At 69.7% G+C, this 110,817-nt stretch carries 109 protein-coding genes, 4 tRNA genes, 4 pseudogenes and 1 riboswitch (2 of these 118 running past the window's edge); of the genes and pseudogenes, 58 read left to right on the forward strand and 59 right to left on the reverse strand.

Annotation, left to right across the window (positions count from 1 at the left end; all coding sequences use genetic code 11):
* Together ACF08M_RS01790 and ACF08M_RS01795 are read left to right on the forward strand one after the other, a co-directional pair.
* A protein-coding gene (locus ACF08M_RS01790) for a hypothetical protein (protein ID WP_392183258.1) crosses the window boundary here: on the forward strand, positions 1 to 134 show its 3' portion. Its footprint begins 1,480 nt before the window's first position; only the last 134 of its 1,614 coding nucleotides appear in the window; the start codon falls outside the window, past its left edge; its stop codon occupies positions 132 to 134.
* On the forward strand, positions 131 to 1,465 hold the full coding sequence (locus tag ACF08M_RS01795; RefSeq protein ID WP_392183259.1) for an AAA domain-containing protein: 1,335 nt from the start codon (positions 131 to 133) through the stop codon (positions 1,463 to 1,465). Before ACF08M_RS01790 ends, ACF08M_RS01795 begins: the two co-directional genes overlap by 4 nt.
* 21 nt (positions 1,466 to 1,486) lie before the next feature.
* On the opposite strand, the gene ACF08M_RS01800 is transcribed toward ACF08M_RS01795, so the two are convergent.
* The 3 genes from ACF08M_RS01800 to ACF08M_RS01810 are packed head-to-tail and all read right to left on the reverse strand — an operon-like array spanning position 1,487 to position 3,091.
* Entirely contained in the window at positions 1,487 to 2,335 is an 849-nt protein-coding gene (locus tag ACF08M_RS01800; RefSeq protein WP_392183260.1) for a helix-turn-helix domain-containing protein, read from the reverse strand.
* Between the two features lie 14 nt (positions 2,336 to 2,349).
* On the reverse strand, positions 2,350 to 2,865 hold the full coding sequence (locus tag ACF08M_RS01805) for a DUF6879 family protein (protein ID WP_392183261.1): 516 nt from the start codon (positions 2,863 to 2,865) through the stop codon (positions 2,350 to 2,352).
* On the reverse strand, positions 2,837 to 3,091 hold the full coding sequence (locus ACF08M_RS01810) for a hypothetical protein (RefSeq protein ID WP_392183262.1): 255 nt from the start codon (positions 3,089 to 3,091) through the stop codon (positions 2,837 to 2,839). The genes ACF08M_RS01805 and ACF08M_RS01810 overlap by 29 nt, the downstream gene beginning before the upstream one ends.
* A 188-nt stretch (positions 3,092 to 3,279) precedes the next feature.
* Between ACF08M_RS01810 and ACF08M_RS01815 the strand changes: the two genes are divergently transcribed.
* The 3 genes from ACF08M_RS01815 to ACF08M_RS01825 all read left to right on the forward strand — a co-directional run bounded on the left by ACF08M_RS01815 (position 3,280) and on the right by ACF08M_RS01825 (position 4,985).
* The gene (locus ACF08M_RS01815; protein WP_392183263.1) at positions 3,280 to 3,579 is read left to right on the forward strand and encodes a hypothetical protein; all 300 of its coding nucleotides are present in this window, start codon (positions 3,280 to 3,282) and stop codon (positions 3,577 to 3,579) included.
* A gap of 170 nt (positions 3,580 to 3,749) precedes the next feature.
* On the forward strand, positions 3,750 to 4,232 hold the full coding sequence (locus ACF08M_RS01820) for a hypothetical protein (protein WP_392183264.1): 483 nt from the start codon (positions 3,750 to 3,752) through the stop codon (positions 4,230 to 4,232).
* A 90-nt stretch (positions 4,233 to 4,322) separates the two neighbouring features.
* A complete protein-coding gene (locus ACF08M_RS01825; protein ID WP_392183265.1) occupies positions 4,323 to 4,985 on the forward strand; it encodes a class I SAM-dependent methyltransferase in 663 nt (220 codons plus the stop codon).
* Positions 4,986 to 5,279: 294 nt separating this feature from the next.
* Here the strand turns inward: ACF08M_RS01825 and ACF08M_RS01830 are convergent, their stop codons facing one another.
* On the reverse strand, positions 5,280 to 6,962 hold the full coding sequence (locus tag ACF08M_RS01830; protein WP_392183266.1) for a serine/threonine-protein kinase: 1,683 nt from the start codon (positions 6,960 to 6,962) through the stop codon (positions 5,280 to 5,282).
* A gap of 477 nt (positions 6,963 to 7,439) precedes the next feature.
* Here ACF08M_RS01830 and ACF08M_RS01835 point away from each other — a divergent pair, with 477 nt between their 5' ends.
* The 5 genes from ACF08M_RS01835 to ACF08M_RS01855 all read left to right on the forward strand — a co-directional run bounded on the left by ACF08M_RS01835 (position 7,440) and on the right by ACF08M_RS01855 (position 10,152).
* Positions 7,440 to 7,919: a hypothetical protein gene (locus ACF08M_RS01835; RefSeq protein ID WP_392183267.1), complete on the forward strand. Its 480-nt coding sequence runs from the start codon at positions 7,440 to 7,442 to the stop codon at positions 7,917 to 7,919.
* On the forward strand, positions 7,916 to 8,065 hold the full coding sequence (locus ACF08M_RS01840; protein ID WP_392183440.1) for a transposase: 150 nt from the start codon (positions 7,916 to 7,918) through the stop codon (positions 8,063 to 8,065). The genes ACF08M_RS01835 and ACF08M_RS01840 overlap by 4 nt, the downstream gene beginning before the upstream one ends.
* A 781-nt stretch (positions 8,066 to 8,846) precedes the next feature.
* Positions 8,847 to 9,188 (forward strand): hypothetical protein, encoded by a 342-nt coding sequence (locus ACF08M_RS01845; RefSeq protein WP_392183268.1) that lies wholly within the window; start codon positions 8,847 to 8,849, stop codon positions 9,186 to 9,188.
* A gap of 210 nt (positions 9,189 to 9,398) precedes the next feature.
* Positions 9,399 to 10,088, forward strand: coding sequence for a hypothetical protein (locus tag ACF08M_RS01850; RefSeq protein WP_392183269.1), 690 nt, complete (start codon positions 9,399 to 9,401; stop codon positions 10,086 to 10,088).
* Positions 10,079 to 10,152 (forward strand) — tRNA-Lys (locus tag ACF08M_RS01855). The genes ACF08M_RS01850 and ACF08M_RS01855 overlap by 10 nt, the downstream gene beginning before the upstream one ends.
* 76 nt (positions 10,153 to 10,228) lie before the next feature.
* On the opposite strand, the gene ACF08M_RS01860 is transcribed toward ACF08M_RS01855, so the two are convergent.
* Positions 10,229 to 11,395 (reverse strand): M6 family metalloprotease domain-containing protein, encoded by a 1,167-nt coding sequence (locus tag ACF08M_RS01860; RefSeq protein ID WP_392183441.1) that lies wholly within the window; start codon positions 11,393 to 11,395, stop codon positions 10,229 to 10,231.
* A 459-nt stretch (positions 11,396 to 11,854) separates the two neighbouring features.
* On the opposite strand from ACF08M_RS01860, the gene ACF08M_RS01865 reads away from it, so the two are divergent.
* On the forward strand, positions 11,855 to 13,732 hold the full coding sequence (locus tag ACF08M_RS01865) for a putative bifunctional diguanylate cyclase/phosphodiesterase (protein ID WP_392183270.1): 1,878 nt from the start codon (positions 11,855 to 11,857) through the stop codon (positions 13,730 to 13,732).
* A gap of 47 nt (positions 13,733 to 13,779) precedes the next feature.
* Here ACF08M_RS01865 and ACF08M_RS01870 read toward each other — a convergent pair whose 3' ends face one another.
* Together ACF08M_RS01870 and ACF08M_RS01875 are read right to left on the reverse strand one after the other, a co-directional pair.
* Positions 13,780 to 14,898: an LLM class flavin-dependent oxidoreductase gene (locus tag ACF08M_RS01870; RefSeq protein WP_392183442.1), complete on the reverse strand. Its 1,119-nt coding sequence runs from the start codon at positions 14,896 to 14,898 to the stop codon at positions 13,780 to 13,782.
* A gap of 81 nt (positions 14,899 to 14,979) precedes the next feature.
* A complete protein-coding gene (locus ACF08M_RS01875; RefSeq protein ID WP_392183271.1) occupies positions 14,980 to 15,786 on the reverse strand; it encodes a decarboxylase in 807 nt (268 codons plus the stop codon).
* Positions 15,787 to 15,945: 159 nt separating this feature from the next.
* On the opposite strand from ACF08M_RS01875, the gene ACF08M_RS01880 reads away from it, so the two are divergent.
* The 9 genes from ACF08M_RS01880 to ACF08M_RS01920 all read left to right on the forward strand — a co-directional run bounded on the left by ACF08M_RS01880 (position 15,946) and on the right by ACF08M_RS01920 (position 23,955).
* Positions 15,946 to 16,905 (forward strand): D-2-hydroxyacid dehydrogenase, encoded by a 960-nt coding sequence (locus ACF08M_RS01880; RefSeq protein WP_392183272.1) that lies wholly within the window; start codon positions 15,946 to 15,948, stop codon positions 16,903 to 16,905.
* A gap of 348 nt (positions 16,906 to 17,253) precedes the next feature.
* Entirely contained in the window at positions 17,254 to 18,156 is a 903-nt protein-coding gene (gene ehuB, locus ACF08M_RS01885) for an ectoine/hydroxyectoine ABC transporter substrate-binding protein EhuB (protein WP_392183273.1), read from the forward strand.
* Positions 18,157 to 18,175: 19 nt separating this feature from the next.
* Positions 18,176 to 18,919, forward strand: coding sequence for an ectoine/hydroxyectoine ABC transporter permease subunit EhuC (ehuC, locus tag ACF08M_RS01890; protein WP_392183274.1), 744 nt, complete (start codon positions 18,176 to 18,178; stop codon positions 18,917 to 18,919).
* Positions 18,916 to 19,557, forward strand: a complete 642-nt coding sequence (ehuD, locus tag ACF08M_RS01895; protein WP_392183275.1) for an ectoine/hydroxyectoine ABC transporter permease subunit EhuD — start codon at positions 18,916 to 18,918, stop codon at positions 19,555 to 19,557. The genes ehuC and ehuD overlap by 4 nt, the downstream gene beginning before the upstream one ends.
* A complete protein-coding gene (ehuA, locus tag ACF08M_RS01900) occupies positions 19,547 to 20,398 on the forward strand; it encodes an ectoine/hydroxyectoine ABC transporter ATP-binding protein EhuA (RefSeq protein ID WP_392183276.1) in 852 nt (283 codons plus the stop codon). The genes ehuD and ehuA overlap by 11 nt, the downstream gene beginning before the upstream one ends.
* Positions 20,399 to 20,564: 166 nt before the next feature.
* Complete coding sequence (locus tag ACF08M_RS01905) at positions 20,565 to 21,323, forward strand: IclR family transcriptional regulator (RefSeq protein WP_392183277.1); 759 nt, start codon at positions 20,565 to 20,567, stop codon at positions 21,321 to 21,323.
* Positions 21,324 to 21,559: 236 nt separating this feature from the next.
* A tRNA-Lys gene (locus tag ACF08M_RS01910) sits at positions 21,560 to 21,633 on the forward strand.
* 131 nt (positions 21,634 to 21,764) lie between these two features.
* Positions 21,765 to 23,282 (forward strand): MFS transporter, encoded by a 1,518-nt coding sequence (locus tag ACF08M_RS01915; protein WP_392183278.1) that lies wholly within the window; start codon positions 21,765 to 21,767, stop codon positions 23,280 to 23,282.
* A 145-nt stretch (positions 23,283 to 23,427) separates the two neighbouring features.
* Positions 23,428 to 23,955 carry a GNAT family N-acetyltransferase gene (locus ACF08M_RS01920; RefSeq protein ID WP_392183279.1) on the forward strand — a complete coding sequence of 176 codons (528 nt, stop codon included), beginning with the start codon at positions 23,428 to 23,430 and terminating at the stop codon, positions 23,953 to 23,955.
* Between the two features lie 110 nt (positions 23,956 to 24,065).
* Here ACF08M_RS01920 and ACF08M_RS01925 read toward each other — a convergent pair whose 3' ends face one another.
* Positions 24,066 to 25,565, reverse strand: coding sequence for an SPFH domain-containing protein (locus ACF08M_RS01925; RefSeq protein ID WP_392183280.1), 1,500 nt, complete (start codon positions 25,563 to 25,565; stop codon positions 24,066 to 24,068).
* Positions 25,566 to 25,798: 233 nt separating this feature from the next.
* A complete protein-coding gene (locus ACF08M_RS01930; protein ID WP_392183281.1) occupies positions 25,799 to 27,172 on the reverse strand; it encodes a peptidoglycan-binding protein in 1,374 nt (457 codons plus the stop codon).
* Between the two features lie 184 nt (positions 27,173 to 27,356).
* Here ACF08M_RS01930 and ACF08M_RS01935 point away from each other — a divergent pair.
* Positions 27,357 to 27,430: transfer RNA gene (locus tag ACF08M_RS01935), tRNA-Lys, on the forward strand.
* Between the two features lie 467 nt (positions 27,431 to 27,897).
* Here the strand turns inward: ACF08M_RS01935 and ACF08M_RS01940 are convergent.
* The 7 genes and pseudogenes from ACF08M_RS01940 to ACF08M_RS01970 form a co-directional block, all read right to left on the reverse strand.
* Positions 27,898 to 28,590, reverse strand: coding sequence for a class F sortase (locus ACF08M_RS01940; protein WP_392183282.1), 693 nt, complete (start codon positions 28,588 to 28,590; stop codon positions 27,898 to 27,900).
* 1 nt (position 28,591) lies between these two features.
* Entirely contained in the window at positions 28,592 to 29,161 is a 570-nt protein-coding gene (locus tag ACF08M_RS01945; protein WP_392183283.1) for a hypothetical protein, read from the reverse strand.
* Positions 29,162 to 29,288: 127 nt separating this feature from the next.
* Positions 29,289 to 30,077, reverse strand: a complete 789-nt coding sequence (locus ACF08M_RS01950; protein WP_392183284.1) for an HAD-IIA family hydrolase — start codon at positions 30,075 to 30,077, stop codon at positions 29,289 to 29,291.
* A gap of 358 nt (positions 30,078 to 30,435) precedes the next feature.
* Positions 30,436 to 30,546: pseudogene (locus ACF08M_RS01955) on the reverse strand (2-aminoethylphosphonate ABC transporter substrate-binding protein); the annotation flags it as partial.
* Positions 30,544 to 30,705, reverse strand: a pseudogene (locus ACF08M_RS01960) (GntR family transcriptional regulator); the annotation flags it as partial. The pseudogenes ACF08M_RS01960 and ACF08M_RS01955, both read right to left, overlap by 3 nt.
* A 46-nt stretch (positions 30,706 to 30,751) precedes the next feature.
* Positions 30,752 to 31,645, reverse strand: coding sequence for a hypothetical protein (locus ACF08M_RS01965; RefSeq protein ID WP_392183285.1), 894 nt, complete (start codon positions 31,643 to 31,645; stop codon positions 30,752 to 30,754).
* A 664-nt stretch (positions 31,646 to 32,309) separates the two neighbouring features.
* On the reverse strand, positions 32,310 to 33,506 hold the full coding sequence (locus ACF08M_RS01970; RefSeq protein ID WP_392183286.1) for an ROK family protein: 1,197 nt from the start codon (positions 33,504 to 33,506) through the stop codon (positions 32,310 to 32,312).
* 56 nt (positions 33,507 to 33,562) lie between these two features.
* On the opposite strand from ACF08M_RS01970, the gene ACF08M_RS01975 reads away from it, so the two are divergent.
* Positions 33,563 to 34,705 carry a Gfo/Idh/MocA family oxidoreductase gene (locus tag ACF08M_RS01975; RefSeq protein ID WP_392183287.1) on the forward strand — a complete coding sequence of 381 codons (1,143 nt, stop codon included), beginning with the start codon at positions 33,563 to 33,565 and terminating at the stop codon, positions 34,703 to 34,705.
* Positions 34,702 to 35,181, forward strand: a complete 480-nt coding sequence (locus tag ACF08M_RS01980) for a heme-degrading domain-containing protein (protein ID WP_392183288.1) — start codon at positions 34,702 to 34,704, stop codon at positions 35,179 to 35,181. Before ACF08M_RS01975 ends, ACF08M_RS01980 begins: the two co-directional genes overlap by 4 nt.
* Positions 35,182 to 35,400: 219 nt before the next feature.
* On the opposite strand, the gene ACF08M_RS01985 is transcribed toward ACF08M_RS01980, so the two are convergent.
* The 4 genes from ACF08M_RS01985 to ACF08M_RS02000 all read right to left on the reverse strand — a co-directional run bounded on the left by ACF08M_RS01985 (position 35,401) and on the right by ACF08M_RS02000 (position 38,255).
* Complete coding sequence (locus ACF08M_RS01985) at positions 35,401 to 36,261, reverse strand: fumarylacetoacetate hydrolase family protein (protein ID WP_392183289.1); 861 nt, start codon at positions 36,259 to 36,261, stop codon at positions 35,401 to 35,403.
* A 136-nt stretch (positions 36,262 to 36,397) separates the two neighbouring features.
* Entirely contained in the window at positions 36,398 to 37,165 is a 768-nt protein-coding gene (locus ACF08M_RS01990) for a YidC/Oxa1 family membrane protein insertase (protein WP_392183290.1), read from the reverse strand.
* Positions 37,166 to 37,302: 137 nt separating this feature from the next.
* Entirely contained in the window at positions 37,303 to 37,635 is a 333-nt protein-coding gene (locus tag ACF08M_RS01995; RefSeq protein ID WP_392183291.1) for a DUF6412 domain-containing protein, read from the reverse strand.
* Positions 37,636 to 37,724: 89 nt separating this feature from the next.
* On the reverse strand, positions 37,725 to 38,255 hold the full coding sequence (locus tag ACF08M_RS02000; protein WP_392183292.1) for a winged helix-turn-helix transcriptional regulator: 531 nt from the start codon (positions 38,253 to 38,255) through the stop codon (positions 37,725 to 37,727).
* Positions 38,256 to 38,505: 250 nt separating this feature from the next.
* Here ACF08M_RS02000 and ACF08M_RS02005 point away from each other — a divergent pair, with 250 nt between their 5' ends.
* Complete coding sequence (locus tag ACF08M_RS02005) at positions 38,506 to 39,972, forward strand: MFS transporter (protein WP_392183293.1); 1,467 nt, start codon at positions 38,506 to 38,508, stop codon at positions 39,970 to 39,972.
* Here ACF08M_RS02005 and ACF08M_RS02010 read toward each other — a convergent pair.
* The 3 genes and pseudogenes from ACF08M_RS02010 to ACF08M_RS02020 all read right to left on the reverse strand — a co-directional run bounded on the left by ACF08M_RS02010 (position 39,941) and on the right by ACF08M_RS02020 (position 42,558).
* Positions 39,941 to 41,519, reverse strand: a pseudogene (locus ACF08M_RS02010) (sodium:solute symporter). The gene ACF08M_RS02005 and the pseudogene ACF08M_RS02010 sit on opposite strands and share 32 nt — an antisense overlap.
* The gene (locus ACF08M_RS02015; protein ID WP_124723383.1) at positions 41,516 to 41,674 is read right to left on the reverse strand and encodes a DUF3311 domain-containing protein; all 159 of its coding nucleotides are present in this window, start codon (positions 41,672 to 41,674) and stop codon (positions 41,516 to 41,518) included. Before ACF08M_RS02015 ends, ACF08M_RS02010 begins: the two are co-directional and overlap by 4 nt.
* A gap of 65 nt (positions 41,675 to 41,739) precedes the next feature.
* On the reverse strand, positions 41,740 to 42,558 hold the full coding sequence (locus ACF08M_RS02020) for a class E sortase (RefSeq protein WP_392183294.1): 819 nt from the start codon (positions 42,556 to 42,558) through the stop codon (positions 41,740 to 41,742).
* Between the two features lie 78 nt (positions 42,559 to 42,636).
* Between ACF08M_RS02020 and ACF08M_RS02025 the strand changes: the two genes are divergently transcribed.
* Together ACF08M_RS02025 and ACF08M_RS02030 are read left to right on the forward strand one after the other, a co-directional pair.
* Positions 42,637 to 43,638: an SEC-C metal-binding domain-containing protein gene (locus ACF08M_RS02025; RefSeq protein WP_392183295.1), complete on the forward strand. Its 1,002-nt coding sequence runs from the start codon at positions 42,637 to 42,639 to the stop codon at positions 43,636 to 43,638.
* A gap of 118 nt (positions 43,639 to 43,756) precedes the next feature.
* On the forward strand, positions 43,757 to 44,284 hold the full coding sequence (locus tag ACF08M_RS02030; RefSeq protein WP_392183296.1) for a GNAT family N-acetyltransferase: 528 nt from the start codon (positions 43,757 to 43,759) through the stop codon (positions 44,282 to 44,284).
* Positions 44,285 to 44,619: 335 nt separating this feature from the next.
* Here the strand turns inward: ACF08M_RS02030 and ACF08M_RS02035 are convergent.
* Positions 44,620 to 44,718: pseudogene (locus tag ACF08M_RS02035) on the reverse strand (RidA family protein); the annotation flags it as partial.
* 85 nt (positions 44,719 to 44,803) lie between these two features.
* On the opposite strand from ACF08M_RS02035, the gene ACF08M_RS02040 reads away from it, so the two are divergent.
* A complete protein-coding gene (locus ACF08M_RS02040) occupies positions 44,804 to 47,944 on the forward strand; it encodes a DUF3427 domain-containing protein (protein WP_392183297.1) in 3,141 nt (1,046 codons plus the stop codon).
* A gap of 73 nt (positions 47,945 to 48,017) precedes the next feature.
* On the opposite strand, the gene ACF08M_RS02045 is transcribed toward ACF08M_RS02040, so the two are convergent.
* Entirely contained in the window at positions 48,018 to 48,941 is a 924-nt protein-coding gene (locus ACF08M_RS02045) for a YDG/SRA domain-containing protein (RefSeq protein ID WP_392183298.1), read from the reverse strand.
* A 557-nt stretch (positions 48,942 to 49,498) separates the two neighbouring features.
* The gene (locus tag ACF08M_RS02050) at positions 49,499 to 50,164 is read right to left on the reverse strand and encodes an ATP-binding protein (protein ID WP_392183299.1); all 666 of its coding nucleotides are present in this window, start codon (positions 50,162 to 50,164) and stop codon (positions 49,499 to 49,501) included.
* 195 nt (positions 50,165 to 50,359) lie between these two features.
* On the opposite strand from ACF08M_RS02050, the gene ACF08M_RS02055 reads away from it, so the two are divergent.
* Both ACF08M_RS02055 and ACF08M_RS02060 read left to right on the forward strand, forming a co-directional pair.
* The gene (locus tag ACF08M_RS02055) at positions 50,360 to 51,208 is read left to right on the forward strand and encodes a helix-turn-helix domain-containing protein (protein ID WP_392183300.1); all 849 of its coding nucleotides are present in this window, start codon (positions 50,360 to 50,362) and stop codon (positions 51,206 to 51,208) included.
* Complete coding sequence (locus tag ACF08M_RS02060) at positions 51,205 to 51,396, forward strand: DUF397 domain-containing protein (RefSeq protein WP_392183301.1); 192 nt, start codon at positions 51,205 to 51,207, stop codon at positions 51,394 to 51,396. Before ACF08M_RS02055 ends, ACF08M_RS02060 begins: the two co-directional genes overlap by 4 nt.
* On the opposite strand, the gene ACF08M_RS02065 is transcribed toward ACF08M_RS02060, so the two are convergent.
* Entirely contained in the window at positions 51,374 to 51,652 is a 279-nt protein-coding gene (locus ACF08M_RS02065; protein ID WP_392183443.1) for a helix-turn-helix domain-containing protein, read from the reverse strand. The two genes, ACF08M_RS02060 and ACF08M_RS02065, sit on opposite strands and share 23 nt — an antisense overlap.
* Positions 51,653 to 52,125: 473 nt before the next feature.
* Positions 52,126 to 53,109 carry a hypothetical protein gene (locus tag ACF08M_RS02070; RefSeq protein ID WP_392183302.1) on the reverse strand — a complete coding sequence of 328 codons (984 nt, stop codon included), beginning with the start codon at positions 53,107 to 53,109 and terminating at the stop codon, positions 52,126 to 52,128.
* Positions 53,110 to 53,492: 383 nt separating this feature from the next.
* Between ACF08M_RS02070 and ACF08M_RS02075 the strand changes: the two genes are divergently transcribed.
* On the forward strand, positions 53,493 to 54,284 hold the full coding sequence (locus ACF08M_RS02075; protein WP_392183303.1) for a class I SAM-dependent methyltransferase: 792 nt from the start codon (positions 53,493 to 53,495) through the stop codon (positions 54,282 to 54,284).
* A 199-nt stretch (positions 54,285 to 54,483) separates the two neighbouring features.
* Here the strand turns inward: ACF08M_RS02075 and ACF08M_RS02080 are convergent, their stop codons facing one another.
* Together ACF08M_RS02080 and ACF08M_RS02085 are read right to left on the reverse strand one after the other, a co-directional pair.
* Entirely contained in the window at positions 54,484 to 54,861 is a 378-nt protein-coding gene (locus ACF08M_RS02080) for a nuclear transport factor 2 family protein (protein WP_392183304.1), read from the reverse strand.
* Between the two features lie 254 nt (positions 54,862 to 55,115).
* Positions 55,116 to 55,895, reverse strand: a complete 780-nt coding sequence (locus tag ACF08M_RS02085; RefSeq protein WP_392183305.1) for an LPXTG cell wall anchor domain-containing protein — start codon at positions 55,893 to 55,895, stop codon at positions 55,116 to 55,118.
* Positions 55,896 to 56,137: 242 nt separating this feature from the next.
* Between ACF08M_RS02085 and ACF08M_RS02090 the strand changes: the two genes are divergently transcribed.
* From ACF08M_RS02090 to ACF08M_RS02105, 4 genes are all read left to right on the forward strand, one after another.
* Positions 56,138 to 56,449: an ArsR/SmtB family transcription factor gene (locus ACF08M_RS02090; RefSeq protein ID WP_392183306.1), complete on the forward strand. Its 312-nt coding sequence runs from the start codon at positions 56,138 to 56,140 to the stop codon at positions 56,447 to 56,449.
* A gap of 166 nt (positions 56,450 to 56,615) precedes the next feature.
* Entirely contained in the window at positions 56,616 to 57,833 is a 1,218-nt protein-coding gene (locus ACF08M_RS02095; RefSeq protein WP_392183307.1) for an MFS transporter, read from the forward strand.
* Positions 57,834 to 57,951: 118 nt separating this feature from the next.
* Complete coding sequence (locus tag ACF08M_RS02100; RefSeq protein WP_392183308.1) at positions 57,952 to 58,521, forward strand: DinB family protein; 570 nt, start codon at positions 57,952 to 57,954, stop codon at positions 58,519 to 58,521.
* 373 nt (positions 58,522 to 58,894) lie between these two features.
* A complete protein-coding gene (locus ACF08M_RS02105; RefSeq protein WP_392183309.1) occupies positions 58,895 to 59,746 on the forward strand; it encodes a hypothetical protein in 852 nt (283 codons plus the stop codon).
* Positions 59,747 to 59,974: 228 nt separating this feature from the next.
* On the opposite strand, the gene cpt is transcribed toward ACF08M_RS02105, so the two are convergent.
* Positions 59,975 to 60,508: a chloramphenicol phosphotransferase CPT gene (cpt, locus tag ACF08M_RS02110; protein WP_392183310.1), complete on the reverse strand. Its 534-nt coding sequence runs from the start codon at positions 60,506 to 60,508 to the stop codon at positions 59,975 to 59,977.
* Positions 60,509 to 60,779: 271 nt separating this feature from the next.
* On the opposite strand from cpt, the gene ACF08M_RS02115 reads away from it, so the two are divergent.
* On the forward strand, positions 60,780 to 61,400 hold the full coding sequence (locus ACF08M_RS02115) for a hypothetical protein (protein WP_392183311.1): 621 nt from the start codon (positions 60,780 to 60,782) through the stop codon (positions 61,398 to 61,400).
* 130 nt (positions 61,401 to 61,530) lie between these two features.
* Here the strand turns inward: ACF08M_RS02115 and ACF08M_RS02120 are convergent, their stop codons facing one another.
* Together ACF08M_RS02120 and ACF08M_RS02125 are read right to left on the reverse strand one after the other, a co-directional pair.
* Positions 61,531 to 62,178 (reverse strand): TetR family transcriptional regulator, encoded by a 648-nt coding sequence (locus tag ACF08M_RS02120; protein WP_392183312.1) that lies wholly within the window; start codon positions 62,176 to 62,178, stop codon positions 61,531 to 61,533.
* Positions 62,175 to 63,698: an MFS transporter gene (locus tag ACF08M_RS02125; protein WP_392183313.1), complete on the reverse strand. Its 1,524-nt coding sequence runs from the start codon at positions 63,696 to 63,698 to the stop codon at positions 62,175 to 62,177. The genes ACF08M_RS02120 and ACF08M_RS02125 overlap by 4 nt, the downstream gene beginning before the upstream one ends.
* Positions 63,699 to 63,897: 199 nt before the next feature.
* On the opposite strand from ACF08M_RS02125, the gene ACF08M_RS02130 reads away from it, so the two are divergent.
* Positions 63,898 to 64,227, forward strand: a complete 330-nt coding sequence (locus ACF08M_RS02130; protein ID WP_392183314.1) for a hypothetical protein — start codon at positions 63,898 to 63,900, stop codon at positions 64,225 to 64,227.
* 271 nt (positions 64,228 to 64,498) lie between these two features.
* On the opposite strand, the gene ACF08M_RS02135 is transcribed toward ACF08M_RS02130, so the two are convergent.
* On the reverse strand, positions 64,499 to 65,881 hold the full coding sequence (locus tag ACF08M_RS02135; protein WP_392183315.1) for a DUF445 domain-containing protein: 1,383 nt from the start codon (positions 65,879 to 65,881) through the stop codon (positions 64,499 to 64,501).
* Between the two features lie 146 nt (positions 65,882 to 66,027).
* Here ACF08M_RS02135 and ACF08M_RS02140 point away from each other — a divergent pair, with 146 nt between their 5' ends.
* Positions 66,028 to 67,278 (forward strand): GDSL-type esterase/lipase family protein, encoded by a 1,251-nt coding sequence (locus ACF08M_RS02140; protein ID WP_392183316.1) that lies wholly within the window; start codon positions 66,028 to 66,030, stop codon positions 67,276 to 67,278.
* A 59-nt stretch (positions 67,279 to 67,337) separates the two neighbouring features.
* Here the strand turns inward: ACF08M_RS02140 and ACF08M_RS02145 are convergent, their stop codons facing one another.
* Genes ACF08M_RS02145 through ACF08M_RS02155 form a run of 3 tightly spaced genes read right to left on the reverse strand, consistent with a single transcriptional unit; the run spans position 67,338 to position 70,187 of the window.
* A complete protein-coding gene (locus ACF08M_RS02145; RefSeq protein WP_392183317.1) occupies positions 67,338 to 68,450 on the reverse strand; it encodes an ATP-binding cassette domain-containing protein in 1,113 nt (370 codons plus the stop codon).
* A gap of 56 nt (positions 68,451 to 68,506) precedes the next feature.
* Positions 68,507 to 69,367 carry an ABC transporter permease gene (locus ACF08M_RS02150; RefSeq protein ID WP_392183444.1) on the reverse strand — a complete coding sequence of 287 codons (861 nt, stop codon included), beginning with the start codon at positions 69,365 to 69,367 and terminating at the stop codon, positions 68,507 to 68,509.
* Between the two features lie 19 nt (positions 69,368 to 69,386).
* Positions 69,387 to 70,187 carry an ABC transporter permease gene (locus ACF08M_RS02155; protein WP_392183318.1) on the reverse strand — a complete coding sequence of 267 codons (801 nt, stop codon included), beginning with the start codon at positions 70,185 to 70,187 and terminating at the stop codon, positions 69,387 to 69,389.
* 170 nt (positions 70,188 to 70,357) lie between these two features.
* On the opposite strand from ACF08M_RS02155, the gene ACF08M_RS02160 reads away from it, so the two are divergent.
* Entirely contained in the window at positions 70,358 to 72,781 is a 2,424-nt protein-coding gene (locus tag ACF08M_RS02160; RefSeq protein WP_392183319.1) for a transglycosylase domain-containing protein, read from the forward strand.
* On the opposite strand, the gene ACF08M_RS02165 is transcribed toward ACF08M_RS02160, so the two are convergent.
* From ACF08M_RS02165 to ACF08M_RS02175, 3 genes are all read right to left on the reverse strand, one after another.
* A complete protein-coding gene (locus ACF08M_RS02165) occupies positions 72,775 to 73,095 on the reverse strand; it encodes a DMT family transporter (RefSeq protein WP_392183320.1) in 321 nt (106 codons plus the stop codon). The two genes, ACF08M_RS02160 and ACF08M_RS02165, sit on opposite strands and share 7 nt — an antisense overlap.
* Positions 73,096 to 73,134: 39 nt before the next feature.
* Positions 73,135 to 73,199: riboswitch (guanidine-III (ykkC-III) riboswitch) on the reverse strand.
* Positions 73,200 to 73,268: 69 nt separating this feature from the next.
* The gene (locus ACF08M_RS02170; RefSeq protein WP_030923137.1) at positions 73,269 to 73,607 is read right to left on the reverse strand and encodes a co-chaperone GroES; all 339 of its coding nucleotides are present in this window, start codon (positions 73,605 to 73,607) and stop codon (positions 73,269 to 73,271) included.
* 97 nt (positions 73,608 to 73,704) lie between these two features.
* Complete coding sequence (locus ACF08M_RS02175) at positions 73,705 to 74,025, reverse strand: DUF3618 domain-containing protein (protein WP_392183321.1); 321 nt, start codon at positions 74,023 to 74,025, stop codon at positions 73,705 to 73,707.
* 129 nt (positions 74,026 to 74,154) lie between these two features.
* On the opposite strand from ACF08M_RS02175, the gene bcp reads away from it, so the two are divergent.
* The 4 genes from bcp to ACF08M_RS02195 all read left to right on the forward strand — a co-directional run bounded on the left by bcp (position 74,155) and on the right by ACF08M_RS02195 (position 76,233).
* Positions 74,155 to 74,622: a thioredoxin-dependent thiol peroxidase gene (bcp, locus tag ACF08M_RS02180; RefSeq protein WP_392183322.1), complete on the forward strand. Its 468-nt coding sequence runs from the start codon at positions 74,155 to 74,157 to the stop codon at positions 74,620 to 74,622.
* Positions 74,623 to 74,784: 162 nt separating this feature from the next.
* Positions 74,785 to 75,444, forward strand: coding sequence for an HNH endonuclease signature motif containing protein (locus ACF08M_RS02185; protein ID WP_392183323.1), 660 nt, complete (start codon positions 74,785 to 74,787; stop codon positions 75,442 to 75,444).
* The gene (locus tag ACF08M_RS02190) at positions 75,441 to 76,106 is read left to right on the forward strand and encodes an HNH endonuclease (protein ID WP_392183324.1); all 666 of its coding nucleotides are present in this window, start codon (positions 75,441 to 75,443) and stop codon (positions 76,104 to 76,106) included. The genes ACF08M_RS02185 and ACF08M_RS02190 overlap by 4 nt, the downstream gene beginning before the upstream one ends.
* Positions 76,107 to 76,158: 52 nt before the next feature.
* Positions 76,159 to 76,233: transfer RNA gene (locus tag ACF08M_RS02195), tRNA-Leu, on the forward strand.
* A gap of 45 nt (positions 76,234 to 76,278) precedes the next feature.
* Here ACF08M_RS02195 and rdgB read toward each other — a convergent pair.
* From rdgB to ACF08M_RS02215, 4 genes are all read right to left on the reverse strand, one after another.
* Positions 76,279 to 76,881 carry an RdgB/HAM1 family non-canonical purine NTP pyrophosphatase gene (rdgB, locus tag ACF08M_RS02200; protein WP_392183325.1) on the reverse strand — a complete coding sequence of 201 codons (603 nt, stop codon included), beginning with the start codon at positions 76,879 to 76,881 and terminating at the stop codon, positions 76,279 to 76,281.
* A 21-nt stretch (positions 76,882 to 76,902) separates the two neighbouring features.
* Positions 76,903 to 77,301: a hypothetical protein gene (locus tag ACF08M_RS02205; RefSeq protein ID WP_392183326.1), complete on the reverse strand. Its 399-nt coding sequence runs from the start codon at positions 77,299 to 77,301 to the stop codon at positions 76,903 to 76,905.
* Positions 77,302 to 77,470: 169 nt separating this feature from the next.
* Positions 77,471 to 78,208, reverse strand: coding sequence for a ribonuclease PH (gene rph / locus ACF08M_RS02210; RefSeq protein WP_392183327.1), 738 nt, complete (start codon positions 78,206 to 78,208; stop codon positions 77,471 to 77,473).
* Positions 78,209 to 78,474: 266 nt separating this feature from the next.
* The gene (locus ACF08M_RS02215; RefSeq protein WP_014156020.1) at positions 78,475 to 78,708 is read right to left on the reverse strand and encodes a glucose PTS transporter subunit EIIB; all 234 of its coding nucleotides are present in this window, start codon (positions 78,706 to 78,708) and stop codon (positions 78,475 to 78,477) included.
* Between the two features lie 222 nt (positions 78,709 to 78,930).
* Here ACF08M_RS02215 and ACF08M_RS02220 point away from each other — a divergent pair, with 222 nt between their 5' ends.
* The gene (locus ACF08M_RS02220) at positions 78,931 to 80,244 is read left to right on the forward strand and encodes a PTS transporter subunit EIIC (protein ID WP_392183328.1); all 1,314 of its coding nucleotides are present in this window, start codon (positions 78,931 to 78,933) and stop codon (positions 80,242 to 80,244) included.
* A 135-nt stretch (positions 80,245 to 80,379) separates the two neighbouring features.
* Here ACF08M_RS02220 and ACF08M_RS02225 read toward each other — a convergent pair whose 3' ends face one another.
* A complete protein-coding gene (locus ACF08M_RS02225; protein WP_392183329.1) occupies positions 80,380 to 81,132 on the reverse strand; it encodes an MBL fold metallo-hydrolase in 753 nt (250 codons plus the stop codon).
* Between the two features lie 177 nt (positions 81,133 to 81,309).
* Between ACF08M_RS02225 and ACF08M_RS02230 the strand changes: the two genes are divergently transcribed.
* Positions 81,310 to 81,813, forward strand: coding sequence for a type II toxin-antitoxin system PemK/MazF family toxin (locus ACF08M_RS02230; protein WP_392183330.1), 504 nt, complete (start codon positions 81,310 to 81,312; stop codon positions 81,811 to 81,813).
* A 149-nt stretch (positions 81,814 to 81,962) separates the two neighbouring features.
* On the opposite strand, the gene ACF08M_RS02235 is transcribed toward ACF08M_RS02230, so the two are convergent.
* From ACF08M_RS02235 to clpS, 7 genes are all read right to left on the reverse strand, one after another.
* A complete protein-coding gene (locus ACF08M_RS02235; RefSeq protein ID WP_392183331.1) occupies positions 81,963 to 82,913 on the reverse strand; it encodes a PLP-dependent cysteine synthase family protein in 951 nt (316 codons plus the stop codon).
* Positions 82,913 to 83,245 (reverse strand): MoaD/ThiS family protein, encoded by a 333-nt coding sequence (locus ACF08M_RS02240; RefSeq protein WP_392183332.1) that lies wholly within the window; start codon positions 83,243 to 83,245, stop codon positions 82,913 to 82,915. Before ACF08M_RS02240 ends, ACF08M_RS02235 begins: the two co-directional genes overlap by 1 nt.
* Positions 83,246 to 83,351: 106 nt before the next feature.
* Entirely contained in the window at positions 83,352 to 83,477 is a 126-nt protein-coding gene (locus tag ACF08M_RS02245) for a putative leader peptide (RefSeq protein WP_392183333.1), read from the reverse strand.
* Between the two features lie 157 nt (positions 83,478 to 83,634).
* A complete protein-coding gene (locus ACF08M_RS02250; protein WP_392183334.1) occupies positions 83,635 to 84,066 on the reverse strand; it encodes a Mov34/MPN/PAD-1 family protein in 432 nt (143 codons plus the stop codon).
* Positions 84,067 to 84,245: 179 nt separating this feature from the next.
* Positions 84,246 to 85,685 carry an amino acid permease gene (locus ACF08M_RS02255; RefSeq protein WP_392183335.1) on the reverse strand — a complete coding sequence of 480 codons (1,440 nt, stop codon included), beginning with the start codon at positions 85,683 to 85,685 and terminating at the stop codon, positions 84,246 to 84,248.
* Between the two features lie 390 nt (positions 85,686 to 86,075).
* The gene (locus tag ACF08M_RS02260; RefSeq protein WP_392183336.1) at positions 86,076 to 86,660 is read right to left on the reverse strand and encodes a DUF2017 domain-containing protein; all 585 of its coding nucleotides are present in this window, start codon (positions 86,658 to 86,660) and stop codon (positions 86,076 to 86,078) included.
* An 87-nt stretch (positions 86,661 to 86,747) separates the two neighbouring features.
* A complete protein-coding gene (gene clpS / locus ACF08M_RS02265; protein ID WP_266746437.1) occupies positions 86,748 to 87,062 on the reverse strand; it encodes an ATP-dependent Clp protease adapter ClpS in 315 nt (104 codons plus the stop codon).
* A gap of 78 nt (positions 87,063 to 87,140) precedes the next feature.
* Between clpS and ACF08M_RS02270 the strand changes: the two genes are divergently transcribed.
* Both ACF08M_RS02270 and ACF08M_RS02275 read left to right on the forward strand, forming a co-directional pair.
* Complete coding sequence (locus ACF08M_RS02270) at positions 87,141 to 88,469, forward strand: nicotinate phosphoribosyltransferase (RefSeq protein ID WP_392183337.1); 1,329 nt, start codon at positions 87,141 to 87,143, stop codon at positions 88,467 to 88,469.
* Between the two features lie 207 nt (positions 88,470 to 88,676).
* Positions 88,677 to 89,261 (forward strand): isochorismatase family protein, encoded by a 585-nt coding sequence (locus ACF08M_RS02275; RefSeq protein WP_392183338.1) that lies wholly within the window; start codon positions 88,677 to 88,679, stop codon positions 89,259 to 89,261.
* 89 nt (positions 89,262 to 89,350) lie between these two features.
* On the opposite strand, the gene ACF08M_RS02280 is transcribed toward ACF08M_RS02275, so the two are convergent.
* Positions 89,351 to 89,695: a hypothetical protein gene (locus tag ACF08M_RS02280; protein ID WP_392183339.1), complete on the reverse strand. Its 345-nt coding sequence runs from the start codon at positions 89,693 to 89,695 to the stop codon at positions 89,351 to 89,353.
* Positions 89,696 to 89,819: 124 nt separating this feature from the next.
* On the reverse strand, positions 89,820 to 92,219 hold the full coding sequence (locus ACF08M_RS02285) for an immune inhibitor A domain-containing protein (RefSeq protein WP_392183340.1): 2,400 nt from the start codon (positions 92,217 to 92,219) through the stop codon (positions 89,820 to 89,822).
* Positions 92,220 to 92,588: 369 nt separating this feature from the next.
* Here ACF08M_RS02285 and ACF08M_RS02290 point away from each other — a divergent pair, with 369 nt between their 5' ends.
* Positions 92,589 to 92,954, forward strand: a complete 366-nt coding sequence (locus ACF08M_RS02290; protein WP_392183341.1) for a hypothetical protein — start codon at positions 92,589 to 92,591, stop codon at positions 92,952 to 92,954.
* Positions 92,955 to 93,047: 93 nt separating this feature from the next.
* On the opposite strand, the gene ACF08M_RS02295 is transcribed toward ACF08M_RS02290, so the two are convergent.
* On the reverse strand, positions 93,048 to 93,944 hold the full coding sequence (locus tag ACF08M_RS02295) for a S1 family peptidase (protein WP_392183342.1): 897 nt from the start codon (positions 93,942 to 93,944) through the stop codon (positions 93,048 to 93,050).
* Positions 93,945 to 94,534: 590 nt separating this feature from the next.
* Here ACF08M_RS02295 and ACF08M_RS02300 point away from each other — a divergent pair.
* The 3 genes from ACF08M_RS02300 to ACF08M_RS02310 all read left to right on the forward strand — a co-directional run bounded on the left by ACF08M_RS02300 (position 94,535) and on the right by ACF08M_RS02310 (position 98,115).
* Positions 94,535 to 95,974 (forward strand): amidase, encoded by a 1,440-nt coding sequence (locus ACF08M_RS02300; RefSeq protein ID WP_392183343.1) that lies wholly within the window; start codon positions 94,535 to 94,537, stop codon positions 95,972 to 95,974.
* Positions 95,971 to 97,188, forward strand: a complete 1,218-nt coding sequence (locus tag ACF08M_RS02305; protein ID WP_392183344.1) for an MFS transporter — start codon at positions 95,971 to 95,973, stop codon at positions 97,186 to 97,188. The genes ACF08M_RS02300 and ACF08M_RS02305 overlap by 4 nt, the downstream gene beginning before the upstream one ends.
* A gap of 225 nt (positions 97,189 to 97,413) precedes the next feature.
* A complete protein-coding gene (locus ACF08M_RS02310) occupies positions 97,414 to 98,115 on the forward strand; it encodes a FadR/GntR family transcriptional regulator (RefSeq protein WP_392183345.1) in 702 nt (233 codons plus the stop codon).
* 118 nt (positions 98,116 to 98,233) lie between these two features.
* Here ACF08M_RS02310 and ACF08M_RS02315 read toward each other — a convergent pair whose 3' ends face one another.
* Positions 98,234 to 98,965: an RDD family protein gene (locus ACF08M_RS02315; RefSeq protein WP_392183346.1), complete on the reverse strand. Its 732-nt coding sequence runs from the start codon at positions 98,963 to 98,965 to the stop codon at positions 98,234 to 98,236.
* Between the two features lie 130 nt (positions 98,966 to 99,095).
* Positions 99,096 to 100,808 (reverse strand): RDD family protein, encoded by a 1,713-nt coding sequence (locus ACF08M_RS02320; RefSeq protein ID WP_392183347.1) that lies wholly within the window; start codon positions 100,806 to 100,808, stop codon positions 99,096 to 99,098.
* A 213-nt stretch (positions 100,809 to 101,021) separates the two neighbouring features.
* On the opposite strand from ACF08M_RS02320, the gene ACF08M_RS02325 reads away from it, so the two are divergent.
* On the forward strand, positions 101,022 to 101,498 hold the full coding sequence (locus ACF08M_RS02325) for an SsgA family sporulation/cell division regulator (RefSeq protein ID WP_392183348.1): 477 nt from the start codon (positions 101,022 to 101,024) through the stop codon (positions 101,496 to 101,498).
* A 137-nt stretch (positions 101,499 to 101,635) separates the two neighbouring features.
* On the opposite strand, the gene ACF08M_RS02330 is transcribed toward ACF08M_RS02325, so the two are convergent.
* Entirely contained in the window at positions 101,636 to 103,003 is a 1,368-nt protein-coding gene (locus tag ACF08M_RS02330; protein WP_392183349.1) for an FAD-binding oxidoreductase, read from the reverse strand.
* 97 nt (positions 103,004 to 103,100) lie between these two features.
* Here ACF08M_RS02330 and ACF08M_RS02335 point away from each other — a divergent pair, with 97 nt between their 5' ends.
* Positions 103,101 to 104,819, forward strand: coding sequence for a tetratricopeptide repeat protein (locus ACF08M_RS02335; protein ID WP_392183350.1), 1,719 nt, complete (start codon positions 103,101 to 103,103; stop codon positions 104,817 to 104,819).
* Between the two features lie 81 nt (positions 104,820 to 104,900).
* Here the strand turns inward: ACF08M_RS02335 and hppD are convergent, their stop codons facing one another.
* The gene (hppD, locus tag ACF08M_RS02340) at positions 104,901 to 106,046 is read right to left on the reverse strand and encodes a 4-hydroxyphenylpyruvate dioxygenase (protein ID WP_392183351.1); all 1,146 of its coding nucleotides are present in this window, start codon (positions 106,044 to 106,046) and stop codon (positions 104,901 to 104,903) included.
* A 133-nt stretch (positions 106,047 to 106,179) separates the two neighbouring features.
* Between hppD and ACF08M_RS02345 the strand changes: the two genes are divergently transcribed.
* The 6 genes from ACF08M_RS02345 to ACF08M_RS02370 all read left to right on the forward strand — a co-directional run.
* Positions 106,180 to 106,653 (forward strand): Lrp/AsnC family transcriptional regulator, encoded by a 474-nt coding sequence (locus tag ACF08M_RS02345; protein ID WP_362205279.1) that lies wholly within the window; start codon positions 106,180 to 106,182, stop codon positions 106,651 to 106,653.
* A gap of 15 nt (positions 106,654 to 106,668) precedes the next feature.
* Positions 106,669 to 107,316, forward strand: coding sequence for an ABC transporter permease (locus ACF08M_RS02350; protein WP_392183352.1), 648 nt, complete (start codon positions 106,669 to 106,671; stop codon positions 107,314 to 107,316).
* Positions 107,317 to 107,419: 103 nt separating this feature from the next.
* Positions 107,420 to 108,619: an ABC transporter ATP-binding protein gene (locus ACF08M_RS02355; protein WP_392183445.1), complete on the forward strand. Its 1,200-nt coding sequence runs from the start codon at positions 107,420 to 107,422 to the stop codon at positions 108,617 to 108,619.
* Complete coding sequence (locus ACF08M_RS02360; protein ID WP_392183353.1) at positions 108,616 to 109,515, forward strand: ABC transporter permease; 900 nt, start codon at positions 108,616 to 108,618, stop codon at positions 109,513 to 109,515. Before ACF08M_RS02355 ends, ACF08M_RS02360 begins: the two co-directional genes overlap by 4 nt.
* Before the next feature lies 1 nt (position 109,516).
* Positions 109,517 to 110,536 (forward strand): glycine betaine ABC transporter substrate-binding protein, encoded by a 1,020-nt coding sequence (locus ACF08M_RS02365; protein WP_392183354.1) that lies wholly within the window; start codon positions 109,517 to 109,519, stop codon positions 110,534 to 110,536.
* A 140-nt stretch (positions 110,537 to 110,676) separates the two neighbouring features.
* A protein-coding gene (locus ACF08M_RS02370) for a helix-turn-helix domain-containing protein (RefSeq protein ID WP_392183355.1) crosses the window boundary here: on the forward strand, positions 110,677 to 110,817 show its start. Its footprint extends 468 nt past the window's final position; 141 of the gene's 609 nt are visible here — the first part of the coding sequence; the start codon lies at positions 110,677 to 110,679; its stop codon lies off the right edge, out of view.

Genomic DNA, 110,817 nt, shown 5'->3' on the forward strand with positions numbered 1-110,817 from the left:
TCGAGCACGATCAGCGCGGCGGCCCGAAGCTGCCGGACCCGGAGGGGACGCCCTGGACCCATGGCGGCCCGCCGGGCGCCACTGCCGGGCAGGCCGAGAGCCCCGATCCCGTGACCGCGGAGGACCTCCTTTGACTGCCGTATTCGACCCGGGCGCCCAGGCCGCGCGGGCGACCGACGCGATCCTCGCCGACACCCTGAACGGTACGTCGCGCGGCATCGTCGTGGACTCCCCGCCGGGCGCGGGCAAGTCGACGCTCGTGGTGCGCGCCGCGCTCGAACTGGCTTCCGCCGGGCACCCGTTGATGGTGGTCGCGCAGACCAACGCCCAGGTCGACGACCTGGTGGTGCGGCTGGCCGAGAAGGACCCGGGGCTGCCGGTCGGAAGACTGCACAGCAACGACTCCGACCCGTACGACAGGGTGCTGGACGGCCTGGCCAACGTACGGAAGTCGGCCAAGGCGGCGGATCTCGCCGGGCTCGACGTGGTCATCTCGACGGCCGCCAAGTGGGCGCACGTGAAGAACGTCGAGCCCTGGGGCCACGCGATCGTCGACGAGGCGTACCAGATGCGTTCGGACGCGCTGTTGGCCGTCGCGGGTCTCTTCGAGCGGGCGTTGTTCGTCGGTGACCCGGGCCAGTTGGACCCGTTCTCGATCGTCGGCGCGGACCAGTGGGCGGGGCTGTCGTACGACCCGTCCGCGAGCGCGGTCTCCACCCTGCTCGCGCACAATCCCGGGCTGCCGCAGCACCGGCTGCCGGTGTCGTGGCGGCTGCCCGCGTCCGCCGCGCCGCTCGTCTCGGACGCGTTCTATCCGTACACCCGGTTCCGCAGCGGTACGGACCACGGGGACCGCCGGCTGTCGTTCGGCGTCGCGTCCGACGGCTCGGCACCCGACCGGGTGCTGGACGAGGCCGCGGAGTCCGGCTGGGGCCTGCTCGAACTCCCGGCCCGGCACACCCCGCGCACCGATCCGGAGGCGGTACGGGCGGTGGCCCTGGTCGTCCGCCGACTCCTCGACCGGGGCGGCGCGGCAACGAGCGAGCGCTCTCCCGGCCCCGTCCCGGTCACGGCGGACCGGGTCGCGGTCGGCACCGCCCATCGCGACCAGGCGGCGGCGGTGCGGGCGGCGCTCGCGGAGCTGGGCGTGACAGGCGTCGCGGTGGACACGGCGAACCGGCTCCAGGGCCGCGAGTTCGATGTGACGGTGGTTCTGCACCCGCTCTCCGGCCGTCCGGACGCCACGGCGTTCCATCTGGAGACGGGCCGGCTGTGCGTCCTGGCCTCGCGCCACCGGCATGCCTGCATCGTGGTGTGCCGGGCGGGCGTCACGGAACTGCTGGACGAGCACCCGTCGACGGAGCCGGTGCAGCTGGGGGTCACGGTGAAGTTCCCGGACGGCTGGGATGCGATGTTTACCACATACCTTCACCTCCTGGAGCATCGCGTGTCCTGGCGGCCGTGAGCTGCGGTGACGCGCAGGCAGTCAGTCCAGGGACGCCAACGCACCCGCTATGAGAGAACGTGCCGCCGCTCCCCTCACGGCCCCCTGTGCCAGCCGTTCAAAGGCACGGGTGTACAGCTCGACCTGGCTGGGCTGTGTGAGGGTGGCAGCAGCGTCCAGGGTGTCCGCGTGCACCCTGGTGTCGTCGAAGATCGTGAAAGTGGGCATCGGCCACACGGCCCGTTGCGCTGAGAACGGGATGAGCCCCACGGCTACGTTGTGGAGATCCATGACCCCGAGCAGGTGGCCAAGCTGTGCCGCCATGGTGTCCGCGCTGCACAGCCGGTACCGCAGCACCGACTCCTCCAGTACGAACGAGAACCGGCGTGCGCCATTGCTCAGCACCTCGTTACGCCTCATGCGGGCCGCGACAGCATCACTCACGTCGTCCGGGGTTCCCCGGAAGTCTGCGATCGATGACAGCAGGGCAGCGGCGTATCCGGGTGTCTGGAGGAATCCGGGGATCACGTCGGAGACGTAGACCCTGAATATCTTTGTTTGTTGGTACAGATCCCCAGTCGACTCCTGCAAACGGCGGAGACCGCTTCGCTGGAGTCGCCTCCACTGCACATGAGCGTCTGCGGACTGCCTGTTGGCAGCGATCAGGTCGGGGGCCTGGTCATCAGCGGTGCAGGCCCGGCACCACGCTTTGATATCCGCGTCGGAGGGAGGGGTCTTGGCATTCTCGATACGGGATGACTTCGACTCCGACCAACCGCACCTGACGGCCAGCTCCCGCCCGCTGATCCCCGCGTCCTTCCGGATCTCGCGCAGCCGACCGGCCAGCTCCTCGCGGGCCTGCTGAACGCGTGAGAAGGGGTGCAGGGGCATGGAGTTGGCTTTCGTCAGATCTCATACAGGTGGTGCGGGATCGCTCGCGCCCAGACCGCTTCGAAGGCGGCAGAGCACAGCTTCACGGCCTCCGGGTCCGCCGATATCTCGTCTTCCACCACCACTCCGTCACCTGAGAAGTGATGCACCCGGAGCAGGGCGCCGTCGAAGAGCCAGAAGTCATTGCCCGGCAGGGCCATACTCGTAGCCCGTCGCCGTGGCAACCACCGCACTTCCTCACCCGCCGTGACGTTGGCGCGGGTGACGTAGTGCTCCCAACGGATGTAGTCCGACACAGGCTCGCAGACCACCCGTGCCCGACAGATCGCCACGCCCCGGGCCACGGTGTCCGTGATCAACTGGTCGTAGGGGTGCCACCAGGATTCGCGGTCCTCCCAATTGATCCGCTCGCCCCGCTTCCATGCCTCGAACCGGTCCGTGGGGGCGTAGGAGTCCCGCAGCTCCAGATGGACGGCGGACCGCTCGCACTGGCCAAGCAGCTCAGCGAAGCTGGGCTCGCTCGACGGCATCACACGCCTCCCTGATCACCGGAATCATCCGAGCCGGAATCCTGACGATGGCTTCGGTGTCGGGCACCGAACCGTTCGCGGGGCTGCTTCCCTCGCAGTCCGCCTGAGTTTCGGGGCTCGGCTTCCACCCCTGCAACAAGATCTCTTGGGCTTCCGCGTCCGCCCACACCGTAGGGCAGTGGTCCCGATCGGTGTTGGGGTCGATGCCGATGAACTCTACGGCCATGGCTGGCTCCCTGGTCCAGGTACCTTGCTCGGGCTTGCACAAGCTTCGTTGAACTGGAGATACAGCGTCAATAGCCCAACCGGCCCCGCCTAATGGCGTGCAAGTATGTGCAAGTTTGTGGAGCCCGAAACTCGCCACTTTCTACGTTCGTCACATCGACGCGGAATCGATCGGGAGGGCGCCGAGTGATGGGCGAGAGCAGGGCGCAGGACACCGAAGCGACTGACCGCATGGGCAGCAGCGAAGCGCGCCACTTCCTCTCTCGTCTGACTTCTGCGTTCCGTACCGGCGGCGTGATCCCGGCGCCGAAGGGCGAACCGGGGCCGGAGGATGCCGACCTCACCCCTGGTTCGGCCCTGCGCTGGCCGAAATGCGAGTGCGGTAACCCCAGGTGTCCCGACTACGAACCACCGGCTCAATCGTTGGCCGAGCGACTGAGCAGCAGGGTCGCCGAGATCAACGAGCGCAGCAGCAAGGGCGGGCTGTAAGCCCTATGGCTTGTCCCAGCGCGCACGTGAGTTCCCGCTCCCCGCTGGTTGGTGAGGCTCCCCAGCGGGGAGCGGGCCAAGTCCCGCCGGTCGCGCCCCGTGAAGCGGAGTCGGCCGGCCGGGTCAGCAAGTGCAGTGCACCACTCCACAGCAGCAGGAGGAGACGCAGCATGAGCACAGCAGTCCAGACGCGGACCCGCGATCCGCGCATCATCCTCAACGCGGTACAAGAACGTGTCCCGCATCTGGTCGCGGACGTGGGCGTCACCGACCTGTGGGAGCGTGAGGTGGCACTTCTGCTGCGGGACAGCGTGGCCGTCCGCAGCCTGGCCGAACGCATCCTCGGCCAGGGCATCGCGTACCTGATCACCGCCATGGAGAAGCCCGGCGTGGACATGGGCGTGGGGTACACCGTGGACATCGGTGTCCATCAGCTCATCCTCGACACGCCGCTGTACTTCGCCCTGTGCGAGGAGTACAACGGCGGGCGGTACAAGCACCACGCCCCGCTGATCGAGCGTCGCCGGGACGGCACCGTGACGCGCACGGCCGAACTGCTGCGCCGCAACGGCTTCGCTGTGGATGACGAGCTGTGGGAGGTGGACGCGTCCGACTGCTCACCGTGTGACAACAAGGTCCCCGACAGCCACTGACACGGGACTGGCACACCCCTGCCCCGCCCCCGGCTCCGCACGAGGGGCGGGGCACCCGCCAGCCCACATCGACACAGAGGAAGCCCCCCGTTGCCCGCACGACACAACATCGACAGCGAACGCGAACTCTGGGACACCTTCGCGGAAAGCACCAAAGACAAGGTGTTCGGCTCCGCCCCTGTTTTCTGCTGGACGCAGTACGCCGGACACGGGCCCGGTCCCGAACTGCTGGGCAATCCGGCAAGCGCGCTGGAACTCGGATGCGGCACAGGGCGGGCGCTCGCGTATCTCGCGCAGCAAGGCGTGAAGGCAAAGGGCGTGGATCTCTCGCCCGTCATGGTCGCGAACATCACTGAGCGGTGGGGTCCGTTGGACGCGCGATTCGTCTGCGCCGAAGTACTGGAGCACCTGAGCACCGAGACAGAAACGTACGACGCTGTGTACTCGATTTTCGGGGCGGTGTGGTTCACCGATCCGGCGAAGCTACTTCCTTTGATTGCTAAGCGGTTGAATCCCGGTGGCGTGCTTGCGTTCTCGCAGCCCCCTGCCATCCCGGGCGCGTACGGCCCACAGGGCATGTACAAGGGCGGCTTCGCGGGCAAAGCCATGTACACGTACCGGTACAGCTACACGCCCCGGAAATGGGAAAGCCTCTTGCTGAGGGCCGGTTTCAAGGAAGCAGATGTGCAAGTTCTGGAAGCTCCGGAGCACGATCACATCGGTACTTTGATCGCCCGTGCGGCGGCGTCCTGAAGTACAACCAAGCAAGACAACGATGCCCCGGCCCGTTCTTGGGCCGGGGCATCGCCTCGCTTGGTCAGAGCAGTGCAAGGAAGGGGTTGGAATTCCCTAGTGTCTTGTGATTCTGTTTGTGGAACCTGAGGCGTCTGCGATCGTTGAGTTTGTGTAGGTTCGTATGCCCGTTGTCCCCATCTCGGTGACGACGGCCCTTGCCCGGCCCTCGGGCAGGGAAGCGAGACGGCCTGTTCGCCCGTATCCTCCTGCTGTCATTGATCCCACTGGGGTTCACTGCCCGTTGATCTCTGATCAGAGATCAACGGGCAGTGACACGAAGGAAGGCGACGGCACCCACCGCTGGCCGCCGTATCCGGCGAGAGCTTCCATCAGGTCTGTCCGCTGTCGCTCCGTCATCGGACCAAGGACGCAGACTGGAATCCTCCCGCTCCCACGAAACTTGACCGTGTCCGGCTGCGGATAAATCCACCCTGCTGGTCGTAGCACTGTCGGTCGGGAAACACCGGGCGCGAGGTCGATGTGAACTCCGGTGTACCGATACGGCGGTGAGCCCTGGATCTCCTCGATGGTCACGCGCTGGATGCTGTCCCAGGCGAACTTGTGTGTTCCGGCGGCACCGTGGGTCACGATGCCCCGCGGGCCGACGTGCAGTGCCCAGCCGACCTTCTTCTTGAGCAGGCTCGCATGTCGCAGCAGGTCGAACGTTTCCCTAAGTGCCCAGATGAACCCGATGAGCCCGGCGAAGGCGAGAACGACCCCAATCACCGGGACGATAAGCCAAGGGGTGTCACTGCCCCCAGGCCCCACCTGGATGAGTTCTGTACCGAACGGAAAGTAGATGGCTCCCGCCCCCGCCAACGACAAGCCCACCGCCCAGGCCCAGTAACGGAAGGCATCCGGTTTGCGGGCGTACGTGGACAGCCGCTCCTCGCCGTTCCAGGTCGCGTCGAATGATCCGGCGGAGCTGTGCGGGCGCCGCCTTTCAACTGCCGTGTCAGCGTGCGGCTGCGGTGACCTGAGGTCGTTCTGTCTGAGCTTGCCCTGGGTGATTGTTGCCGCCCTGGCAAGCACCGCCTTCATCGCCCCGGCGGCCCTGGCCAGCAGCACCTCGCGGGCATCGTCGGAGCTCCGGTCATCGGCGTCGAAGGTGGTCCGGAGGCGGTCGAGGCATTCGAGGACCTGCCGCGCCGACGCGGGGCGTCGCCGGGGGTCACGAGCGAGGAGTTCTGCGACCAGCCCAGTTATCCCTGACGGCAAGTCCGGTCGAATAAGGGCGAGTTGGGGTGCCTCTTCGTCAAGTTTGCGGCGTACGAGCGCCAAAGCGTTGTGCCCGGCGAAGGGCGGCCCGCCGGTGAGCATGGCGAACAGCACACCCCCGAACGCGTACAGGTCCGAACGTTCATCGCCGCGTTCGGTGAGGAACTGCTCGGGTGCGCCGTACTCAGGGGTGCCGGCAGGAGTCAGCTGGGAGGAACCTGCCACGGTGAACATGGTCTGGATGAACCCCGCGATGCCGAAGTCGACGACTTTCACGCGCCCCTCGGAGGTGATCATCACGTTGTGCGGCTTGATGTCGTAGTGGATGACACCGGCCTGATGCGCGGCAACGAGTGCCGCACAGATCCCGTGGGCAAACTCCAGCGCACGGGTAGGGGCCATCGGACTCTCGTCACGGATGTGCTCCGCCAGCGTGGTGCCCTCGGCCTTCTCCATGATCAGGAACAGTGCGTCCTCGTGAACGCCGCGGTCGTAGAGCGCGACGGCGTTGGGATGGTTGATCTGCGCAGCAGCCACCGCCTCGCGTTCGAACCGCAGGGCAAGCTCCGGGTGGGGCGCATCCTCCAGGACGAGCAGCTTGACCGCGACATCGCGGTGCAGGCTGAGGTCTCTTCCGGCCCACACCTCGCCCATACCCCCGCGACCGAGCCGCTTGATCAGCTCATACCGGCCCGCGATCAACTCCCCGCGTTCCAATGCCCACCCCCGTTGACTCGGTATGCCAGAGCCCAGGATACGAGCGGTGCTGCCAGGTACAAGCCGAACCAGAGCAGGCCGGATTCTTCTCAGGCAGGTTTACAGCGGTATCGTCCACCCCGGTGGCCTGGGTCAAGATCGTGAGACGGACGGCTGCTGACCCGGGATGAGACATCGCCCATCACCACAGACAAGAAGGGTGCGATGGGCCAAGCAGACTGCGAACCTACAGTTTGGTATGGATCTCTCCTCTGAACAGATGGCTGAGCTGCGGGAGTTGGCTGGTTCGCGGGATGTGTAGGCTGTCGTGGCGCTTCGCGCACGGATCGTGTTGTGGTCGGCCGAGGGGCGGCGGTGAAAGGACATCGCCGAGCTCGCCGGTGTGGCACCGCTGACGGTGGACCGCTGCAAGTCCCGCTATGCCGAGCGGGGGTTGCCGGACTGGAAGACAAACGCCGGGGCGGGCCGCGGACTCAGGTGCCGCCCCGGGTGCGGGCCCGGGTGACCGCCTTGACAAAGATGTCCCCGCCGGCGGATTCCGGACTCTCGCACTGGTCGACGCGAACACTGGCCGACCACTTGAAGCGGCGCGAGGGCATTTCGGTGTCCTGGCATTACGTTGCCCGCATCTGGCGTGAGGAGAATCTGAAACCACACCGTTCGGGCACCTTCAAGATCTCGAAAGACCCGGCGTTCGCGGGGAAGGTCGCCAATATCGTCGGTTTGTACCTGCCCGCCCGGTGGCGCCGTGGTGCTGTCGATCGACGAGAAGACGCAGGTGCAGGCCCTGGACCGGACCCAGCCAGTGCTGCCGGTCACCTTCGCGGCCACCGAGAAGCGCACCCACGACTACGTCCGGCACGGCACCACGAACCTGTTCGCCGCGCTGAACGTCACGACCGGCGAAGTGCTCGGCGAGTGCAAGCCGGAACGGCGCGAACTTCCTGGCATTTCTGAAGAAGGCCGTCAAGCCGCATGCGGGGAAGGAGATCCATGTCGTCCTGGACAACCTCTCCACGCACACCACCCCGGACGTGAAGGCGTGGCTGGCGAAAAACCCGCACGTCCACTTCCATTTCACCCCGTCGGGTCCTCGTGGCTGAACCAGATCGAGATCTGGTTCGGGTTCATCACCCGGCAGTCCATCCGTCGCGGCACGTTCTCCAGCGTCAACGTCCTGGTCAAACAGATCCGCGACTACGTCAACTCCTGGAACGGGAACGCGAACCCTTCACCTGGACCGCGACCGCCGACGAGATCCTCGCCAAGGTCCGACTCGTCCAGGCCAGCGTGAAGAAATTCGTCAATAACAACTTGAAGTAACACAATCAGGATCACGAGACACTAGCGGCTCCGACCGCTCTGCTTCCGGGGCCTGATTCGGAGCCTGGCGGTAAGCGCCGAGTTGGGCGACCGTTGCTCGGTTCTGTTCACGCTCCGCGCTGGCCGGCTGCGGCTCAGCGTGACGGGAAGTGTCCCGCTTCTCGTTGCTGTCCGTGCTGGCCGGCCGCGGCACAGAGTCACCGGAACGGTCACCGCGGAACGTGAAAATGGTGGCAGGTCGGCCGGTCTTACCCGACCGTTCCACGACGCCGGCGATTCCGGGTAGCGCCTTGACCTCTGCGGCAGTGGCACCCACGTACGGGAGCACCTGAGAGGACGCGGCCCGACCGCCACGCAGTTCAATCCGGGTCCGCACCTTGTCCGCCAGGCTGAGGGGCTGCCGCTTCCCCTTCGGGGAGGTGGCCCCCTGGCGCATCTGGCCGAGCACCGGGTGCGGTGGGAGGCGTGAGGGCGGCCGGGCCCGGGGCGTCCGACGGCCCCCTTGCGGGAGGTTGGACAATGGAGGGTGGCCGTCGGGCCCACCGAAGGAGGAAACACCACATGGCACAACCCGAGCGGAACGAGCGGCAGCGGCTGCGCCCCGCGCCCCTGCTCTTCGAGCCGTCGGCGGCAGTCGCCGATCCCGAGCACTTCTTCGACCTGGAGTCGATGGACGATCCGAGGGAGCTGCTGACCCGCGCCACCGAGCTGACCCTGGCGTTCCGTGCCGCGACCGACCGTGCGGTCGAGTTCCAGGCCATCGCGGCCGCCCAGCTCGCCGATCCGCGTCGGTTCGACCGGCTGACGACCGCGGACATCGCGGAGCGCGCGGAGTGGACCGAGGACTACGCCCTGAAGATGGTCGAGTTCGGCCGGAGCCTGCTGGGCGGCTCCACGCCCTGACGGCCGTGCGGTGACGCCCGGTACCGGCCCGCCGGCCCGGTCACCGCACCGGATCGCGCATCGGCCGGACCGCCCGCCCCGCCTCGCCTCATCCTCCAGGTACCACCAGTGGCATATGCCCGCGGGCAAGATACTCCCCCGCACCCCCGCCTGTCCCGGTTTCCGGCAACTCTCGGAATCCACTTGATCACTCCCGGTAGACATGGGCGCATGACCGCATGGCTGCCAGACGAAACGACCCTGCACCACGGCGACGGCCCCCACCACGGCGCCGATCTCTTCGCCCTCCTGCGGGACCGGGCCGCGCATCAGACGGCTCAGGTCACGGCGGCCGGCGCCGCCTGGCTCGCCGGCGCCGCGGCCTATCCGCGCAGCACGCTGGCACAGTGGGAGTCCCACCCCTCCTCACCCGGGGTGCTGCCGTGCGGTTCGGCCTTCGATGTCGTGAACGTGCCCGCTCTTTTCGGCCGCCGGATGCTGGAGCACCTGTGGGCCGACGGACCCGGCTCCGGCCCCGTCGCCACGCACCGCGGGCGGATGCTGCTCTTCGCCTCCCCCGGCACCGCCCAGCGGCTGCCGTCGCTGCTCGACTGGGAGGAGTGGGGCGGCGGCCTCGAACCGCGGGAGCGGGAGGACGGCGACAGCAGGGTTCCGCCGCTGCTCTGCCACGGCACCGGGGACGCGGTGACCGTGCCGCCGCTGACCTGCACTCCGACCACCCCCGGCCCCCGCTGGGTGGTGGCCCCCGACACCCGCAGCCCCTGGCTGCCGGGCCCGGACGTACTGCTCTGGGCCTGTGTACGGGTGACCAGGGCGACGCCCTCACCGGCGGCCCGGAATCCGATTTTTCCTCCCGCCGATCAGGATGCTAATGTCTACGACGTCAGCAGGCGCCGCTAGCTCAGTTGGTTAGAGCAGCTGACTCTTAATCAGCGGGTCCGGGGTTCGAGTCCCTGGCGGCGCACAGACGGAAGAAGCCCTCTCGCGGAAGCGAGGGGGCTTTTTCGTGCTCGCGCCCGCCTCGGATTGCGCGACAGCCCTTACGTTCCCGTGATGATCCGGACCGTCCAGGCGCCCGACGGCGTCCGGTCGGCGACCTCGACCCTGGCGTGCGCGCCGGGGATGCTGTATGCCTCGCCGACCTGCAGCGGGGCGTCCGCGAGCGGCGCGTAGACGGACCGGTCCCAGCAGGCCTCGGAGCGGGGGTGGGTGTCGACGACCTCGACCGGGCCGCCCCCGGACGGGATTCCATTGCGCACCCGGTAGAGCAGGACGCCCTCGGTGCAGGTCGTCCGGTCGTTGCCGGTGGCGCCGCGGGCCTCGACGGCCACGGCGCTGCCCTCACCGGTCCGGATCACCGCGAGCCGGGTGCCGAGGGAGGCGCCGGGCGCGGGCACGGCGGCCATCGGCTCCAGGGTGACGTCCCGGCTGCGCTGGACACAGATCACCTGCCTGCGGTCCAGCCAGCCCAGCTTCCATTTGTGCCAGCCGAAGAAGTCCGGCGCGAGACCGAACTGGCTGCCCATCACGTCCCAGTCGCCGACGTAGGTGTCCCAGTCGCCCTTGCCGTCGGAGGGCCGGTGGTAGAGGTCCGGCAGGTCGAAGACGTGCCCGGTCTCGTGGGCCAGCACATTGTGATCCGGCGGGTGCTGTTCGAAGACGGTGACGACGCGCCGGATCGCCGCACCGTCGGCGTGCAGCGGCCGGTCGAAGTTGACAACCTTGGTGGCATCGGAGTCGACCCCCGGGGCGTCCGGATCGGCGACCAGGTAGACGATGCCGAACCGGGAGAAATCGACCTTCGGATCGGCCACGGCGATGGCATCGCGCAGATAGGCGCTGCGCCGTTCGTTGTTCCAGTCGCGCCGCATGCCGTACCAGTGGGACGCCCTGGGCATCTGGATCCACTGCCGCAGCGGGTGCGGGCGCAGGGTGAACTTCCCGTACGAGGCGCGCTGGAAGAACCGGCTGGTGGCGGGGAAGTAGTCGGCGGCGAGCTCCCCGGGGGTGACGGTGGGGCGGTGGTCCGGGAAGGAGACGAAGATCATGACCGCGTCGAGGGAGTGGACGGGCCGGGGGTAGGTGTCGTTCCACTCCCCCACACCGAGCGAGTGATGGACCTCGGTACGGGGCAGCGCGCACGGACCCGCTTCACCGGTGGCGGCCACGGCCGGTCCGGCGACGAGGGAGGTGGCCACGAGCGCCATCAGAGAGGTCGCCGCCGCGGCCACACCGCGCAGGCTCGGCCTCTCGACCCCCCCGGCTCCGTGCTGACGCGGCACATCGACCTCCGGGTGCGAGCTGCGGTAACCCACTCACCCTGTGATGATTTCGAGGCTTTCGTCCTGTTGGGCTGCCCCAGTCGAGTCAGCAGCCGTCCGAGGCATTCACTCTTACGGACAGTCACAATCAATCACAGGGGTGCCGCGAGAGAACGGAACCGCTCAGAAGCGATCACCCGGGGGCGAACGAGATCGGTGTGCGACTGGCCCATGCGGGGCGAACGCGGAGCGCGGAGGGGTGGGGCGCTGGAACGGCCGACGTGCCAGCCTCTATGCTTCACCAGGCTTTCCCGCGTGGTTTCCGCCTTTCACGAGCGGCGCTCCGTGCGGCGGGCCAGTGCGGCCACACCTGTTCAGGAAAGAACTGCACGGCGGGAGCTAACGGTGAGCGGAACCTCCGAAGGACCCAGGTCCACGGCGGTCGGACCCCCACACGCCACAGGACCATCGGTCACGGAGCGTCACACCCCATGGCCTCCTGCCGGGGCCCGGGGATCCGAGCCGCACGGCTATCGGGCCGCCTTCCGGGCCGCCACGCTCCCGATGGCCGTCGTCGACCACGAGGGTCTGGTCGTCGCCGCCAACGACGCGCTCGGCGGCCTCCTCGGCCTCTCCGCCGCGGCACTCACCGCCCAGTCGGCGGCCGACCTGCTCGACCTCGCGGCGGACGGCCGCACCTGGCACGCGTACCGCGAGGTGCTGCACGGCCGGCGTTCACGGTTCCGCTGCACCCGCAGGCTCAAGCACCCCGACGGACGCTCGCTGTGGGCCGAGGTCACCGTCGTGCCCATGCCCGAACCGGAGGCCGGCCGGGCCGACGCCCCGCGGCCCGGTCCCGGCCGCGTACTGCTCTCCGTCGCGGACATCAGCGACCGCCGTGAACTGCAGAAACGGCTGCGTCACCTCCAGATGCACGACCCGGTGACCCGTCTGCCCAACCGGATGCTGTTCTTCGAACGGCTGTCGGCCGCCCTGGAGACCCCGCCGTACCAGGACGACCGTGTCGCCGAACGGGGCCGGATCGGGCTCTGCTACCTCGATCTCGACGGCTTCAAGGCCGTCAACGACACGATGGGCCACCGGATCGGCGACCGGCTGCTCGCCGCGGTCGCCGCACGGCTCACCGACTGCGCGGCCCAGGAGCGCCGGCACCGTCCCGGCTCCCCTCTCGTGGCACGCCTGGGCGGCGACGAGTTCGCGATCCTGGTCGAGGACTCCGCCGGTACGCAGCAGCTCACCGAGCTGGCCCGCACCGTGCTGGCCGCGCTGCAGCAGCCCTTCGACCTGGGCGGGCAGCGGATCTCCGTCTCGGCCTCGATCGGGGTGGTGGAACGGCCCGTGGCCGGCACCTCGGCGACCGGTCTGATGCAGGCCGCCGACACCACGCTGTACTGGGCGAAGGCGGACGGCAAGGCCCGCTGGACGGTCTTCGACCCGGAGCGCAACGCCCACCGGATGACCCGGCAGACGCTCTCCTCCAATCTGCGGCCCGCCGTCGAGCGCGGCGAGTTCACCATCGAGTACCAGCCGCTGGTCGGCATGGCCGACGGAGTCGTACGCGGGGTGGAGGCCCTGGTCCGCTGGAACCACCCCCAGTTCGGCCTGCTCACGCCGAATCGGTTCGTCGCGATCGCCGAGGAGGACGGCTCGATCGTCCAGCTCGGCCGCTGGGTGCTGCGGTCCGCGTGCCGCCAGGCCCGGCGCTGGCAGCTCGACCACCCGGCCGAGCCGCCGCTGTTCATCAGTGTCAACGTCGCCGTACGGCAGGTCTGGGACTCCGACCTGGTCACCGATGTCGCGGAGATCCTCGCCGAGACCGGCCTCGATCCCGCGCTGCTGCAGCTGGAGCTGACCGAGTCGGCGGTGATGGGCTCGGCGGGCCGCCCGCTCCAGGCCCTCCAGTCGCTCAGCGACATGGGTGTGCGGATCGCCATCGACGACTTCGGGACCGGCTACTCGAACCTCGCCTACCTGAGCCGGCTGCCGGTCTCCGTACTGAAGCTGGACGGCTCGTTCGTACGCGGCTTCCGCTACGACGACGGCGACCGCCCCAGCCCTGCCGACGAGACGATCGTCGAGGCGATGGTGCACCTGGCCCACCGCCTGGGCCTGACCGTGACCGCGGAGTGCGTGGAGACGGCGGGACAGGCCGAACGGCTGCGCAGGATCGGCTGCGACACCGGGCAGGGCTGGCTGTACTCGCGCGCCGTGGCCCCGGAGCGGATCGCCGAACTGATCGGCAGCGGGAAGCTGAAGGTCTGAACCCCGGTGTTCCGTCCCCCGTGGGGCCGGAACACCGGGGGTCCGGGTCAGGCCGTCGGCAGCCCGTAGGCGTCCGCGATCAATTCATAGCTGCGCAGCCGGGCCTCGCCGCCGTGGGCGTTGGCGGTGATCATCAGCTCGTCGGCGCCGGTGCGCTTGGCCAGGTCGTCGAGGCCCGTACGCACCTCGTCCGACGTGCCGTGGACGATGTTGACCAGCCAGTTGTCGACGAACTCGCGCTCCATGGGGCTGAAGGCGTACGCCTCCGCCTCCTCGGGCGTCGGGACCAGGCCGGGGCGGCCGGTGCGCAGGCGCACCATGGACAGGGCGCCGGAGAGCACCTGGCGGCGGGCCTCGCGCTCGTCGTCGGCGGCCAGGGCCGAGACACCGATCAGGGCGTACGGGGCGTCGAGCACCGCCGACGGCCGGAACGACTCCCGGTACAGGTCGAGGGCCGGCACCGTGTTCTGGGCCGAGAAGTGGTGGGCGAAGGCGAACGGCAAGCCGAGCACTCCGGCCAGCCGCGCACTGAAACCGGAGGAGCCGAGCAGCCAGACCGGCGGGCGGGCCGGGGACTGGACACCGCCCTCGGCCGTGGCCTGGACCGGGCCGGGAACCGCGTGGATACGGGCGTAGCGGTGGCCGTCGGGGAAGTCGTCGTCCAGGAACCGGGTCAGCTCGGCGAGCTGCTGCGGGAAGTCTTCGGCCCCTTCGTTGAGGCGGTCCGTGCGGCGCAGGGCCGCCGCCGTCGCGCCGTCGGTGCCGGGGGCGCGCCCGAGGCCGAGGTCGATGCGGCCGGGGGCCATGGCCTCAAGGGTGCCGAACTGTTCGGCGATGACGAGGGGCGCGTGGTTGGGCAGCATCACGCCGCCGGAGCCGAGCCTGATGCGCTCGGTGTGTGCGGCGAGGTGGGCCAGGATCACGGCGGGCGAGGAGGAGGCGACGCCCGGCATGGAGTGGTGTTCGGCGACCCAGTAGCGGTGGAATCCACGGCGCTCGGCGAGCTGTGCGATGTCCACGCCGGTGCGCAGCGCCTGGGCGGCGGTGCGGCCCTGGCCCACGGTCACCAGGTCCAGCACGGAGATCGGAACGGTGGCCGTCCCCTCCGCCTTGCCTCGGATCTCGTCGGCTCGAATCTCGTCCACGTCCTGGCCCTCTCCGGTCATGCGCCTGCGCACGGCCCGTACGTCCGCTCGTACGTCCGGAAGAGCACAACAGGAGGTGGTCTCCGTTTATTCCCCCGTCGGTTATTCCGCCCACCGGCCGGGCCGCCCCTTCCTGCCGCTGCGCGCCCATTCCCGGCCCTTGCCCCATCTGGCGACCGGGGCCGGGGGCGCCTCGCGCTCGGCGAAGATCTTGCCGAGCCTCGGGGACCAGGCCCGGCGGTCCGCCAGCCGCAGCCCCTCCCGGACCGCCACCTGGTTCCCGGTGAGGACCGGCTTGCCGAGGAGTTCCTCCAGCTCCGTCACGTGCGAGGCGGTGTGCAGGGCCGTGTCGGGCAGCAGCATCACCTCCGCCTCCGGCCGGTCCGCGGCCAGGGCGAGTTCCTTCACCTCGTCCAGCTCCCAGGCGGCGGCCTCGGCGGCGGAGGCGAGAGCCGCGGCGTGGGCGGCGGCCACCTCGATGCCCGCGGAGTGCAGGAAGGCGGTGAACAGCGCGGCGATGTGCTCGGGGTAGGTCGCGGCCACGGCGACGCGGGCGGCGCCCAGCTCCCGAACCGCGTGCACGAAGCCGAACGCGGTGCTGGAGGCGGGCACGCCGGCCGACCGGGCCAGGGCGGCGATCTGTTCGTGGGCGCCCTCCCAGCCGTACAGGAAGCTGCCGCTGCTGCTCGTCCAGACCACGGACTCGACACCGGCGCGCTGGAGCTCCGCCACCCCGGCGGCGAGCCGTTCGGGCCTTCCGGTGCGCATCAGCGCGTCGGCCGTGTAGGCGTCCTCGTCGACGTCGGTGTGGTTCACGACCAGTCTGACGGCGTCGAGCAGGACCTCCATCCGCGGGAAGTCGTCCTCCGCGAAGTGGTGGCCCGGGTAGAGAAAACCGAGGGTCGTCATGTCCACCCTTCCTGTCTCTGCGGATGCCCGCATTACCCCATCTCTCCCCAGTATTCCCCCATACGCCGCCACCCCCACCGCGACCTGTTGACGAAGGCGGGCGCGGGTGCGAGCGTGGTCGGGCCGCCCATCCCAGACGCAGCGGAGCGACCGCCTCTCATGCCAGAGCCCACCCTGCTCGTCCTGGACGCCGACCCGTCGCCACGCCTCGGCCGGCTGACCGGCCGGGCCGCCGTCCGGTACACGGACGGGGCCGGACTCGCCGCCCGGCTCCCGGAGGCCGACGTCCTGCTGGTGTGGGACTTCACCTCCGACGCGGTACGGGCCGCCTGGCCCGGCGACGGGCCGCGCCCGGCGTGGGTGCACACGGCGAGCGCGGGCGTGGACCGGCTGCTCTGCCCGGAGCTGGCGGCCTCGGACACGGTCGTGACCAACGCGCGGGGCATCTTCGAGCGGCCGGTCGCCGAGTATGTGACGGGCCTGGTGCTGGCGTTCGCCAAGGATCTCCCCGGCACGCTGGAGTTCCAGCGCCGGCGGCTGTGGCGCCACCGCGAGAGCACGGAACTGGCGGGCAGCCGCGCGGTGGTCGTCGGCGCGGGCCCGATCGGGCGGGAGATCACCCGGCAGCTGATCGCCCTCGGGGTCGAAGTGGCGCTCGTGGGGCGCAGGGCACGGCGCACCATCCACGGCGTGGCGGATCTGGACCGGCTGGCCGCCATGGCCGACTGGGTGATCTGCGCGGCGCCGCTGACCGAATCGACCCGCTCCATGTTCGACGCACGGTTCTTCGGGCTGATGCAGCCGTCGGCCCGTTTCATCAATGTGGGGCGCGGCCCGTTGGTCGTCGAGGCCGATCTGGTCGCCGCACTGCGCAAGCGCTGGATCGCGGGCGCGGCGCTCGATGTCTTCGAGCAGGAGCCGCTGGGGCCGCGGAGCCCGCTCTGGGACGTACCGGATCTGATCGTGTCGCCGCACATGAGCGGCGACACGGCGGGCTGGCGCGACCGGCTGAGCGAACAGTTCGTGAAGATGTTCGAACTCTGGTCGGCCGGGGAGCCGTTGCCGAACGTGGTGGACAAGCAGCGCGGTTACGTCCCCGTACGGGACCGGAGCGAGTGACCCCAACCGGCAAGGGATGACGGCCACTTCATCCCTGATGGCCACTTCATTCCTGATGTTGCTGCTTCATTCTTGATGGCTGCTTCATTCCTGGTGGCTGCTGGATCCCTGATGGTTACTTCATTTCCCCGCGACGGACATCCGCTCATGACACCCGATCAGCGGACGTTCCGCGCCGGGGAATACCCGCCGCGCACCCGCCGTCGCACTCCGCCCGCGGTCGGACACGGGAAGGTCACCCTCCGGACACCGTTCGATCACAGGCGGCCGCTTCCTGCATAGACGTACGGGATCGGGCAGGCGCTCTCCCAGTCCTGACTGTTCCACCGCTCCAGGAGATTGCGAACCATGGCTGACTTCCCGAAACTGTCCCGCCGGAGCTTTCTCAACCGATCGGCGGCCGTGGGCGGCCTGCTCGTCGTTCCCGGTCTCATCTCCGCGTGCAGCAAGACCGACGCCGGTTCCGCGGACGGCGCGGGGGCGCTCGAAAAGCTCCGCAAGCAGGGATTCGTCCGGGTCGCGTACGCCAATGAGGCCCCGTACGGGTATCTGGAGGGCAAGCAGCTCAAGGGCGAGGCGCCCACGCTGCACCGGGAGATCTTCAAGGCGCTCGGTGTCGACGAGCTGAAGCCCACGCTCTCCGAGTGGGACGGCCTGATCCCCGGTTTGCAGGCGGGCAAGTACGACGTGGTCAGCGCCGGCATGGCGATCACACCGGAGCGCTGCGCCAACGCCCTCTTCTCCGAGCCCGAGTTCATCTCGCCCACCGCGCTGATGGTGCGGAAGGGCAACCCGAAGAAAGTCACCGACCTGGCGTCGGCGAAGGCCGCCGGGATCACCATCGGTGTGATGTCGGGTGCCGTCGAGGGCGCGTACGCCGAGGGCGCCGGCATCGCGAAGGACCGGATCAAGGCGTTGCAGAAGCCGCAGGACGGCGCCGACGCGGTCAAGGGCGGCCGGATCGACGCGTTCCTGCTCACCGGCATCTCGCTGCGCTGGCTGGCGAAGACCAACCCCGACACCGAGGTCACCGAGGCCTTCCTGCCGGAACTCGACGGCAAGAAGCAGTACAGCCCCGGCGGCGCCGTCTTCCGCAAGGGCAACGAGGATCTGCGGGACGCCTTCAACCGCGAACTGAAGAAGATCGTCTCGGACAGCTCGCGCTATGTGAGCCTGCTCCAGGATTACGGCTTCGGGGCCACCGAGCTCCCGCCGGCCACCCTGAAGACGGCCGATCTGTGCAAGGGCTGACGGGGACGGAACGCACCGCATGAGTGACTTCTTCGCCGCTTTCTTCGACGATCTGCCGCAATTGCGCGCCGGGCTGTGGGTTACTCTCCAGGCCACCGTCCTCGGCGCGCTGCTCGCCCTGCTCCTGTCCTTCCTCCTCGGCCTGATGTCGGTCAGCCGGCTGCTGGTGCCGCGCGGTGTGTCCCGTGTGGTGGTGGAGTTCTTCCGCGGCACCTCGCTCTACATCCAGCTGTTCTGGCTCTACTACGCGATGCCGCCGCTGACCGGTTACGAACTGACGCCGCTGCTCTGCGGTGTGGTCGCCTTCGGCCTCAACTACGGTGCGTACGGCGCCGAAGTGGTGCGCGGTGCGATCAACTCCGTACCTCGTTCCCAGTACGAGGCGGCCGTCGCGCTGAACATGACGCCACTGCACCGGATGCGGAAGGTGATCCTTCCGCAGGCCTGGGTGCAGATGATCCCGTCCTTCACCAATCTGCTGATCCAGCTGCTGAAGTGCACCCCGCTGCTGTGGCTGATCTCCGCGGCCGACCTGATGACCGTGATCCAGCAGCTGCGCGACCGCACCGGTGAGACGCTCACCGCGTATGTGACCCTGCTGGTCGTCTACTTCGTCCTGGCGTACGCGCTGACCCTGCTGATGAACCTGCTGGAGCGGAGCGCCAAGCGACGGCTCGGCCTGGCGACCGGTGCGGGCTCGCTGCTGCGCAGCCGCAGCGCCACGGAAGCCGTCGCGGCTACGGCCGGAGGTGGTGCCCGGTGAGCGCTTTCGACTGGAACGCCGCCGGGGACGCGCTTCCCCTGGTACTCAGAGGCTTCGAGGTCACGCTGCTCGCGACCGTGCTCGGCACGCTCGTCGCCGCGGTGCTCGGACTCGCCATCGCGGTCGCCGGACGGGCCCCGAGCCGGTTCGTCACGGTGCCGGTGCGAGTCCTGATGGAGTTCATCCGGTCCACCCCGCTGCTCGTCCAACTGGTCGGCGCGGCCGCCCTGTTCACCTCGGTGGAGCCGCTGGTGATCGGTATCGTGGTACTGGGCATCCACTACGCCACGTACACCTCCGAGGTGTACCGCGCCGGGATCGACGGCGTGCCGAAGGGCCAGTGGGAGGCGTGCCGGGCACTCTCGCTCACCCCACGGCGGACCTGGCAGGCGGTGATCCTGCCGCAGGCGGTGCGCAAGGTGCTGCCCGCCCTCGGCAACTACGCGATCTCGATGTTCAAGGAGACCCCCTTCCTCGCCGTGATCACGGTGCAGGAGATGGTCTTCGAGGCCCGGAAGTACGGTGCCGACCACTTCGCGTACACCGAGGCATTCACGCTCGCCGGACTGGTCTTCCTGATCGCGAGCTACCCCACGTCGCTGTTGATGAGAAAGCTGGAGAAGCGCCTTGGCCACTGAACCCCTCCCCCTGCAGAAGACGGCGGCCACAGGTCCCGAGGACTCCGCCGCGGTCGCGGCCACCACGGCATCCGGCCCCCCGCTGGTCCGCTTCGACGACGTGGTGAAGCGGTACGGCGACCACGTCGTCCTGGACCGGCTCAACTTCTCGGTCCGGCGCGGCGAGCACGTCACCCTGATCGGGCCCAGCGGCTCGGGCAAGACCACGATCCTGCGGCTGCTGATGACGTTGGAGAAGGTCAGCGACGGCGTCATCTGGGTGGACGGCGCCCCGCTGTCCCACGTCAAGGCGCCCGACGGGTCACTGCGGCCGGCGACCGAGAAGCATCTGCGCGAGGCCCGGAAGAAGATCGGCATGGTCTTCCAGCAGTTCAACCTCTTCCCCAACATGAAGGTGCTGCAGAACATCACCGAGGCCCCCGTCAGCGTGCTGGGCATGGACCGCGACGAGGCGGAGGCCCGTGCCCGCGAGCTGCTCGACCTGGTGGGGCTCTCCGGAAAGATCGACGCGCACCCCTCGCAGCTCTCCGGCGGACAGCAGCAGCGGGTGGCGATCGCCCGCGCGCTGGCGATGCAGCCGGAGATCCTGCTGCTGGACGAGGTGACGTCCGCGCTCGACCCGGAGCTGGTGGCCGGCGTGCTGGAGCTGCTGAGCGACATCGCCAGGAGCACCGACATCACCATGCTCTGTGTGACCCACGAGATGAACTTCGCCCGCGATGTCTCGGAGACGGTACTGATGTTCGACTCCGGACGTGTGGTCGAATCCGGCTCACCGGAAAAAATCTTCTCCGATCCCGGGCATGAACGCACGCGCGAATTCCTCACCGCGGTGCTGTGACCTCACCACTCGTCGTCCGCCAATGACTCTGGCATATGCCATAAGGATGCGCCCCAGCTGACGGAGCCGGGGCGCATCGATATCTCGCCAACAGCCGCCCCGCACCGGACCCTTGGCGGCTATCGTGAGGGCAGAGCTTGCGGTCACAACCTGGCTGGGGGAAACCGTGACGTTGAAGCCCGAACCGACCGCACCGTTCCCTTCGGTGCAGTACGCCCTTCGAGTCCTCGAAACGGTCTCCGCGCACGGCAACGGCGTGACGGACACCCAGATCTCCCGGGAGACGGGACTGTCCCTCGGGCATCTCACCTCCCTCCTGCTGATGCTGCGCCGCGAGGGATACGTCGAGCAGATCACCGACGGCGCGTACGTCATCGGGTCCTCGCTGCTGCTCCTCGGCTCCGGGACGGCCCGAAGACAGGCCCTGGAGACCAGGCTCCAGCAGTTGCTGACGCAGCTGCGCGATTCGGTCGGCGCGGCGGTCTACATCAGCCGGTACGTGGACGGCGAGATCCGGGTCACGCAGTACGCCGACGGTCCCCACACCCCCGCGGTCAACGAGTGGGTGGACTTCCGGTCCTCCGCGCACGCCTCGGCGGTCGGCAAGTGCCTGCTGGCCCAGCTCGACCGGAACGGGCGCCGCGATCACCTCTCCCGCCACAAGACGGCCCGGCTCACCTCCCGGACGATCACCAGCGAGAGGGTGCTCTTCTCCAAACTGGACAGCCAGCCGGCGACCGCCCCGGTGCTCGACCTCCAGGAGTACGCGGTCGGCACGGTGTGCGCGGCGGTACCACTGACGGCCGGATCGTCGGCGGGATGCCTGGCCCTGTCCCTGCCGATCGAGGATGCGCATCGCCTGCGCACTGCGGCGGACACCCTGAATCGACGGGCGGCGCCGGTGCTGCTGTCGCTGGCGCTCTAGGGACTTCCGTTCGGATCAGGCCGGATCCCGCTCAGGCCGAATACTGCTCAGGCCGAATACTGCTCAGGCCGGATCCCGCGAGCCCGGCGCGACTCAAGCCAGAGATCCAAGGAGCGGGGATCCGGTGAGGCCCGCACAGACCTGCTCGATTCGGTCGTATATGCCCACCTATAACCTCATTCGCTCCGGGTGTCATCGGCACCCCTCAGGACCAGGTATTATTTTCGTGTCAGCAGGCGCCGCTAGCTCAGTTGGTTAGAGCAGCTGACTCTTAATCAGCGGGTCCGGGGTTCGAGTCCCTGGCGGCGCACAGACAACGCACTGGGCGGTTCACGTACACACGTGAACCGCCCAGTGCGTTTTTTGCTGCCCAACGAGATGTACGAACGTTTTACACACTCGTACTAGACAAGTGTTTTATACGTCCGTACATTCTCAGGCATGCCGAACACTACGCGCACCACCGCCGAGCACGGCCCCCTCGCCGGCCGCCGGGAATGGACCGCCTTCGTGGTTCTCCTGCTGCCCCTCCTCCTCGTCTCGATGGATGTCTCCGTCCTCTTCTTCGCGATCCCGTCCATCGACCGGGATCTCGCCCCCAGCGCCACCCAGCAGCTCTGGATCTTCGATGTGTATGCCTTCGCGCTGGCCGGTCTGCTCATCACGATGGGCTCGCTCGGCGACCGGATCGGCCGCCGCAAGCTGCTGCTTCTCGGCGCGTTCGCGTTCAGTGCCGCGTCCGTCGCCGCCGCGTACTCCACCAGCCCCGAGATGCTGATCGCGGCCCGCGCCCTGCTCGGGATCGGCGGAGCGACGCTGATGCCCTCGACGATGGGGCTCGTACGGAACATGTTCCGCGACGAGCGCCAGCGCGGCCGGGCCGTCGGCATCTGGTCGGGCGCCATGGCCGGTGGGATCGCGCTCGGCTCGGTGCTCAGCGGGGTCATGCTGGAGCACTTCTGGTGGGGCTCGGTCTTTCTGATCAATGTGCCGGCCATGGTGCTGCTGCTGGTCCTGGTGCCGGTGCTGGTACCGGAGTTCAAGGACCCGGCCCCCGGCCGGTTCGACTTCCTGAGCGTGCCGCTGTCGATGGGGGCGGTGCTGCCCGTCGTCTACGGGGTCAAGGAGAGCGCCGCCCACGGGCTCGATGTACGGAACACGCTGATCATCGCCGCCGGTCTGCTCGTCGGCTGGTTCTTCGTCCGCCGTCAGCGCGGCCACGGCAACGCGATGATCAGCCGGGAACTGTTCCGCAACAGCGGTTTCGCGGCCGGGATCGGGCTGAACGCGCTGGCCGCGTTCGCCATGATGGGATCCTCGTTCTTCACCACGCAGTATCTGCAGTCGGTGCTCGGCATGGGCACGATGGAAGCCGCGCTGTGGAGCCTGGCCCCGTCACTGGCGGTGGGCGCCGCCGCCCCGACGGCCACGGCGATCGCCCAGCGGACCGGCCGTACACGCGTCATCTGCGCCGGATTCGTGATCGCCGCCGCCGGTTTCGCCGTCCTCGCCCTGACCGGCACGGACTCGCTGTGGCTGCTGCTCGGCGGGTGCGCCGTGATGAGCTGCGGCATCGTCACGGTGATGGCACTCGTCTCGGACCTGGCGCTGTCCACCGCCCCGCCGGAGAAGGCGAGTTCGGCGGCCTCGCTGCTGGAGACCGGGCAGGAGTTCGGCGGTGCGATGGGGATGGCCCTGCTGGGTGCGGTCGCCACGGCCGTCTACACCGCCGACATGCCGGGTTCCGCTCCTCAGGACGCCCGCAAGACGCTGGCGGGCGCGGTGGCGACGGGGGACGGTTCACTGATTTCGATCGGGAGGGAGGCCTTCGTGCACAGCATGCAGTACGCCTCGGCGGCCGGGGCCGCGCTGCTGCTGGCGGGGGCGGTGCTGGCCGGGACGCTGCTGCGGCGGCGGACCGCGGTGGCGGACCGGGACGAACTGGCCCTGACGAGCTGATGATCCGGGTCGGGAGTTCCCCGGTGGTCCGGGTGCGCCCTCCTCGGCGCTCCGGCCACCGGTTGGCCAGGTCCGCGGCCGGGTTCACAACATGGACACCGGTAAGGGTTGAGGTGCATAAGCCCATTACGCCAGGCTGAGCGGCATGGGAGAACGCATGGGAGACCACACCGGACTGCGGCAGGCGGTCGAGGACGACACCGCGGAGCTCGTACGCCTGCGGGCCTTGCTGTTCGAGGACCTCGGCGGCGACTTCTTCGCCCCCGCGACGGGAAGCGACGACTGGCTGGACACGCTGGCCTCGGTACTGAAGGAACAGATGGCCGCGGATGCCGTGCGCATCCTGGTCGTGGACGGTGGCAGCGGGCTCGCAGCTTGCGGCATCGGCACCGTCGAGCAGCGACTGCCCGGCCCGCACCTGCGCAATGGGCGGATCGGGCACGTGATCGGCGTGGTCACCGACCCCGCGTACCGGCGGCGCGGTCACAGCCGCGCGATCCTGGAGGGCCTGCTCGACTGGTTCCGGGAACGTGAGGTGGCCCGGGTCGATCTCTACGCATCCGCCGAGGGCGAACCGCTCTACCGCGACCTCGGCTTCGTCGACCACCCCGACCCCTCGCTGTACTGGCGTCCCGCGGCCGAGGAGGACGCGGGAATCCCAGCGACCGACTAGGCGTCAGAACTGCACATCGGAGCACGCGTAGAACGCGTTCGCCGTGTCGGCGATGTTCCAGACGCTCAGGTTGGATTCCGCTTCGCCGCCGGAGCACCCCCTGCGGGCCGTCAGGCACCCTCTCCGCCACTGCGTCCGGTGTAGAAGGCCACCGTCAAGTCCTTGACCAGCGACTTCCGTTCGTAGTCGTCCAGCTCCACGAGCCCCCTCGCGGTCAGCCGGTTCACAGTGTCGTCCACCGCGTCAACCACCGAAGTCAGGACACTGTCACGGTGTTTGGCGTCGATGGCGGCGATGCGACGGCGCTGCATGGCCGCGGCGACCTCCGGCGCGTATTCGATTCCGGTCGGCTGCGCCGAGTACACCTCGATGCCGACGGGTTCGCAGTCCGCCTTCAGCATGCGGGTCAGCGCGTCACCGACCGCCTCCGCGTTGCGCAGGGTGTGCGCGTCCTCGTGGAAGGCGTCGGCGGGCAGTTGCGAGAGGACCCGGGCCATCGCCGCCTCGACCTGCTCGCGCAGATACGTCTCATGGTCCTCGACCCCGAGCGTCGCCCGGACGGTGTCCTTGACCCGCCACACGACGAGGACGACGACGCGCAGCGCCGTACCGTTGGCGTCCACTGCGGGCAGCGGTTCGCTGCGCCAGTGCCGCAGGCGTACGTCGACCCGGCGGCGCAGCAGCAGCGGGCTGATCCACATCAGCCCGGTCCGCCGCACACTCCCCCGGTACTCGCCGAAGAGCGTCAGCACCCAGGCATAGCCGACCCGCCCCCGGCTCAGGCCGCCGAGCGCGAAGAGCACCATCGTCCCCAGTGCGGCGAGCGCCGCCCAGGCGCCGGGACCGATCCCGTCGTACGGACGCGAGTCGAGCCCGAGCCGGGCGAGCACGGTGGCGGGCAGCGCGCCGACCCACCAGAGGACGGCGCCTCCGGCGGCAATCCCGGCCAGCCCGGCGAGCAGCGCCGCCCAGGCGGGCAGCGCGGGGCCCGACCGCTCGGACAGCCCTGGATCGCCGGCCGGCGCCGGCCGCGTCGAGGGCCGCACCTGCGGCCCCCTCGCCACGGCCCGCCGTGGCACCCCCACGACCGGCCGTCGGCCTCCGGTTTCCCGCCGCGGCACGCCGTCGGGGAGCGCGGCGGCATCGGCGTGCTCGACGTCCTCGCGGAAGAGCAGGTGTACGGGGATGGTCGCGGTCCGCTCGCTGCCGATGACCGCGCGCCGCCGCCCGGTCCCCCACGGGGTGTCGGCGGACTGCCCCTCCCCGGCACCGCCGGGGACGGTACTTCCGGGGCCGGGGCCCGGGACGGATGCGGCACGGTGCGGGGAGGGGAACGCGGCCAGGGGCGGGGCTCCGGAACCGGGCCCGGTGCGGTGACCGGCCAGGGCCGGCACGGGGGCGGTGCCCGGCACCGGGTCCCCGGCGGGCACGGTGCCGGGCGTCGCGGCCGGGCCGGCTGCGCTGCCCGCGGCCGGAACCGGCACCGGGGCCGAGGTCGCACCGAGGGCGGAGACCTCGTCTTCACCGGGCACCAGGGACGGCACGAGGTCGACCACGGGGTCCGGCCCGTCCTCCCGCCCCGCGCCCGAGCCCGGACCCGCGTCGGTCACCGGCCCCACACCGCCCCCCGGAGCCGGAGCCTTCTCACGGTCGGGGTCCCCCGCGCCGTCGCGCCCGGCCGCCCCTTCCGGACCCCGCACCGGAACCGGACCCGGCACCGGCACATCCTTCCCAGCCCCTGCCCCAGCCCCTGCCTCTGCCCGTTCCCGCCCGTTGCCCGGGGTTCCGGAGCTGTCCGACACCGTGGATCCCATTCCCGCCTCCGTCATGCCTGTCCGTCGTATCACGCGAAGAGTCGCCGCCAGGTCTCCGGACCGGGGTAGCCGTCAGCCGCTCCGCCTCGCCAGCCCTGGGCCCGCTGGAAGGCCTCGACATTGCGCCGGTCCGCCTCGGTCCACCGGGGCCCCGGTCCCGTCAGGTAGTGCTTGCCGTATCCCTTCTTCACCAACTGCTTGCCGAGCCTCTCGACATGGCTGCTCGACTGACCGGGCCGGAAATAGCCCCGGCCGGGGTACTTCGCATGTGAGTTGGAGCCGCCCCCGCTCCCGCTCCCGCCCCCGCTTCCGCCGCCGGCAGCGGGGATGTCGCGACCGGTCCCGCTCACCAGGAGCCGCCAGGTGGCGGGGCCGGGGACGCCGTCGGCTTCCTTGCCCTTCCAGCCCTGGGCCTTCTGGAACGCCTGGGTCGCACGCCGGTCGGCGTCGCCCCAGCCCGGCCCGGGGCCGACCTTGTAGAAACGCCCGCCACCCCGTTCCACGAGCATCTGTCCGAGCTGGGTGACGTACTTGTTGCTGGCTCCGGAGCCGAACTTCCCGGTGCCCGGGAACGTGGTGGTCGGCGAACCGCTGCCACCGTTTCCGCCGCTCCCGCCGCTGAGCCCCTTGTAGCGGTACGCGACGTATTTGCCGGAGTTGGACCAGTACGCCATGGGCGTCGTCTGCTTGCGGGTGTGCGGCCTCGTCTGCTCGTACGCCGTGTAGTAGGTGTGCGTGGAGTCGGTCCAGCCGCCGAAGATCGTGACGTGCGAGCCCTTCGAGGGGTCGGCCGGGTTGTGGAAGAGCAGGATGTCGCCGGGCTGCAGATCCTCCCGCGCGATCCGTGTCCCGTACGTGGAGAGGCTGCCGGTCCACTCGTTGCCGGGCAGGTTCCAGGCCATCGACACGAAGCCGGAGCAATCCTGCCGGTATCCGTCGGACCAGTACTTGTTCATGCTGTACGGAACCTGCGCGGACACCCACTTCTTCGCGCGGTTGATGATGGCGGCCCGGCTGGTCTTGCGCAGCGAGACGGTGACGATGGACGAGGGTGGGCCGGAGGCCCCCGTGCCCCGCACCGGTCCCGGGACACCCTGCGGGCTGTCCGGATCCGCGTCCGCCGCGTCCGCCGTGTCCACCGACGCCGTCGCCCCGTCCGTCCGGGCGGCTCCGGCCGCGTCCGCCGCCCGGTCGCCGGGCACGCTCGCCGCCTCGGCCACGCCGGTGCTCAGCACCGCTCCGGCCGCGGTGACCAGCACCAGCGCGCGCCGCGCACCATGGGCGGCCGGATGACCTCCGGACCGCACGGGCAGGCCGCTCGCGGCGGCCCGCCGTTGCGCGGCACACCCCGCACAGGTGCAGTCGATGGCGGGCACGTACTCCTCGAAAGCCGGCACAGTCATGCGATTCCCCTCCGCACTCTTCAAGATCTCTGGGTGCATCTGCACGGGCGCCAGTGTCTCAACTCTTGTGACATGTCGCATTTTGACGGACTGAAGAGAAAAAACGACCATCCGACAGGCCGTGATGGACGGGAAGTGGTCAGGAGCACACTCCGGATTCAGGTAGAGTTCTCCAGGTCAGCAGGCGCCGCTAGCTCAGTTGGTTAGAGCAGCTGACTCTTAATCAGCGGGTCCGGGGTTCGAGTCCCTGGCGGCGCACGCAGAGTCAAGGTCCCCTCACCGAGCGTGAGGGGACCTTGTTCGTTTCCGAACCCGGCCCCCGCGCCGCCGTTTTCGCGGAACACACAGGCAACACACAGCGGACGCACGGCGGACGTATAGCGGGCGCATAGTAGACACACAGTCACGATCTAATTACTCAGCGGATCGAAGGTTCTCACGCACGTCTCCGCGCAACCCGCGCGTTTCGCCCTGCTGTCAAGGTCGGGGCCGGGCAATGTGTCCAGGGCCATCGGCGCCAACCACGCCCATGCGCCTCGCAGTTGGTGGATGCGGAGAGGGGAGTCCGGAAGGGGGCAGGACGGAAGGGGGCGGGACGGAAGGGGGCAGTTACGCGTCAGCGCGGGAGGCCGCCGGCCTTCGCCAAGAGCCGCTTGTCGTAGTCCGTACCGACCGCGGCGTCCCGCAAGTTACAGATGTCGGGCCCGGCCGCCGCAACCTGCAAGTTACGGACGTCGGGTACGGCCGCCGCGCCCGGACTTCTCGCCGGTCAGATAGGCCGAGACGACCACGTTCGCGTCGTACGAGTCCGAGGCCCGGTCGTAGGTGCCGCCGCAGGTGATCAGGCGGAGTTCGGCGCGGCCGTCCTTGCGGGGGCCGTAGGCCTTGTCCGCGTTGAAGCGTTCCCGGGTGAAGACCTGGACGTCGTCGACGGTGAATTCGGCGACCGTGCCGTCCGCGCGGGTCACCTCGACCGTGGCACCGGGGCGGGCCGCGCTCAGTCCGTAGAAGACGGCCGGCTCGGTCTTGGTGTCGACGTGGCCGACGAAGAGGGCGGGGCCCTTCGCGCCGGGCTCGGCGCCGTTGCTGTACCAGCCGACGGTCTGGGGCGTGTCGAACGGCGGCGGTTCGATCGCTCCGTCCTCGTCCAGACCGCGGGCGACCACGGGGGCCTCGACGCCGATGGACGGGATCTCGACCCGCCGCGGCACCGCGCCCTCGATCGGGTCGTGCGGCGGGGGCAGCGGGACGCCGAGCGGGCGCCCGACCGCGGCGATGTCGCCGGTGGTCGGGGCGGAGCTGGCGCCGGAGCCGTCGGTGATGTCGCGGCCCCAGAGCCACAGACCCATCAGCAGGACGGCCCAGGCCACTCCGGTGAGCAGTCGGCCGTGACCTTCGGGGCGCTCGTGGCCGGACATGTCAGTCCGAGGCCGAACGGCGACGGCGCACTCTGCGGAACGCTACGGCGACGACCGCGACGGCGGCCAGGACCAGGCCGATCACCGCGTGCACCATGCCGGGGCCGTCCTGCTGGACTTCCTTGTGGGTGCGGGCGGCGGTGCCGCCACCGCCCGCGCTGACCGGGGCGCGGGGCGTGGCCCGGCCGCGGTCGGCGACGGTGACCGTGCCGGACGTCTCGGTGCCCTTGGCGTCCGCGCAGACGACCCGGATCTCGTGGTCACCCGGGGAGGCGTCCGAGCTGATCCGGGCCTCCGCGAAGAGGCCCCCGTCCGCGGCGGGCGAGAAACGCGCCTCGGAGGCGAAGGCGCCGGAGCTGCCCTTGGCCTCCTTGCCCTCGCAGCTGTCCAGCCGCAGATCCACCGCGCCGCCGGGGGCGGGAGAGGGCGGGGACACCGAGAGGGCGGTGCGGGAGCCCGAGCCCGTTCCGCGATCGGACCCGGTGCCGGAGTCGGCCTGGGCCGCGGAAGCCGGCGCCAGCGCCGCCGCGACGACCGCTAAAGCACAGAACGTGAGCGGTATGGAACGCATCGTAAACCTCCTGAGGGAAGGTTCACGCCTGCTCCGGCTTTTCGCATCCGCAGAAGCGCGGGGGCGGCCCGGCAGGGACCGCCCGGCCCCCTCTCGCCCCGGCCTGCCAACCGGTGCCCCGCCGGGCTCAGGCCACGTCGACGAGGCCGACCAGGTCGGCGATGGAATCGACGACCGTGGACGGCCGGAAGGGGTACTTGTCGATATCGGCGACGGCGGTGAGCCCGGTGAGGACCAGGAACGTCTGCATTCCCGCCTCCAGCCCGGCCAGTACGTCGGTGTCCATCCGGTCGCCGATCATGGCGCTGGACTCGGAGTGGGCGCCGATCGCGTTGAGCCCGGTGCGCATCATCAGCGGGTTGGGCTTGCCCGCGAAGTACGGGGCCTTGCCGGTGGCCTTGGTGATCAGTGCGGCGACGGACCCGGTGGCGGGCAGCGGACCCTCGGCGGACGGGCCGGTCTCGTCCGGGTTGGTGCAGATGAAGCGGGCGCCGCCGTTGATCAGCCGGATCGCCTTGGTGAGCGCCTCGAAGCTGTACGTACGGGTCTCGCCGAGGACCACGTAGTCGGGGTCGTGGTCGGTCAGGACGTAGCCGATGTCGTGCAGGGCGGTGGTGAGCCCGGCCTCGCCGATGACGTACGCCGTGCCGCCGGGCCGCTGGTCGTCCAGGAACTGGGCGGTGGCCAGGGCGGAGGTCCAGATGTTCTCCACGGGCACGTCGAGGCCCATGCGGTCGAGGCGGGCGTGCAGATCGCGGGCGGTGTAGATCGAGTTGTTCGTGAGGACCAGGAAGGGCATCCCGGAGTCCCGCAGCCGCTTGATGAAGGCATCCGCCCCGGGGATCGGCGTTCCCTCGTGAATCAGGACTCCGTCCATGTCGGTGAGCCAGGATGAGATCGGCTTGCGCTCTGCCATGTGGGACTCCTGCCGTACGCCGTGTGCGGGGACGCCGGCGGCACCGCCTTGTGCAGCGCCGACGCCCCCGATTTTAGGCTGTCCGGTCGACGGGCAGACACAGCCGGACGCCTGGCCGGGAAAGACGGTCCGGACCCGTTACTTATCCGTGATGATCTACCGGAGGTTCGTCCCGCGCGCCGGGGGCTGCTGGGCGACAGGCTCCGGGCTCCACGCGACGGGTGCTGGCGCGCTCCGTGCGACGGGGGCCGACGGGCTCCGTGCGGCAGGTACCGGCGGGCCCCGTGCGGCAGGTACCGGCGGGCCCCGTGCGGCAGGTACCGGCGGGCCCCGTGCGGCAGGTGCCGGCGGGCTGCCGTCAGCTGCCGGTGGCCGACTTCCATGCGTCGACGTACGTGTTCAGCTGGGTGCCGATATCCGACCAGTCGGGCTCGAAGACCTCGACGCCGTCCATCAGCTTGGCCAGCTCGGCGAGATCGCGTTCGGTGGGCAGCATGCCGCCTTCGCCCAACTCCTCTATGAGGAGGGAGACATGAGCCTTGACGGCGTAGTACTTGGGGATGCGGCCGTGCTCCGGGATGCCGGAGCGGATGGGTGCGCCAGGTGTCTGGCCGTGCGGGTAGTCCACGGGCCCGATGGTGGCAGACGGACATGAACGCTGGTGAAAGTGCGGTTCAGTGGCGGGGCCGGGAGCGTGGGCGGCGCATGCGGCGGGACCGGATCACCAGCGCCCCGCCACCGATCAGGAATCCGGCGACGGTGATGCCGGGGTACGGAAGGAGGGCCGGGCCGGTGCGGGCCAGTTCGGGGACGTCGCCCTCGACGACGGTGAACGGGTAGTCGTCGGACTCGCCGACCCACGCCCCGTCGTCCTTCCCGGCCCCGCCGCTCGCCACGCGATGCCGCTGGACGATCGCCGCGTTGACGGTGATCCTGCCCGGGGCCGTGTCGGAGGTGAACGCCATCCGGACCTCGACGGTGACGGTGCGGCCCGCGGGGACGGTGAAACCGGCGAAGTCGTCGGCGCCGTCGCCGCCGAAGACTCCGACGTGTTCGTCCTGGTCGGTGGTCTCCCAGGTGACGCGGTGCTCCACATCGGGACGGGACGGCTCGGCAAACTCCAGCTGGATCTGGGCGGCGGTCAGCTTCCGGCCCTCGTCGGTGAGGACCAGCACCGGGTGGATGGCCCGGCACGACTCGGTGGTGGTGTTGGTCAGGTCCAGGAGCCAGGTTCCGTAGCCGCCGCCCGGTGCGTAGGTGTCCGGGCCGCCGCGGATGCGGGTGCTGATCGGGAAGTCGTTCGCCTCCGGAGCACCGCAGGCGGGCTGCTGGTCGGCGGTGATGGTGTCGTCCGGCTTCGAGACGGGGCCGGCCGGCTGCGCGGCGGAGGCAGGTGCGGCGGAGGCACCGCCGAGAACCGCGGGGACCATGCTCGCCGCAGCCAGCCCGAGCGCGAGCCCGTGCCGCGTCCGGCCGGGCAGTGGGGACCAGGACGAGTGCGGCGCGGGAGGACCGGCGGAGGTGAGGGACACGGGGATGGAGGCGGCGCTGGCCAGGGGGACGGACACCGGACTGGACGTGGGAATGGACGCGGGAAGCGACGCGGAGCCGGGGCCTGAGCTGGAGCCGGAACCAGGGCCGGACGCGGGGCCGGAGCCGGAGCCGGACGCGGGGGCTGCCGGTGCGGTGTCGTTCACGCGGGCCTGCCGCGGGTCGGACAGGGGTGCGGACGCGGACGGCGTGGCGGACGGCGTGTCCGACGGGGGTGGTTTCGGAGACATGCGGGGTCGCCCTTCGCTGCTCGCGGAACGGTCGGCCGGGAGGATGCCGAAGAGCTCGGCCGGACCGGGGAACGGCGGCCGGCGCGTACCACCACGAGGCGCGGGCGACGTGCGGGCCGGCCGCCGCGAGTCCGGCCGGGATCTTCGGCATCCGCCCAGCCCTGTGCGCCGGAGTTCACCGGTTCTGGGCCGCGAGGCTGTCACCCACGCGCGAGGCGCCCGGCACCGACATGCCGGAAGCCCGCCCGGCCGACGGTCCGGAAACGCTCGATCGGCTCAGTCACACCCCGCGTCCGGGCATTCGGCCTCCGCCACCGGACAGCCGCGCCACCGGACAGCCGCGCAACCGGACAGCCGCGCTACCGGACAACCGTGCGATCGGCCGCGTCACCGGACAGCCGCGCGATCGGACAGCCGCGCAACCGGATCCGCTCGCCCCGCCCCGCCCCGCTCACCCCCCGTCCGCACCTCCGACCCGTCCGAACAGCGGGGCCAGGACCAGCTGCGCGGCCCCCTCCGCGACCGGCCGGTCCCCTCCCCCGACGGCGGTGACCGGCACCGCCTCGATGCCGCCCCGCCGGGCACGCTCGTCGATCACGGCGCGGACGCCCCGTACGTACGCGCCGGGACCGGCGGCGACGGTACGGCCGCCGAGCACCACCCGGTCGATGTCGAGCAGCCCGACGAGGTTGGCGGCGCCGGTCCCCAGGACCCGGGCCGCCTCCGCGACATCGCCGCGGGCGACGGCGGCGAGGCAGAGCGCCTCGATGCAGCCGCGCCCCCCGCAGCCGCACTCCGGCCCGTCCAGCTGGACGGTCTGGTGCCCGAACTCACCGGCCCCGGTACGGGTCCCGCGGTGCAGCCTCCCGCCGAGGACCAGCCCGGCGCCGAGTCCCGTCCCGAGGTGCAGATACGCGAAGTCGCCGCCGGTCGCCGCGTGCAGCGCGAGCCCGAGGGCGGCGGCGTTGGTGTCCTTGTCGACGACGACGGGCAGTCCGGTCCGCGCGGCGAGCGCGTCCCGCAGCGGATAGCCGTCCCACTGCGGGAAACCGGTGACGCGGTGGAGCACTCCGCCCCGGTGGTCGAGCGGCCCCGGCACCGCGACGCCGACCCCGAGCACCGGCCGGCCCGCGCGCCGCGCCCCCTCGTCCGGTACAGACGGGACCGCACCCCGTACGGCCGGGACCGCACCCCGCACGGCCGCGACCGCACCCCGCACGGACGGGACCGCGTCCCGCACGGCCGCGACCGCGCCCGCCGCCGCCTCGACCACCTCGTCCGCCGGGGCGCCGAAATCCAGCGGCGCGGTACGGCTCGCGGCGACCGTGCCGGCCAGGTCGACCAGCACCACCGTCAGCTCGTCGCGGTCCAGGTGCAGACCGACCGCGTGACCGGCGTCGGGCACCAGTCGCAGCACGGTGCGCGGCTTGCCTCCGGTGGAGGCCCGGTGGCCCGCCTCGGCCACCAGACCCTCGGCCCGCAGCCGGGCGGTGATCTTGCTGACGGCCTGCGGCGTGAGCCCCGTGCGCTCGGCGAGTTCGAGCCTGCTGATGCCGCGCTCGCCCGCCACCCGCAGCAGATCCAGCACCAGCGCCGCGTTGTGGCTGCGCAGTGTCGGCAGGTTGGCGCCGCTGTTACTCCTGTTCACCGCATCATTGTCCCTGTTGCTTGCACTTTGGCAACACCGTTGCTTAAGTATCGGGCATGACCACTGGCAACGCGACTCACGAGACGCCCGGACTGTCCAGGACCCCCTTGCGCGTCGGGCTCGTCGGCTACGGCCTGGCGGGTTCCGTCTTCCACGCGCCGCTGATCGCCGCGGCCGAGGGCCTCGCCCTCGACACGGTCGTCACGGCGAACGAGGAGCGCCGGGCGCAGGCGCGCGCCGAGTTCCCCGGCGTACGGTTCGCCGCCTCGCCGGAGGAGCTGTGGGGGCGTGCGGACGAACTCGATCTGATCGTGATCGCCTCGCCGAACAGAACCCATATCCCGATCGCGACCGCCGCCCTGGAGGCCGGTCTGCCGGTCGTCGTGGACAAGCCGGTCGCCGGTACGGCCGCCGAGGCGCGGGAGCTCGCGGCCCTCGCGGAGGAGCGCGGACTGCTGCTCTCGGTGTTCCAGAACCGCCGCTGGGACAACGATTTCCTCACTCTCGCCCGTCTGGTCACGGACGGCGAGCTGGGGACCGTTCAGCGCTTCGAGTCCCGTTTCGAGCGGTGGCGCCCGCAGTTGAAGGGCGGCTGGCGCGAGTCGGGCGATCCGCAGGAGATCGGCGGGCTGCTGTACGACCTGGGCAGCCATGTCGTCGACCAGGCGCTCGTCCTGTTCGGACCGGCGGTGCGGGTGTACGCGGAGTCGGATGTGCGCCGCCCCGGCGCGGCCGCCGACGACGACACGTTCCTCGCGATCACCCATGCCGGCGGGGTCCGCTCGCATCTGTACGTCAGCGCCACCACGGCCCAGCTCGGGCCGCGCTTCCGAGTGCTCGGCTCGACCGCCGGCTATGTGAAGTACGGCCTCGACCCGCAGGAGGCCGCCCTGCGCGCGGGCGCGCGCCCAGGGGCGGACGGGCCGTGGGGCGAGGAGCCCGAGGCGCTGTGGGGCCGGATCGGTTCGGGCGAGTCCCCGCTGACGGGCGGCGGCATCCCGGTCCGTACGTCGCCGGGCGACTACCCCGCCTACTACGCGGCGGTCACCGACGCACTGCACGGAAGGGGCGACAATCCAGTGACCGCGCTCCAGGCCGCAGCGGCCCTGGACGTACTGGAGGCCGCCCGCCGCTCGGCCCGCGAGGGAATCACCGTGACCCTGTCCGCCTCCGCCGATACCGAGGAGCAGCCCGTATGAACCCCACCGCTCCGACCATCTCCGAACTCATCGCCCAGGAACGCCGGCTGACGTTGCCGCACTTCGGCTACGACGACGCATACGCGCTCGGCGGCCTGCTCGTCTCGATGGCCCGGGAAAGACACGCCCCGATCGCGATCGACATCCGGCGCGGCGCACAGCAGCTGTTCCATGCCGCGCTGCCGGGATCGAGCGCGGACAACGACGCCTGGATCGACCGCAAACGCAGGGTCGTGGAACGGTTCGGCGAGAGCTCGTACCTGGTCGGATCCCGATTCCGGGCGAAGGGCACGACGTTCGACGACGCCTCGCGCCTGGACCTGGACCTCTACGCCGCGCACGGCGGCTCGTTCCCGATCGCGGTCGAGGGCGCGGGGGTCATCGGCTCGGTGACGGTCTCGGGCCTGCCTCAGGCGGAGGACCACGCTCTGGTGGTCGAGGCGCTGGAGCAGTTCGCGACGACGATCGGCGCGTGACGCGGAGGAGGGGTGGGGCGCCGCTCCCACAGCACCCCACCCCTCCGACCTTTAGCCGGTTTCGATCGCGCCGACGCCCTCAAGCCCGCCCGGCGCCCGAGGACACACCCGTCAGCCCGTCAGCCCGCCGGGCGCCCGAGGTGACGCCTTTCGGTCTCCCGTACGCCCCGGGCCAACCGCCGCGCCCCACCACCGCCCGCCGCCGCCCGCGGCCGCCTGCTACGCGTCCTTCAGTTCCTGCCGCTGCCGCCCCAGCCCCGTGATCTCCAGCTCCACGACATCCCCGGCCCTCAGGTACGGCTTGGGCTCGGGCTGCCCCAGCGCGACCCCGGCCGGTGTCCCGGTGTTGATCACATCGCCCGGGTAGAGCGTCATGAAGTGGCTGAGATACCGGACCACCTCGCCCACCGGGAAGATCTGGTCGGCCGTCGTACCGTCCTGCTTCAGCTCGCCGTTGACCCAGAGCCTCAGCGGCAGCGCCTGCGGGTCGGCGATCTCGTCCGCCGTCACCAGCCACGGCCCCAGCGGGTTGAACGTCTCGCAGTTCTTGCCCTTGTCCCAGGTGCCGCCGCGTTCGATCTGGAACTCGCGCTCGGAGACATCGTGCGCCGTCGCGTATCCGGCGACATGCGCGAGTCCCTCCTCGGCGGACTCCAGGTACCGGGCGGTGCGCCCGATGACGACCGCGAGCTCGACCTCCCAGTCGGTCTTGACGCTGCCGCGCGGCACCAGCACCGTGTCGTTGGGCCCGACGACGGTGTCCGGCGCCTTGAAGAACAGGATCGGCTCGGCGGGAATCTCCGCACCGGTCTCGGTGGCGTGGTCGTGGTAATTCAGCCCGATGCACACGATCTTGCCGATCCGGGCGAGCGGCGGGCCGACCCGCAGCCCCTCGGCGTCGAGCTCGGGCAGCTCGCCGGGAGCGGCCGCGGCGGCCCGTACCCGGGCGAGCGCGGACGCGTCGGCGAGCAGCGCGCCGTCGATGTCGGTGACGATTCCCGACAGGTCACGCAGGGTTCCGCCCTCGTCCAGCAGCGCCGGTCGTTCCGCGCCGGCCGTACCCACACGAAGCAGCTTCAACGGTCTTTCTCCCCTTGGTCGAGATCGGGCCCGTGGGATGGGTGGCGGCCATCGCAGGCTTGTCCGATCGTCCAAGACATCCGATCACTCCGCAAGACCCTGTTCACGTACTGGACCGGCGCACTCGCCGCCCCGACTACGCCGCGGCCACGGCGGCGCCCGCGGCCGGCATGTCGCGGTAGAGGACGGCCCGCTCGACCGCGGTCCAGGTCGTGCTCGTGACGACGTACAGCGCGGCGGCGAGCGGCACGACGGAGACGGTGAAGAGGGTGGCGAAGGACATCAGCGGCATCAACTTCGTCATCGCACCCATGCCCGGGACCGGCTGCCCGTCGGGGCCGGTGGCCGGAGTGACGGGGTTGGCGGCCATCTGCCGCTTCGTGCGCCGGAAGTTGAAGGTGGCCACGACGGCGACGATCGCGAACAGGCCGAGGTAGACCATGCCCTGCGCCCCGAACGGCCCGCCGTGCGCGAGCGCGTCGTGCCAGCGCTCACCGAGCGGGGCGTCGAAGAGCTGGTGCCCGAGGAGCGCGTTGGGTTCGCCGCCGATCTTCTGACTGGAGAAGAGGTGGTAGAGGAGGAAGAAGGCAGGCATCTGGAGGAGGCTGGGCAGGCAGCCGGAGAACGGCGAGACCTTCTCCTCCTTGTGCAGCTCCATGAGCGCCTTCTGCATGCGCTCGGGGTTCTTGCCGTGCTTCTTGCGCAACTCGGCGATCTGCGGCTGGAGCCTGGTACGGGCCTTCTGCCCACGCGCCGCGGCCCGCGACAAGGGGTGCACGGCGAGCCGCACGAGCGCCGTGAACAGGACGATGGCGGCGGCCGTGGACGCGGACTGGAAGAGCGGGTGCAACACATCGGCCAGCGCGCCGACCAGGGCGGCGAATGCGGACATGAAGACGGACATGGATGAGCCCTCCGGGGGTCTCGTCGTGCCGGGAAGAAGAACGAACTCGGCATGACGGACCACGAGGGGTGCCTACGGGGACTGGGTACGGGCAGTTCCGCCGTGAACGCGGTGAACGCGGTGAACGCGGTAAACCCCTACGCGGCCGTCGGAAGGGCGCGGCCGGGGGCTCGGGGGCGTCGGCGGCCCTTGGCGTCCGGATCTCGCTGCGGCAGGAACGCGGTGCGTTTCTCCCGGTCGCGCATGGCCGTACGGACCCGGGTGCGGGGCACGGGGACGGCACAGCGGGCGCTGATGACCGAAGCGACGACGAGCGCGGAGCCGGCGGCCGCGGTGGCCGCGAGCGCGACGGCGGCGGAGAGGGTGCCGCCCTCGGCGAGGAGGACTTCGGTCACGAGGAAGAGCAGCAGCCCGGCGGGGCGGAGCAGCCGGGCGAGGCCATCGCGCAGACGGTTCCCGTCGCCGCTCATCGACCCCTCCCCTCTCACCGGCGTGCACCCGTTCGGCTCCACAGTTCTCCAGCCGTTATACACGATGGGCCCGGCACGATCATCAGCCCTCAGGATCGTTCGGTCTCCAGCGGACGCAGCAGACGGTGCGGCTTCAGCAGGGCGCGGCCGACCGGATCGGCGGGGTCCGGATCGAGTCCGTCGCCCGGCCGCATCTCGACGTCCGCGGGTGGTACGGGCCGCGCGCAGGCCGGGCATTCGCCGTACGCACCCAGTTCCGTACCGCAGGAGGCGTGGACGAAGACGCGCATCGGCCGGGTGCCGGGAAGGCGGTCGCGCCCCCACACTCCGAGGCTGCGCACGACCGGCCAGAGGGCTTCTCCGCTGCTGGTGAGGACGTACTCGTCGCGCGGTGGCGACTCCTGGTAGCGGCGCTTCTCCATGACTCCGGCCTCGATGAGCGACTGGAGCCGGGTGGCCAGCACAGCCCGCGGCGCACCGAGGTGGGCGAGGAAATCGTTGTAGCGGCGCACGCCGAAGAAGGCGTCGCGCACCACCAGCAGGGTCCAGCGCTCGCCGATCACTTCGAGCGCGCGGGCGATCGAGCACTGCTGTGCCGCGTAGTCCTTGCCGAGAGCCATGGGGCCACTTTACTCCGCGAGGTTCGGTGAACGAACTTACCGTGCTAGCGTCGGCAGGACAGCGTGAGTTCATTCATCGAACCTTCGCGACGCACTCCTGGTCGTACCAGTCCCAGTCCCAGTACCAGTCCCATTTCCATCCCCAGCCCCAGTCGCCGTCCCCGATCCCGATCCCGACCCCGTCATCCGATCCCGATCCCAGCCACTGCCCCGCATCCCCAGCCCCCCTCCCGCATCCCGGAGCGAAGCCATGGCCCAGCCCGTACGCCCCCGCCCCGCACGGCCCGCCGCCGCACAGCCCGCCCCCGCGCACCGGACCCGGGACGCCCCGCCGCACGTCCCGGCCCACCCCCGGTCCGGCCCCCGCGCCGCCCTCCGCCCCGGTGCCACGCTGGCGACCACCTCGGCGGCCACCACCGTCGCGCTGATGAACTACACGGCGCCGATGACGGCCGTCCCCGGCATCTCCGCCGCACTCGCCACTCCCGTGTCCGGCCGGGCCTGGCTGCTCAACGGCGCCCCGCTCGGTCTCGCCGTCTTCCTCCTGGTCGCCGGCAGCCTCGCCGACGACTACGGCCGTCGCAGGCTCTTCCTCATCGGCACCCTCGCCCTCGGCCTCACCACCGGCCTGGGCGCTTTCGCGACCACCACCCTCGCCTTCACGCTGGCGCGCGTGGCCCAGGGCGCGGCGAGCGCCGCGATCCTCGCGGCCAGCCTCGGTCTGCTGGTCGGCGCGTTCCCCGCGGGGGCGGCCAGGATCAGGGCGACCGGCATCTGGGGCGCGTTCGTCAGCGCGGGCATCGCGCTCGGCCCGCTGCTCGCGGGCTCGCTCGGCTCCGTCGACTGGCGGCTGCCCTACGCCGCGCTCGCGCTCGCCGCCCTACTCACGGCCGTATTCGCGTTCCGTACGCTCGACGAGTCCCGGGCGCCGCGCGGCGGCCGGCCCGATCTGGCGGGGGCCGCGACGCTGGGCCTGGCGATGACGGCACTGCTGATCGCGCTGACGCTCGGCCGGGACGGCTGGCTGCGCGCGCCCATCGGGCTGCTGCTGCTCGCCGCACTGGTTCTGACCGCCGGGTTCGTCGCGGTGGAGCGCCGGGCCGCCGCCCCACTGATCGACCTGTCGCTGCTGCGCAGCCGCGCGTTCCTGGCGTCGTCGGCCGGCGGGCTGTTCACCGGCCTGTCGGTGATCGGCCTGTTCAGCTTCCTGCCGACGCTGCTCCAGCAGGCGCTGGGCGTGTCGGCGCTGGGGACGGCCTGGCTGTTCCTGCTCTGGTCCGGTACGTCGTTCGTGGTGGCGCTTCAGGCACGGCGGCTGGCGAGCCGGGTCACGGCCCGGCACCAGCTGGCCGCGGGCTTCGTGCTGCACGGGGTGTCGGTGCTGTCGCTGCTGGGCACCCTGGACCCGGCACCCGCCACGCACATCGGCGCGTCGGTGTGGCTGCGGCTGCTCCCCGCCCTGGTCGTGGCCGGCATCGGCAGCGGGCTGCTCAATGCCGCACTGCCGCGCCTCGCGGTCGAGTCGGTGCCGCCGGAGCGGGCGGCGATGGGTTCGGGGGCGAACAACACGGCCCGGTACATCGGCTCGTCGGCGGGCGTGGCCCTGACGATCGCGATCGCCACGACGGGCTCGGGCGCGGACGGCGCGCTGTTGCTGTCGGTGGGCCTGGCCCTGGTGGCGACGGTCAGTGTCCTGTCCCTGCGGGAGCGTCGCTGACTCCCCTCCCTGCGGGAGCGTCGCTGACTCTCCGACCGCCCTCCTCCTCGGCCCCGGTCTCGTCCCGCGCGAGCACCTCGCTGTCCGGTCGTCCGTCGTGCTCGCGCGGCCCTGCGTACGTCACGGCGAGCGCGACGACGAGGTTGGCGGCGAGCGCCACGATGCCCGCGTTCACCCCCCACACCGGATCGTTCTCCGTGAACACGAACCCGCACACCGCGCCCACGCCGACGACCAGCCCGCTCATCGCCCCGAGCAGGGTCAGCCGCCGCCACACCAGTCCCAGCAGCACCATGGGGAGCAGCTGCGCCATCCCCTCGTACGAGATGAGGGAGAGCCGGACGAGGGTGTTCGGCGCGGTGTACGTGAGCACGAGCGCGATCACGCCCGCGGCCACGACGACGGTCTGCGCGGCGCCCTTCTGCCGCCGTTCCCACCGCGGCACCAGCGACAGCACACTGCGCCCCCACATGGTGCCGATGACCAGCATGAAGACGGCCATCGGCACAATCGACGAGAGCGCCGCCGCCACCCCCGATGACGCCGACCGCCCACGCGGGCAGCGAGTCCACCACGAGCTTGAAGAGCGCCAGGTTGGACTCGGCGCCGACGAGCCCCGGCACGACGAAGAGCGCCGCCATGCCGAGCAGCATCGGTACGAAGAGCAGCACGTTGTAGGCGGGCAGCCACATCGCGTTGCGGCGCAGCACGTCCGCGTTCTTCGCGCCGAGATAGCCGGCGACGGTCGTCGGGAAGATCACCACGGTGAGGGAGTTGAGGAACGAGGTGGTGATGAACCACGCCTGCCCGAGCCCGCTGTCCCCGTGCCCGGGGAAGGTCAGCCACTCGCTCTTCTCGGTGACGAGCCGGTCGAGGAAGGGCCCGTACCCGTCGAAGTAGTGCAGCGGTACGTAGAAGGCGAGGAACCCGAGTGTGGCGATGACGAGGACGTCTTTGAGGACGGACACCCACGCACTGCCGCGCAGCCCGCTCACCACGACGAAGCCGGTGGTGACGGCGAAGGCTATGAAGTAGGCCCAGTTGAGGCTGATGGCGCCGTAGGAAATGGTCGAGACGACCACGCCCATGCCGGTGATCTGGAGCTGGATGTACGGCAGCAGGAAGACGGTCGCGAGAACGGCGACCAGCGCCCCCAGCCAGGGCCGTCCGAAGCGGTGCGCCACCATGTCGGTGATCCCGACGAGCCCGTGCTGGCGCGCGTACGCCCAGAGCGTCGGCCCGACGACGTAGCCGAGGGCGTAACCGCAGGACATGTACGCCACCACGTAGAGCACGGGCGCCCCGTAGTTGTAGCCCCATCCCGCGGCGCCCAGGTAGCTGAAGCTGGTGTAGCCCTCGCCGGCCATCAGCACCCAGATGAAGACGGTGCCGAGGCTGCGCCCGCCCACGGACCACTCCGCGAGCCCGCCGCCCTCCCCGCTCCCCTCCCCGCCGGCTCTTTGCCGCCCGCGCATCGCGAGCAGCCCGAGGGCGACGGTGACGACCATGAAGACCCCGAAGACGGAGGTCGCGACCACGGCGTTCACCGGCGGTCCCCCCGCCGGGTCAGCCATACGGCGACGGGTGTCAGCAGGGTCGCCCCGAGCAGCCATACGAAGAGGAACGGCAGCCCGAGGATCACGGGATGGACCCGGTTCACGAGCGGCAGCACCCCCAGGTACAGCACATAGGGGACCAGCAACCACAACAACTGCGGACGTCGTCTGAGCACGTCGGAGAACCTTAGGGAACCCGAGCGCACCCCCGCTACCGTGCCCGGACCCCCGTCAGCCTCCCCCAGACGACAAGCCGGTACCGGGAGGTGAATTCGGGCGTGCACGTAGTGAGGGTCACATAGGAACCAGGCGCTCCGTACCCCGCGTGCGGCTGCACGTCACTGCGCGGAACGGCCGCGATGACACCGCTGTCGCGGGCGCTGGTCCGCGCGAGCGTCTTGTCGACGGTGTACGTGTAGACGGCGTCCCGGGTCTCGATGTCGATCCGGTCCCCGCGCCGCAGCCGGTTGATGTACCGGAAGGGCTCGCCGTGTGTGTTGCGGTGCCCGGCGAGCGCGAAGTTGCCCGCCCGGCCGGGCTGCGCGGTGCGCGGGTAGTGCCCCACGTACCCCTTGTCGAGGACGCCGGCCTTGCTGATGCCCTGGGCGACGGGGGCGGCGAGCCCGAGCCGCGGGATGCGGATGACGGCGTACGCCTGATCCCACCGGGGCGCGGAAGGTGCTGCGTCGCGCCTCTCGGACGAACGGCCGCCGGAGGCCCGGCCGTCCGCCCCACGCCCGCTCGCCGCCCGGTCCCCCGCTCCTGCTCCCTCTCCCTCTTCCCCTCCGCCTCCCCCGGCCGCGTGCCCCTGCGACTGTCTCCACTCCCGCTCAAGGGCCTCGACCTTGTGCTCGGCGCCGACGCGGGCCTGCCGGTTGGTCCACCACAGCTGATGAACGACGAGCAACAACAGGATGACGCCAAGGGTCATCACCACCTCGGCGCCCGTCCAGAGCCCGCGCGCGGCGATCCGACGCCCCCGCGCGTTCCGTTGCACCACGACCGGTATCCGCTCCCGCACGGCCCGCACGATAGGGCCGGGGACCGTAACTCTCCAGGGCCGGAACAAGCCTCCGTCCAGGTGCCGCACAGCAGTACGGTGTGATTCATGCGCCCCGACACGCCTGCTGATCACACCACCGAAGCCGAGCGCCTGCTGCGCACCGCGGCGCAGTACCCCGAGGACCGTGAGCCGCTGCTCCTCCGCGCCGCGGCCCATCTGGAGCTCGCCGGCGACCGCGCCCGCGCCACCACCCTCTACGACGACCTGCTCGGCTCCGCCGACCTCGACCGCCCGCACCTGGTCAAGGCCCTGAACGCGGCCAATCTGTGGGAGTACGGCCACGAGGCCGAGGCCCGCGCGATCCTCGACGGCATCCGCGCCGCGGCACCGCTCGACCCTGCCCCCTGGGAGATCGCGGCCGAGACCCTCGAATCGCACGACGAGCTGGAAGCGGCCCACGACTGCTTCACGACCGCGCTGACGCTCCTCCTGACGCCGGGCGAGGAAGTCCCGTACGCCGTGCACGCACTGCTGATCGGCCGCCACCGCGTACGCAGGCTGACGGGCTCCGACCACGACGTGTGGGACGAGCTGGCCGACACCGTCCACACGGCCGCCGTCCCGCTGGACGAGCTGCACGACCCGAAGCGTCTCTGGGCGCTGGGCTCCTCGGACCCCGGCGAGCTCCAGGCCGAGATCACCCGCCTCCGCGCCGAACTGGGCACGTACCGCACCGCGCTGTCCCGCCCGTTCCCGGTGGCGGTGCTGCACTGGCCGGCCGCCGAATTCGACGAGCTCCTCACCGCGTACCCGAACCTGCGCACCGAGTACCCGTCCCACCCCGACCACCTGGCCCGCCTGGAGGCCGCACTCCGGGACCTCCACCAGGCCGGCACCCCGAACCTCGGCATCGTGACCGGCACGGTCCCGTCGTACGAGGCGTTCGCCGCCTCGGAGGCCGCGTCCCCGGCCGACCCGGACCTTCTCCCCCAGTACGCCACCACCCTCGCCGCCCGCGGCCGCGCGGTCCCCTGGCCCCCGGCCCGGAACGGGGCGTGCTGGTGCGGGTCGGGACGGACGTACCGGGAGTGCCACGGGGGCGAGTGACACCCACGGCCGAGGGCCCCGTCGTCCACCTCGACGCTGTTGGACCCACAGCGTCCACCCCGACGGCGGGGCCCGAAAACCGCGGGATCCCCGGCCCACGGCCCCGTACCCTCCCCCCATGCCCGAACTCCAGCGCCTCCGCGCCGATCACGCCCCGGCCCTGCTCGCGTTCGAGCAGGCGAACCGCGCCTACTTCGCCGCCTCGATACCGGACCGCGGCGACGACTACTTCACCCACTTCGAGGCCCGGCACGCCGCCCTGCTCGCCGAACAGGCAACGGGCGCCTGCCACTTCCACGTCCTGGTGGACACCGGCGCCGACGGCGAGGGCGAGATCCTGGGCCGGTTCAACCTCGTCGACGCAGCGGACGGCACCGCCGAACTCGGCTACCGCGTCGCCGAAAAAGCCACCGGCCGCGGCCTGGCCACGGCCACCGTCCGCCGCGTCTGCGCCCTGGCCGCAGAGGAATACGGCCTGACAACCCTGCGCGCCGCAACCACACTCGACAACCTGGCCTCCCAGGCGGTCCTGACCCGCGCGGGCTTCGTCCCCACGGGAGAGGAAATCCTGCCGAGCGACCGCCCGGGGCTCGGTTACGTACGGAGTACGGCGGAGCAGGACTCCTTCGACGACAGCGCGACGTAGCAGGACGCCCCGGTCACCTCGGACGGCACCGCAAGCCACCACGCACCATCACCCCGCCCGCAGGGCCCGGCTCCTTCGCCTCCCTGAAGGCCACGGCACGCGACGGCGACGGCGGCACGTGGAACAAACCGTCCTGCACGCCTACCACCCGACCCCCTGCCCGCGGCGAACCACCCCGGGCAACACACCTTCCCCTCTCCGAGCCGCCCCGGCAGACACTCACGCTGTTGGCGAATCCGGATGTCGGGCCCGGCGCGAGCTGAAGCTCGCACCGGGCCCTCCTGTCCAGGCCGGTGCTTGTGCGAGGATGCCGCGCTCCTAGCTTTCGGGCCCCTCGGACGGACCGCGACCGCGTCGATCTCGAAGAGCATCCCGGGCAGCGCGAGCGAAGCAACCCCGCTGAGCGTCTGGGCAGGCAGCCGGTCGGCCCAGGCACCGTGCAGCGCCTTGCGAGAGCAGCTTTGTCAGTCCTGCTTGATAGAACTGCCGTATAGCTGACGAGATGAGGGGGACTCGGCGATGCCCAACGACTTTGCAGGCGAAGCAGCTCCGGTTGCTGGACTCTACGAGACACTGATCACCCATCGTCTCGAAGAGCGTATGAAGCAACTCGACTCCACGCGCTGGCGCTCCATCGATGAAATAGTCGGCGCTGAATCTGCACCTCACGTGCTGTCACGCCACATCGGAGGCGTCGTGCGACGGGTCCTTCAGGGCCTCTCACCTGCGGAGCAGGTGGTCGCCGCCAACCACATCCTGGATTCACTCAACACCATCGAAGGTGCGACCGACTGGGTCGATCTCGTCACCGAGGGCCCCCGCCAGTTGCTCGCAGTCGCGGAGCAAGAAGCTCCTGGCGTCTACGCAATTCGCCCGGCAACGCCCCTCTCCGAGACGGCGCTAATCACCAACTCCCCTGATGATCCGAGCCTGGGCTTTGAGCTGCGCGCTGAGTTGGCTACGGCGGACCGTGTTGACCTCCTCTGCGCATTTGTGAAGTGGCATGGACTGCGAGTCCTTGAGCAGTCGCTCTCCTCCGCACGCGATCGCGACGTACCCATCCGCGTGTTGACAACGACTTACATCGGAGCCACGGAGCGTCGAGCGCTGGATCGTCTGGTCCGCGAGTTCGGTGCCGAGGTGAAGGTCAACTACGAGCTCCGCTCAACACGCCTTCATGCCAAAGCCTGGCTCTTCCGTCGCGAGAGCGGCTTCGACACTGCTTACGTCGGCAGCTCGAACCTGTCCAAGGCCGCGCTTCTTGACGGGCTCGAATGGAACGTTCGGCTGTCGTCGGTCGCCACACCATCCGTCCTCCGCAAGTTCGAGGCAACCTTCGACGCGTACTGGAGTGAGCGCTCGTTCGAGCCGTACGACCCCGACAGCGACGCGCAGCGACTGGACGCTGCGCTGTCTCACGCTGGCGGGTCCAGCCAAAACGGCAGCACCGCCATCACACTCTCCGGGCTTGAAGTCCGCCCCTACCCGCACCAGCGCGACATGCTGGAACGTCTCGAAGTGGAGCGCACCGTCCACGGTCGGCACCGCAACCTCCTCGTTGCCGCGACCGGCACAGGCAAGACCGTGATGGCAGCTCTGGACTTCAAGCGGCTACGCCGCACGCTGGGCCGTGACCCGCGGCTGCTCTTCGTAGCCCATCGCAAGGAGATTCTGGAACAGTCTCTGCGCGTCTACCAGAACGTGCTGATTGACGCGAACTTCGGCGAGCTCTTCGTCGGTGGGGAGATCCCCGACAACTGGACGCATGTGTTCGCCAGCGTGCAGTCGCTCAACTCACGTGCGTTGGACCGCTTTGCTCCAGACCACTTTGACGTCATCGTGATCGACGAGTTCCACCACGGCACGTCGCCCACATACCGGCGAATCTTGGATCACTTCGACCCCAAGGAACTGCTGGGACTCACCGCTACCCCGGAACGCATGGATGGGCTGAACATCCAGGACGAGTTCTTCGAAGGCCGGATCGCAGCAGAGATGCGCCTCTGGGAAGCCCTGGAGAACGACCTACTCAGCCCATTCCACTACTTCGGCGTCACCGACAACACCGACATGAGCGCCATCACCTGGAAGCGGGGATCGTACGACGCCACGGCCCTCAGCAATCTCTTCACTGGCCATGACGCTCGGGCCAGGCTCGTCGTGCAAGCCGTGAAGGACAAGGTTGCCGACCCGGGCACTATGCGCGCTTTGGGCTTCTGCGTGTCAGTCGCGCACGCCGTCTTCATGGCCGACTTCTTCCGTCGAGCCGGCCTCCACGCGGTCGCCCTGTCCGGCGAGACCTCACGCCATGAGCGCAAGGACGCCCTAGATCAACTCAAGGCAGGCGTGCTCCAGGTCATCTTCTCTGTCGACCTGTTCAACGAGGGTCTCGACATCCCTGACGTCGACACCCTGCTCCTCTTGCGCCCTACTTCTAGCGCAACAGTATTCCTCCAGCAGCTGGGACGAGGCTTGCGTCGTACCGAGGGCAAGGCCGTTCTCACTGTCCTGGACTTCATCGGTCAGCACCGCAAGGAGTTCCGCTTCGAGGAGCAGTTCCGCGCGCTCACCAACCTCACGCGCAATCGCCTGCTCGCCAACATCGAGCACGACTTTCCGCAGCTGCCCTCTGGCTGCCAGATCATCCTTGAGTCGAAGGCCAAGGAGCTGATCATTGACAACATCCGCAGTCAGATCAGCGTCAACGTCACTCAGCTTGCACGAGAGGTCGCCTACTACGCCGAACCTCGGCTCGCCCATTACCTCAAGGAGAGCGGTCGCGAGCTCAAGGAGCTCTACCGGGGCAACGGGAACTCATGGACGGGTCTGCTCCGCCGGGCCAAACTCCTCCCCGAAGCCGGGCCGGAGGGTGAAGCATCGCTACTGAAGCGAGTATCGGCGTTCCTTCACGTCGATGACCCGCTCCGAGTCGCCGCGTACAGCAAGCTCCTCGCTGACGACGCCCCCACATACGATGACCTCAGCGAGCAGGAACAGGCCTACGCGCGCATGTTCTTCTTCTCTCTGTGGCCGTTGGGCGGCGACTTCAATAGCTACCAGGAGGGCTTCAACACCCTTCGCCTTCAGCACGCCTTCCGCGGCGAGCTCCGCCAGGTCTTTGCCCACGTGCTGGACCAGGCTGACCACGTCCCCGTCCCACTGCTCGGTAGGCATGCAAACCTGCCGCTGACAGTGCACGCCTCGTACAGTCGCGAAGAGATACTCCCCGCCCTGGGGCAGTCCTACGTGGGCGGCTTCATGCCGGGACACTTCCGCGAAGGTGTGAAATGGTGCGAAAACATCCAGACTGACGCATTGCTCATTACCCTCGAAAAGGACGAGAAGGACTTTTCTCCGGAGACTCGCTACAAGGATTACGCCCAGAATGAGTCCCTGTTCCACTGGGAGTCCCAGAACCAGACCTCGGAGACATCACCGACCGGCATCCGTTACCAAACCCACAAAGAGAGGGGCACTCACGTCCTACTCTTCGTCCGCCGCTACAAGAAGACGGACATCGGCGGGCCCCAGCCGTGGATGCTACTTGGCCCCGCCGAGTACGAGAAGCACAAGGGAAGCAAGCCCATGGGCATCGTCTGGAAGCTCCTACATGAGATTCCGGCAGATGTGTGGACCTACTCAGCGATCGCTGCGGGGTGACCCGCTCCGTCACGGCCAACTCAATGAGTTGATGAAATAGGGCTCTCGCGACGCGTTCTGCTTGACCTGTATTTTAGAGGTCCTGTGAGCGATCGACCCATCGGGATCGATGCTGGATAAGACAGGCCGCATCGATCCGATGCTCGCGCTTCACGTGGAGGTCTCCAAGCACCTGCCGACTGAGAGCATCCACGACCTTGAGGTCATCAGTGATGAGGCGTACCCCGTTGTCAAAGAGCACGTGACAGTTCGGGCACAGACACAGAATGTTGCTACGAACATCGCGACCACCATGCGGTCTACCAAGCGCATGTATGTGCGCGCCCTCGCTGTACCGCGCGCCATTGACGTCGACTACAACTGGGACACGACACATCTGACAGGTGTTGTCGTAGAGCGCTTTTATGGCGCGGGCCTCCTGGGTGTTGCGCACACGCCGCTGAGTGCTGACGTACCTCGCGGCCGCTTGCCCAGGCGGGGTCGTCTCTTCATCCGCAGCTGTATCGCTCGCCTCGTCAGATTCCCAACGCTCCCCCGCCGCGGCCTTCGCCAGACGAAACTGCCACATGACGTACCCACGATCAGTCAGCACGCTCCAATAGCCCTCTACCAGGTACAGACCCCGATATCGATACCCTTCAGTCGCCTTGCGCCTCTTGATCCCAAGACCACGTACGTATCGGATAGGCAGACCCTCCCGATAGTTGATCAGCATCCCTTCGTTAACCCCAGTCAATGACTGGTCCTCCGTGATGTGACCACCGCTGTCCGGCGATCCGCCTTGCGCCGTATAAACGATTGTGTCGCCCAGATCCTCATCACCGGCATAGCCACCACTGGCGACGATCGAGTCGACGCCTTCATGCGGCGTTCCCGAGATCCCCTGGCCACGAAACCGGTGCACATCGGCCGCGTACAGGGCATCGTGCGTACGGAACCACTGCCCCTCGCTCACGTCAGGAGGTGGGCCGAAGTAGATGGGTTTCGATGGCGACATGCGAACATGCTGCCGATTACCGGTGTTCGATCAACCTGCGCAGCTGATCTTGGCCGTTTCTCATCGAAAGGTGTCCCAAAGCAACCACTTTGCCAGTGCGGCGGGAAGGTGCGCGACAGCGCCAGAGTCTCATCCCGCCGTCACGACCGCCCAAGCGCCGCAACCTGCCGCCGAGCCCGGATGCCGCTACCCACTGGGGCGGATCGCAGCGTTGTCACGGAAGAGCGCGAGTAGCTTCGAGCCCTCTTCACTGATCCTCGCCAACACATGCCCAATCGCGGCCGGGCCCGTACCAGGAGCGGGAGGCTCGATTTCACGCCAGTGGATGGGAGTCGTGGCTAACACAATCGCTGGTGCCGCCTCAACTGTGATGAGAAAGAAGTCGTCCCGCCGACCGAGGGGGAAGAGTTGGTGGACCGACATACCCGACAGGAAGCCGCAATGCTGAGCAGCGCACACGAGCGACCACAGGTTGTACGACTCTGTCCAATCACAATCTGCGTCCAAGTCGTCGAGCTCTTCAGCAATTTCAATGAGTTCCTCAGGCGAAGGCTGCCTCACGCCAGATCAGCCACCTCGGCCTCGAAGTGCAACTGGGCCCGGTCCAGCGCCTCGTCGGGGTCGTGACCGTGCGCGCGGAGCCAGTGGAGGAGGTCGGCGATCAGATCGATCGCCGCCTCCTCCTGAAATACGAAGCCTGCTCGCCCCGCCTCAGGGTTCTCCGTCGCTGCGCCGACCGCGTAGAACGACAGACATGCATCGCTCCTGGCCACCCTCGGGTCATCGATGTGGCCGCCGGACGAAACCAGGGGCGTGGCCAGGTCGCACCAGACCAGCTTGGAGTCTGCGCCAAGAGTCACGCCCCATCGTTCCGACAGGGCGTCCAGCATGGCCAGGCCACGCCCCGACTCGTCGTCCGGACCGACGGACAGAAGTGTCGGGAGAGCGCGGGTGTCCGGATCACGGAGTGCGACCCGTAAATGCGTGCCGTTCATCTCAACCACGAGCGCGCTCGACGTCCCTGTACCGACATGCCGGATCACATTCGCCACCAGCTCACTCACACAAATCTCGGCGGCATCGGCCACGTCCGACAGTCCCCACAGCCGCAGGTGCGACCGCATGGTGCGTCTCAGCCCGGCGACTTCTTCAGGCTCTGCCAGGAAGGGAAGTTCCCAGGGTTTCCGCGTCATGCAGCCGTCGTTTCCGTTCACCACGAGCACACGCCTTTCGCATGGCGATGCCGCTGCGCCTACATCTTCCGTGAAGCACAGTGACTCTCGGTTGTCTCGGGTCAGAGAATGCCAACCTCCCATCCCGATATGCAATGTGCACGGAGAGATTCCCTCCTTAGGGTGATTGGCGACTGCCGCCACTTCCGGTGGGATGTAACTCCCGCTACTGGAGGAGGTATTGACGTGGCCGGTTCACCCACAGCTCGCCGCCGACGTCTGGCCATCGAGCTGAAGAAGCTCCGCGAAGAAAGCGGTCTGACGTGCAACCAAGTCGGCAAGGAACTCGACTGGAGCGGATCCAAAGTCAATCGACTGGAAACGGGCCAGGGGCGGGTACAGCCCTCGGACGTGGATGCTCTCTGCCGCTTCTACGGCACGCCCGACGACATGCGTGACCTACTACGGTCCCTTGCGAAGGACTCCAAGACCAAGGGGTGGTGGCACGCGCACGGTGACGCGGTTCCTGCCTGGTTCTCGGTGTACGTCGGCCTGGAGCAAGCGGCGTGCAGTATGCGTACCTACCAGGGCGAGTTCATCCCCGGCCTGCTCCAGACATCCGAGTACGCCACCGAAATAAGCCGAGTCACGCCCGACCTGCCCCACGACGAGATCCAGCGGCTCGTCGACGTACGTATGCGCCGCCAGCAACTGCTGATGGAACCGACGGGACCTGACTTCTGGTGCGTGATCCACCAGAGTGCGCTCATGCATGTGATGGGCAATCGGAGGGTCATGGTCAGCCAACTCGAACGTATGCTGGAAATGACAAAGTTGAGGAACGTGACGGTGCAGGTGCTGCCGTACGATGCCGGCGCGTACCCCACCACCGGGCCATTCACCGTGCTCAGCTTCCCCGAGCAGGAGGACCCCGACTTGGTGTACCGAGAAGGCCTGACAGACTCGATCTACTTGGAACTCCCGGCGGATGTCGGCATCTACACACGGGCGTTTGACCACCTCAGGGCCCTTGCCATGAGCCCGCAGAGATCAGTTGCGCTGATCCGTTCAGCCATGAAGGAGCACGCACAATGAGCCTGCCCCCCATCACCGCCCGGTGGCGGAAGAGCAGTTACAGCAACGGTGCCGGTGGCGAGTGCATCGAGGTCGCAAACCTGCATTCGACCGTTGGGGTACGGGACTCCAAGCAGCCCCACGGGCCCCACATAGCCGTACGCCACAGTGCGTGGGCGCTGTTCGTCACCTCTCTGCGCGCTCAGTAGACCGCCCGCGAGCGGCGGCGACAGAGGGCGCGACACGTACGGTTCCCGCCATGGTGGCGGACTGCAGTTCGTCGTATGTAACGGGGTGGCCGGTCGCGACCGGCCACAGCCCCAGGTCTTCGAGGGTTGCCGTCCGGCGGCCGTTCTCCAGCTTGCTGGTCTTGGGCTGTGTCCACCCGAGGCACGCGGTCAATTCTGAACCGGTGAGTCGACCGCCGGGGCAGGTGGTGCGTAGCTCTCGAAGCCTGACGCCCAGGGCTGCCCGTGCCTATTGGCAGTCGGTACTCACCGGCTGTCAGTGGAGCGTGAACGCCTGCGTCGCCGCAGCGGTGCGGTCGCCCACATCGTCAGCCCAATCAGGGAAAGGAGCAAGGCCCCTCCGATGACGACAGGGACGGCCGCCGCGAGAGCAAAGGACAGCAGGAGCTCTGCCCACGTCGGCTCCTCGCCCATGGTGCTTCCGCCCTGTGCCATAGAAGCTATGACGTCGGCGGAGATCGATCGGTTTCAGAAGCTCGGGTGGGAGACGCGGAGGGCACGTTCGAGGCCGAGTGTCTCTGGTGTGACTGGGCCGCAGAGCCTTCGACAGACTCCGGAAGCGTCGATGTGGAGTGCATGAGCCACACCGGGCGCAGTGGATACAAGAGTTTCCGGCGCGTCCGTACGTCGTTAGCCGTGGTCGTACGGGGTGGGTTCTCCGCGTTGCAGTCCTGACAGTGGGCACGGGGGTCAGGCCTTGGCCGGTAGGGGTGTGGGTGTGGGTGTGCTGTTGATTCTTGCGAAGCGTTCGCGCCAGGGGATGCGTTCGGGTTCCGGTTCGGCGGCGGTGCGGCATGAGGGGCATTGGGTTTCGCCGAACAGTGGGCGGAAGACGTGGGGTTCGCCCGGGCCCTGGCATTCGACCAGTTCGGGGAGGGATGGGCGTTCGCGGGGCTGGTGCTGGATCGGGGGTTCGGGGAGTTTCTGGATGAGGCGGTGACGCAGAAAGCCGACTGCTGAGCGCACGCCGTCTTGTGGGCGTTCGGCGAGTAAGGCGTGGCGCAGGTCGGACTCGCTCACGCCGCACTCGAACCACTTGACGGCCTCCACGGCCAGTGCGCGGGCTTCGCGTACGCCCAGGTGGAGTTCGCGGCGCGTGTGGCGCAGCGAGAGCAGGACCCGTTCCGCCCGGGCCAGTTGGAGGGAATCGGCCGACCCTGACGTCGGCTCGGGATCCGGGTCCACCGCTGGTTCGGGTTCGAGTTCGGGTTCGGGTTCGGGTTCGGAGGGTGGGTGGGGAGTGGTCTTATCACTGTGGTCTTCTACCGGTTTATAGCCACCGACCGTCCGGGCAGCCGGTTCGCCGACCGTCGGTAAGTGCGTACTCGGACGCGACGGGGCGGGTGCGGGTCCCCGCAGGTGGCCTGCCTGCTCAGTCGTCAGGGGGTTGTTGGCCACGAGTTGCTCGGTCTGCCAGCGGCCTCCCTCGCCCTGGCTCCGCCACTCGTGCACGTACCCGTGCTCGACCAGCTGCCCCTTCGCCTTCTGGTAGGCGCGCCCCTTGATGCCCAGCTTGCGGGCGAGTTCGCTCAACGGCTTGTACGCGGCGCCGTCGGGAAGGCCCTGGACGTACAGGAGCAGGATCTTCGCGTCACTGCTCAGACGCGGATGACGGACGACATCGTGTGATGCCTTCGTATAGCGCGCGGACGGCGCGATAGCATGACGCAGCATTTCCGGTGGCCTCTGGTTCCACTGGTGGTGTAGGCCCTCGGATTGGTGTTGGCGCACCGCCGGGGGCCGCCCTGTGCGTACGGAGACGTACAGAGCGTGATGATTTCGTCACCGTACCCCATCCTCTTCATCTCCCGCCATGTGAACGGGACTTCGCTAGCCGATCAGGGCCGCACGGTCGTCCAGGCGGCCCGCGACGATGCGCTCTCCTGGCCGGTCGTTGCGGCGGCGTCCACCGCACCCGCTGCGCGACCACCCGTCGAGCCTGTGGACACCTCGATGCTCGCTAATTTCGTTGAGCCCGCACCCTGCAATCGTGTTGGCTAGCGGCACCGGACTGTCAGTACCGCAGGTGTCCGCTTGGCTGTAGCAGGGAGTTAAACGTGCAGGACATTGTTGTCGACCCGGTTGCCCACAACCGGGCGGCCTGGGACAAGTGTGTCCAAGAGGGCAACGAGTGGTCGAGGCCGGTGAGTGCTGAGGATGTCGAGCGCGCCCGCATGGGCGACTGGTCGATTGTTCTCATCGGGCGTGAGCCAGTCGACCGCTCCTGGCTGCCGACGGACCTGACCGGCAAGGACGTGTTGTGCCTGGCCTCCGGCGGTGGCCAGCAGGGTCCGATCCTCGCCGCCGCAGGGGCGCGGGTCACCGTATTCGACAACTCACCCCGCCAGCTCGGCCAGGACCAGATGGTGGCGGCGCGCGACGGACTCGAGCTGCGCACCGTCCTGGGCGACATGCGCGACCTCAGCGCCTTCGGCGACGCAACATTCGACGTCGTATTCCATCCGGTCTCCAACCTGTTCGTACCAGACTTGGCAGCGGTGTGGCGTGAGTGTTTCCGCGTCCTGCGACCGGGCGGAACTCTGCTCGTGGGCTTCCTCAACCCTGATGTGTACTTGTTCGACCACGAGGCGCTTGACGAGCGCGGCGAGCTGATCGTCGTGCACAAGCTGCCCTACAGCGATGTCACGCAGTACTCCGCCGAGGAACGCGCCACGAAGTTCGGCGCGGATGCCCCTCTTGAATACAGCCACACCCTCACCGACCAGATCGGCGGGCAACTCGCCGCGGGGTTCGTCCTCACCGGCTTCGCGGAAGCGCCGCACCAATCCAACGCATCCGCTCAATACATGTCGCACTATTTTGCGACGCGGGCGGTCAAGCCGGGCTGACCCAGCCGTGGGGCCGGCCGAGACGGCCGTGTCTCCGAATGGCCAAGTGGAGCGCTGTTCCTGGGCCAACCCGATCGAGGCCCACTTCGGCCCGCTGGGGCGGACGCCCCCTCAACACCGCAGCCTGACCAACCGCGAACCGCAGCCCCCGAACGCCGACGGGGCAAGTTCAGGAGAAGGACAGCGACAGAAGGATGGCTCAGGAGACGAACGGCTCGATCTCCCCCGCGAAGACGATGACCTGGTCGATGAGGCTCCGTCGCAGATGGACGACATCCGTTCCCGCCAGGCGGGGGCCTCCATCAGGCGTGGTGAAGACCCACTGGTACCGGGCCCATTCGTCAGGCATGTCCACTGCTGAGCAGCGCACCATCGTGCCGGTCCCCGCCGGGTGGCGCCGGATGTCCAGCACGAACCGCTCGACCGCAGCGATTCCTTCGCTGCGACCCAACGGCCCCCAGAAGACCACGTCTGAGGTCAGGGCCTGGGAGAGCAGGGCAGTCACATAGCTGTCGTCCGAGGCATTGAACGCGGAGATGAACGTGTCGATCGCGGAGCATGCGGTCTCTTCCTGCATGCCCCAGTAATACCAGCAGTTTCGCGTGCGCTCGACCCACGAGCCGCCTTCCGATCACGGTGAACCATCCCGGTCACAGCACTAGCAGAGTCGGAGGCTGAACCGCGTGCTGCTCCGACCACCAGGGGCGAGAGCGTACGCCTCCAGGCGCCCTGAGAACCCAAAACCCGTGGCCAGCCAGGGGCTGACCACGGGCAGAGGCCAAAGAACGAGCTCAGTAGCTACGGAGCACGCGGGCGCAGGCGCTTATCAGTTCAGTGCTGCTGTGTCCTGCGGCGGCGGATCACCAGGAAGCCGCCGGCCGCGACCAACGCGGCAGCCGCTGCGGAGAGCAGACCGACGGGTGCACCGGTACCGGTCTCGGCGAGGTCGCCGCCACTCTGCGTGGACGGTGACGACGAAGGGGCGGGGGAGGAAGTCGAGGACGAGGGCTTCGCGCCCTCAGGGGCGGACGAGGCGGGCGACGCGGTCGGCTGCGTCGGGGTGGACGGGGTGGCGGAGCCCGGCGTGTCGGCGGACGCCGACGGGGTGACGGAGTCCGGCTTCTCACCGCCAGGCTCGCCACCACCCGGCTTCTCGCCGCCCGGCTTCTCACCACCCGGCTTGTCGCCGCCCGGCTTCGAGTCGCCGTTGCAGTCGACCCAGAAGACCTTGTGCTTGGCCCGGCCGTGCTCGCCGTCGAAGTTCCAGAACAGCTTGTAGTGGCCGTCGGGCAGGGACTGGTCCTGCGTACGGCTGTGGCCCTTGTCGTCGAGCGTCAGGGAACCGGACTTCACGGTCTTGCCCTTGACGTCGGCGGTCGGGGGCCAGGCTTCGATGCGCCAGTCGACATCCTGGGCGGCGTCGAACCCGAAGGCATCGAGATAGAAGGTGCACACGTGAGGCTCGTTCTTACGAAGCTCCTCACCGGTCGCGGCGTCGTGGATCTTCACGGTGCCGTTGTCGCCGGGGGCGGTGGCGTATGCCGTAGGGGCAAGCAGCAGGGCCGTGGTGACGGCGGCCGTGAGCGTGCCTGCAAAAGCAAATGTGCGCATAGGTAATCCAACGGTTGAAAGAGCGGGTTACCGTGGGGGGTGCCTCACCTTCCTGCGGCCTTCGCGCGCCCGTCAATGCGCCTCTGACCACTTATGCCACGCGGTACATCACTTGCCCCTTTAGTTCCGCATAACAATTGAGAACGGCGGCCTGGTCGATTTCGGCGATTTGACTTCCCCCTACGTATCGCGAAAACTAGATGCATCCCATCAGTTGCAGTCGCACGGAGAGGTGAAGAGCGTTGGACCCCCTGGCTGTACACAAGGCCCTCGCCAACCCCGCACGCCTCCAGTTCATGCAGTGGCTCCGGGAGCCGGAGAAGTACTTCGACGAGGACTCCTACCGGCAGCAAGGACTCGGCTTCCACATCGGCGTATGCGTCGGCGACATCCAGAAGCGCGCCGGGCTGGCACAGTCGGTGGTGTCCGGGTACTTGCAGACCCTGAGGGACGCCGGACTGCTCACCTCCGAACGCATCGGCAAGTGGACGTACTACCGGCGCAACGAACCGGTGATCGCGGAGTTCGCCGCACACGTCCGCGACGAACTGTAGGCCGGGCAGCCGGACGCCCACACGGGCTTCACCCCGGACACCCGGAGGCGGCGTACGTCTGCGCACCCACACACCCATACCTCATGGCGCATGCGCCATGTTGCATGCACCCCACCTTCCCCATAGCTCAATACATCTACTTTTCTAGATTTAATGAAAGGTCGCGATGAGAAAGACCACCCTCACTGTCCTGGTGCTCGCCCTGGGCGTGTTCGGGATCATCACCACCGAGATGGGCATGGTGGGCGTGCTCCCCCAGGTCTCCGCCGAGCTCGGTGTCTCGCCCTCCGCCGCCGGGTGGCTCGTCGGGGCCTTTGCCCTGGTCATCGCCGTATCCGGGCCGTTCACCACACTGCTCGCCTCCGGCATCGACCGCAAGAAGGTGCTCGCCGCCGCCATCGCGGTGTTCGCCGTCTCCAATGCCGTCTACGCGCTCACCACGCAGTACGAGGTGATGCTCGCCTTCCGCGTCGTCCCCGCCCTCTTCCATCCGGTGTTCTTCGCAGTCGCGCTCGCGACCGCCGCACGGATGGTGCCGGCCGAGGACGCGACCCGGGCCACGGCCACCGTGTTCGGCGGAGTCACCGTCGGTTTCGCCTTCGGCGTGCCGCTGACCTCGTATCTCGCCGAGCATGTGTCCCTGCCGTCGGCGTTCTGGTTCGGCGCGCTCGTCAACCTGATCGCCCTCCTCGGCATCCTGCGGTTCGTGCCGCCCATGCCCGTCGGCCAACGGGTCTCCTACGGCGCCCAGTTGAGCGTTCTCAGGCGTTCCCGGATGTGGCTGACCATCGCGTCGGTCGTCCTCGTCTTCGCGTCGATGTTCTCGGTCTACGGCTACTTCGCCGAGTACCTGGGTCAGGTCACGCACATGGACGGCACCTGGGTCAGTGCCATGCTGATGGCCTTCGGCATCGTGATGATCCTCGGGAACTTCGTCTTCGGCGGGCTGTTGCGGCGCAACCTGCTCCGTACGGTGATCGCCTACCCCGTCCTGTGCCTGCTCGTCTTCGTGCTCCTGTACGCCGTCGGCCCGCTCTTCGCGGCGATGGTTCCGGCGGTGCTGATCTGGGGTGCCGTGCACTCCGGCGGACTCATCGTGAGCCAGAGCTGGCTGGGGCGGGACGCCGAGGACGCCCCCGAATTCGGCAACAGCCTCTTCATCTCGTTCTCGAACCTCGGCATCACCGTCGGAACCGCGGTCGGCGGCTGGGTCATGACCGCGTACGGCACCCGTCAACTCGCCTGGGTCGGGGCCGGGTTCGCCGTGGCCGCGTTGCTTGTCATGATGGCGCGGCTGGGGCTGGACCGTACCCGCACGCGCCCCGTTTCCTCTCCGCAGACCGGCCGGCCCTCGGCGTCGACCGGCGTCCAGGGGCCGCTGTAGGAGCCAGTTGCCGGCGCCCGGCACGACGCCGTTCGTGTCGGGGGCTTCGGGGTACCAGCCCCCTGAGGCACCGCGCCTGGCACCGAAAGCCAGGAGCCGACCGAAGGGGAAACGGCCCATGGGAGCGACGAGCACCGACAACGACGCACAGGCCGGGGAGCGCGAGGATCTCCTCGCGCTCGTCGCCGATCAGCGCGTCAACTTTCTCTACACCGTCACGGACGTCAGTGACGAGCAGGCCGGTCTCGCCACCACCGTCAGCGAGTTGACGCTCGGCGGTCTGGTCAAGCATCTCGGTGACGTGCAGCGGACGTGGCTCGCGGTGGTCGACGGTACGGCGCCGGTCACGGTCGCCCCGGCCGATCTGGACCCCGACCGCAACCGGATGGCCGAGGGCGAGACTCTGACCGGGCTGCTCGACGCCTTCCACACGGCCGCCGCGGAATTCGACCGCACGTTGCGGCAGGAGCCCGACCTCGGGCGTCTCGTGACGCTCCCGCAGTACCCGTGGTCGCCGCCGGAGCCGATCACGTGGACCGTACGGCACGTGCTGCTGCATGTCTTTCGTGAGATCGCTCACCACAGCGGCCACGCGGACATCATCCGCGAGGCCCTGGACGGCGCCGGCACCACGGCACGCATGATGGAGGCCGCCTCGCGCGGCGGCGATGTGAACAGCGGCGACTGACAGCAGGGGCCCGCAGCCCGCGCCGGGAGCCCGCGCCGCGTGTGCGTACGGGGCACGGGCTCCCGGGACGCAACCGCCCTGCGTACTCCGCGTACTCCGCGTACTCCGCGTACTCCGCGGCCGTCCGGAACCCGGAGTGGTCGCTCCGGCCGGTGAAGCGCACGAGGTGCAGCGTACGAAGCGCATGCGGCCGAACGAGTGTCTCGCAGCCGGTCTCCGGGCACGCGACGGGATGTTTCTGGAGACTGGCGGTCGGTACGGAAGTGCTTTCCGGCCGCTCGTATCGAGGCGTCGAATTTCGGCCACAACACAACGCCCCTTACGCTGCAACACATCGGTCACCAAAGGTCGGCCGGGAGAGAAGGGCGACAACATGACCTCCGAGATCAACACACTCGGCACCATCGATGCCACAACTGCCTTGCTGCAGGCGGAACTTCCGCGTCTGGAGCAGCGCCAGCAGACACTGGAGAAGGAGCTCGCGACCGTCACCGAGCGCCTGGAATCGGTGCGGACCGCGCTGACGGCGCTGCGCACCCTGTCCGTTTCCCCGATTCCTTCCTCGAACGCGGACGCGCAGGAGGACAAGGCCGGGGAGGACAACGCGGAGGACGTCAAGGCCGAGGCCGAGGGCGTCGTTGCTCCCAGGATTCCGCAGCAGGCTCAGGACTCCGTCGACTCCGCCACCCAGGCAGAGGTCCCGCAGGAGGCGGCAGAGGCCGCTCAGGAGTCGGCGACGGCCGCCCCCGCACGCCGCCGCGCCGCCCGGAAGACGTCCGCCCCCAAGGGACGCAAGCAGGCGGCCGCCAAGCCGAAGAGCGAGCGCGGCCAGGTCAAGAAGGCCACCGCCGCCACGTCGGCGAAGGACGCCGAGCCCGCCAAGCCGGCAAAGGCCGCGGCGCCTGCCAAGAAGGCCGCCGCCGCGAAGGGCAAGAAGGCCGTCGCACCGGCCAAGGCCGCCAAGCCCGCGAAGGCCACGGCTCCGAAGAAGGCAACGCCCGCCGCACCGGCTGCCGACGACAGTGGCAGCCTCACCGAGATGGCCGTGAAGGTGCTGGCGAAGTTCGGCGACACCCCCGTCCGTGCCCGCGAGGTCACGAAGGCACTGGGGCGTGAACTCACCCCCAACAGCATCAACACGGTCCGCAGCACGCTCGACCGGCTCGTCGCCACGTCCCGGGCCCACCGCGCCGGCCGGGGCCTCTACCAGGCGCCCGCCAACTGACGCTTCCCGCAAGGCAACAGGAAGAACGGTTCGTCACCCGCTCCCGTTGTGGTCCCAGGACCGCGACGGGGGCGGGTGATGTCGCTTCCGCGTCCGGCACCGGTGGTTGATCCCGGGGCATGCCATGTGCGTGCAGCGGGTGTGCCGGGCGGGTGCCGCCCGTGTGGTGAGTGCGCGGCCGGGAGAGACCGCCGGGCGCCGCGCACCCGTGGGGCGTGCCCCGGCGGATCACTTCACACGGTCGGCGATGATCCGCGCGCACTCCAGGGACTCGCTCCGCGTCGTGTCCACCTCCAGGTCGTAGAACACCCCTTGGTGGACCATGTCCGCCTGCGCCGCCGCCATCCCCGTGATCCGGTCGCCGCGCGCGATCTCACGGGCCGCGGCAACCGCGCTCTCGCACCGGACCCCCACCCACAACACCCCGAGTCCGCCGAGTGCCTGCTGCCAACGCCGCTGGGACTCCGCTCCGCCGAGGAAGACCTCGTCGACAATGACCCCGGCTCCCGCACGGGCCATCGCGGCGACTCCCTCGATCCATGCCGACTCCAACGTACGGAACCCGGGACCGACGATCACTTCACCATCCGGCGCGATCTCGATGCCCGCGTCCGACTCCTGCATGGACGTGGGCATCGCCTCGATCAGTGTGTCGACCCCGAAGGTCAGCCAGGGATCCGGCAGGACCGCCTGAAGACACCGGGCGATCCCGGACTTCCCCGAGCTGGAACCACCATTGAGCACGATCATCCGGGTCGTCATGCCGCCACTCTACGAGCGTGCTGTGTCACCTGTGTCACCGGTGTCGCCCAGGGCGCGCACGCCCGGATTCCGGGCCGACCGAGGCCCCGGGGGCGTTGGTTTCAACTGCCTGCGCGAAGAGATCCATATCGCCTGGACCTCCAGCGGGAGCCGTGAGTCCATAGGAGTTCGCAGGAGTCCGTGGGAGTCCGTGGGAGTCCGTGAGAGTCCGTGGGAGTCCGTGGGGAACCGGATCAGCTTCGTCAGGGGGGCGTCAATGCCACGTCGTGGAGTGAGAGTTCCGAGCGTACGGCTGTGCTCGGGGATGGTGCTCGGCCTGGCCGCCGGGGTGGGAACACTGTGGCTGCTCAGCCTTCTCGGCCGTTCCCTCTACACCTCGTCGGGCACGTTCGGGATGCTGCTGGTGGCGGCGAGCGGCATCGTCGTCGGCTGCGCCGTGGCGCTCGCGCGACTGGGCACCGGCGCCGGGTCCTCGTTCGGGCTGCTGGCGGGGATCGCGGCCATGTTCTTCTGCGCCGTGCACATGCAGTACCTCACGTCCAACGCCCTGCACGAACGGGGCCGCGAGGTCTACGGCGTGATACAGGAGGAGACCTCCTCCCTCACCGACTCGGACGGCATCACGACGTACGGCTACGCCGTCTCCTACCCGGGGAACCTGCGCCAGCGGGAGCTCTCCACCGTGAACGAGCGGTTGGAGACCGGGGGACGGTATCTCATCACCGTCGACCCGCAGCACAAGGTTCGCCCGGCCCTCGGTCCCAGGCCGGGCACGGACGTCTTCCACCTCCTCGGGCAGATCGCGACCGGAATCTTCGTCCTGTTCTTCTGGACCTTCGCCGTCATGCTGGGCTTTCGGCCGCCCGAGATCGAAGGCTGGTGGCACACCTGAACCGTGGGCGTCACAGCGGTTACCAGGGGCGCCACAACGGTCGTCGCGGGCCATGAGGCCCCGTCGTCCGGATGGCCCGGACCGTACGTCCCGGGCCCGGGTACATCCCGGGCCCGGGGTCGCCGGTGCCTCACCCCGTGATCAGGGTCTGGAGCGCGGGCGCGTACAGGTCCGCGAGGTGTTCGGGGGTCGCCTCCGCTCCGGCGCCGTCGCGGTGGAGGCTGAGGGTGGCGCCGAGGCCGAGCAGGTGTCCGGCGATCAGTTCGGCGCGCAGGGTGGCTTCGGGGCCGGGGAGGCGGGCGGCCAGGACGTCGGTGACCTGTTCGTGGAAACGGTCGCGCAGCAGGGAGCGTTCGTCGCGGTTGCCGAGCGAGAAGACGACCCGCAGCAGGGGGTCGGTCTGCAGTTCCCGGCGGCGGCTCACCAGCGTCACCACCATGTGGCGGCCCAGCATGTCGAGCGGGGCGTCGAAGAGTTCGGCGGCGGCCGGGCCGAAGTCGGCGACGGTGTTGAAGAGTTCTTCCTTGCGGCTGAAGTGCTTGACGACCAGGGACGGGCTCACTCCGGCGTCGGCCGCTATGCCCCTGATGGTCACATCGGCGTACGGACGCTGGGTGAACGCCCGGCGGGCGGCACGTAGGATCGCGCCCCGGCCCGATCCCGGATCGCCGGCCGTGGCCGGTCCGGGTGCCGGAGCCGGTCCGGGTGCCGGAGCCGGTCCGGGTGCCGGTCCGGGTGCCGGAGCCGGGGCCGGTACGGTGGCCTGGCCGCTGATCATGCGCCCTCCTGGGTCCCCCGGACCTCCTGGACCGGCATCGTTCGCACGCCGCCCACCCGGTCGACCGGGACGTTGCGGCTCCCTTCGACCGTACCCGCCGCCGCGTGCGTACGGCCGGTCGGCAGGCACAGCGTGACCAGCAGGGCCGCGAGCGCCGCGCCCGCCGCGATCAGGAAGACCACCTGGTAGGCGTGGAGCGTGGGGGCCGTCCGGCCACCCGCCACGAACGTGAGGTTGGCGAGGACCGCGGCCACCGTCGCGCTGCAGAAGGCCTGCCCGATCGACCGCATCAAGGTGTTGAGGCCGTTGGCCGCACCCGTCTCGCCGACCGGGACGCCGCGCATGACCAGCGCGGGAAGCGCCGAATACGCGATGGCGGTGCCCGAGGCGACGACCGTCGCACCCGCGATGATCAACCAGAGGCTGTGGCTGGTGAAGTACCGCACCACGTATCCGGCCGCGATCACCCCCGCCGCCACCGCCAGGCTCACCTTCGGACCGAACTTCGCGGAGATCCGCGCCGAGACCGGCGAGAGCGCCACCATCATCACGCCGCCCGGCAGCAGACACAGCCCGCTGACGACGAGCGAGGCGCCGAGCCCGTAGCCCGTCGCCTTCGGCTCCTGCACCATCTGTGCGGTGACCAGAGAGTTCGCGTAGAAGGCGAAGCCGAGCAGCAGGGCTGCGACGTTGGTGAGCAGGACGGCCGGGCGGGCCGAGACCCGCAGATCGACCATGGGCGTCGGAACGCGGAGCTCGTACGCGCCCCAGAGCAGCGCCACCACCACGGCGGCCACCAGCAGCCCGGTCGTGCGGGCCGAGGTCCAGCCCCAGTCCGCGCCCTGGGTGACCGCGAGGAGCAGACAGACCAGGGCCCCGGACAGCCCCAGCGCACCGACGGCGTCGAAACGGCCGCGGGTGCGGAGCGGGGACTCGGGTACGCACCGCAGCACCAGCACGATGTCGACGGCGCCGATCACCCCGGAGACCCAGAACATCGTGTGCCAGTCGAAGTTCTCGACGACGAGCGCCGCGACCGGCAGCCCGACCGTCGCGCCGATGCCGAACGTCGAGCTCATCAGCGCCACGGCGGACAGCACCCGCTCGGGCGGCAGCTCGTCGCGCAGGATGCTGATGCCCAGCGGTACGACGGCGAGCGCTGCACCCTGCAGGGCTCGGCCGGTGATCAGTACGCCGATGTGGGAGCTGACCGCGCACAGGACCGAGCCCACCACCAGCACCCCGAGCGAGGCGACAAGCACCCGCCGCTTGCCGTACATGTCACCGACCCTGCCGAGAACGGGCGTGAACACGGCACCGGTGAGCAGGGTGACGGTGACCAGCCAGCTGGCGGCGACCGGGGTGGCGCCGGTCAGGGCCGGTATGTGCGGAAGCAGCGGGACGACGATCGTCTGCATGACCGCGACCACGACACCGCAGAAGGCCAGTACGCCGACGGCGAAGCGGGGGTGCGGGGCCTCGTCCGTGGCGTGGTTCGGGGCGGGTATGTCCGCGGGCATGGCTCTCCGTACGGTGATCGGTGGCAGCGGGGGGCGGTTCAGGAGCGTTCGGCCGCAACACAGGGGTGCACGCCCGTTCACCCGTCAGAGTAAACGCCTGTGCACCCCCTCGGCGACAAGAACTGCGGGCCCCGCGTTAGCCTCGAAACCCCGGGCTCCCGTCCCGGACGACACGGAAAAGAAGGCGAAGGTGGCTGCGATGGCGAAGGTTCCGGCAGCGGCGGTGGCGGCGAGCGGGCTGGTCGGCGGATACGCCGTGGCGCGGTGGACCAAGAAGCGTCCGCTGGGCGGGGTCGCCCTCGCCGCCGCGGGCGGCGTCGCCGCGTACGAGTGGAACCGGCAGGCCGGACCGCGTGCGGCCGTCGGGCTGACCACGGCGTATGTCGCCGCGTTCGCCGGTTCGCACCCGCTGGCCAAGAAGATCGGCGCCTGGCCCGCCGTGTTCGCCGTCGCGGGCGGCATGGCCGCCGCGTCGTGGGCGGTCACCCGCGCGGCCGCCTGCACCGGATCGGCCGCGTGCAGCCGGTGACGACCCGCCGGACGGGCTGACCGCGGGCGGGCGCCCCGTACGTACACGGGGACGCTGCCCCGCGGGGACCGGGTGCGTTCGAGGCAGAGCGCGGAGTACGGATTGCGGATTGCGGGGCACGGGGTATTGCTCGGCACGGGGTACGGAGTGCGGGGTACGGGGCACGGAGTGCGCACGCACCGCCGCGGTCAGGCGCTCGCCCGCGGATTCCGGGTGCGTCCCGTACGACAGGACGGGCACGCACCCGGGGCCCTCTGCGTGAAACCGGCCCCTACGCCCCCAGCGCCCACGACACCGTGTAGATCAGCAGCCCCGCCAGCGCACCCACCACCGTGCCGTTGATCCGGATGAACTGCAGGTCGCGGCCGATGTGCGCCTCGATCTTCTTCGACGTCTGGTCCGCGTCCCAGCTCGCGACGGTGTCGCTGATCAGCGAGGTGATCTCCGCGCGGTACGTCGTGACGACATAGACCGCCGCGTCCTCCAGCCAGCCCTCCAGCTTGGCCTGCATCCGCCCGTCCGTCGCCAGCCGCGCGCCGAACGTCAGCAACGACGCCCGCGCCCGCAGCCGCAGCTCGCTCTGCTCGTCGTCCGCCGCCGCGATGACCATCGTGCGTACGGACGACCAGGCGGACGCGATGACCTCCTGGACCTCGCCGCGCCCCAGGATCTCCGACTTCAGCCGCTCCACCCGCGCCCGGGTGTCCGGATCCGTCCGGAGGTCGGCCGCGAAGTCCGTCAGAAAGGTGTCGATCGACGCGCGCGCCGGGTGCCCCGGCATGTCCCGCATCTCGGTGACGAAGCGCAGAAGCTCCTTGTAGACCCGCTCCCCCACCCGCTTGTCGACGAACCGCGGCGTCCAGCCCGGCGCCCCGCCCTGCACCGCGTCCATCACCGAATCGCCGTGCAGCACCAGCCAGTCGTGGGCGCGCACACAGATCAGGTCCACCATCCTGCGGTGGCCGCCGTCGGCGACGATCTTCTCCAGCATCTTGCCGAGGCCGGGAGCGATCTCCGCCGCGTTGGCCCGCCGGGTGATCGCCTCACCCACCACGGCCTGCACATCGGAATCCCGCAGCACCGTCAGCGCGCCGCGCAGCGCGGTCGACAGCTCGGCCGTAACCCGGTCGGCGTGGACCGGCTCGGCCAGCCAGCCCCCGAGCCGGCCGCCGATGCCGAGGGCGTGTATGCGGCTCCGTACGACATCGCCGGAGAGAAAATTCTCGCCGACGAATGAACCCAGCGAGGCTCCGAGCTGGTCCTTCTTGGTGGGGATGATCGCGGTGTGCGGGATCGGCAGGCCGAGCGGACGCTTGAACAGCGCCGTGACGGCGAACCAGTCGGCCAGCGCACCCACCATCCCCGCCTCGGCGGCCGCGGCGACGAAGCCCGGCCAGCCACCCACACCCGCGCTCTTCGCCCAGGTGGCGAGGACATACACCAGCGCGACCAGCAGGAGGAGCCCCGTGGCCGTGGTCTTCATCCTGCGTACGCCGCGCCGCTTCTCCTCGTCGGCCGCGGTGTACGCGAACGAGGCGAGGGGGGCCGGGCGGCCGCCGGACGCGGGACGGGCCGCGCCCGCCGCCCGCTCCCGGACACCCTCCTGCTGCCCCGCACCCCGTTCCCCGGGGCCGGTCCGATCGATCCGTTCCATCCGCTCCACCCGTCCGCGTACGCATCGCCCCCGGTGTCCCGTACGCATTGTCCCTACCTGACCTACTCCCGGGCCGCACGTCTAGTTCCCGACGCCCTGCCCCATCATGAGATCAGCCCGACCGACCACAAGGAGAAACACCGCCCATGCCCAGGCGCCAGGGGTACGCCCTGCTCATCGCCCTCGTGGCGGGCACCGCCGCGCTCGCCACCGGGGTGGCGTTCGCCGGTTCCCTGCTGTTCACCGGCCCCGGCGCCCGGTCGCGGCAGATCGCCGCACCCGACCCACGGTCCGTGGCCCGCACGCCCGCGGCACCGGCCCACTCCGCCGGCCGCTGGTTCGCCACCTGGACGGCGGCCCCCACCGCCGGGGCGACGGACACGTACCACGGCGGCGACCCGGCCCGGCGCACCATACGTAACGTCGTGCACACCAGCATCGGCGGCGACGCGGCGCGCATCACCCTCTCCAACGTCTTCGGTACGCACCCGCTGGTCGTGGACCACGCCACGGTGAACACCCGCCCCGTGACGTTCCGGGGCGCGGGCGCCGTGACCATCGCCGCGGGCGGGCAGGTCGTCAGCGACCCGGTGCACGTCCCGGTCGCCGCCGACGCCGATCTCGTCGTCACCCTGCGCACCCCCACCGCCGAGGGTCCCGTCACCGTCCACCCGGGCAGCCACCAGACGTCGTACGTGGCGGACGAACGGGGCACCCGGCGCACCACCGACTGGCGCTACCTCACCGCCGTCGACGTACACAACACCTCGGCCGCCGGGACGATCGCCGTGATCGGTGACTCACTGACCGCGGGCAGCGGCTCCACCCTCGACACGAACAGCCGCTGGCCCGACGTGCTCGCCGACCGGCTGGGCGGCCGGTACGGGGTGGTCAACGCCGGCATCGCGGGCAACCGCATCCTGCGCGACGGCCGCGGCGTACGGGCGAGCGCCCGCTTCGACCGCGACGTACTGGACATCGCCGGGGTGAGGACGGTCGTCGTCGCCCTCGGCATCAACGACGTGCAGCAGGTCCCGCAGGAGACCGACCCGCAGCGCATCACGGACGCCCTGCACTCCCTGACCCGGCGCGCCCACGCCCGCGGACTGCGGGTCGTCGGGGCGACGCTGATGCCGTACGAGGGGTTCCGCACCTGGACACCCGCGCAGGACACCGTCCGGGAACGGGTCAACGCGCTGATCCGGGCGGGCGGTGTCTTCGACGCGTTCATCGACTTCGACAAGGCGGCCCGCGACCCGTTCCGCCCGACCCGGCTGCTGCCCGCCTACGACTCAGGCGACCACCTCCACCTGAACGACAGGGGCTACCGGCGGCTGGGCTCGCTGGTGGACCTGTCGGCCCTGCGGCACCGGCAGCCCGTCGCCGACCAGCTCTGACGCTCCGGGACCGGCAGATCCGGCTGCCGCCCCGGCGGGTGCAAACGCGTACGCTCACGTCACCGATCCGCGGGCGTCCGCCCGTCGCCGGCCGACGCGTACATCTTCGCGATCACGGCCTCGATGTCCGGCTCCCGGACCGACAGATCGACCAGCGGGTAGTCCGCGGCGATCCGGGCGACCAGCGGCGCGGCCGACTCCGAGGCCGGGAAGGCCAGCCACTGGCGCGGGCCCTCCACCTTCACCGTACGCACCGAGGGCGCCGACTCCAGCCGGATCGGCGGGAGCGGGCGCTCCAGGTCGACCACCAGCGTCCGCTCGCTCTCACCCACCTCGTGCAGCCCGGCGAGCGCCCCGTCGTACATCAGACGGCCGTGGTCGATCACCATCACGCGCTTGCAGAGCTGCTCGATGTCCGTCAGATCATGGGTGGTGAGCAGCACGGTCGTCCCCCTTTCGGCGTTCAGGTCCCGCAGGAATCCCCGGACTCCGGCCTTGGAGACGACATCCAGGCCGATCGTCGGCTCGTCCAGGTACAGCACCTCGGGATCGTGCAGCAGGGCCGCCGCGATGTCCCCGCGCATCCGCTGCCCCAGCGACAGCTGTCGTACGGGTACGTCCAACAGCTCGCCCAGGTCGAGGAGTTCGACACAGCGGTCCAGGTTCTCGCGGTAGCGGGCGTCGGGAATCCGGTACATCCGGTGCATCAGCCGGTACGAGTCGCGCAGCGGCAGGTCCCACCAGAGCGTGGTGCGCTGGCCGAACACCACACCGATCCGGTGCGCCAGCCTCGTACGCTCCCTGGAAGGATCGATGCCCGCCACCCGCAGCCGGCCGCCGCTCGGGGTGAGGATGCCGGTCAGCATCTTGATCGTGGTGGACTTCCCGGCGCCGTTGGGACCGATGTAACCCACCATTTCGCCGCGTGCGACGCGGAAGCTGATGGAGTCGACCGCCCGGACCTGGCGGCGCTCACGGCGCAGGAAGCCGGTCCTGCGGCGCACATCGAAGACCTTCTCGACGTTGTCGAGCTCGATGAAGTTGGTGTCGGTCCCGGCGCTTGTCCCAGTGTTGGTCTCGGTGTTGTTCCCGGCGCTTGTCCCGGTGTTGTTCCCGGCGCTCGTCCCGGTGTTGTTCCCGGCGCTCGTCCCGGTGTTGGTCTCGGTGTTCATCTCCGGTGCCCCCTGCCCTGTTCTTCTCGCTTGCCCTGCCCTGCTCGGTGTCTTCGTCAACTGCCCGTGCTGCGGTACGCCCGCAGTCCCGAGCGCCAGGCCAGGCCCGCGAGCAGCCAGCACAGGGCCGCCATCACCGGGGGCAGGAACGCCACCCAGTCCGGCAGGTCCAGCGGATAGTCCCGGCCCAGCACGTACAGCGCGGGCAGCCAGTTCACAAAGGCCAGCGGCACCACGAACGTCACCCCGCGCACCAGGTCCTTCGCGAAGATCGACGGCGGGTACTGGAGCAGCGTGTTCCCTCCGTACGTGAAGGAGTTCTGCACCTCGGAGGCGTCCTGCGCAACGAACTGGAACGCCGCCCCGGCCACGAACACCGCCGCGAAGATCGCCGCCCCGCTCAGCAGCATCATCGGGATCATCGCCACCTTCAGCGGTGTCCACCCGATGTCCAGCGTCACCAGTGCGTACCCGAGAACCAGCGCGCCCTGGGTGATGCGCCCCAGCCTGCGCAGCGCGAACCGGTCCGCCGCGACCTGGGCGAGCACCGGCACCGGCCGCACCAGCAGCGTGTCCAGCGTGCCGTCGCGCACCCGCCGTCCCAGCCGGTCCATCGAACCCATCACCAGGTCGGCGAGGCCGAACGCGGTGCCGGAGGCCCCGTACAGCAGGGCGATCTCGGGCAGTGTGTAGCCGCCCAGCGCGTCCACGTGCGAGAACATCAGCAGGATCGCGACGAAGTCGAAGGCCGTCACCGCGAAGTTCCCGAACGCCGTCATCGCGAACGAGGCGCGGTACGCCATCGTCGACCGCAGCCACATCGCCGCGATCAGCCCGTACGCCCGGACCCCCTCGACGAGCCTCGACCGCTCGACGAACACCACCTCGGGCGGGCCCGCCGCACCCGCCCCGGCCACCTCCACCGCACCGGCCGTCTCAGCCACCCTGGACCACCACCCTCCTCGTCGCCACCGACTGCACCAACCGGCCCGCCAGCAGCAGCACCAGCGCCCAGCCGCCCTGGAAGACGTACGCCTCCACCAGCCCCCACCCGGTGCTCTTGCCGAGCAGCACATCGGCCGGCACCTGGAGCAGCGACGACCACGGCAGCACCCGCGCCACCTCGCCCAGCAGCCCCGGAAACAGCGTCAGCGGCAACAGCATCCCGGAGAAGAACATCCCGGCCAGCGACGTCATCTGCGAGACCCCGGCCCCATCCAGCAGCCAGAACGCGGAAAGCGCCACCAGATAACGGATCGCGAAACTGACCAGGACGCCGAGCGTCACCGAGACGAGGAAGGCCAGCCAGGTCCCCGGCGAGGCGGGCAGGGCCAGATCGAAGGCGAGCAAGCCCAGCAGCATCGGTACCACGCCGCGGCCCAGCAGATGGAACGCCGCGCGCCCCAAGTCCCCTGCAAGCCACCAGAGTTGGAGGTCCGCAGGACGATAGAGATCGACCGCGATGTCACCGGTACGGATTCGCTCGATCAGCTCGTCCTCGAAACCGCCGCCCATCATCGCGCAGGTCATCAGCAGCGCCTGACCGAGCCACACATAGGTGAGTGCCTGGGGCATGTCGTAGCCGCCGAGCCGCGGACGCTCGTCCCACAGCGCCACATAGGTGTACGCCATGATGAAACCGAAGACGGTGTTGGTGAACACTCCCGCCACCGTCGCCGTCCGGTAAGTGGCATAGCGCCGGAACCCTCCCGCCGCCACCACCGCGTACAGCCGCACCACGTTCACCCCCTTGGCGTGGGCGTCCAACGGCGTTGGACACCAAAGCGCACGACCTTAGTCCAGCGGGCACGGCCGCCGCGACCGCTTTTCAGGGGTCGATCCGGTGCTTATTCGGCAGAAAAGGGCACTATGGGGAAACTGACCGCGGTCGAGGAGTCTGCACGGACATGAGCGACGAGCCACAGCAGCCGGGCGGGGAACACGAACTTTGGGACCGGGCCCCCAGGGACCCGGCCGCCCACGGCAGCCACAGCGGGGGGCCGGGCGGTGGAACCGGCCGGGCGAAGAAGTCCGGGCGGCCCAGGCGCACCGGCTGGCGCCGCGCCGTCCCCACCTGGCGGATGGTCCTCGGCGCCGTCCTCCTCGTCGCCCTGCTCCTGATCGGCGGATTCGCCGCCGGGTACGAACTCGTCGACATCCCGCCCGCCAACGCCAGCGCGACCGCGCAGTCAAACGTCTACCTCTACAAGGACGGCAGCGTCATCGCCCGCTCCGGCGAGGTCAACCGGGAGAACGTCAAGCTCGCCCAGGTACCGCTCACCGTCCAGCACGCCGTCCTCGCCGCGGAGGACCGCGACTTCTACTCCGAACGGGCCGTCGACCTCAAGGCCATGACCCGCGCCGCCTGGAACACCCTCACCGGCAAGGGCACACAGGGCGGCTCGACCATCACCCAGCAGTACGTCAAGAACTACTACCTCGGCCAGGAACAGACCATCGTCCGCAAGACCAAGGAGTTCTTCATCGCGGTCAAACTCAACCGCGAGCAGTCCAAGAACCAGATCCTGGAGGGCTACCTCAACACCAGCTACTTCGGCCGCAACGCCTACGGCATCCAGGTCGCCGCACAGGCCTACTACGGCAAGGACGTCGGCGACATCACCACCGCCGAGGGCGCCTACCTCGCCTCCCTGCTCAACGCCCCCAGCGCGTACGACGTCGTCGTCCACCCCGAGAACAAGGCCGCCGCCCTCGCACGCTGGAACTACGTGCTCGACGGCATGGTCAAGGAGAAGTGGCTCGGCGCCGGCGCACGCGCGGCCATGAAGTTCCCCGTACCCGGAAAGGTCAAGCCGCCCACCGGACTCTCCGGACAGCGCGGCTACATCGTCCAGGCCGTCGAGGACTACCTCACCAACAACAAGATCATCGACGAGAACACCCTGGCCACCGGCGGCTACCGGATCACCACCACGCTGGAGAGGAAGAAGCAGAACGCGCTCGTCGAGGCCGTGGACGACAACGTCATGTCCCAGACGAGCACCGACCGCAAGGCCGACCGCGACGTCCGCGTGGGCGGCGCCTCCATCGACTCCGGCACCGGCCGCGTCGTCGCCCTGTACGGCGGTATCGACTACACCAGGCAGTACGTGAACAACGCGACCCGCCGCGACTACCAGGTCGGCTCCACCTTCAAGCCGTTCGTCTTCACCTCCGCCGTCGCCAACGACTCCACCACCCAGGAGGGCCGGCGCATCACCCCCAACACCGTGTACGACGGCGCCAACAAGCGCAGGGTCCAGGGCCCGAACGGGCCCACCAGTTACGCCCCCGCCAACGAGGACGACGCCGACTACGGGCGCATCACCGTCCGCGAGGCCACCGACAAGTCCGTCAACGCCGTCTACGCCCAGATGGCCGAGGACGTCGGCCCCGGAAAGGTCAAGCGGACCGCGATCGACCTCGGCCTCCCCGAGAACACCCCCGACCTCACCCCGTACCCGTCCATCGCGCTCGGCGTCGCCACCGCCAGCGTCCTCGACATGGCCGAGGCGTACACCACCCTCGCCAACCACGGCAGGCACGGCGCGTACGTCCTCGTCGACAAGGTCAGCAAGGGCGGAGAGGATCTGGAGATCCCCGACAGGCACACCGAGCAGGTCGTCGACAGACAGGCCGCCGACACCACCACCGCGATCCTGCGGAGCGTCGTCGAGGGCGGCACCGGCACCGCCGCCCAGGGCGCCGGCCGCCCCGCCGCGGGAAAGACCGGCACCGCCGAGGAGGACAAGGCCGCCTGGTTCGCCGGCTACACCCCCGACCTCACCACCGTCATCGCCGTCATGGGCCAGGACCCCGCCACCGGCGTACAGCGGCCGCTCTACGGAGCACTCGGACTGGCCCGCCTCGGCGGCGGCGGCGCCCCCGCCCAGACCTGGGCCCAGTACACCGAGGCAGCGCTGCGCGGCACCCCGGTCCAGGACTTCGACCTCGACCTCGAAAGCGGCGCCGCCGAAACGGCCCCGCCCACCGCGGAGAACACCAGCCCCGGCAACACCTGGACACCGCCCGGGCACCCCTTCGGCACACAGCCCAGCAGCCCAGGGAGCACCGCGCCCAGCATTCCGCCGACCCCTTGGAGAAGCGAACCCCCCGCCGGCGGCACGGGCACCGGCAGCCCGGCGATCGGCGGAACACAGAACGGTGGAACGCAGAACGGCGGGGTGGAGAACGGCGGAACACAGAACGGCGGACCGGAAAACGGCGGCGGGGGCAACGGCAGCCCGCGCGGCGGGGACGGCAACAGCCTCCTCCCCGGAGGCCGGCGCACCCCGGCGCCCCCGGCGCCCCCGGCCGTCCCGCGTCAGTGACCAGAGGTCGCCTTCAGCCCCACGACGGCCACCAGCAGCAGACAGACGAAGAATATCCGGGCGGCGGTCACCGGCTCGTTCAGCACCACCATGCCGAGAACCGCCGCACCGGCCGCACCGATACCGACCCACACGCCGTACGCCGTACCGATCGGCAAGGTCTTCGCCGCATGGGACAGCAACACCATGCTCGCAACGATCCCGGCACCCGTGAACACACTCGGCCACAGCCGGGTGAACCCCTCGGTGTACTTCATCCCGATCGACCAGCCGACTTCGAGCAGACCGGCGACAATCAGCAGAACCCACGCCATGACGGCACCTCCGACAAGACAGAACACGGAAACAAACGGGGTGCGTCGTCTTTGCAAAACCCGGTACGGCGCGTCTCGTCGGGGTGGCTCCACCGTAGCAAAGAACATGTAAAGGGCCTGGTGACATGGGTCACCAGGCCACACTCGCCACTGCCGCGGACGGCAGCCGCCGACTACAGGTAGAGCCCGGTGGAATCCACCGACCCCTCGAACCGGTCCGCCGCCACCGCATGCAGGTCCCGCTCGCGCATCAGCACGTACGCCACCCCGCGCACCTCGACCTCGGCACGGTCCTCCGGGTCGTACAGCACCCGGTCCCCCGGCTCCACCGTGCGCACGTTCTGGCCCACCGCGACCACCACGGCCCAGGCCAGCCGACGGCCGACCGCAGCCGTCGCCGGAATCAAGATGCCGCCACCGGAACGCCGCTCGCCCTCGGGCGTATCGGACCGGACCAGCACGCGGTCGTGCAGCATGCGGATGGGCAGCTTGTCGTCGGTGTTCTCGCTCACGCCCCGCAACCTACCTGCCCACCGCGGCTCCCCGCCCCTCCGGGGTGCACGGACGGCGCCGTCACTTCCTCCGGCGCCACTTCGACGCCATGAGCCGTCACTTCTTCCGGCGCCGCTTCGATGCCCTGAGCAGACCGACGACACCCACCGCGAGCAGCGCAGCCGGAATCACCCGCTCCAGACGCGGCGCACCGTCCTCGGACACGAACCGCGCCTTCACGTCCGACACCGTCCGGTTCACCGCGACAAAAGCCCGCCCGGCCGTCCGGTCCACGGCCTCGGCGGCCCTGGCCTTCGCGTCACCCATGATCGTCTGCGGGTGCACCCGCACCCCGATCTCATCGAGCACCACCGCGAGCTTTTCACGCCTGCTGATGATGTCCGCCTCGATCTGCGCAGGGGTCCTGGCATCCGACACTGCGCCGCCTCCGTGGTCCTCGTCCGGTTAAACCTTCATCGACAGTCTGTCAGCTCTACCGTCCGCGCACCCGGCGGCACCCCTATTACGCTCGGTCCCGTACACCCCACGCGCCATCCGAGGAGAACCATGAGCGAGCGACTCCAGCCCGGCGACACCGCCCCCGCCTTCACCCTGCCCGACGCCGACGGCAACGACGTCTCACTCGCCGACCACAAGGGCCGCAAGGTCATCGTCTACTTCTACCCGGCCGCCCTCACCCCCGGCTGCACCAAGCAGGCCTGCGACTTCACCGACAACCTGGACCTGCTCGCCGGCGCCGGATACGACGTCATCGGCGTCTCCCCCGACAAGCCCGAGAAGCTCGCCACCTTCCGCGAGAAGGAAGACCTCAAGGTCACCCTGGTCGGCGACCCCTCCAAGGCGACCCTTGAGGCGTACGGCGCCTTCGGCGAGAAGAAGCTCTACGGCAAAACGGTGACGGGCGTCATCCGCTCCACGATCGTCGTGGACGAGAACGGCAAGGTCGAGCGGGCCCTCTACAACGTCAAGGCCACCGGTCACGTAGCCAAGATCATCAAGGACCTCGGCATCTGAGCCGGAATTCCGCCTGCCCCGGAATGCCCTGCACCGCTTCAGCCCCGACCGAAGCGGTGCAGGGCATTCCACATCTTGTCGGATATCGGACGTGACCCTCCGATAAACGACTCGTTGATCCGTACGAGGCCGCGAACATGCGGCCGGATGCGGAGGGGAAGCATGACAGTGAGCCCATACACCCGCGAGCGCCTTGAACGGGCCGCTTCGTCATCGCGGACATTGTCCGAAGCGCTGACGAAGCTCGAGGTCGACCCGAAAAGCTCGACTCGGCGATACGTCACCGCTCGCATGAGGAGAATGGGTATCGATACCGGACACTTCGAACATGAGGGCACACGCTGGACCAGAGAGGTCCTGGAGCCTGTGATCGCCTCCTCGACGAACATGTGCCAGGTGCTGCGGAACCTCGGCATTGAGGTGGTGGGCGGCCATCACACCCACATCACCCGCCGGGTGAAGGCTCTCGGCATCGACACATCCCACTTTGCACCGCCCTCCCGGAAGGGAGAGCGAAGGCGTCGTCACCCCGAGGAACTTCTGGTCAACCAGAATCCGGCCCATGCCCGCCGCATACCGGGAGACCGACTCAAGCGGGCCCTGGTCGCCATCGGCACCGAACAGCGCTGCGCGATGTGCGGCACGGAGCCCGTCTGGCGAGGCCGGCCACTCCCCCTCGAAGTCGATCACATCGACGGCGACTGGCGGAACAATCAAGCCCGGAATTTACGTCTGCTCTGCCCCAACTGCCACTCGACTACGGACACTTACCGCGGCCGAGGCAAGGGACGCCGCAACTCGCCGACAGGTATGGCGCGATGACCATCGGCACCCGATACACGCGCGAGCGACTGGTCGAAGCAGCGGAGAAATGCGACAGCATCGACGAAGTCATCGCATTCCTGGGCACACGCCCTTACGGGCACCTCCGCCGGTATCTTCTCAAGCGTTTCAAGCACTTCGGCATCGATGTCTCACACCTCCGCAGCCGCACCCGCCGCCGAATCGGACCGCGTCCCTCCAAGACAGAGCTCGCCGAGGCCGTCGCCGCGTCCGTCTCCCTGGCGGGCACGCTCCGGCTGCTGGGGCGGGCCGACACCACAGGAGCAAGGAATGATCTGCGGCGTTGGGTGGCCGAGGACGGCCTCACCACCGCACATTTCCTGGGCCAGGGCCATCAACGGGGGCGCGTCGGTCCCACTCCGCCGAAGGCGGCCGAGCACGTACTGATCAAGCACAGGGGTGAACGCCGCACGAAGACCGCCCTGCTTCGTCGCGCACTGCTGGAGATCGGCGTTCCACAAGAGTGCGCCGAGTGCGGAACTGGCACCGTGTGGCATGGCAGGCCGATGGCCCTGGAGATCGATCACATCAATGGCGACTGGAGCGACGACCGGGCCGAGAACCTCCGGTTGCTGTGTCCGAACTGCCACGCCATTACGGACACCTGGTGCCGAGGGGGCAGCACCCGAAACGCTTTTTGACGCCCTTCTCTCCCACCAGCTCCGCTTAGCACGGTAGCCTTGGTTTCGTTCTGCGCCCGTACGCCAACTGGTGAGCGGCGATCTTTAGGTGGTCGTGTTTGTGTCGGTTCGAATCCGACCGGGCGCACCGGAATCAGAGATGCCTGGCCCCGAGGGCCAGGCATCTCTCGTCTCACCCCAGCAGCTCCCGCACCACCGGTACCAGCGCCCGGAACGCCTTGCCGCGGTGGCTGATCTCGTTCTTCTCCGCGGGAGTCAGTTCCGCGCAGGTGCGGGTGGAGCCGTCCGGCTGGAGGATCGGGTCGTAGCCGAAGCCGTTGGTGCCGGACGGGGTGTGGCGCAGGGTGCCCATCAGGCGGCCCTCGACCACGCGTTCCGTGCCGTCGGGAAGGGCGAGGGCGGCGGCGCAGGCGAAGTGGGCCCCGCGGTGGGCGGCGTCGATGTCGGAGAGCTGGGCCAGGAGCAGGTCCAGGTTGGCCCTGTCGTCGCCGTGGGTGCCGGCCCAGCGGGCGGAGAAGATGCCGGGGGCGCCGCCGAGTACGTCCACGCAGAGGCCGGAGTCGTCGGCGACGGCGGGGTGGCCGGTGGCCCGGGCGAGGGCGTGGGCCTTGAGCAGGGCGTTCTCGGCGAAGGTGACGCCGGTCTCCTTGACGTCGGGGATCTCGGGGTACGCGTCCGCGCCGACGAGCTCGTGGTCGAGGCCTGCGTCGGCGAGGATCGCGTGGAGTTCGGTGATCTTCCCGGCGTTGCGGGTGGCGAGGATGAGGCGGGTCATGTCACCCAGTATCGGGGGTGGTCAGGGGGTGCAGACCTTGCCGATTTCCTTGGCGGCGTCGGTGACGGGTGCGATGTCGGGGGTGGCGTCGCCCTTTTTGATGGAGTCGCGGACGTTGCCCACGCCTGCCTGGAGGTCGTCGACGGCCTTGCCGAGGTCGGCGTTGTCGGTCTTGTCGCCGAGGTTGCCGAGTTCCTTCTCGATGTCGTCGAGGGCTTCGGACGCCTGGGTGGGGTCGTCGGCCGCGTTGGAGGCGGCCTGTTGGAGCTTGTCGACGCTGGTGGCTATGGCGTCGGCGGTGCGGACGCAGTCGAGCGCCTTGTCCACGGCACCGCAGCCGGCTGTCGCGGTGAGTGTGAGGGTGAGGGTGGTCAGGGTCAGCGCGAGGGTGATGCGGCGGTGGCGGGCGGCCTTGGCCATGGTGCGGTTCCTCCCCAGGTGCGGATACGCGGACGGGCGCACGGTTCGACCCGTGCGCCCGTGTTCGTAACGACGCGTTGTGGTGCGTATTTGGTTGCTTCTTTACCTGCGCGCCCGACCTTTACCTGCGCGCCCGACGCCTGCCGCGCTCCACGTACGCTCGCCGGGGTTACTCGCCCAGCGTGCGGGCGAGGGCCTCGTTCTGGAAGACGGTGAGGTCCGCGCAGCCGGCGGTGGCGAGGTCGAGGAGGGCGCCCAGTTCCTTGCGGTCGAAGGGGGTGGCCTCGGCGGTGCCCTGGACTTCGACGAAGCGGCCGTCGCCGGTGCAGACGACGTTCATGTCGGTCTCGGCGCGGACGTCCTCCTCGTAGCAGAGGTCGAGGAGGGGGGTGCCGTCGACGATGCCGACGCTGACCGCGGAGACGGTGTCGGTCAGCGGCTTGCGGCCGTGCTTGACGAGCTTCTTGCGCTGGGCCCAGGCGACGGCGTCGGCGAGGGCGACGTAGGCGCCGGTGACGGCGGCGGTGCGGGTGCCGCCGTCGGCCTGGAGGACGTCGCAGTCGAGGACGATGGTGTTCTCGCCGAGGGCCTTGTAGTCGACGACGGCGCGCAGGGAGCGGCCGATGAGCCGGCTGATCTCGTGGGTGCGGCCGCCGATCTTGCCGCGTACGGCTTCGCGGTCGCCGCGGGTGTTGGTGGAGCGGGGCAGCATGGAGTATTCGGCGGTGACCCAGCCTTCGCCGCTGCCCTTGCGCCAGCGGGGGACGCCTTCGGTGACGGAGGCGGTGCAGAAGACCTTGGTGTCGCCGAAGGAGATGAGTACGGAGCCTTCGGCGTGCTTGCTCCATCCGCGTTCGATGGTGACGGGGCGGAGCTGTTCGGGGGTGCGGCCGTCGATACGAGACATGGCATCGACCCTATCGGGTGCGTGGGTGGCGTCCGTTCGGGTGCGGCGCAGGCCCCGTCCGGGGAGGGAACGGGGCCTGCGAGGTGCCGGTGCCGGGTGGTTCGCCCGGCTCGGTGCGGGTCCGGCGCGGGTGGCCGGTGGCCCGGGCGAGGGGTCGGCCGCGGGTTCGGCGGGGTGGCCGGTGGCCCGGGCGAGGGGTCGGCCGCGGGTTTCGGCGGGGTGGCCGGAGGTTCTGCCGAGAGGTCAGCCGCGGGTTCGGCGGCCGGTCACATCATGTCTTCGATGTCGGCGGCGATGGGGTCGGCGTCGGTGCCGATGACGACCTGGATCGCGGTGCCCATCTTGACGACGCCGTGGGCTCCGGCTGCCTTGAGCGCGGCTTCGTCGACTTTGCTGGGGTCGTGGACCTCGGTGCGGAGGCGCGTGATGCAGCCTTCGATCTCGTCGATGTTCTCGATACCGCCGAGCCCGGCGACGATCTTCTCAGCCTTGCTGGCCATGGACTTCTCCCTGGTTGTTCACGTGCGTGCGACGGCCCACCATGGGTCCGTTTCGTCACCGTAACGCACGTTTGGACCAGCTTCGCGGGCGAGTGTCCGGGCCGTCCCCAATGATGATGATCATCGATGCCCTGCCTTCCAGGCGGGTTACGCACCGTACCTCAACTGGTCTACACCAGTGCGCAACGACCCCCGACCGCACCTTGTTCCGGGAGGACGCCGATGAGCTCGACGAGCAGCGCCGCAGCGCCAGGCAAGACGTGGTGGGGCGGCCTCTTCCAGGGCCTCCAGAAGATGGGCCGCAGCCTCCAGCTCCCGATCGCCGTCCTGCCGGCGGCAGGCATTCTCAACCGGCTGGGCCAGCCGGACGTATTCGGCGACAAGGGTCTGCACTGGGGCAATGTCGCCAAGGTGTTCGCGGCCGCGGGCGGCGCACTGCTCGACTCGGGGCTCGGCCTTCCGCTGCTGTTCTGCATCGGTGTGGCGATCGGCATGGCGAAGAAGTCGGACGGTTCGACCGCGCTCGCCGCGGTGGCCGGCTTCCTCGTCTACTACGCGGTGCTGCACGCCTTTCCGGTGGCCTGTGCGCCCGGTTCGACGTTCACTTCGGGCGGCACCTGGTTCGGGACCTGTGTCACCAAGGACGCCACGGTCACGGCGGCCGAATACCAGAACCCGGGGGTGTTCGGCGGCATCGTGATGGGGCTGCTGTCCGCCTGGTTCTGGCAGCGGTACCACCGGGTCAGGCTGGTGGACTGGCTGGGCTTCTTCAACGGCCGCCGGCTCGTCCCGATCATCATGGCGTTCGTCGGCCTCCTCTTCGCGGCGCTGTGCGCATGGCTCTGGCAGCCGATCGGCGACGGTCTGATCAGCTTCTCCAAGTGGCTGGTGGACCTGGACTGGGTGGGCTCCGGCATCTTCGGCATCGCCAACCGCGCGTTGCTGGTCATCGGACTCCACCAGTTCCTGAACACGTTCGTCTGGTTCCAGTTCGGTGACTTCACCAAGCCGGACGGCGCCGTCGTGCACGGTGACATCAACCGGTTCCTGGCGGGTGACCCGACGGCCGGCCAGTTCACCTCGGGCTTCTTCCCGATCATGATGTTCGCTCTCCCGGCGGCGGCGCTGGCGATCTACCACTGCGCCAAGCCGCATCGCCGGAAGGCGGTCGGCGGCATGATGCTCTCGGTCGGCCTGACCTCGTTCGTGACGGGCATCACCGAGCCGATCGAGTACTCGTTCCTCTTCGTCGCACCGCTGCTGTACGCGATCCACGCGGTGCTCACCGGCGTCTCGATGGCGGTGACGTGGGCGCTCGGAGTGAAGGACGGCTTCAGTTTCTCCGCGGGCCTGATCGACTACGTCATCAACTGGAGCCTCGCGACGAAACCATGGCTGATCATTCCGATCGGCCTTGCCTTCGCCGCCGTCTATTACGTGATCTTCCGGTTCGCGATCACCGGATTCAATCTCCAGACGCCGGGCCGGGAGCCCGACGAGGTGGAGGAGGAGATCGAGAGGGATCTCACGAAGTAGCACGTCAGATGGGTCTTTCGATCCGCCCGGACAAGGCCCTCGGACTCGCGGGTCTTCCCCCTGCGACGGCCCGGAGCCCTCACCTTCCCGGCGGGAGGTGAGGGCTCCGTCATGTCCGCAGTGCCGGCCGGGCTGTCAGATCTCGTAGACCGCACCCGGTGCCGCCACCTCCACCGGCCCGCTGTAGAACAGCCGGGCATCGGCCAGGTTGCGGTCGGCGTCGGTCCACGGCGGGATGTGGGTGAGGACGAGCCGCCCCACTCCGGCACGGGCGGCGATCTCGCCCGCCTCGCGGCCATTGAGGTGGAGGTCCGGGATGTCCTCCTTGCCATGGATGAACGATGCTTCGCAGAGGAACAGATCGGTGCCCTCGGCGAGCTCGTCCAGGGCCTCGCAGGCACCCGTGTCGCCGGAGTACGTGAGCGAGCGGCCGCGGTGCTCGATGCGGATGGCGAAGGAGTCGACGGGGTGGCAGACCTTCTCCGTACGGACCGAGAAGGGTCCGATCTCGAAGGAGCCGGGCTTCAGGGTGTGGAAGTCGAAGACCTCGCTCATCGCCCGCTCGGACGGGGTGTCGCCGTGCGCGGTGGTCAGCCGCTGTTCGGTGCCGTCGGGGCCGTAGACCGGGAGGGGCCCGAGGCGGCCGCCCTCGTGCCGGTAGTAACGGACGACGAAGTACGCGCACATGTCGATGCAGTGATCGACATGCAGATGGCTGAGGAAGATGGCGTCGAGGTCGTAGAGACCGACATGGCGCTGCAGCTCGCCGAGGGCGCCGTTGCCCATGTCGAGGAGCAGCCTGAAGCCGTCGGCCTCTACGAGGTAGCTCGAACATGCCGATCCCGGTGACGGGAACGAGCCGGAGCAGCCGACGACGGTGAGCTTCATGGAGCGTGAACCTCCGAGGCGTGGGAACGGGGAGGGTTCGTGCGGTCTGTTGAGCGGTTTGTCGAGCCTAAGGCGCGAGACAGCCGGCCGCTCCTTCGCGGCCGTCCGTTGTGGGGGAACTCACCTGCTCTGTCACCGGTTCGATGGAAGAGGTCCGGACGCCGGTACGGTCAAGACATGGACATGTCCTGGTGGTGGATCGCGCTCGCCGTTGTCGTGCTGCTCGCTCTCGTCGCGGCGGTCGCCGATGGGCGGGGGCGGGGCGGGCGCTCCGGGAGGCCGACGGGCAGGCGCTCGGGCGGGCGTCCGGGCGGGCGTCCGGGCGGGCGGACCCGTCCGCCCGCGGGGCCGGGGCGCGGGCCCGAGCCGGAGCGGAGGCCGAGGCCGGGTGAGATCTGGTGGGCCGAGGTGCCGTACGAGGACGGGCCGGGGACGAAGGACCGGCCCTGCCTGGTGCTGTCGGTACGGGGTGACGCGGCACTCGTGGTGAAGATCACCAGCAAGCGTCACGAGGAGCGGCCGGGGGTGATCGCGCTGCCCGCGGGGACGGTGGGGGATGCGCGGGAGCGGGCGAGTTTCCTGGAGACGGACGAGCTGCGGGAGGTCGCCGTGCGGGGGTTCCGGCGGCGGGTGGGTCTGGTGGACGCGGAGGTCTGGGAGCGGGTGCGCAAGCTCCGGTGAGGTGGGGCGGGGCGGGACGGTGGCACTGTCGGGGCGCATGGCCCCGGGGCGCCTGTTCCCGCGCTTGCCTCTTCCGGTGACCGGGGCCCTGGGACCTTCGTTCGGATCGGGCCGGCCCCGCGAGCCCGGTGTGATCCGAACGAGAGGCCCTACGCCCAGAGCTGGCCGTGCAGTGTTTCGATGGCCGCTTCCGTCGTCGGGGCCGTGTAGACGCCCGTCGACAGGTACTTCCAGCCGCCGTCCGCGACGACGAAGACGATGTCGGCCGGCTCCCCCGCCTTGACGGCCTTGTTTCCCACGCCGATCGCGGCGTGGAGTGCGGCGCCGGTGGAGACGCCCGCGAAGATGCCCTCCTGCTGGAGGAGTTCGCGGGTACGGGCGACGGCGTCCGCCGAGCCCACGGAGAAGCGGGTGGTGAGGACGGAGGCGTCGTAGAGCTCGGGCACGAAGCCTTCGTCGAGGTTGCGGAGCCCGTAGACCAGGTCGTCGTAGCGCGGCTCGGCGGCGACGATCTTGATGTCCGGCTTGTGCTCGCGCAGGTAGCGGCCGACGCCCATGAGCGTGCCGGTGGTGCCGAGGCCCGCCACGAAGTGGGTGACGGAGGGGAGGTCGGCGAGGATCTCCGGGCCGGTGGTGGCGTAGTGGGCGCCCGCGTTGTCGGGGTTGCCGTACTGGTAGAGCATGACCCAGTCCGGGTGCTCGGCGGCCAGTTCCTTGGCGACGCGTACGGCCGTGTTGGAGCCGCCCGCCGCCGGGGAGGAGATGATCTCGGCGCCCCACATGGCGAGCAGGTCGCGCCGTTCCTGGGAGGTGTTCTCCGGCATGACGCACACGATGCGGTAACCCTTGAGCTTGGCCGCCATGGCGAGCGAGATGCCGGTGTTGCCGCTGGTGGGTTCCAGGATGGTGCAGCCGGGGGTCAACCGGCCGTCCTTCTCGGCCTGTTCGACCATGTGGAGCGCGGGACGGTCCTTGATCGAGCCGGTGGGGTTGCGGTCCTCCAGCTTGGCCCAGATGCGGACCTCGTCCGACGGTGACAGCCGCGGCAGGCGGACGAGCGGGGTGTTGCCCACTGCGGCGAGCGGGCTGTCGTACCGCATCAGTTCATTCCCACCCGTCGCCCGACCACCGCCCCGATCGGACGGGCCTTCGCTTCGGCGGCTCCTCCGGCGACGGCCGGGAGGATGGTGATGCTGTCGCCGTCGCTGAGCTTGGTCGAGATGCCGTCGAGGAAGCGGACGTCCTCGTCGTTGAGGTAGACGTTCACGAAGCGGCGGAGTTCGTTCCCGTCGACGATGCGCTCACGGATGCCGTGGTAGCGGGTGTCCAGGTCGGTGAAGAGGTCGGCGAGGGTCTCCCCGTTGCCCTCGACGGCCTTGGCGCCGTCGGTGTAGGTGCGGAGGATGGTCGGGATGCGGACCTCGATGGCCATGGCATGGGCTCCTGTCGGAAGCGGAGAGGTGGCGTGGAGCGCGCGGCTGTGCCCCCGCGCGGGGGTTGGTGCGTGACGCATGGGTTGCTCGCGCCGCGAGCCCGGCTCAGATCCGGCGGCCGGCGGGCAGGCAGCACGTACAGATCGCGCTGGAGAGCCTGCACAGGTCGACGTGCAACCGCGCGACGAGCAGCATGCCCGGCGTCTTGTCGCTCACGTCAGGGGAAACCATGGGGTCATCGTATCGATTCCTGGTCCGCGATCAGGAGTGTGATCTCACCTGATGGATGCCGAGTGTTCGACAGGTGGACAAGGCGTGGCGGACGGGACCTCGGTGGCCCCGGTCCCGTCCGGCCGTCGGAACGCCGGGGCCGGGCGATGCGACGAGGTCAGGCGGCCTCGTACGCCTCGACGACCTCGACCTCCTCCTCGGTGATCTCGCCGTCCACGATCCGGTAGGAGCGGAACTGGAAGGGCCCCGCGTCGTCGGTGTCCGCGGTGGAGACGAGGACGTAGTGGGCGCCGGGTTCGTTGGCGTACGTGACGTCGGTGCGGGAGGGGTAGGCCTCGGTCGCGGTGTGGGAGTGGTAGATGATCACCGGCTCCTCGTCCCGGTCGTCCAGCTCGCGGTACAGCCGGAGGAGGTCGCCCGAGTCGAACTCGTAGAAGGTGGGCGACCGGGCGGCATTGAGCATGGGGATGAACCGTTCGGCGCGGCCGGTTCCGGCCGGACCCGCGACCATGCCGCACGCCTCGTCGGGGTGGTCGGCGCGGGAGTGCGCGACGATCTGGTCGTGGAGCGCCTGGGTGATGGTCAGCATGGCGCCAGGATAGGCGGGCCGCTCCCCCGGTCACCGGCCCGCCTTCGCCCGCGGCCCCCGCGCACCGGGGTGTGGTGCGCGGGGGCCGCGGGGTGGACACGAGACCACCGGGGCGACCGGTGGTCCGGTACGGGGCGGGGCGGAGCGGCAGTGGACCGGCGGCTCGTCCCGCGGGTGGGTCAGCCCTTCGCGAAGGCTTTGTTCCCGGGGTTACGGGCCTTGAGCGCCAGGTACGAGACGCCGAGAACGGCCGCCCAGAGCGGGGCGCAGTACAGCGAGATCCTGGTGTCCTTGTCGATGCCCATCATCACGACGACCACGCCGATGAAGGCCAGTGCGAAGACGCTGGTGTACGGGGCGCCGGGGGTCCGGAAGGTGGACCCCGGGAGCATGCCGCGGTCGACGAGGCGGCGGTAGCGGATCTGGCAGAGAAGGATCATGATCCAGGCCCACATGCCGGAGATCGTGGCGAAGGAGACGACGTAGGTGAAGGCGTCGCCGGGCCACTGGTAGTTGATCCAGACGCCGACGAGCATCAGGGCGGCGGAGAAGGTGGTGCCGACGAGCGGGGTGCCGCTCCTGGTGAGCCGGGTGAAGAACTTCGGGCCCTGGCCGTTGAGCGCGAGGTCGCGCAGCATGCGGCCGGTGGAGTACATGCCGGAGTTGCAGGAGGACAGGGCCGCGGTCAGCACGACGAAGTTGACGATGCCGGCACCGATGCCGAGTCCCATTTCCCGGAAGGCGGCGACGAACGGTGAGACGCCGGGCCGGAACTCGGTCCACGGGACCACGGAGAGGATCATGATGAGGGCGCCGACGTAGAAGACGGCGATGCGCCACGGCACGGTGTTGATGGCCTTGGGCAGGACGGTCTTCGGGTCCTTGGACTCGCCCGCGGTGACGCCGACGAGTTCGACGGCGAGGAAGGCGAACATCACGATCTGCAGGGTCATCAGGGTGCCCTTGATGCCGTGCGGGAAAAAGCCTCCGTCGGCCCAGAGGTGGGTGACGGACGCCGTGTCCCCGGCGTCGGAGAAGCCGAGGGTGAGAATCCCGGCACAGATGAGGATCATGCCGACGATGGCGGTCACCTTGACCATCGAGAACCAGAATTCGAGTTCCCCGAAGAGCTTTACGGAGATCAGGTTCACGCCGTACAGGATGATCGTGAAGATGAGCGCCGAGATCCATTGAGGAATCTCGAACCAGAACGTCATGTACTGGGCGGCCGCGGTGACTTCGGTGATTCCGGTGACGACCCAGAACAGCCAGTAGGTCCAGCCGGTGACAAAGCCGGCGAAGGGGCCGATGAATTCGCGGGCGTACTCCGAGAAGGACCCCGATACCGGGCGGTACATGAGGAGTTCGCCCAGGGCACGCATGATGAAGAAGATCACCAGTCCCGCGATGGCATACGCCAGGATGAGACTGGGTCCGGCCTTGGAAATCGCCTTCCCCGCGCCGAGGAAGAGGCCGGTGCCGATGGCCCCGCCGATGGCGATCATCTGGATCTGACGGGCGCCGAGGGCCCGCTGGTACCCCTCGCCCGCCGGGCCGGCATCCGTGGCCGTCGCGGCCCGCGGGCCGTCCTGTCCCTTGTCGACCTGTGCCGATGTCATGTACTGCGCCTTTCTCCATGCCGACCCGCGCCGCTGAGACTGCGGTTCGGATCCCGATCCCCCCGGATGTGGATGGAGTGCCGCCGGCGGTCACCGGCTTATGGCGCCCTCGGGAACAGGGGTGGCGTCCCCGAGCGGTCGTGAAGATTTACCACGGGCACATGGACGACCCATCGGACATTACGTGACACACACCACAGGAAGAAGCGGACAAACGCTCCTTGCCGACACAGAAGGGACCATTCAGGTGACGGGATCGTTATGGGGATTTGAGCGCGCTTTGAGCAACCGCATTGCGCGGGTGACCGGTCGGCGGCGAGTGACGGGAAACTCCGTACGGGGGAAAGACGGACACAGGAACCCCGTGCACGGGAACTTTCTGCCCGAGAATTACGGCATCAGGGTTTCCACGAGGGTCTCCTGCAGCGCGCCGAGCCAGAGATAGGCCATGACCATCGGCTTGCGGGGATCGCTGTCGGGAAGCCGGTAGAGCGAGCCCGCCTCGCCCTCGTCGTCGTCGGAGACCTCCAAGCGGGTGCCGATGGTCAGCCGGAGGTCATTGAGGGCGCCCAGCCAGTTGCGGCACTCGTCGGCCGAGAGGGTGAGTACGGCGCCGCCGTCATCGGCGGGGGAAAGGGCGTCCAGGGTACGTACGACGGTGAGGGCGTCGTTGCGCTTGCGGGTGCGCAGATCGTTCTCGGTGAAGCGGCGGAACTCGGCGGAGGCGGCACGCAGTTCGCTGTCCTCGTTGCCGTACGCCTCCGGGAAGAGGCGGGCCAGGGCGGGGTCGGTGGGCGGCTCGCTGGGCCCCTCGGCAAAGAGGGCGGCGAGCGGGTCCTCGCCGTCGGCGGGTTCGTCGCCGGGGCCGATCAGTTCCAGCAGCTGGACGGCGAGGGAGCGCAGGATCGCGATCTCCACCTCGTCGAGCGCGACGGCCGCGCCGCCGCCGGGGGTGGCCTCGAAGTGGCCGGCCATGGGTTCTCTCCGATGGTGGGTCGGGCGGGGCAGGTCGGGCGGGGCGGCGGGCGGACCGGGCCGGATGACCCGGGCCGGTCCACCGGTCTAGTTGCGGTCCTGGGTGAGGGTGGCCCACAGTCCGTAGCCGTGCATGGCCTGGACGTCGCGCTCCATCTCCTCGCGGCTGCCGCTGGAGACGACGGCGCGGCCCTTGTGGTGGACGTCCAGCATCAGCTTGTGGGCCTTGTCCTTGGAGTAGCCGAAGTAGGCCTGGAAGACGTAGGTCACATAGCTCATGAGATTGACCGGGTCGTTGTGGACGAGCGTCACCCAGGGGACGTCGGGCTCGGGGACGACGCGACTGTCCTCGGCCGATTCGGGACGCTCGATCTCTGTGGGGGCGACGCTCACCCACCCCATGCTGCCACCCGGGAGGGGTCATCGCACAAACGACCCGAGATCTCGTCACTCTGACGACATAGGGGTAGCATCCGGAACATGAACTCTGCGGACCTTGGGCGACGGGTCGGTGTGCCGTCGACCGCGCTCTTCACCGACCAGTACGAGCTCACGATGGTGCAGGCCGCACTGAAGGCCGGCACGGCCGACCGGCACTCGGTCTTCGAGGCGTTCACCCGCCGGCTGCCGGAAGGGCGGCGCTACGGCGTCGTCGCGGGCATCGGACGGGTGCTGGACGCGGTGGAGAACTTCCATTTCGACGACGAGATGCTCACCTTCCTGCGCGAACAGAACGTCGTCGACGGACCCACGCTCGACTGGCTGGCCGACTACCGCTTCAGCGGCGACATCTGGGGCTACCCGGAGGGCGAGGTGTACTTCCCCGGCTCGCCCGTCCTGCGGGTCGAGGGCTCCTTCGCCGAGTGCGTGCTGCTGGAGACCGTGATCCTGTCGATCCTCAACCACGACTCGGCGATCGCCGCCGCGGCGTCGCGGATGTCCGCCGCCGCGGGCGGACGGGGGCTGATCGAGATGGGTGCCCGGCGCACCCATGAACTGTCGGCGGTGGCGTCGGCGCGCGCCGCGTACATCGGCGGCTTCGACACCACCTCCGACCTGGCCGCCGGGTTCCGCTACAACATCCCGACCGTCGGGACGAGCGCCCACGCCTTCACGCTGCTCCACGACACCGAGCGCGACGCGTTCCGGGCGCAGGTCGACTCGCTGGGCCGGGGCACGACGCTGCTGGTCGACACCTACGACGTCGCCGAGGCGGTCCGTACGGCGGTCGAGATCGCCGGGACCGAGCTGGGTGCGGTACGGATCGACTCCGGGGACCTGCTGCTGGTCGCGCACCGGGTGCGGCAGCAGCTGGACGAACTGGGCGCCACCGGGACCAAGATCGTGGTGACGTCGGATCTGGACGAGTACGCGATCGCCTCGCTGGCCGCCGCCCCGGTCGACGCCTACGGGGTGGGCACGCAGCTGGTGACCGGCAGCGGGCAGCCGACCTGCTCGATGGTCTACAAGCTGGTCGCCCGCACCGGGTCCGCCGACCCCGCGGAGCCGCTGCGTCCGGTCGCCAAGAAGTCGCTCGGCTCGAAGACGTCGGTGGGCGGTCGCAAGTGGGCCGCACGCAGGCTGGACGAGCACGGGGTGGCCGAGGCGGAGGTGATCGGCACCGGTCCCGTACCGGCGGAGCTGGCCGACCGGCAGCTGCTGGTCGAGCTGGTCAAGGGCGGCGAGGTGATCGCCCGCGAGCCGTTGGACGCGGCGCGTGAGCGGCACATGGCCGCGCGGGCGGGGCTGCCGATGTCGGCGATGCAGCTGTCCCGCGGGGAGCCGGTGATTCCGACGGAGTACATGTGACGGAGCCAGGAGCGGGAACGGGAGAGGGCGAAACGACCGGAGCCGTTCGGTGGCCGGTTCGTCCCCGATCACCGGAATCACCGGAATCACCGGGCAGGCTCGGTCACCGCCCCTCCCGAAGCCGCTTCCCCCAGGGATTACGGGACAGCCCTTAGGCTCGAATACGCCCCCTGACCGCCGACCGTCCCCCACCGAAGGACACCCGCCATGCACCGCGCCTTGATCGTCGTGGACGTTCAGAACGACTTCTGCGAGGGCGGCAGCCTCGCCGTGGCGGGGGGCGCCGACGTCGCCGCCGCCATCACCGACCTGATCGGAGAGGCCCAGGCCGGGTACCGCCATGTGGTGGCCACCCGTGACCACCACATCGACCCGGGCAACCACTTCTCCGCGCAGCCGGACTTCGAGCACTCCTGGCCGCCGCACTGTGTCGCCGGTACGGAGGGGGTGGGCTTCCACCCGAACTTCGCCCCCGCGGTCGCCTCGGGGGCGATCGACGCGGTGTTCGACAAGGGCGCCTATGCGGCGGCGTACAGCGGTTTCGAGGGCCTCGACGAGAACGGTGTGGGACCGGCGGACTGGCTGCGGGACCGCGGGGTCACCGAGGTCGACGTGGTCGGCATCGCGACCGACCACTGCGTGCGGGCGACGGCGCTGGACGCGGTCCGGGCGGGCTTCACGACGCATGTGCTGCTCGATCTGACCGCGGGGGTCGCCGAGGCGACCACGGACCGGGCGCTGGAGGAGCTCCGCAGGGCGGGCGTGAGGCTTTCCGGCAAGCCGGTGGTGTAGGGAGCCGTACCGCCCGCGACGTCCCGGACCGCCCGGACCGCCCCGCCCCGGCGGGTCAGGCCGGGCGGCGGGTCAGGCCGGGCGGCGGGTCAGGCCGGGCGGCGGGTCGGTACGGCCCGTACGGGCGGGCGGAGCAGCGCGCGGATCGGGTGCCAGAGTTCCTGGGCCCGCTCCGGTCTCGCCCGCCAGAGCACCCCGTCCGGGTGGTGCAGCACGGCGGTGATCTCGTCCGGGGTGGGTGGCTCGGCGTTGCCCCGGAGGTAGACGGCGCGCAGCCCCAGATTGCGCAGCCGGGTCAGCGCGCGGGCCCGGTTGGCCGCGTGCACCAGGACCCTGATCGGGGTGCCCGGGCCCGTTCCGTCCGTGGGACTGGGCAGGGTGATCGCCACCACCACGCTGCCGTTCGGCAACTTGCTGAATCCTCCGCCTGCCATGGTCCGCGCTCCCCCGTGAGACATCGCGTCAATAAGGATCTGAACAAGACGCACCTAAACACGATCGGCCGCCGCCCGCTAGAGGGCGACGGCCGATCAAGCTCTGACCTGCGAAGATACGAGGCTACTTCTGCGAGGCCCCGACCTTGACGATCATCGTCGAGCCATCGCGCGGCTCGCTGACGATCGTGATCCGGGTGTTCGTGTCAGCGACCTGAACGCTTCCGGTCTTGTTCTCCTTGTACCAGTAGGTTCCCTTGTGGTCGTCGAAGACCGGGATGCCGGGCTGCGACTTGATCTTCACCGGCACGTCGGCGTTGTGCAGCGTGAAGGCGTCGGTCGCGTGCCGGCTGAAGGGCGCGTCGAAGGGCTGGATCTTGTTGCGCATGATCGTGCCGTCGGCCCACTTCAGCGGCTTGGCGTGCGCGTCGACCGGCAGGATCAGGCCCTTGCCCGGGTGGGTCGAGACGTTGTTGTCCTTCTGGGAGCGGTCCCAGAGCCAGATGAGCAGACCGTTCTGGTACGGGTAGTGCTCGACCCAGTCCGGACGGGTCTTGGCGAAGCCGAAGTTGTACGGGCCGACCTTGAGGGTCTTGTCGTAGCTGACGTACTGGCGGTTCTCCGCGATGTAGAACTGCGGGTACTCCTTGGTGAACGACTCGCCGACGCGGGAGAAGCCCTTGGCGGTCCAGCCGTTGTCGTCGCCCTCGGCGTTGTCCGTGAACAGCGCGGCACCGTCGGCGTTGACCGCGATGGTGTCGGCGGCGAAACCGAGGCCGCCCGCGCCGCCGTCGGTGGTGTAACGGAAGCGGATGTCGATCTTCTTGCCCGCGTAGGCGTCCAGCGGGTAGGAGAGCTTCTGGTACGCGCCGGAGACGCCGGTCAGGGCCGGCTTGTCACTGGCGTCGCGCGGGATCGCCTTGCCGTCGGCCGTGCCGTCGATCGCCGTCCAGCTGGTGCCACCGTTCGTCGACACCTCGGTGTAGAGGAAGTCGTAGTCCTTCTCGATGTCCCACCAGCCGGCGAGGTCCAGGGATGCCTTGGACTTGCCGGTCAGATCGACCGAGCGGGACAGGGCGTTGTTCAGGTTGTCACCCGCGTCGCTCCACCACTGCTTGGAGCCCTCGGCGGGCTTCGTGACGTCGGTGGTGACCGGCTTGTCGGGCAGCGTGACGACGAGCGCCTGCTTGTCCTTGGTGTTGTACTCGGACACGCCCAGCTTGTGGGTGGAGTTCGTCGCGGCCTTGGCCTCGGCGTAGTTGAGCCAGCCCAGCTGGAGCTTGTCCCAGGCGGTCATGTCGCCGGGCAGGTCACCGATCTGGTCCTTGCCGGTGCCGAGCCAGGAACCGGCCGACATCAGGGACCAGAAACCGACCGAGTTCTCGGCGGTGTTGGTGGTGTCGTACAGGTCGGGCAGGCCCAGGTCGTGGCCGTACTCGTGGGCGAAGACGCCCAGGCCGCCGTTCTCGGGCTGCGCGGTGTAGTCGCCGACCCAGATGCCGGTGTCACCGATCTCGGTGCCGCCCGCCTTGTTGCCGGCCGGGCCGGTCGCACCGGCGTTGGTGCCGTACGCGTACCAGCGGTGCGCCCAGATGGCGTTCTTGCCCTCGACGCCGCCACCCGCGGACTCGTCCTCACCGGCGTGGACGATCTGGAAGTGGTCGATGTAGCCGTCGGGCTCGTTGAAGTCGCCGTCGTTGTCGTAGTCGTAACGGTCCCACTGGTCGTACTGCGCGAGGTCCGTCTTGATCTGCTCGGGCGTACGGCCCTTGGCCTTCTGGTCGGCGGCCCAGGCGTTCACGCCGTCCCTGACCATGTCCCAGGCGTTGGCGCAGTTGCTCGAACCGCAGTAGTTGGACCCGTAACGGGCCTCGTTGTAGGGCACCTTGACCCAGTCGGAGACCTCGCCGTCGACCGAGTAGCGCCCGGAGGACGTCTTCTCGTAGTACGTCTTCAGCGAGTCCTTGCCGGCGCCCGTGCCGAAGTAGAGGTCCTGGAAGTGGGCCTGGTTGTAATCGGCCTGCCAGGCGGTGCTGTTGTCCTTCTTGGGGTCCGGCTTGGCTATCTTGTTGTGCAGCGGGCCGGGCGTGCCGCCGTACTTCGGGACGGCCGGCACGGGACCGTCGCCGTCCGGGTCGAACATGGTCGTGTTGTCGACCTTGTCGCCGAACTCCACCAGGACCGTGAAGATCTTGTCGGTCTTCTCGCGGCCCAGCTCGACGTACTTCTTGTCGTCGAGCTTGACGACCTTGGAGCCGTCGCGCGCCGTCACCTTCTTGTCGCCCGCCAGGACCTGCTCCAGGGCGGCCTGGCGCTGGGCGTCCTGCTGCTCGCTGAAGGGTCCCTTGAGGTCGTGCTGGCCGCCCTTGGCCGAACCCGGGTCGCGGCGCTCGACTACGGGCGCCTTCGCCCCCGATGTGTGGTCATCCGCCTGGGCGGTGGCGAAAGCTGACGCCGTGGCGGCAGTGGCGGCCATGGCCACGACAACCGCTGCGGCGCGAAGCGCCCGTCTGTTAGTGGTCACTTGATGCAGTCCTCCCCGGCGCCCGCTGCTGCGGCCCGGGGTTGTGTGGAGCGGCCGCGCGCGGATACGCGTCACAAGTGACGACATTCGACCGGAGTTACGAGAGAAAAGACAGATCTTGACTTGAACAGACCAAGTGCATTATGCAGGAGTGCATCTCCGTTATCCGGACGTTCCGTGCGGGCTACCGGCGCGTCATGACCCATGGCTGAAACGCGGAATGACTCCGTGCGCCCCCTGTGCACCGGTACCGCGGGTTAGGCCGCGCTTACTACGGGTTCCTCTCGGGCATCCACCGTCGTAGAGTCGCTCGACAGTGCGACCGTGTCGAGAGACTGCCCATCCGATGCCCCGAGGACGGATACCGCCATGCCGCGTATCACTGCCGCACAGCTCTCCTACGGTTCGGTCACCGTCGTCTTCTCGACCCTCGCCATGCTGCTGCTCTCCCGTACGGGCTCGGGCCTCGGCATCGCCGTCATCGGGACCGCGGCGCTCGCGCTCGGCCTGCTGGTGGCCGTGACCGTACCCCACCCGTCCCGGGCGAAAACAGCGAAGCCGGCGAAGGCCGGGGCCTCGGCCCGTACGAACCAGGACCCGGTCTCCGCCGCCGTCGAGGCCGAGGGTCTCGCCCACGACGCCGTCCGGGCCTCGATCCCGCGTGCCCGCACGGCCGAACAGCGCGCCGCGGCGCGTGTGGACGAGCTCCTGGGCGAGCACTCCCTGCGGAACTGACGCCTACGGCCTCGGTCTCCGTACCGGCTCGGTCGTCGAGCCGGTACTTCTTGCGGCGGCGTACCGCGACGGCGGTGCCGCCACCGGCGACGATCAGCGGTCGGAGCCCTTGGCCGCAGTCGACGAAGCGCTGTTGGTCTCGGCGAGGCTGGCGCTCTTGGCCGCAGTCGACGGAGCGCTGTTGGTCTTCATGGTCTTTTTGATCCAGCCCGCGTAGGCGGGCGCGCTGGTGTAAAGGCCGGGGCCCTCCGAGCACGGCACGCCCGGGGCGCCGGGCCCCGAGGTGACACCGATCAGCTCCCAACGGCCGTCCCGGCCCTTTTGGACCTGCGGTCCGCCGGAGTCCCCGTGGCACGCCATGGCCTTGGGCACGGTGGTGATCGTGCACAGCCGGGTCCGGTCCGCGTAGCCGGGCGCGCACTCGGACTCGGCGCCCCTGCGGGTGTTCAGCTCCTGCAGCCGGTCCGGGAACTTGAACTCGCCGTCGACGGTGGTGCCGAAGCCCAGGAGCCGGGTCGGCGTGCCGGGCTTCCCGGCCTGCTTGGCGATCTTGATGGGCTTCTGGGCGACCGGGCGGTCCAGGTGTATCAGCGCGATGTCGTCCTTGTTGGCGGCCTTGTTGTCGCCGTTCACATAGCCGGGGTGGACGAAGGTCCGGTCGATCTTCCGGACGGTGCCGCCGGACTTGCGGTGGTCGCTGCCGATCCGCACGGTGCCGTCCAGCTTGATGCCCTCGACCGCCAGGCAGTGGGCCGCCGTCAGCACCCACTGCTGATCGATCAGCGACCCCCCACAGTTCCCGTCGACCAGACCCTGCTCCGGGGCCGACTCCGGGATGGTCACCATGAACGGGTAGCTCTCGGTGGAGTCCGACCCGTTGACGATGGCGCTGGCGCTGCCGGCCATGACAGTGACGCAGGCCGCGGCGGCGAGAGCGCCGACGGTAGCGGTGCGGGCGGTACGGCGGCGCGACGACTTGAAGCTGAACACAGAGGGTTCCTTTTGCTTGGTGGATCCGTATGCGTTCAGCCTCGCTGTCCGAAACCTGCCGCACCATCCGGGCAACGGGCCAGTCGATGGTATGGCCAGCCCCCCCTCTGTACCGCGGAAACCTCGCTGTACTGCGGAAACCTCGGGGGCCGGAGTGTGGCTACCCCACTCAGATCACCAAAACGGGTGAACCACCTGACCTGCCAGTCTCAGAATCACGTCCTATAGGACTTCGCTTGGACATCCGAGCTGAGCTCAGAACACGAAATCCGAGAACCTACACAAACTCATCAACATCACCTGCCCACGGATCGGGGCGCCTCCCGAACCCATCGACAACTGACTTCACTACTGCTACTGCCTGGTGTGCGGTGTTGAGCACGGTGACGGTGGCGACGGCTGGGTCGGCGGCCGCGGCTGTCACGACGTCTGCGACCGTCCGGCATGCCTGCCCGTGTACGGCCGGGTCGGCAGGGTGGACGAGCGAGGTGCAGTTTCCGGGTGAGCCGGGGTAAGGCTTGCCTTGCCTTCCGGTCCGGTCACCCTCTACGGTGAAGTCCTCAGAGGACCTGAGGAGTTTAGGGGTGATCATGACAGACCTTCATGACCTGACACTGGCCGAACAAGCCGCGGCGATCCGCGGCCGCACCGTCTCGCCGACCGAGCTGGTCGACCACCACCTGCGCCGGATCGAGGAGACGAACAGCGAGCTGGGTGCCTATCGCACCGTCGACGCGCCCGGCGCCCGGCGGGCCGCCGCCGCCGTCGAGGCCCGGCTGGCCGCCGCAGGGGATGGCGACGAAGAGGGCCCGCCGCCGCTGCTCGGGGTGCCGCTCTCGGTGAAGGACACCTGGCCGGTCGCCGGACTGCCGTTCACGGCGGGCTCTGCAGCCTTCGACGACCGGACGGCCCCGGCCGACGCCACCGTCGTGGGCACCCTGCGTGCGGCCGGTGCCGTCCTGCTGGGTACCACCACCGCCGCCGAGTTCGGCTGCTCCGCCTACACCGAGACGGCCTTCGCCACCGCACGCTGCCCGTACGACCTCACCCGCGGCGCGGGCGGCTCCAGCGGCGGGGCCGCCGCCTCGGTGGCCGCGGGACTGGCCGCCGGGGCCCTGGGCAGCGACGGCGGCGGCTCGGTCCGGATCCCGGCCGCGGCCTGCGGGGTGGTCGGCCTCAAACCGAGCCGGGGGCGGGTGACACCCGCCCCCGCGACGGACGCGCTGGGGCTGGCCACCGCCGGACCGCTGGCCAGGACGGTGGCGGACACCGCGCTGCTGCTGGACGCCATGGCCGGCAGCACCCCGGGCGACGCCGCCGCCCTGCCCACCCCGCCCCCCGGCTACTTCCGGGCCTGCGCCGAACGGGAACCCGGCCCCCTGAGGATCGGGGTGCTGCCGCCGACCGCCGGTCAGCACCCCGAGGCCGCCCTGGCCTGCCGCCGCACCGCCGACCTGCTCGCCGGACTCGGCCACCATGTGGAGGAGGCCCCGCCGTACGACCCCGCCGAGTACCTGGCGGACTTCACCGTGCTGTGGAGCGTGCTGGCAGCGGCGGTACCGGTGCCCCCCGAGCGGGAGGAACGTCTGCTGCCGCTCACTCGCTGGCTGCGGGCCCGGGGCGGCAAGCACGGCGCGGTACGGCTGTACGCGGCGATGGCGTCGCTGTCCGCCACTGCCCGCGCCCTCTGCCACCGCTACGCCGGATTCGATGCCGTGCTGAGCCCGACCACGGACCAACCGCCGCTGCCCGTCGGCTCATCGGTCGACCCCGCCGATCCGGAACGCACCTATCTCCGGATGCTCGCCCACACCCCGCGCACCCCCCTGGCGAACCTCACCGGGCAGCCGTCGATCAGCCTGCCGCTGCACCGGACGCCGGACGGTCTGCCGGTCGGTGTGATGCTGACCGGCAGGCTCCACCGGGAGGACGTCCTGCTCTCCCTCGGCGCCCAACTGGAACGGGCCCGGCCCTGGCCGCACCACGCCGCCCGGCCGGTGGCGAAGCGGCCCGGGCGGAGGGCGCGGTGAAGCGCGGCCAGCTGGTCTTCCTGACCGGCACCCACGTCGTCAACGACCTGTACCAGGGCGCGGTCCCGGCACTGCTGCCCTTCCTGATGGCCGAACGGCACTACAGCTACACCGCCGTCTCGGGCATCGCACTGGCGGCCAGCGGCCTGTCCAGCGTGGTCCAGCCGCTGTTCGGCCTGCTGGTGGACCGCCGCCACCGCGGCTGGCTCATCCCGGCCGGCTTCCTCACCGCCGCGGGCGGGCTCACCTGCGCGGGACTGGCCGACAGCTACCTGATCACCTGGCTCTGCGTCGCCCTTGCCGGGATCGGCATCGCCGCCTACCACCCGCCCGCCACCAACCAGGCCCGGGCCGCGGGCGGACAGTCCCAGCGGGCGATGAGCCTGTTCTCGGTCGGCGGAACGCTGGGCGCCTCACTGGCGCCCGCACTGGTCACCCTCGTGGTCGGCTCGTTCGGCCTGACGGGCAGTTGGCTGCTGGCCGTTCCCGCCCTGGTGGCCGCAACGCTCTGGGCCGCGCAGGGCCCCTGGCTGCGGCGACGGGGACACACACCGGCGGTCCCGCCGGCCGTGCGGGGTGCGGTGGTGAGCGGGCACCGGGACGACTGGCGGGCGTTCGGACGCCTGGCCGCGGCCACCGTCGGCTGGTCGGTGCCGTACGTGACGGTCACCTCGATGCTCGCGCTGCACATCCAGCGCGATCTGCACGCCTCGGCGGGCGTGGGCGCCACGGCGCTCACCCTCCTCACCCTGGCCGGGGCGGTCGGCACCCTCCTCGGGGGCTGGCTGGGCGACCGGTACGGGCGACTCGCGCCGATCCGCGCCGGCTACCTGCTGGCCGTCCCCGCACTTGCCGCGGTGGCGTTCGCCCCGTCCGCGGGCGTGGCCGTGGCGGGCGCGGTGCTGTTCGGGCTGACCATGTTCCTGCCGTTCGCCCCCCAGGTGACGCTGGCCCAGGACTACCTGCCCACCCGGCCCGGCACCGCCAGCGGGCTGACCCTGGGGCTCGCCATGTCGGTGGGCGGACTGGCGGCACCGGCGCTCGGCCGGCTGGCCGACGCGTACGGACTGCGCACGGTGCTCGCGCTGTTGGTCGGCGTGCTGCTGGTCGCACTCGCCTGCGCGCTCCGGCTGCGCGACCGGGTGCTGCCGGTGCCGGTGCCGACGGCGACACCGGAGCCGCTGCCCGAACCGGCCCGGAAGCCGGTGAGCTGAAGGAGAGCCCCGGCCCCGGCCGTACGCGAGCCGGACAGGTCCACGGTCCGGCAGGTCCACGACCAGACAGGTCCACGGGCCTGGCCGGGCCCGATGAAGCCCGGCCGGGCCCGCTGAAGCCCGGCCGGGCCCGCTGAAGCCCGGCCGGGATCCACGAATCCTGGCCGGGCTTCACGACCCCGGGCGAGCCCCGGGGCGCGGTCCTGGGGCCTGTAGGGTCGTCCCATGACTGTTCGACCGGTACGCCATCGCTCGCTGGTCGAGGAGGCCGTCACCGAGCTCCGCCGACTGATCGGCACCGGCGAGTGGCCGGTCGGCTCCAAACTCCCCGGCGAGGTGGAGCTGAGCCGACTGCTCGGCGTCGGCCGGACCACCTCGCGCGAGGCGGTCCGGGTACTGATCGCCGATGGTCAACTGCGCGCCCGGCACGGCTCGGGCACCTATATCACCGCGACCTCCCCCGTCTCCGAGTTCGACCGGGAACTGCGCCGCTCGGCGGTCTTCGACGTGTACGAGGTCCGCGCGGCGCTGGAGGTGGAAGCGGGCCGGCTGGCCGCGCGGCGACGCACACCGGAGGACGTGACCGCGTTGCGGGAGGCGCTGGCCACCCGCGACGCGGCCGCCGACCTGGCCGTGCTCGTCGAGGCAGATCTGGACCTGCACCGCCGGGTGGTACTGGCCGCGCGCAACCCGGTGCTCGTCCGGCTCTTCGACTCGTTCGTCGACGCCCTGCGCGCGGCGGCCGCGCATCTGCTGGCCGACACCGACCTGCACGGCGGCGAGGAACGGCACGCGATCGACCACGCGCACCATGTTCTGGTCGAGGCGATCGCCGCGGGGGACCCGGACGCCGCCGTCGAGGCGACCCGCAGCAATCTGGACCGCACCCTGGAAAGGCTGCGCGTCGGGGGCGTCGGACCACGTTGAGCGCGGCCGCGCGGCGACCGGCACTCCCGCCCCCGCCCGGCCACCAGGCCAGCCGTCAGCCCTTGCGGGCAAGGAAGCCGAGGAGCCTCGGGCGCGAGAGCCCCGGCGCGGAACGGTCTCAGTCGGTCTGGACGACCACCGTCTTCGCCGCCTTGTCCTGGAGGCCCTGCCGGTACGGCTTGTCCGTGAACATGAGCACGATGTTGATCAGCCACCACAGGCAGGGACAGCACAGCAGCGCCGGCAGCCACAGCACCACGGCCCGCAGGAACGCCGTCCCGGTGTCCGGCACCCGGCCGTCATTGAGCATCGCGACCCGCAGCTTCATCAGCCGCTTGCCGAGGGTCCGGCCGTCCTTGTGCGTGAAGTACGTGTCGTACGCGACGTAGGCCACCAGACCGATCAGCGACCAGAGCAGCTGGCGTGCGTTGTACGTCTGGGTGAAGACATCGCCGACGCCGTTGTTGCTCCTGTTGTTCGTCTCGACCACGCCGCCCCACGGCAACGAGATCAGGTACAGCGGGATCGAGATGATCAGGAAATCGACCAGCCGGGCCAGAATCCGCTTGCCGGGTTCGCCGAGCGGCGGCATGCCGGCCAACGGATCCACGCCTCCGTACGGTCCGCCACCGCCGTAGGGACCGGAATCGTACGGCGGCGGAGGCCCGGGCGGCGGTCCGGACGGCGGGGGCGGCGGAGTGCCGCCGTACGGAGAGCCCGACGACGGCCCCTGCGGCCCCTGAGGACCCTGAGGTCCCTGCGGCTCTTGCGACCCCTGAGGCCCGTGCGGCTCCTTGAGGAACGGGTCGTCCTCGGGTGGCTGACCGGACGTCGGCTGATCGTTGCTCATGGGGGCAGTGCATCCCGGCCCACGGGTACCCGCAACGGCTCAGGTGCGTTCGGGGGAACGGGACGCCCCCCAGCCCCTCACCCGATGGGCGGTCAGCCGGAGGAGTGTGCTCCGCGGGCCGGGTACGGAGTCAGCCGGCGACGAAGGTGTGCGCCGCCTTGTCGTGCCAGCACTGACGCCACGGCCGGTCGAAGAGGCACCACAGGACGTTGGCGACCCCGACCACCAGGACGCCCAGCACGCCGTAGACCAGCCAGCGACGCAGCGCGGCGCCGAAGGACGGGGCCCCGTGGGACTCGATGTCCCGCACTTCGAGTCCGCAGAGCTTCTTGCCGAGCGTACGGCCCCACTTCGCTGTCGGCAGCGCCTCCAGCAGCACGCCGAGCACGAGGAACGCGCCGAGCACCCCGCCGAACAGACCGGCCGTGGTGGAGTCCACCAGCCATACGGTGACCGTCTCCCCGGACAGCTTCGCCGCGCTGATCTTCTCGTCGATGTGGTCCATCGCCGCCGAGAGGAGCGGGAAACCGATCGCGCCGACGAGCGCGCCCAGCACCACCGTGTCGACGAGTCGGGCGGCGAACCGCCTGCCGAGCCCGGCGGGCCTGGCGGCCGCCTGGGCCTGCGCGAGCTGCTGGAACGGGTCGTTGACCGGGGGCTTCCAGGGCACGACGGGCTGGTCCGGCTGTCCGCCTTGCGCACCGAACTGCGAGTGGGGCTGCTGGGACTGGAGCGGGAGGTGGGGCTGCCGGGGCTGGGGCTGCTGGACTGGGGGCTGCTGGGGCTGCTGGGGCTGCTGGGACTGCGGAGGCCGTTGGGTCCGGGGCTGCTGGGGCTGCTGGGGCTGCGGGAGGGCCACCGGGTCGGGCTGGGCGAGCTGGTGGACCTGCTGCGCCCACGAGGTGACATCGCCGCCGGGGCCGGGGGCCGGGGTCGGCGCGGGGGCCGGGGTCGGGGCCGGGGTCGGGGTCGGGGTCGGGGTCTGAGCCTGCGCGGGAGTCCGGGCCGGGGCGGGGTTCGGGGCCGGGGCGGGGGTGTGCGCGGGGGGCTGCTGGGGCGCCGGCTGCGGCGAAGTCCGCGCGCCTGCCCCGGGGGTGACGGCGCGGATCGTCACCGTCCCGTCCGTGGGCGCCTGTTCCGTCGACCGGGCGGCGGGGGCGCGGCCCGGGCGGTCGACCCGGATCGCGACGGTGTTCTCGGGGGTCCGGCCACCGCCGTCGCGCATGCCCGGCAGCGCGCCGTCCGCCGGCTCCGGGGGCGCGGGCCGACGCGGGTCCGCAGGAGCGCGGTCGGCCGGTGTCCGGACCGCGGGGAGACGGTCGGCCGGGACCGGGTAGGCCGGGACCGGGTCGGCCGGAGCCCGGTCCGCGGGCGTACGCGGATCCTGTCCGGCGTCCGGCGCCGTCGGGCCGCCCTGATCGCCCTGCGGCCCCCGGTCGCCCTCCCCACCGGGCTGCCCGGTGCCGCCCCAGGAAATCCGTCGGTCGCGTTCCCCGCCGAAGCCGGCCTGCCGGGAGGCGTCGGCCTGCCAAGCGGTGGCCGGTTCCGGGCGGTTGTCCGCGGACGGCTCCTCGTCGAGGAAGACCGGACCGGTCTCGTCGATCGGCGTGTCGGCCGCGGCGGACACCGTGGCCGACGGCTGCGACGGCGGCTGCGGCTGCGGTTCGGCCGCCGCTCCGGCGGGCGCCGAGGGCGTCGACTCGCCCTGCCTAGGGGCGGGCCGGCTCGTGCCGGGCACCCACGAAGCGCCGTTCCAGTACCGGACATATCCGGGAATGGACGGGTCGGGGTAATACCCCTCACGGGGGCTTTCGTCACCGGGTGCCGGGGTTGGGGCGCTCATCACCGTGGTCCCGTATCTCTTCGAGGCCTCTAATACAACGGGTCCACATCTATCAGACGGCCGCCCGCCCCTGGGCCGGTCCAGGAGTTTGGGCCACTTTCCGGTCACTCAGAAATTTTTTCCAGAAGTCGCGTAAGAGTTGGCGGGGAGTGTGCTCTCTCCCTGTGCGGACCGGTCGAGGGACCGGCCCACAGGCACCGAGAGGACGTACTCATGCACACCGTCGTGGAACGCGAGCTGGAGCTCAGGCTGGTTCTGTCGCCCGAGCGCAGCATCCCCGTCCCTGCCCGGCTGACATACCGCACGGAGGACCCGTACGCCGTGCATGTCGCCTTTCATGTCGGCTCCGACTTCCCCGTCCTCTGGTCGTTCGCCCGCGATCTGCTGGTCGAGGGCGTCTTCCGGCCGTGCGGCCACGGGGACGTGCGGATCTGGCCGGCCAAGGTCGACCGGCGCAACGTCATCTTCGTGGCGCTGTCCTCGCCCGACGGCGACGCCCTTCTGGAGGTGCCGTCCGCCGCCGTGGCCGCCTGGGTGGAGCGGACTCTGCGGCTGGTTCCGCCGGGCACGGAGAGCGAGCGGCTCGGGATCGACGAGGGCCTCGCCGAACTCCTCGCGCCGCTGCCGGCCGACGATCTGTGGCTGAGCGACCCGTGGGGGTCGGACGAGTCGCAGGACGGCGGCGCATGAGCGGGCCCGAACGCGGTCCCGAACGCGAGTACGAACGCGGGTGCGAACGCCGGCACGGGCATGAACGCGGCCCCGGGCGTGAGCACGGGCGCGGCGCCGGACACGGACACGGGCCCGAACTCGGTGCCGGGCGGCCGTCAGAACACCTTGCCCGGGTTGAGCAGCCCCAGCGGGTCGAAGGCCCGCTTGATGTCCCGGTGCAGTTCGACGCCCACCTCGCCGAGTTCGCGCGCGAGCCACTCCTTCTTCAGGACGCCGACACCGTGCTCGCCGGTGATCGTGCCGCCGAGTTCCAGTCCGAGCGCCATGATCTCGTCGAAGGACTCGCGGGCCCGCCGGGACTCGTCGGCGTCGGTGTGGTCGAAGCAGACGACGGGGTGGGTGTTGCCGTCGCCCGCGTGCGCGCAGACACCGATGGTGAGGCCGTACTTCCCGGCGATGGCGGCGGTGCCTTCGAGCATCGCGCCGAGTTTCGAGCGCGGTACGCAGACGTCGTCGATCATCGTGGCCGGCTTGACGGTCTCCAGTGCGGTGAGCGCCATCCGCCGGGCCTGGAGCAGCATGTCGGACTCGGCCGTGTCCTGGGCGGGGACCACCTCGGTGGCGCCCGCCCCGGTGCACAGCTCGGCGACGGCGGCCAGGTCGGCCGACGGGTCCGGGGTGTCGAAGGCGGCGAGGAGGAGTGCCTCGGTGGTGTCGGGCAAGCCCATGCCGGCCATCTCGTTGACGGCACGGACCGTTGTACGGTCCATCAGTTCGAGGAGTGACGGAGTGTGACCGCGCTCCATGATCCGGCAGATCGCGTCGCAGGCGGCGGCCGCGCTCGGGAACTCGGCGGCCAGCACCAGCTGCCGCGCCGGCCGGGGCTTCAGCGCGAGCACGGCCTTGACAACGATGCCGAGGCTTCCCTCCGAGCCGACGAAGAGCCGGGTGAGGTCGTATCCCGCGACGCCCTTCGCGGTACGGCGGCCGGTGGTGAGCAGACGCCCGTCGGCGAGGACGACCTCCAGACCCAGTACGTACTCGGCGGTGACTCCGTACTTCACGCAGCACAGACCGCCGGACGCGGTGCCGATGTTGCCGCCGATGGTGCACATCTCCCAGCTGGAGGGGTCCGGCGGGTAACAGAGGCCGTGCTCCTCGACGGCCCGGGACAGCACGGCGTTAATGACGCCCGGTTCGACGACGGCGATCCGGTCGACCGGGCTGATCTCCAGGATCCGGTCCATCTTCACCAGGGACAGCACGATGCAGCCGTCGGAGGCGTTGGCCGCGCCCGACAGGCCGGTGCGGGCTCCCTGCGGGACGACCGGGACGCGCAGGGCCGTTGCCGTGCGCATGATGTGCTGGACCTGCTCGACCGTGCGCGGGAGCACGACGACGGCGGGCGTGCCGGCCTCGCAGAAGCTCGCCATGTCGTGGGCGTACGAAGTGGTGACGTCCGGATCGGTGATCACGGCCTCGGCCGGCAGACCCGCACGCAGTTCTTCGAGAAGTCCGTTCACGATCCAAGCGTGGCACCCGGGCCCATTGGTGTGAACCCGTCTGCGGCAGCCTTCACACAACGCGGTGTGCTCTTCGTACTGACGCAGAGTGATCGGCATGGATGTCATGCCGCAGCCCCCGGAGCCCGCCGATTCGACGAAGCCACCCCTTGAACCGCCCGGAAACGACCTCGCGGCGCCGGACCCGGCGTCATCAACCGATCTGCCGCCCGTTTCGCTGCGCACGACGCTGCGCAGGGCGGCCATGGGTGTGGTGGCGGGTGCGGTGCTGGTGACGGGTGCGGTGGTGGCCGTGCCGGAGGACGGGAAGGAATCCGCGCCGCCGCCCGCGCCGGGCCCGGTCTCCCGTGCTCTGGAGGCGGCGGACATGGGCTATCCCGCCTCGCTCTCCGATCTGACGGCGTTGCTCGGGGACCGGCAGCAGTGGGTGGGGACGCATCCCTCCGACGCGAAGTCGTGGGCGCTGCTCGGCACGACGTACGTGGAATGGGGCCGGCGCTCCGCGGACGAGATGTACTTCGGCCGGGCCGAGGGGGCGCTGAAGCGCTCGCTGAGCATCGAGCCGGGTGAGAACGGGAACACGGCGGCCTGGGTGGGACTGGCGACGCTCGCCAACGCCCGGCGCGACTTCGTCGTGGCGAAGAAGTGGGGCGAGAAGGTACGGGCGCGGCAGCCGAAGGAGTGGACGGCGTACCCGGTGCTGATCGACGCGTACAACGGCCTCGGCGACTACCAGGCTTCGCGCGCGTCGGTGGAGAAGCTCGCGGCGCTCCGCCCCGGCGCCGCGGCGCTCCTGTGGACGGCCCGGATGTACCGGGACCGCGGCCGGCGCGAGGACGCGCTGGCGGGCGCGCAGGACGCGGCGGACCGGGCCACCACACCGACGCAGAAGGCGGAGTGCCTGCATCTGCTGGGCGAACTGGCCTGGGAGCGTGGCGAGCCCGAGGAGGCGGTGGCGCAGTACGGCGCCGCGCTGCGGAGCGACCGCGCCCACCACCCGTCGCTCGCGGGCCGGGCCGCGGCGCTGGTGGCGCTCGGCCGTACGGACGAGGCGCAGCGCGACTACAAGGCGGCGCTGGCGGACCTGCCCCGGCCCGAGTACATGCTGGAGCTGGGCGAGTTGTACCAGTCGCTGGGCCGGGACGACGATGCCCAGGGCATGTACGCACAGTTCCGCGAGGCTCTCGCGCGCGGCGATGACCACGGCGTGGACAGCGCGCTCCTGCGCGGCCGTTTCGAGGCCGCCCACGGGGATCCGGCGGTGGCGGTGAAGCTCCTGAAGGCGGAGTGGGCCCGGTCGCACCGCAGTGCGGCGGTGGCGGACGCGCTGGGCTGGGCGCTGCACCTCTCCGGTGATTCGTCCGCCGCTCTTCCGTACGCGACGCAGGCGGTCGACACGGGCGGGCAGACCGCCTCGTACGCGTCCCACCTGGGCGCGATCCAGCAGGCGTTGGGGGACTACGGCCCGGCGCGCCGCAATCTGGAGAAGGCCCTGCGCACCAACCCGCACTTCTCCCCGCTGGAGGGCCCGGCGGCCAAGAAGGCGCTGGACTCGCTGGGCAGCCCTCCGGCGGGCGGCCCGCAGGACATGGAGCCCGCCCGGGGTGCGCAGGCACGGTCGGCGGAACCGGAAGCGGCCGCCCCGCAGCCCTCGGCCCCGGCCCCGGAGCCGAGGGCCACCCCGGAGCCGAGCACACCGCCGCAGGCCCCGGGCACACCCGCGCCCGGACCGGGGCCGGCCACGGACAGCCCGGTCGTGCGGACGCCGGCCACCCCTCGCTCTCAGGCGTCCACCACCGGCGCACTCACGCGGTGAGCGGACGCGTGGCGCTGCCCCGGGGCGGCACACACGGGCGGGGCCCCCGGGTTCGCCGGAGGCCCCGCCCGTGTGTCCGGGTCAGAGGTTGCCGCGCCTCTCCTGCTCGCGCTCGATCGCCTCGAACAGGGCCTTGAAGTTGCCCTTGCCGAAGCCCATCGAGCCATGGCGCTCGATCATCTCGAAGAAGACGGTCGGGCGGTCCTGGACCGGCTTGGTGAAGATCTGCAGCAGGTAGCCGTCCTCGTCCCGGTCGACGAGGATCTTGAGCTCGCGCAGGGTCTCCACGGGGACGCGGGTCTCGCCCGCCCACTCGCCAAGGGTGTCGTAGTACGAGTCGGGGGTGTCCAGGAACTGGACGCCGGCCGCCCGCATCGCGCGCACCGAGGCGACGATGTCGTTCGTGGCGAGCGCGATGTGCTGGACGCCCGCGCCGCCGTAGAACTCCAGGTACTCGTCGATCTGGGACTTCTTCTTGGCGATCGCCGGTTCGTTGATCGGGAACTTGACCTTGAGGGTGCCGTCGGCGACGACCTTGGACATGAGGGCGGAGTACTCGGTGGCGATGTCGTCGCCCACGAACTCCTTCATGTTGGTGAAGCCCATGACCTTGTTGTAGAAGCCGACCCACTCGTTCATCCGGCCGAGTTCCACGTTGCCGACGCAGTGGTCGATGGCCTGGAAGAAGCGCTTGGCGGGCGGCTCGACGATCGGGGCGGCGGCGACGTATCCGGGCAGGTAGGGGCCGTCGTAGCCGGTGCGCTCGACGAGGGTGTGGCGGGTCTTGCCGTAGGTGGCGACGGCGGCGAGCACGACCGTGCCGTGCTCGTCCTTGACCTCGTGCGGCTCGGTGAGGCCGAGGGCGCCGTGCTCGACCGCGTACGCGTAGGCCGCGCGGGCGTCCGGGACCTCGATGGCCAGGTCGACGACGCCGTCGCCGTGCTCGGCCACGTGGTCGGCGAGGAAGCGGCCGTGGTCGGTGGACGCCTTGATGACGGAGGTGAAGACGAAACGGGCGGAGCCGTTGGTCAGGACGTAACTCGCCGTCTCACGGCTGCCGTTCTCCGGTCCGCAGTAGGCGACCAGCTTCATGCCGAAGGCCGTCGAGTAGTAGTGCGCGGCCTGCTTGGCGTTGCCGACGGCGAAGACGACCGCGTCCATTCCCTTCACCGGGAAGGGGTCGGCCTGCCGGGCAGTGTCGGGGGTGGTGTGCACAGTCTCAGTCATGTCCGAAGGCTCTCGCCGCTTCGCAAGGTGCGCAACAGTTTGCGGATCCACTGGGCAATCTGCATAGCGGATGAGGATGATGGCCGGGCTATCTGTACATGATGACCATCACAGTGACCCCCGGAGGCGCACCATGGCGATCGATCGACTGGACGGGCGGCTCATCGTGCTGCTGGCCCGCGAGCCCCGTATCGGCGTCCTGGAGGCATCGCGCCGGCTCGGCGTGGCGCGCGGGACGGTGCAGGCGCGCCTGGACCGGCTTCAGTCGAATGGAGTCATCCGCGGATTCGGCCCGACCGTCGATCCGGCGGCGCTCGGCTATCCCGTCACGGCGTTCGCCACGCTGGAGATCAAACAGGGCCAAGGGGCCGATGTACGCGCCCATTTGGCCGGTGTTCCGGAAGTGCTGGAGCTGCACACCACCACCGGGCACGGCGACATGCTCTGCCGTCTCGTCGCGCGTTCCAACGCCGATCTCCAACGGGTGATCGACCGGGTTGTCGGTTTTGATGGCATCGTCCGGGCCTCCACGGCCATCGTCATGGAGAACCCGGTTCCGCTGCGCGTCATCCCGCTCGTCGAGCAGGCCGCGGGGGACGACGACTGAGCCGAGGAGGGGCGTGTGAGCTTCTGGGAGTACCTGGGCAATCGGCATCAACAGCTGCTCATCGACGCGTACCAGCACGTCAGCGCCGTATTCCAGTGCATGGTCATCGCCACCGTGCTGGGCATCCTGATCGGGGTCGTCACCTATCGCAGCGGATGGGCGGGATCGCTGGCCATCGCGTCGACCGCGACGATCCTCACCATCCCGTCCCTGGCCGCGATCGGTCTGCTCATTCCGCTGGTCGGGCTGGGGGTCCCGCCCACCGTGGTCACCCTGACGCTGTACGGGCTGCTGCCCGTCGTCCGCAACGCCATCGTGGGGCTGCGCGGGGTCGATCCGGCGCTCGTCGACGCGGCGAAGGGCATCGGGATGTCGCGGCCGGCCCGGCTGTTCCGGGTGGAGCTGCCGCTCGCCTGGCCGCCGATCCTCACCGGCATCCGGGTCTCCACCCAGATGCTGATGGGCATCGCCGCCATCGCCGCGTACGCGTCGGGTCCCGGTCTGGGCAATGAGATCTTCCGCGGCATCGCCTCCCTGGGCAGCGCCAACGCGATCCATCAGGTGCTCGCCGGCACGCTCGGCATCGTCATCCTCGCCCTGCTGTTCGACGCCGCGTACGTCCTGCTCGGGCGCCTCACCATTCCCAGGGGGATCCGTGTCTGAGACTGCCGATTCCGCGACGACCAGGCCCGGGGCCACCGGCTCCACTGCCGAGAGCACCGCCGCCGGCCGTGCCGGGACGACAAGGACCACCTCCGGCGCGCCCATCCATCTGGACAACCTGACCAAGCGCTATCCGGGCAACCCGAACCCGGCGGTGGACAACGTCACGATGGACATCAAGGCGGGCGAGACCGTGATCTTCGTCGGCCCGTCCGGCTGCGGGAAGTCCACCACCCTGAAGATGATCAACCGGCTGATCGAGCCGACGTCCGGGCGGATCAGGATCGGTGACGAGGACGTCACCGACATGGACCCGGTGAGACTGCGCCGCAAGATCGGTTACGCGATCCAGTCGTCCGGGCTCTTCCCCCACATGACGGTCGCGGAGAACATCGCCCTCGTACCGAGGATGGCCGGCTGGTCGAAGCCGAAGGTGAAGGACCGCGTCGAGGAGATGCTCGATCTCGTCGGCCTGGACCCCCGGGAGTTCCACGGACGCTATCCGCGCGCGCTCTCCGGCGGACAGCAGCAGCGGGTGGGCGTGGCACGGGCCCTGGCGGCCGACCCGCCGGTGCTGCTGATGGACGAACCGTTCGGCGCGGTCGACCCGATCACCCGCGACCACCTCCAGGACGAGCTGATCCGGCTCCAGCACGAGCTGCACAAGACGATCGTCTTCGTCACCCACGACTTCGACGAGGCGATCAAGCTGGGCGACCGGATCGCCGTGCTGCGGGAGCGTTCGCACATCGCGCAGTTCGACACCCCGGAAGCGATCCTCACCAATCCGACGGACGACTTCGTCTCGGGTTTCGTCGGTGCCGGGGCGGCGCTGAAGCGGCTCAACCTCACCCGCGTACGGGATGTGGAGATCGCCCAGTTCCCGACGGTGACGGTCGACGACCCGCTCCAGTCGATCTTCAACACCCTGCGCAGCAGCCTGCACAACGAACTCCTGATGCTGGACCGCAGGAACCGCCCGTACAAGTGGCTGCGGCGCGGCGACCTGATGCGGGCCCGGGGTTCGCTGGCACGTGCCGGACAGCTGGTCCACGACACGGTGACGCGGGACGCGACGCTGCACGACGCGCTGGAGGCGGTGCTGACCGACAGCGGCGGACGGGTCGCGGTGACCGGGCGGCGGGGCGAGTTCATCGGGGTCGTCGACATGCAGACGCTGATGAACTCCGTCCACGAACTGCTGGAGGCCGACCGGCTTGCCGCCATCGAGCACCAGCACGACCTGGAGGAACTCCGTTCCCACCAGACCGAACAGGAGCTGGAGGGCGGTCCGGGCTCATGAATCCCCCATCCCCGTTCGGTTCCGGGTCGGCGCGTACGACGCGCTCCCCCCGCCGGGTGCCCGCGTCCGACAAGGACCGTCCGCCCGGCGAGCACGACGTCAAGGGCCATGCCTTCCGCGACGAGGAGGAGGAGCCCCCGCCACCACCGGCACGGCCCGGACGCCGGATCACCTGGCGCAAGCTGGTGCTGCTGCCGGCCGCGCTCGTGATCGTCGTGGTCGTCACCTATCTGTGGATCACCAGCATCCACCTGGACTCGATCGCGAGGAACTCGCTCACCGGCGGCAATGTGCAGCTGCGCTGGTGGCAGCATGTGAAGCTGACTGCGATCTCGACGTTCTGGGTGCTGATCATCGCCATCCCGCTGGGGATCGTGCTGACCCGGCGCCGGCTGCGCAGGGGCGCTCCGCTGGTCACCGCGCTGGCCAATGTCGGGCAGGCGACGCCGGCGATCGGCCTGCTGGCGCTGCTGGTGATCTGGCTGGGCATCGGTCCGTCGACGGCGATCATCGGCATGGTGATCTACGCGGTACTGCCGGTGTTCTCCAACACGGTGGCCGGACTCAAGGCGATCGAACCGAACCTGGTCGAGGCCTCGCGCGGGATCGGCATGTCGGCGATGGGGACGCTCACCAAGGTCGAACTGCCGCTCGCCGTCCCGCTGATCCTGGCCGGTGTACGGACGGCGCTGGTGCTCAACGTCGGCACCGCGACCCTGGCCACCTTCGTCGGCGGCGGCGGTCTCGGGGACCTGATCACCTCGGGCATCCAGACCCAGCGGATGCCGGTGCTGGTGCTCGGTTCCGTACTGACGGTGGTGCTGGCGCTGCTGGTGGACTGGCTGGCCTCGCTGGTCGAGGTGGCGCTGACCCCGCGCGGACTGGAGGTGGGGTGAGATGGGCACGCGGCGGCGGTGGCCGATATGGCCGGGCGAGGGGGGCCGGCGGAGGGTGCGCGCCGTGCTCGTGGGGACGGTGGCTCTGGCGCTGACACTCGCCGGGTGCGGGCTGAAGAGCGGCTCGCCGCTGGTGGACGACGTGGTGCCGGGCTCGGTGGGCCGGGGCCTGCCGCTGAAGGGGGCGTCGCTGACCGTCACCTCGAAGAACTTCAGCGAGAACATCGTCCTGGGCCAGATGATCGGCCTGGTCTTCAAGGCGGCCGGCGCGGAGGTCCTGGACCGGACGAACCTGCCCGGTTCGATCAGTGCGCGCGAGGCGATCGTCAAGGGCGACGCGGACGCGATGTACGAGTACACGGGCACCGGCTGGATCACCTATCTGGGCCATGCGAAGCCGATCGCCGACCCGCTGGAACAGTGGGAGGCGGTCCGGGCCGCGGACCGGAAAAACGGGGTGACGTGGCTGCCGCAGTCCACCCTCGACAACACCTACGCGCTCGCGATCAGCAGGAAGAAGAACGCGCAGTACCACCTGCGGACGCTCTCCGATGTCGCCGCCCTGGCGAAGAGGAATCCGTCGGCGGTGACGATCTGCGTGGAGAACGAGTTCGCCTCGCGCGACGACGGACTGCCGGGCATGCAGAAGGCGTACGGAATGTCCCTCCCGGCCGGCAACATCAAGAAGATGGACGCCGGGATCATCTACACCCAGGTCTCGAAGTCCGACTCCTGTCTGCTGGGCGAGGTGTTCACCACGGACGGCCGGATCAAGGCCATGGACCTCGAAGTGCTCGTGGACGACAAGCACTTCTTCCCCAACTACAACGCCGCGCCGGTCATCCACACCAGGACCTTCGAGAAGTACCCGCAGATCGCGGAGCTGCTCGACCCGGTCAGCAGGAAGCTGACGACGGAGGTCGCGCAGGAGCTCAACGCGAAGGTGGATGTCGACGGGCAGGACCCGCACGAGGTGGCGAAGGACTGGTTGCTCCGGGAGGGGTTCATCAAGAAGAGGTGACCCCCCTCAAGAAGAGGTAACCCCCTGGTGGCCCTCTCCCGAAGCTCCGCCGCCGTCCGCGAGCCCTCCGGCGGATGTCGCAAAGAAGTTGTTGCAAAGACCTCGTTGCAAAGACTGCTTTGCACGTCTACTGTTGAACCATGCCCGCAACGGAAGACGGCGGCGACAGCCCCGCCGACGAAGAGAACGTCCACCTGGTCGACGCCCGCACCCTGCGCGGACTCGCCCACCCCCTGCGCCTGCGGCTGCTGAGCGCGCTGCGGGAGTTCGGCCCCGCCACC

The organism is Streptomyces sp. NPDC015032 (genome assembly GCF_043080425.1).
Taxonomy (GTDB): domain Bacteria; phylum Actinomycetota; class Actinomycetes; order Streptomycetales; family Streptomycetaceae; genus Streptomyces.

Bases quoted from the DNA above. Each gene is read 5' to 3' on its own strand.
- ACF08M_RS02045 (WP_392183298.1), bottom strand. From the start codon at position 48,941: ATGTCGCCATCGAAACCCATCTACTTCGGCCCACCTCCTGACGTGAGC.
- ACF08M_RS02040 (WP_392183297.1), top strand. From the start codon at position 44,804: ATGCCCAACGACTTTGCAGGCGAAGCAGCTCCGGTTGCTGGACTCTAC.
- ACF08M_RS02260 (WP_392183336.1), bottom strand. From the start codon at position 86,660: ATGGCCGGCCACTTCGAGGCCACCCCCGGCGGCGGCGCGGCCGTCGCG.
- ACF08M_RS02300 (WP_392183343.1), top strand. From the start codon at position 94,535: ATGACAGACCTTCATGACCTGACACTGGCCGAACAAGCCGCGGCGATC.
- clpS (WP_266746437.1), bottom strand. From the start codon at position 87,062: ATGGGGTGGGTGAGCGTCGCCCCCACAGAGATCGAGCGTCCCGAATCG.
- ACF08M_RS02365 (WP_392183354.1), top strand. From the start codon at position 109,517: ATGGGCACGCGGCGGCGGTGGCCGATATGGCCGGGCGAGGGGGGCCGG.
- ACF08M_RS01930 (WP_392183281.1), bottom strand. From the start codon at position 27,172: ATGACTGTGCCGGCTTTCGAGGAGTACGTGCCCGCCATCGACTGCACC.
- ACF08M_RS01975 (WP_392183287.1), top strand. From the start codon at position 33,563: ATGACCACTGGCAACGCGACTCACGAGACGCCCGGACTGTCCAGGACC.
- bcp (WP_392183322.1), top strand. From the start codon at position 74,155: ATGAGCGAGCGACTCCAGCCCGGCGACACCGCCCCCGCCTTCACCCTG.
- ACF08M_RS02310 (WP_392183345.1), top strand. From the start codon at position 97,414: ATGACTGTTCGACCGGTACGCCATCGCTCGCTGGTCGAGGAGGCCGTC.
- ACF08M_RS02250 (WP_392183334.1), bottom strand. From the start codon at position 84,066: ATGCTGACCATCACCCAGGCGCTCCACGACCAGATCGTCGCGCACTCC.
- ACF08M_RS01945 (WP_392183283.1), bottom strand. From the start codon at position 29,161: ATGCGTTCCATACCGCTCACGTTCTGTGCTTTAGCGGTCGTCGCGGCG.
- ACF08M_RS01940 (WP_392183282.1), bottom strand. From the start codon at position 28,590: ATGTCCGGCCACGAGCGCCCCGAAGGTCACGGCCGACTGCTCACCGGA.
- ACF08M_RS02030 (WP_392183296.1), top strand. From the start codon at position 43,757: ATGCCCGAACTCCAGCGCCTCCGCGCCGATCACGCCCCGGCCCTGCTC.
- ACF08M_RS02095 (WP_392183307.1), top strand. From the start codon at position 56,616: ATGAGAAAGACCACCCTCACTGTCCTGGTGCTCGCCCTGGGCGTGTTC.
- ehuB (WP_392183273.1), top strand. From the start codon at position 17,254: ATGGCTGACTTCCCGAAACTGTCCCGCCGGAGCTTTCTCAACCGATCG.
- ACF08M_RS01845 (WP_392183268.1), top strand. From the start codon at position 8,847: ATGGCACAACCCGAGCGGAACGAGCGGCAGCGGCTGCGCCCCGCGCCC.
- ACF08M_RS02100 (WP_392183308.1), top strand. From the start codon at position 57,952: ATGGGAGCGACGAGCACCGACAACGACGCACAGGCCGGGGAGCGCGAG.
- ACF08M_RS02125 (WP_392183313.1), bottom strand. From the start codon at position 63,698: ATGCCCGCGGACATACCCGCCCCGAACCACGCCACGGACGAGGCCCCG.
- ACF08M_RS02320 (WP_392183347.1), bottom strand. From the start codon at position 100,808: ATGAGCGCCCCAACCCCGGCACCCGGTGACGAAAGCCCCCGTGAGGGG.
- ACF08M_RS02245 (WP_392183333.1), bottom strand. From the start codon at position 83,477: ATGGTTTCCCCTGACGTGAGCGACAAGACGCCGGGCATGCTGCTCGTC.
- ACF08M_RS01950 (WP_392183284.1), bottom strand. From the start codon at position 30,077: ATGGCAGAGCGCAAGCCGATCTCATCCTGGCTCACCGACATGGACGGA.
- ACF08M_RS02360 (WP_392183353.1), top strand. From the start codon at position 108,616: ATGAATCCCCCATCCCCGTTCGGTTCCGGGTCGGCGCGTACGACGCGC.
- ACF08M_RS01810 (WP_392183262.1), bottom strand. From the start codon at position 3,091: ATGGCCGTAGAGTTCATCGGCATCGACCCCAACACCGATCGGGACCAC.
- ACF08M_RS02240 (WP_392183332.1), bottom strand. From the start codon at position 83,245: ATGGCCATCGAGGTCCGCATCCCGACCATCCTCCGCACCTACACCGAC.
- ACF08M_RS02160 (WP_392183319.1), top strand. From the start codon at position 70,358: ATGAGCGACGAGCCACAGCAGCCGGGCGGGGAACACGAACTTTGGGAC.
- ACF08M_RS02335 (WP_392183350.1), top strand. From the start codon at position 103,101: ATGGATGTCATGCCGCAGCCCCCGGAGCCCGCCGATTCGACGAAGCCA.
- ACF08M_RS02220 (WP_392183328.1), top strand. From the start codon at position 78,931: ATGAGCTCGACGAGCAGCGCCGCAGCGCCAGGCAAGACGTGGTGGGGC.
- ACF08M_RS02315 (WP_392183346.1), bottom strand. From the start codon at position 98,965: ATGAGCAACGATCAGCCGACGTCCGGTCAGCCACCCGAGGACGACCCG.
- ACF08M_RS02165 (WP_392183320.1), bottom strand. From the start codon at position 73,095: ATGGCGTGGGTTCTGCTGATTGTCGCCGGTCTGCTCGAAGTCGGCTGG.
- ACF08M_RS02130 (WP_392183314.1), top strand. From the start codon at position 63,898: ATGGCGAAGGTTCCGGCAGCGGCGGTGGCGGCGAGCGGGCTGGTCGGC.
- ACF08M_RS01850 (WP_392183269.1), top strand. From the start codon at position 9,399: ATGACCGCATGGCTGCCAGACGAAACGACCCTGCACCACGGCGACGGC.
- ACF08M_RS02060 (WP_392183301.1), top strand. From the start codon at position 51,205: ATGAGCCTGCCCCCCATCACCGCCCGGTGGCGGAAGAGCAGTTACAGC.
- ACF08M_RS02225 (WP_392183329.1), bottom strand. From the start codon at position 81,132: ATGAAGCTCACCGTCGTCGGCTGCTCCGGCTCGTTCCCGTCACCGGGA.
- rph (WP_392183327.1), bottom strand. From the start codon at position 78,208: ATGTCTCGTATCGACGGCCGCACCCCCGAACAGCTCCGCCCCGTCACC.
- ACF08M_RS02000 (WP_392183292.1), bottom strand. From the start codon at position 38,255: ATGGCTCTCGGCAAGGACTACGCGGCACAGCAGTGCTCGATCGCCCGC.
- ACF08M_RS01990 (WP_392183290.1), bottom strand. From the start codon at position 37,165: ATGTCCGTCTTCATGTCCGCATTCGCCGCCCTGGTCGGCGCGCTGGCC.
- ACF08M_RS02085 (WP_392183305.1), bottom strand. From the start codon at position 55,895: ATGCGCACATTTGCTTTTGCAGGCACGCTCACGGCCGCCGTCACCACG.
- ACF08M_RS02255 (WP_392183335.1), bottom strand. From the start codon at position 85,685: ATGACATCGGCACAGGTCGACAAGGGACAGGACGGCCCGCGGGCCGCG.
- ACF08M_RS01805 (WP_392183261.1), bottom strand. From the start codon at position 2,865: ATGCCGTCGAGCGAGCCCAGCTTCGCTGAGCTGCTTGGCCAGTGCGAG.
- ACF08M_RS02345 (WP_362205279.1), top strand. From the start codon at position 106,180: ATGGCGATCGATCGACTGGACGGGCGGCTCATCGTGCTGCTGGCCCGC.
- ACF08M_RS02070 (WP_392183302.1), bottom strand. From the start codon at position 53,109: ATGCTGCGTCATGCTATCGCGCCGTCCGCGCGCTATACGAAGGCATCA.
- ACF08M_RS02135 (WP_392183315.1), bottom strand. From the start codon at position 65,881: ATGGAACGGATCGATCGGACCGGCCCCGGGGAACGGGGTGCGGGGCAG.
- ACF08M_RS02005 (WP_392183293.1), top strand. From the start codon at position 38,506: ATGGCCCAGCCCGTACGCCCCCGCCCCGCACGGCCCGCCGCCGCACAG.
- ACF08M_RS02120 (WP_392183312.1), bottom strand. From the start codon at position 62,178: ATGATCAGCGGCCAGGCCACCGTACCGGCCCCGGCTCCGGCACCCGGA.
- ACF08M_RS02025 (WP_392183295.1), top strand. From the start codon at position 42,637: ATGCGCCCCGACACGCCTGCTGATCACACCACCGAAGCCGAGCGCCTG.
- ACF08M_RS02145 (WP_392183317.1), bottom strand. From the start codon at position 68,450: ATGAACACCGAGACCAACACCGGGACGAGCGCCGGGAACAACACCGGG.
- ehuC (WP_392183274.1), top strand. From the start codon at position 18,176: ATGAGTGACTTCTTCGCCGCTTTCTTCGACGATCTGCCGCAATTGCGC.
- ACF08M_RS02235 (WP_392183331.1), bottom strand. From the start codon at position 82,913: ATGCGGTACGACAGCCCGCTCGCCGCAGTGGGCAACACCCCGCTCGTC.
- ACF08M_RS01920 (WP_392183279.1), top strand. From the start codon at position 23,428: ATGGGAGAACGCATGGGAGACCACACCGGACTGCGGCAGGCGGTCGAG.
- ACF08M_RS01995 (WP_392183291.1), bottom strand. From the start codon at position 37,635: ATGAGCGGCGACGGGAACCGTCTGCGCGATGGCCTCGCCCGGCTGCTC.
- ACF08M_RS01860 (WP_392183441.1), bottom strand. From the start codon at position 11,395: ATGGCGCTCGTGGCCACCTCCCTCGTCGCCGGACCGGCCGTGGCCGCC.
- ACF08M_RS02230 (WP_392183330.1), top strand. From the start codon at position 81,310: ATGGACATGTCCTGGTGGTGGATCGCGCTCGCCGTTGTCGTGCTGCTC.
- ACF08M_RS01980 (WP_392183288.1), top strand. From the start codon at position 34,702: ATGAACCCCACCGCTCCGACCATCTCCGAACTCATCGCCCAGGAACGC.
- ACF08M_RS02280 (WP_392183339.1), bottom strand. From the start codon at position 89,695: ATGGCAGGCGGAGGATTCAGCAAGTTGCCGAACGGCAGCGTGGTGGTG.
- ACF08M_RS02205 (WP_392183326.1), bottom strand. From the start codon at position 77,301: ATGGCCAAGGCCGCCCGCCACCGCCGCATCACCCTCGCGCTGACCCTG.
- ACF08M_RS01915 (WP_392183278.1), top strand. From the start codon at position 21,765: ATGCCGAACACTACGCGCACCACCGCCGAGCACGGCCCCCTCGCCGGC.
- ACF08M_RS02215 (WP_014156020.1), bottom strand. From the start codon at position 78,708: ATGGCCAGCAAGGCTGAGAAGATCGTCGCCGGGCTCGGCGGTATCGAG.
- ACF08M_RS01875 (WP_392183271.1), bottom strand. From the start codon at position 15,786: ATGACGACCCTCGGTTTTCTCTACCCGGGCCACCACTTCGCGGAGGAC.
- ACF08M_RS02140 (WP_392183316.1), top strand. From the start codon at position 66,028: ATGCCCAGGCGCCAGGGGTACGCCCTGCTCATCGCCCTCGTGGCGGGC.
- ACF08M_RS01800 (WP_392183260.1), bottom strand. From the start codon at position 2,335: ATGCCCCTGCACCCCTTCTCACGCGTTCAGCAGGCCCGCGAGGAGCTG.
- rdgB (WP_392183325.1), bottom strand. From the start codon at position 76,881: ATGACCCGCCTCATCCTCGCCACCCGCAACGCCGGGAAGATCACCGAA.
- ACF08M_RS01820 (WP_392183264.1), top strand. From the start codon at position 3,750: ATGAGCACAGCAGTCCAGACGCGGACCCGCGATCCGCGCATCATCCTC.
- ACF08M_RS01880 (WP_392183272.1), top strand. From the start codon at position 15,946: ATGCCAGAGCCCACCCTGCTCGTCCTGGACGCCGACCCGTCGCCACGC.
- cpt (WP_392183310.1), bottom strand. From the start codon at position 60,508: ATGACGACCCGGATGATCGTGCTCAATGGTGGTTCCAGCTCGGGGAAG.
- ACF08M_RS01815 (WP_392183263.1), top strand. From the start codon at position 3,280: ATGGGCGAGAGCAGGGCGCAGGACACCGAAGCGACTGACCGCATGGGC.
- ACF08M_RS02080 (WP_392183304.1), bottom strand. From the start codon at position 54,861: ATGCAGGAAGAGACCGCATGCTCCGCGATCGACACGTTCATCTCCGCG.
- ACF08M_RS02290 (WP_392183341.1), top strand. From the start codon at position 92,589: ATGCCGCGTATCACTGCCGCACAGCTCTCCTACGGTTCGGTCACCGTC.
- ACF08M_RS01870 (WP_392183442.1), bottom strand. From the start codon at position 14,898: ATGACCGGAGAGGGCCAGGACGTGGACGAGATTCGAGCCGACGAGATC.
- ACF08M_RS02185 (WP_392183323.1), top strand. From the start codon at position 74,785: ATGACAGTGAGCCCATACACCCGCGAGCGCCTTGAACGGGCCGCTTCG.
- ACF08M_RS02325 (WP_392183348.1), top strand. From the start codon at position 101,022: ATGCACACCGTCGTGGAACGCGAGCTGGAGCTCAGGCTGGTTCTGTCG.
- hppD (WP_392183351.1), bottom strand. From the start codon at position 106,046: ATGACTGAGACTGTGCACACCACCCCCGACACTGCCCGGCAGGCCGAC.
- ACF08M_RS02270 (WP_392183337.1), top strand. From the start codon at position 87,141: ATGAACTCTGCGGACCTTGGGCGACGGGTCGGTGTGCCGTCGACCGCG.
- ACF08M_RS02190 (WP_392183324.1), top strand. From the start codon at position 75,441: ATGACCATCGGCACCCGATACACGCGCGAGCGACTGGTCGAAGCAGCG.
- ACF08M_RS02105 (WP_392183309.1), top strand. From the start codon at position 58,895: ATGACCTCCGAGATCAACACACTCGGCACCATCGATGCCACAACTGCC.
- ACF08M_RS02275 (WP_392183338.1), top strand. From the start codon at position 88,677: ATGCACCGCGCCTTGATCGTCGTGGACGTTCAGAACGACTTCTGCGAG.